Source organism: Streptomyces fradiae (assembly GCF_041270065.1).
Taxonomy (GTDB): Bacteria; Actinomycetota; Actinomycetes; order Streptomycetales; family Streptomycetaceae; genus Streptomyces.
Genome location: NZ_CP065958.1, coordinates 1,487,967 through 1,600,790, shown reverse-complemented (window position 1 = coordinate 1,600,790; position 112,824 = coordinate 1,487,967). Strand labels below are relative to the sequence as shown.

At 73.0% G+C, this 112,824-nt stretch carries 103 protein-coding genes, 1 tRNA gene and 1 pseudogene (2 of these 105 running past the window's edge); 56 read left to right on the top strand and 49 right to left on the bottom strand.

What is annotated here, in order from left to right; translation table 11 throughout:
• A protein-coding gene (locus JAO84_RS07135; protein ID WP_370411425.1) for a phosphatase PAP2 family protein crosses the window boundary here: on the bottom strand, positions 1 to 766 show its 5' portion. Its footprint begins 263 nt before the window's first position; the window shows 766 of its 1,029 coding nt (coding positions 1-766); its start codon is at positions 764 to 766; its stop codon lies off the left edge, out of view.
• 415 nt (positions 767 to 1,181) lie between these two features.
• Between JAO84_RS07135 and JAO84_RS07130 the strand changes: the two genes are divergently transcribed.
• On the top strand, positions 1,182 to 2,915 hold the full coding sequence (locus tag JAO84_RS07130; RefSeq protein WP_370411423.1) for an MFS transporter: 1,734 nt from the start codon (positions 1,182 to 1,184) through the stop codon (positions 2,913 to 2,915).
• Positions 2,916 to 2,955: 40 nt separating this feature from the next.
• Here the strand turns inward: JAO84_RS07130 and JAO84_RS07125 are convergent, their stop codons facing one another.
• The gene (locus JAO84_RS07125; protein ID WP_265865628.1) at positions 2,956 to 3,390 is read right to left on the bottom strand and encodes a cell division protein SepF; all 435 of its coding nucleotides are present in this window, start codon (positions 3,388 to 3,390) and stop codon (positions 2,956 to 2,958) included.
• Positions 3,391 to 3,710: 320 nt separating this feature from the next.
• On the opposite strand from JAO84_RS07125, the gene JAO84_RS07120 reads away from it, so the two are divergent.
• Positions 3,711 to 4,952: a DUF5685 family protein gene (locus JAO84_RS07120; protein WP_370411421.1), complete on the top strand. Its 1,242-nt coding sequence runs from the start codon at positions 3,711 to 3,713 to the stop codon at positions 4,950 to 4,952.
• 51 nt (positions 4,953 to 5,003) lie between these two features.
• Here the strand turns inward: JAO84_RS07120 and JAO84_RS07115 are convergent.
• A pseudogene (locus JAO84_RS07115) lies at positions 5,004 to 5,099 on the bottom strand (ABC transporter substrate-binding protein); the annotation flags it as partial.
• 58 nt (positions 5,100 to 5,157) lie between these two features.
• On the opposite strand from JAO84_RS07115, the gene JAO84_RS07110 reads away from it, so the two are divergent.
• From JAO84_RS07110 to JAO84_RS07100, 3 genes are all read left to right on the top strand, one after another.
• Positions 5,158 to 5,976, top strand: a complete 819-nt coding sequence (locus tag JAO84_RS07110) for a DUF1684 domain-containing protein (protein ID WP_370411419.1) — start codon at positions 5,158 to 5,160, stop codon at positions 5,974 to 5,976.
• Between the two features lie 254 nt (positions 5,977 to 6,230).
• Positions 6,231 to 7,085, top strand: coding sequence for a S1 family peptidase (locus JAO84_RS07105; protein ID WP_370411417.1), 855 nt, complete (start codon positions 6,231 to 6,233; stop codon positions 7,083 to 7,085).
• A 170-nt stretch (positions 7,086 to 7,255) separates the two neighbouring features.
• On the top strand, positions 7,256 to 8,155 hold the full coding sequence (locus JAO84_RS07100) for a S1 family peptidase (RefSeq protein WP_370411415.1): 900 nt from the start codon (positions 7,256 to 7,258) through the stop codon (positions 8,153 to 8,155).
• Between the two features lie 62 nt (positions 8,156 to 8,217).
• Here the strand turns inward: JAO84_RS07100 and JAO84_RS07095 are convergent, their stop codons facing one another.
• The gene (locus tag JAO84_RS07095; RefSeq protein WP_370411413.1) at positions 8,218 to 9,249 is read right to left on the bottom strand and encodes a DUF3533 domain-containing protein; all 1,032 of its coding nucleotides are present in this window, start codon (positions 9,247 to 9,249) and stop codon (positions 8,218 to 8,220) included.
• 178 nt (positions 9,250 to 9,427) lie between these two features.
• Here JAO84_RS07095 and JAO84_RS07090 point away from each other — a divergent pair, with 178 nt between their 5' ends.
• From JAO84_RS07090 to JAO84_RS07080, 3 genes are all read left to right on the top strand, one after another.
• Positions 9,428 to 13,015, top strand: coding sequence for a DNA polymerase III subunit alpha (locus JAO84_RS07090; protein WP_370411411.1), 3,588 nt, complete (start codon positions 9,428 to 9,430; stop codon positions 13,013 to 13,015).
• Positions 13,012 to 13,971 carry a hypothetical protein gene (locus JAO84_RS07085; protein ID WP_370416676.1) on the top strand — a complete coding sequence of 320 codons (960 nt, stop codon included), beginning with the start codon at positions 13,012 to 13,014 and terminating at the stop codon, positions 13,969 to 13,971. The genes JAO84_RS07090 and JAO84_RS07085 overlap by 4 nt, the downstream gene beginning before the upstream one ends.
• Before the next feature lie 200 nt (positions 13,972 to 14,171).
• A complete protein-coding gene (locus JAO84_RS07080; protein WP_370411409.1) occupies positions 14,172 to 15,044 on the top strand; it encodes an esterase/lipase family protein in 873 nt (290 codons plus the stop codon).
• A gap of 3 nt (positions 15,045 to 15,047) precedes the next feature.
• On the opposite strand, the gene JAO84_RS07075 is transcribed toward JAO84_RS07080, so the two are convergent.
• Entirely contained in the window at positions 15,048 to 15,989 is a 942-nt protein-coding gene (locus JAO84_RS07075; RefSeq protein ID WP_370411408.1) for a lytic polysaccharide monooxygenase, read from the bottom strand.
• Between the two features lie 173 nt (positions 15,990 to 16,162).
• A complete protein-coding gene (locus tag JAO84_RS07070; protein ID WP_370411406.1) occupies positions 16,163 to 16,837 on the bottom strand; it encodes a response regulator in 675 nt (224 codons plus the stop codon).
• Between the two features lie 179 nt (positions 16,838 to 17,016).
• Here JAO84_RS07070 and JAO84_RS07065 point away from each other — a divergent pair, with 179 nt between their 5' ends.
• From JAO84_RS07065 to JAO84_RS07050, 4 genes are all read left to right on the top strand, one after another.
• On the top strand, positions 17,017 to 18,000 hold the full coding sequence (locus JAO84_RS07065) for a Bug family tripartite tricarboxylate transporter substrate binding protein (RefSeq protein WP_370411404.1): 984 nt from the start codon (positions 17,017 to 17,019) through the stop codon (positions 17,998 to 18,000).
• A gap of 80 nt (positions 18,001 to 18,080) precedes the next feature.
• Entirely contained in the window at positions 18,081 to 18,563 is a 483-nt protein-coding gene (locus JAO84_RS07060) for a tripartite tricarboxylate transporter TctB family protein (protein WP_265865691.1), read from the top strand.
• Positions 18,564 to 18,566: 3 nt separating this feature from the next.
• A complete protein-coding gene (locus tag JAO84_RS07055) occupies positions 18,567 to 20,069 on the top strand; it encodes a tripartite tricarboxylate transporter permease (RefSeq protein ID WP_370411402.1) in 1,503 nt (500 codons plus the stop codon).
• A gap of 177 nt (positions 20,070 to 20,246) precedes the next feature.
• Entirely contained in the window at positions 20,247 to 20,663 is a 417-nt protein-coding gene (locus tag JAO84_RS07050) for a DUF6299 family protein (RefSeq protein ID WP_370411400.1), read from the top strand.
• Here JAO84_RS07050 and JAO84_RS07045 read toward each other — a convergent pair.
• Positions 20,650 to 21,147, bottom strand: coding sequence for a DUF402 domain-containing protein (locus tag JAO84_RS07045; RefSeq protein ID WP_370411398.1), 498 nt, complete (start codon positions 21,145 to 21,147; stop codon positions 20,650 to 20,652). The two genes, JAO84_RS07050 and JAO84_RS07045, sit on opposite strands and share 14 nt — an antisense overlap.
• Positions 21,128 to 22,057 carry an N-acetyltransferase family protein gene (locus tag JAO84_RS07040; protein WP_370411396.1) on the bottom strand — a complete coding sequence of 310 codons (930 nt, stop codon included), beginning with the start codon at positions 22,055 to 22,057 and terminating at the stop codon, positions 21,128 to 21,130. Before JAO84_RS07040 ends, JAO84_RS07045 begins: the two co-directional genes overlap by 20 nt.
• Before the next feature lie 74 nt (positions 22,058 to 22,131).
• Between JAO84_RS07040 and JAO84_RS07035 the strand changes: the two genes are divergently transcribed.
• Both JAO84_RS07035 and JAO84_RS07030 read left to right on the top strand, forming a co-directional pair.
• On the top strand, positions 22,132 to 22,506 hold the full coding sequence (locus tag JAO84_RS07035; RefSeq protein WP_370411394.1) for a GntR family transcriptional regulator: 375 nt from the start codon (positions 22,132 to 22,134) through the stop codon (positions 22,504 to 22,506).
• A gap of 234 nt (positions 22,507 to 22,740) precedes the next feature.
• Complete coding sequence (locus tag JAO84_RS07030) at positions 22,741 to 23,547, top strand: SGNH/GDSL hydrolase family protein (RefSeq protein WP_370411392.1); 807 nt, start codon at positions 22,741 to 22,743, stop codon at positions 23,545 to 23,547.
• Here the strand turns inward: JAO84_RS07030 and JAO84_RS07025 are convergent.
• Complete coding sequence (locus JAO84_RS07025) at positions 23,531 to 25,186, bottom strand: serine/threonine-protein kinase (protein WP_370411390.1); 1,656 nt, start codon at positions 25,184 to 25,186, stop codon at positions 23,531 to 23,533. The genes JAO84_RS07030 and JAO84_RS07025 overlap by 17 nt on opposite strands.
• A 275-nt stretch (positions 25,187 to 25,461) precedes the next feature.
• Here JAO84_RS07025 and JAO84_RS07020 point away from each other — a divergent pair, with 275 nt between their 5' ends.
• Positions 25,462 to 25,734 (top strand): hypothetical protein, encoded by a 273-nt coding sequence (locus JAO84_RS07020; protein WP_370411388.1) that lies wholly within the window; start codon positions 25,462 to 25,464, stop codon positions 25,732 to 25,734.
• Between the two features lie 185 nt (positions 25,735 to 25,919).
• Here JAO84_RS07020 and JAO84_RS07015 read toward each other — a convergent pair whose 3' ends face one another.
• The gene (locus JAO84_RS07015) at positions 25,920 to 26,708 is read right to left on the bottom strand and encodes an ABC transporter permease (RefSeq protein ID WP_370411386.1); all 789 of its coding nucleotides are present in this window, start codon (positions 26,706 to 26,708) and stop codon (positions 25,920 to 25,922) included.
• Positions 26,705 to 27,703: an ATP-binding cassette domain-containing protein gene (locus JAO84_RS07010; RefSeq protein WP_370411384.1), complete on the bottom strand. Its 999-nt coding sequence runs from the start codon at positions 27,701 to 27,703 to the stop codon at positions 26,705 to 26,707. The genes JAO84_RS07015 and JAO84_RS07010 overlap by 4 nt, the downstream gene beginning before the upstream one ends.
• A gap of 90 nt (positions 27,704 to 27,793) precedes the next feature.
• Between JAO84_RS07010 and JAO84_RS07005 the strand changes: the two genes are divergently transcribed.
• A complete protein-coding gene (locus tag JAO84_RS07005; protein WP_370411382.1) occupies positions 27,794 to 28,513 on the top strand; it encodes a TetR/AcrR family transcriptional regulator in 720 nt (239 codons plus the stop codon).
• Here the strand turns inward: JAO84_RS07005 and JAO84_RS07000 are convergent, their stop codons facing one another.
• The 4 genes from JAO84_RS07000 to hmgA all read right to left on the bottom strand — a co-directional run bounded on the left by JAO84_RS07000 (position 28,514) and on the right by hmgA (position 33,205).
• Positions 28,514 to 29,749, bottom strand: coding sequence for a type ISP restriction/modification enzyme (locus JAO84_RS07000; RefSeq protein ID WP_370411380.1), 1,236 nt, complete (start codon positions 29,747 to 29,749; stop codon positions 28,514 to 28,516).
• A 78-nt stretch (positions 29,750 to 29,827) separates the two neighbouring features.
• Positions 29,828 to 30,889: a hypothetical protein gene (locus tag JAO84_RS06995; protein ID WP_370411378.1), complete on the bottom strand. Its 1,062-nt coding sequence runs from the start codon at positions 30,887 to 30,889 to the stop codon at positions 29,828 to 29,830.
• 168 nt (positions 30,890 to 31,057) lie between these two features.
• Positions 31,058 to 31,807 (bottom strand): GntR family transcriptional regulator, encoded by a 750-nt coding sequence (locus tag JAO84_RS06990; RefSeq protein WP_370411376.1) that lies wholly within the window; start codon positions 31,805 to 31,807, stop codon positions 31,058 to 31,060.
• A 72-nt stretch (positions 31,808 to 31,879) separates the two neighbouring features.
• Positions 31,880 to 33,205, bottom strand: coding sequence for a homogentisate 1,2-dioxygenase (hmgA, locus tag JAO84_RS06985; RefSeq protein WP_370411374.1), 1,326 nt, complete (start codon positions 33,203 to 33,205; stop codon positions 31,880 to 31,882).
• Between the two features lie 220 nt (positions 33,206 to 33,425).
• On the opposite strand from hmgA, the gene JAO84_RS06980 reads away from it, so the two are divergent.
• The 10 genes from JAO84_RS06980 to JAO84_RS06935 all read left to right on the top strand — a co-directional run bounded on the left by JAO84_RS06980 (position 33,426) and on the right by JAO84_RS06935 (position 46,861).
• Entirely contained in the window at positions 33,426 to 35,516 is a 2,091-nt protein-coding gene (locus JAO84_RS06980) for a right-handed parallel beta-helix repeat-containing protein (RefSeq protein WP_370416675.1), read from the top strand.
• Entirely contained in the window at positions 35,513 to 36,316 is an 804-nt protein-coding gene (locus JAO84_RS06975; RefSeq protein WP_370411372.1) for a hypothetical protein, read from the top strand. Before JAO84_RS06980 ends, JAO84_RS06975 begins: the two co-directional genes overlap by 4 nt.
• The gene (locus JAO84_RS06970; RefSeq protein ID WP_370411370.1) at positions 36,313 to 37,608 is read left to right on the top strand and encodes a hypothetical protein; all 1,296 of its coding nucleotides are present in this window, start codon (positions 36,313 to 36,315) and stop codon (positions 37,606 to 37,608) included. Before JAO84_RS06975 ends, JAO84_RS06970 begins: the two co-directional genes overlap by 4 nt.
• Positions 37,609 to 37,732: 124 nt before the next feature.
• Positions 37,733 to 38,332 carry a TetR family transcriptional regulator gene (locus JAO84_RS06965; protein WP_370416674.1) on the top strand — a complete coding sequence of 200 codons (600 nt, stop codon included), beginning with the start codon at positions 37,733 to 37,735 and terminating at the stop codon, positions 38,330 to 38,332.
• Positions 38,333 to 38,490: 158 nt separating this feature from the next.
• Positions 38,491 to 40,692 (top strand): molybdopterin oxidoreductase family protein, encoded by a 2,202-nt coding sequence (locus JAO84_RS06960; protein ID WP_370411368.1) that lies wholly within the window; start codon positions 38,491 to 38,493, stop codon positions 40,690 to 40,692.
• A gap of 135 nt (positions 40,693 to 40,827) precedes the next feature.
• Complete coding sequence (locus JAO84_RS06955; protein WP_370411366.1) at positions 40,828 to 42,231, top strand: CitMHS family transporter; 1,404 nt, start codon at positions 40,828 to 40,830, stop codon at positions 42,229 to 42,231.
• Between the two features lie 161 nt (positions 42,232 to 42,392).
• Positions 42,393 to 43,037 carry a hypothetical protein gene (locus tag JAO84_RS06950; protein ID WP_370411364.1) on the top strand — a complete coding sequence of 215 codons (645 nt, stop codon included), beginning with the start codon at positions 42,393 to 42,395 and terminating at the stop codon, positions 43,035 to 43,037.
• A gap of 124 nt (positions 43,038 to 43,161) precedes the next feature.
• A complete protein-coding gene (locus JAO84_RS06945; protein WP_370411362.1) occupies positions 43,162 to 43,863 on the top strand; it encodes a class F sortase in 702 nt (233 codons plus the stop codon).
• 506 nt (positions 43,864 to 44,369) lie between these two features.
• Positions 44,370 to 45,761, top strand: a complete 1,392-nt coding sequence (locus tag JAO84_RS06940) for an aldehyde dehydrogenase family protein (RefSeq protein WP_370411360.1) — start codon at positions 44,370 to 44,372, stop codon at positions 45,759 to 45,761.
• Positions 45,762 to 45,781: 20 nt separating this feature from the next.
• The gene (locus JAO84_RS06935) at positions 45,782 to 46,861 is read left to right on the top strand and encodes a Zn-dependent alcohol dehydrogenase (RefSeq protein WP_370411358.1); all 1,080 of its coding nucleotides are present in this window, start codon (positions 45,782 to 45,784) and stop codon (positions 46,859 to 46,861) included.
• Between the two features lie 12 nt (positions 46,862 to 46,873).
• On the opposite strand, the gene JAO84_RS06930 is transcribed toward JAO84_RS06935, so the two are convergent.
• The 4 genes from JAO84_RS06930 to JAO84_RS06915 all read right to left on the bottom strand — a co-directional run bounded on the left by JAO84_RS06930 (position 46,874) and on the right by JAO84_RS06915 (position 50,615).
• The gene (locus JAO84_RS06930) at positions 46,874 to 47,845 is read right to left on the bottom strand and encodes a DMT family transporter (protein WP_370411356.1); all 972 of its coding nucleotides are present in this window, start codon (positions 47,843 to 47,845) and stop codon (positions 46,874 to 46,876) included.
• A 68-nt stretch (positions 47,846 to 47,913) separates the two neighbouring features.
• Entirely contained in the window at positions 47,914 to 48,612 is a 699-nt protein-coding gene (locus tag JAO84_RS06925) for an ArsR/SmtB family transcription factor (protein WP_370411354.1), read from the bottom strand.
• A gap of 18 nt (positions 48,613 to 48,630) precedes the next feature.
• The gene (locus JAO84_RS06920) at positions 48,631 to 49,962 is read right to left on the bottom strand and encodes a HEAT repeat domain-containing protein (protein ID WP_370411352.1); all 1,332 of its coding nucleotides are present in this window, start codon (positions 49,960 to 49,962) and stop codon (positions 48,631 to 48,633) included.
• Positions 49,929 to 50,615, bottom strand: coding sequence for a TetR/AcrR family transcriptional regulator (locus tag JAO84_RS06915; protein WP_370416673.1), 687 nt, complete (start codon positions 50,613 to 50,615; stop codon positions 49,929 to 49,931). Before JAO84_RS06915 ends, JAO84_RS06920 begins: the two co-directional genes overlap by 34 nt.
• Positions 50,616 to 50,724: 109 nt before the next feature.
• On the opposite strand from JAO84_RS06915, the gene JAO84_RS06910 reads away from it, so the two are divergent.
• The 3 genes from JAO84_RS06910 (at position 50,725) to JAO84_RS06900 (ending at position 52,973) form a co-directional block, all read left to right on the top strand.
• Positions 50,725 to 51,873 carry an acyl-CoA dehydrogenase family protein gene (locus JAO84_RS06910; protein ID WP_370411350.1) on the top strand — a complete coding sequence of 383 codons (1,149 nt, stop codon included), beginning with the start codon at positions 50,725 to 50,727 and terminating at the stop codon, positions 51,871 to 51,873.
• Positions 51,874 to 51,958: 85 nt separating this feature from the next.
• A complete protein-coding gene (locus JAO84_RS06905; RefSeq protein WP_265865582.1) occupies positions 51,959 to 52,246 on the top strand; it encodes a YiaA/YiaB family inner membrane protein in 288 nt (95 codons plus the stop codon).
• Positions 52,247 to 52,331: 85 nt separating this feature from the next.
• Positions 52,332 to 52,973 (top strand): TetR/AcrR family transcriptional regulator, encoded by a 642-nt coding sequence (locus tag JAO84_RS06900; protein WP_370411348.1) that lies wholly within the window; start codon positions 52,332 to 52,334, stop codon positions 52,971 to 52,973.
• Positions 52,974 to 53,020: 47 nt separating this feature from the next.
• Here the strand turns inward: JAO84_RS06900 and JAO84_RS06895 are convergent, their stop codons facing one another.
• Positions 53,021 to 53,482: a MaoC family dehydratase gene (locus JAO84_RS06895; protein WP_370411346.1), complete on the bottom strand. Its 462-nt coding sequence runs from the start codon at positions 53,480 to 53,482 to the stop codon at positions 53,021 to 53,023.
• Positions 53,483 to 53,585: 103 nt separating this feature from the next.
• Between JAO84_RS06895 and soxR the strand changes: the two genes are divergently transcribed.
• On the top strand, positions 53,586 to 54,050 hold the full coding sequence (gene soxR / locus JAO84_RS06890; RefSeq protein ID WP_370411344.1) for a redox-sensitive transcriptional activator SoxR: 465 nt from the start codon (positions 53,586 to 53,588) through the stop codon (positions 54,048 to 54,050).
• 89 nt (positions 54,051 to 54,139) lie between these two features.
• Here the strand turns inward: soxR and JAO84_RS06885 are convergent, their stop codons facing one another.
• The 6 genes from JAO84_RS06885 to JAO84_RS06860 all read right to left on the bottom strand — a co-directional run bounded on the left by JAO84_RS06885 (position 54,140) and on the right by JAO84_RS06860 (position 59,587).
• On the bottom strand, positions 54,140 to 55,213 hold the full coding sequence (locus JAO84_RS06885; protein WP_370411342.1) for an RNA ligase (ATP): 1,074 nt from the start codon (positions 55,211 to 55,213) through the stop codon (positions 54,140 to 54,142).
• 130 nt (positions 55,214 to 55,343) lie between these two features.
• A complete protein-coding gene (locus JAO84_RS06880) occupies positions 55,344 to 56,093 on the bottom strand; it encodes a 3-keto-5-aminohexanoate cleavage protein (protein WP_370416672.1) in 750 nt (249 codons plus the stop codon).
• The gene (locus JAO84_RS06875) at positions 56,093 to 56,704 is read right to left on the bottom strand and encodes a hypothetical protein (RefSeq protein ID WP_370411340.1); all 612 of its coding nucleotides are present in this window, start codon (positions 56,702 to 56,704) and stop codon (positions 56,093 to 56,095) included. The genes JAO84_RS06880 and JAO84_RS06875 overlap by 1 nt, the downstream gene beginning before the upstream one ends.
• Positions 56,705 to 56,873: 169 nt before the next feature.
• Positions 56,874 to 58,088, bottom strand: a complete 1,215-nt coding sequence (locus tag JAO84_RS06870) for a serine-threonine protein kinase (RefSeq protein ID WP_370411338.1) — start codon at positions 58,086 to 58,088, stop codon at positions 56,874 to 56,876.
• A gap of 71 nt (positions 58,089 to 58,159) precedes the next feature.
• A complete protein-coding gene (locus JAO84_RS06865) occupies positions 58,160 to 58,291 on the bottom strand; it encodes a hypothetical protein (RefSeq protein ID WP_370411336.1) in 132 nt (43 codons plus the stop codon).
• A gap of 24 nt (positions 58,292 to 58,315) precedes the next feature.
• The gene (locus JAO84_RS06860; protein ID WP_370411334.1) at positions 58,316 to 59,587 is read right to left on the bottom strand and encodes an exo-beta-N-acetylmuramidase NamZ domain-containing protein; all 1,272 of its coding nucleotides are present in this window, start codon (positions 59,585 to 59,587) and stop codon (positions 58,316 to 58,318) included.
• 150 nt (positions 59,588 to 59,737) lie between these two features.
• Here JAO84_RS06860 and JAO84_RS06855 point away from each other — a divergent pair, with 150 nt between their 5' ends.
• The 3 genes from JAO84_RS06855 to JAO84_RS06845 are packed head-to-tail and all read left to right on the top strand — an operon-like array spanning position 59,738 to position 62,820.
• Positions 59,738 to 60,502 (top strand): SDR family oxidoreductase, encoded by a 765-nt coding sequence (locus JAO84_RS06855; RefSeq protein WP_370411332.1) that lies wholly within the window; start codon positions 59,738 to 59,740, stop codon positions 60,500 to 60,502.
• Positions 60,499 to 62,181 (top strand): class I adenylate-forming enzyme family protein, encoded by a 1,683-nt coding sequence (locus tag JAO84_RS06850; RefSeq protein WP_370411330.1) that lies wholly within the window; start codon positions 60,499 to 60,501, stop codon positions 62,179 to 62,181. The genes JAO84_RS06855 and JAO84_RS06850 overlap by 4 nt, the downstream gene beginning before the upstream one ends.
• Before the next feature lie 45 nt (positions 62,182 to 62,226).
• Positions 62,227 to 62,820 carry a TetR/AcrR family transcriptional regulator gene (locus tag JAO84_RS06845; RefSeq protein ID WP_265865569.1) on the top strand — a complete coding sequence of 198 codons (594 nt, stop codon included), beginning with the start codon at positions 62,227 to 62,229 and terminating at the stop codon, positions 62,818 to 62,820.
• A gap of 26 nt (positions 62,821 to 62,846) precedes the next feature.
• Here the strand turns inward: JAO84_RS06845 and JAO84_RS06840 are convergent, their stop codons facing one another.
• Together JAO84_RS06840 and JAO84_RS06835 are read right to left on the bottom strand one after the other, a co-directional pair.
• Complete coding sequence (locus JAO84_RS06840; RefSeq protein WP_370411328.1) at positions 62,847 to 64,061, bottom strand: acyl-CoA dehydrogenase family protein; 1,215 nt, start codon at positions 64,059 to 64,061, stop codon at positions 62,847 to 62,849.
• Between the two features lie 6 nt (positions 64,062 to 64,067).
• Positions 64,068 to 65,117: a phosphotransferase family protein gene (locus JAO84_RS06835; RefSeq protein ID WP_370411326.1), complete on the bottom strand. Its 1,050-nt coding sequence runs from the start codon at positions 65,115 to 65,117 to the stop codon at positions 64,068 to 64,070.
• A gap of 174 nt (positions 65,118 to 65,291) precedes the next feature.
• Between JAO84_RS06835 and JAO84_RS06830 the strand changes: the two genes are divergently transcribed.
• Positions 65,292 to 66,590, top strand: a complete 1,299-nt coding sequence (locus JAO84_RS06830) for an enolase C-terminal domain-like protein (protein ID WP_370411324.1) — start codon at positions 65,292 to 65,294, stop codon at positions 66,588 to 66,590.
• A gap of 13 nt (positions 66,591 to 66,603) precedes the next feature.
• On the opposite strand, the gene JAO84_RS06825 is transcribed toward JAO84_RS06830, so the two are convergent.
• The 6 genes from JAO84_RS06825 to JAO84_RS06800 all read right to left on the bottom strand — a co-directional run bounded on the left by JAO84_RS06825 (position 66,604) and on the right by JAO84_RS06800 (position 70,400).
• The gene (locus JAO84_RS06825; RefSeq protein ID WP_265865565.1) at positions 66,604 to 67,521 is read right to left on the bottom strand and encodes an MBL fold metallo-hydrolase; all 918 of its coding nucleotides are present in this window, start codon (positions 67,519 to 67,521) and stop codon (positions 66,604 to 66,606) included.
• A gap of 104 nt (positions 67,522 to 67,625) precedes the next feature.
• Positions 67,626 to 67,958 (bottom strand): DUF202 domain-containing protein, encoded by a 333-nt coding sequence (locus JAO84_RS06820; protein ID WP_370411321.1) that lies wholly within the window; start codon positions 67,956 to 67,958, stop codon positions 67,626 to 67,628.
• On the bottom strand, positions 67,955 to 68,350 hold the full coding sequence (locus JAO84_RS06815; protein ID WP_265865563.1) for a DUF202 domain-containing protein: 396 nt from the start codon (positions 68,348 to 68,350) through the stop codon (positions 67,955 to 67,957). Before JAO84_RS06815 ends, JAO84_RS06820 begins: the two co-directional genes overlap by 4 nt.
• An 81-nt stretch (positions 68,351 to 68,431) precedes the next feature.
• A complete protein-coding gene (locus tag JAO84_RS06810) occupies positions 68,432 to 68,962 on the bottom strand; it encodes an NUDIX hydrolase (RefSeq protein ID WP_370411319.1) in 531 nt (176 codons plus the stop codon).
• A 21-nt stretch (positions 68,963 to 68,983) separates the two neighbouring features.
• Positions 68,984 to 69,748, bottom strand: coding sequence for a glucose 1-dehydrogenase (locus JAO84_RS06805; RefSeq protein WP_370411317.1), 765 nt, complete (start codon positions 69,746 to 69,748; stop codon positions 68,984 to 68,986).
• A gap of 22 nt (positions 69,749 to 69,770) precedes the next feature.
• Positions 69,771 to 70,400, bottom strand: coding sequence for a TetR family transcriptional regulator (locus JAO84_RS06800; protein WP_370411315.1), 630 nt, complete (start codon positions 70,398 to 70,400; stop codon positions 69,771 to 69,773).
• Positions 70,401 to 70,494: 94 nt separating this feature from the next.
• Here JAO84_RS06800 and JAO84_RS06795 point away from each other — a divergent pair, with 94 nt between their 5' ends.
• Positions 70,495 to 72,162 (top strand): FAD-binding dehydrogenase, encoded by a 1,668-nt coding sequence (locus tag JAO84_RS06795; protein ID WP_370411313.1) that lies wholly within the window; start codon positions 70,495 to 70,497, stop codon positions 72,160 to 72,162.
• Between the two features lie 78 nt (positions 72,163 to 72,240).
• Here JAO84_RS06795 and JAO84_RS06790 read toward each other — a convergent pair whose 3' ends face one another.
• The gene (locus JAO84_RS06790; protein ID WP_265865557.1) at positions 72,241 to 73,638 is read right to left on the bottom strand and encodes a gluconate:H+ symporter; all 1,398 of its coding nucleotides are present in this window, start codon (positions 73,636 to 73,638) and stop codon (positions 72,241 to 72,243) included.
• Between the two features lie 137 nt (positions 73,639 to 73,775).
• The gene (locus tag JAO84_RS06785; RefSeq protein WP_370411311.1) at positions 73,776 to 74,330 is read right to left on the bottom strand and encodes a gluconokinase; all 555 of its coding nucleotides are present in this window, start codon (positions 74,328 to 74,330) and stop codon (positions 73,776 to 73,778) included.
• A gap of 214 nt (positions 74,331 to 74,544) precedes the next feature.
• Here JAO84_RS06785 and JAO84_RS06780 point away from each other — a divergent pair, with 214 nt between their 5' ends.
• The 4 genes from JAO84_RS06780 to JAO84_RS06765 all read left to right on the top strand — a co-directional run bounded on the left by JAO84_RS06780 (position 74,545) and on the right by JAO84_RS06765 (position 78,775).
• A complete protein-coding gene (locus tag JAO84_RS06780) occupies positions 74,545 to 75,249 on the top strand; it encodes a FadR/GntR family transcriptional regulator (RefSeq protein WP_370411309.1) in 705 nt (234 codons plus the stop codon).
• Positions 75,250 to 75,441: 192 nt separating this feature from the next.
• Positions 75,442 to 76,911, top strand: a complete 1,470-nt coding sequence (locus JAO84_RS06775; protein WP_265865554.1) for an amino acid permease — start codon at positions 75,442 to 75,444, stop codon at positions 76,909 to 76,911.
• Between the two features lie 149 nt (positions 76,912 to 77,060).
• Positions 77,061 to 78,146 carry an S-(hydroxymethyl)mycothiol dehydrogenase gene (locus JAO84_RS06770; RefSeq protein WP_370411307.1) on the top strand — a complete coding sequence of 362 codons (1,086 nt, stop codon included), beginning with the start codon at positions 77,061 to 77,063 and terminating at the stop codon, positions 78,144 to 78,146.
• The gene (locus JAO84_RS06765; protein WP_370411305.1) at positions 78,146 to 78,775 is read left to right on the top strand and encodes an MBL fold metallo-hydrolase; all 630 of its coding nucleotides are present in this window, start codon (positions 78,146 to 78,148) and stop codon (positions 78,773 to 78,775) included. The genes JAO84_RS06770 and JAO84_RS06765 overlap by 1 nt, the downstream gene beginning before the upstream one ends.
• Here the strand turns inward: JAO84_RS06765 and JAO84_RS06760 are convergent.
• Both JAO84_RS06760 and JAO84_RS06755 read right to left on the bottom strand, forming a co-directional pair.
• The gene (locus JAO84_RS06760) at positions 78,759 to 79,706 is read right to left on the bottom strand and encodes a pseudouridine synthase (protein WP_370411303.1); all 948 of its coding nucleotides are present in this window, start codon (positions 79,704 to 79,706) and stop codon (positions 78,759 to 78,761) included. The two genes, JAO84_RS06765 and JAO84_RS06760, sit on opposite strands and share 17 nt — an antisense overlap.
• A gap of 85 nt (positions 79,707 to 79,791) precedes the next feature.
• Positions 79,792 to 79,879, bottom strand: a tRNA-Leu gene (locus JAO84_RS06755).
• Between the two features lie 183 nt (positions 79,880 to 80,062).
• On the opposite strand from JAO84_RS06755, the gene JAO84_RS06750 reads away from it, so the two are divergent.
• From JAO84_RS06750 to JAO84_RS06740, 3 genes are all read left to right on the top strand, one after another.
• Positions 80,063 to 81,388 carry a M20/M25/M40 family metallo-hydrolase gene (locus JAO84_RS06750; protein ID WP_370411301.1) on the top strand — a complete coding sequence of 442 codons (1,326 nt, stop codon included), beginning with the start codon at positions 80,063 to 80,065 and terminating at the stop codon, positions 81,386 to 81,388.
• Positions 81,389 to 81,523: 135 nt separating this feature from the next.
• Entirely contained in the window at positions 81,524 to 81,757 is a 234-nt protein-coding gene (gene chpH / locus JAO84_RS06745; protein WP_370411299.1) for a chaplin ChpH, read from the top strand.
• A gap of 112 nt (positions 81,758 to 81,869) precedes the next feature.
• A complete protein-coding gene (locus tag JAO84_RS06740; protein ID WP_370411297.1) occupies positions 81,870 to 82,646 on the top strand; it encodes a chaplin family protein in 777 nt (258 codons plus the stop codon).
• A 58-nt stretch (positions 82,647 to 82,704) separates the two neighbouring features.
• On the opposite strand, the gene JAO84_RS06735 is transcribed toward JAO84_RS06740, so the two are convergent.
• Positions 82,705 to 82,893 carry a DUF5703 family protein gene (locus JAO84_RS06735; protein WP_265865547.1) on the bottom strand — a complete coding sequence of 63 codons (189 nt, stop codon included), beginning with the start codon at positions 82,891 to 82,893 and terminating at the stop codon, positions 82,705 to 82,707.
• 47 nt (positions 82,894 to 82,940) lie between these two features.
• Here JAO84_RS06735 and JAO84_RS06730 point away from each other — a divergent pair, with 47 nt between their 5' ends.
• The gene (locus tag JAO84_RS06730; RefSeq protein WP_265865546.1) at positions 82,941 to 83,573 is read left to right on the top strand and encodes a hypothetical protein; all 633 of its coding nucleotides are present in this window, start codon (positions 82,941 to 82,943) and stop codon (positions 83,571 to 83,573) included.
• Positions 83,574 to 83,700: 127 nt separating this feature from the next.
• Here the strand turns inward: JAO84_RS06730 and JAO84_RS06725 are convergent, their stop codons facing one another.
• Positions 83,701 to 85,839: a helix-hairpin-helix domain-containing protein gene (locus JAO84_RS06725; protein ID WP_370411294.1), complete on the bottom strand. Its 2,139-nt coding sequence runs from the start codon at positions 85,837 to 85,839 to the stop codon at positions 83,701 to 83,703.
• A complete protein-coding gene (locus JAO84_RS06720; protein ID WP_370411292.1) occupies positions 85,836 to 86,822 on the bottom strand; it encodes an aldo/keto reductase in 987 nt (328 codons plus the stop codon). Before JAO84_RS06720 ends, JAO84_RS06725 begins: the two co-directional genes overlap by 4 nt.
• Positions 86,823 to 87,006: 184 nt before the next feature.
• Here JAO84_RS06720 and JAO84_RS06715 point away from each other — a divergent pair, with 184 nt between their 5' ends.
• Positions 87,007 to 88,059, top strand: a complete 1,053-nt coding sequence (locus JAO84_RS06715) for an LLM class F420-dependent oxidoreductase (protein WP_265865543.1) — start codon at positions 87,007 to 87,009, stop codon at positions 88,057 to 88,059.
• Between the two features lie 276 nt (positions 88,060 to 88,335).
• Positions 88,336 to 89,145 (top strand): ferritin-like domain-containing protein, encoded by an 810-nt coding sequence (locus tag JAO84_RS06710; RefSeq protein ID WP_370411290.1) that lies wholly within the window; start codon positions 88,336 to 88,338, stop codon positions 89,143 to 89,145.
• 74 nt (positions 89,146 to 89,219) lie between these two features.
• On the opposite strand, the gene JAO84_RS06705 is transcribed toward JAO84_RS06710, so the two are convergent.
• The gene (locus JAO84_RS06705) at positions 89,220 to 90,212 is read right to left on the bottom strand and encodes a magnesium and cobalt transport protein CorA (protein ID WP_370416671.1); all 993 of its coding nucleotides are present in this window, start codon (positions 90,210 to 90,212) and stop codon (positions 89,220 to 89,222) included.
• A 117-nt stretch (positions 90,213 to 90,329) separates the two neighbouring features.
• Between JAO84_RS06705 and JAO84_RS06700 the strand changes: the two genes are divergently transcribed.
• The 4 genes from JAO84_RS06700 (at position 90,330) to mshC (ending at position 93,955) form a co-directional block, all read left to right on the top strand.
• A complete protein-coding gene (locus JAO84_RS06700; protein WP_265865541.1) occupies positions 90,330 to 91,019 on the top strand; it encodes a histidine phosphatase family protein in 690 nt (229 codons plus the stop codon).
• A gap of 136 nt (positions 91,020 to 91,155) precedes the next feature.
• Entirely contained in the window at positions 91,156 to 91,746 is a 591-nt protein-coding gene (locus JAO84_RS06695) for a DUF3090 domain-containing protein (RefSeq protein ID WP_370411288.1), read from the top strand.
• On the top strand, positions 91,710 to 92,546 hold the full coding sequence (locus JAO84_RS06690; protein ID WP_370416670.1) for an SCO1664 family protein: 837 nt from the start codon (positions 91,710 to 91,712) through the stop codon (positions 92,544 to 92,546). Before JAO84_RS06695 ends, JAO84_RS06690 begins: the two co-directional genes overlap by 37 nt.
• A gap of 179 nt (positions 92,547 to 92,725) precedes the next feature.
• Complete coding sequence (gene mshC, locus JAO84_RS06685) at positions 92,726 to 93,955, top strand: cysteine--1-D-myo-inosityl 2-amino-2-deoxy-alpha-D-glucopyranoside ligase (protein ID WP_370411286.1); 1,230 nt, start codon at positions 92,726 to 92,728, stop codon at positions 93,953 to 93,955.
• 47 nt (positions 93,956 to 94,002) lie between these two features.
• Here the strand turns inward: mshC and JAO84_RS06680 are convergent, their stop codons facing one another.
• The 5 genes from JAO84_RS06680 to JAO84_RS06660 all read right to left on the bottom strand — a co-directional run bounded on the left by JAO84_RS06680 (position 94,003) and on the right by JAO84_RS06660 (position 100,237).
• Entirely contained in the window at positions 94,003 to 95,058 is a 1,056-nt protein-coding gene (locus JAO84_RS06680) for a PAC2 family protein (RefSeq protein WP_370411284.1), read from the bottom strand.
• Between the two features lie 174 nt (positions 95,059 to 95,232).
• A complete protein-coding gene (locus JAO84_RS06675) occupies positions 95,233 to 96,837 on the bottom strand; it encodes a glycerol-3-phosphate dehydrogenase/oxidase (RefSeq protein WP_265865536.1) in 1,605 nt (534 codons plus the stop codon).
• 16 nt (positions 96,838 to 96,853) lie between these two features.
• Positions 96,854 to 98,383: a glycerol kinase GlpK gene (glpK, locus tag JAO84_RS06670; protein WP_370411281.1), complete on the bottom strand. Its 1,530-nt coding sequence runs from the start codon at positions 98,381 to 98,383 to the stop codon at positions 96,854 to 96,856.
• Between the two features lie 35 nt (positions 98,384 to 98,418).
• Positions 98,419 to 99,207 carry an MIP/aquaporin family protein gene (locus tag JAO84_RS06665; RefSeq protein WP_370411280.1) on the bottom strand — a complete coding sequence of 263 codons (789 nt, stop codon included), beginning with the start codon at positions 99,205 to 99,207 and terminating at the stop codon, positions 98,419 to 98,421.
• Positions 99,208 to 99,472: 265 nt separating this feature from the next.
• Complete coding sequence (locus JAO84_RS06660) at positions 99,473 to 100,237, bottom strand: IclR family transcriptional regulator (RefSeq protein ID WP_370411278.1); 765 nt, start codon at positions 100,235 to 100,237, stop codon at positions 99,473 to 99,475.
• Between the two features lie 243 nt (positions 100,238 to 100,480).
• On the opposite strand from JAO84_RS06660, the gene metH reads away from it, so the two are divergent.
• The 4 genes from metH to JAO84_RS06640 all read left to right on the top strand — a co-directional run bounded on the left by metH (position 100,481) and on the right by JAO84_RS06640 (position 108,576).
• Entirely contained in the window at positions 100,481 to 103,999 is a 3,519-nt protein-coding gene (gene metH / locus JAO84_RS06655) for a methionine synthase (protein WP_265865532.1), read from the top strand.
• 130 nt (positions 104,000 to 104,129) lie between these two features.
• On the top strand, positions 104,130 to 104,867 hold the full coding sequence (locus tag JAO84_RS06650) for an HAD family hydrolase (RefSeq protein WP_370411275.1): 738 nt from the start codon (positions 104,130 to 104,132) through the stop codon (positions 104,865 to 104,867).
• Positions 104,868 to 105,340: 473 nt separating this feature from the next.
• Positions 105,341 to 106,930 (top strand): ABC transporter substrate-binding protein, encoded by a 1,590-nt coding sequence (locus JAO84_RS06645; RefSeq protein ID WP_265865530.1) that lies wholly within the window; start codon positions 105,341 to 105,343, stop codon positions 106,928 to 106,930.
• Between the two features lie 68 nt (positions 106,931 to 106,998).
• Positions 106,999 to 108,576, top strand: a complete 1,578-nt coding sequence (locus JAO84_RS06640; RefSeq protein WP_370411273.1) for an ABC transporter substrate-binding protein — start codon at positions 106,999 to 107,001, stop codon at positions 108,574 to 108,576.
• A gap of 124 nt (positions 108,577 to 108,700) precedes the next feature.
• On the opposite strand, the gene JAO84_RS06635 is transcribed toward JAO84_RS06640, so the two are convergent.
• Positions 108,701 to 109,372, bottom strand: a complete 672-nt coding sequence (locus JAO84_RS06635) for a response regulator transcription factor (protein ID WP_265865528.1) — start codon at positions 109,370 to 109,372, stop codon at positions 108,701 to 108,703.
• A 50-nt stretch (positions 109,373 to 109,422) separates the two neighbouring features.
• Positions 109,423 to 110,295 (bottom strand): PD-(D/E)XK nuclease family protein, encoded by an 873-nt coding sequence (locus JAO84_RS06630; RefSeq protein ID WP_265865527.1) that lies wholly within the window; start codon positions 110,293 to 110,295, stop codon positions 109,423 to 109,425.
• A gap of 206 nt (positions 110,296 to 110,501) precedes the next feature.
• On the opposite strand from JAO84_RS06630, the gene JAO84_RS06625 reads away from it, so the two are divergent.
• The 3 genes from JAO84_RS06625 to JAO84_RS06615 form a co-directional block, all read left to right on the top strand.
• On the top strand, positions 110,502 to 111,692 hold the full coding sequence (locus JAO84_RS06625) for a site-2 protease family protein (RefSeq protein WP_370411271.1): 1,191 nt from the start codon (positions 110,502 to 110,504) through the stop codon (positions 111,690 to 111,692).
• Positions 111,693 to 111,710: 18 nt separating this feature from the next.
• Positions 111,711 to 112,598, top strand: a complete 888-nt coding sequence (locus JAO84_RS06620) for a tRNA (adenine-N1)-methyltransferase (RefSeq protein ID WP_370411269.1) — start codon at positions 111,711 to 111,713, stop codon at positions 112,596 to 112,598.
• Positions 112,599 to 112,787: 189 nt separating this feature from the next.
• Positions 112,788 to 112,824 carry the beginning of a hypothetical protein gene (locus tag JAO84_RS06615; protein WP_370411267.1) on the top strand. It continues 527 nt past the right edge of the window, so the window shows 37 of its 564 coding nt (coding positions 1-37); it begins with the start codon at positions 112,788 to 112,790; its stop codon lies off the right edge, out of view.

Below are 112,824 nucleotides of genomic sequence, written 5' to 3'. Positions count from 1 at the left end.
CCGGCAGCGAGGGCACCAGGCGCCGGCGGGACCGCAGCTGCTCGCGCAGCCGGTCGCGCAGGGCCAGGATCCAGGCCTCCGCCACCGCCAGGACCGGCTCGCACCAGGGCAGCGCGAGCAGGATGAGCAGGCCGGCGGCCCAGCCGAGCAGCACATCGCTCAGCCAGTGCGTCCCCAGGTACACGGTGGTGAGGCCGACGCCGAGCGCGACCACCGCCGACAGCGCGGAGAGATAGCGGCGGGCCCTCGGCGTGGTCGCCAGATAGGCCAGGATGCCCCAGGTCACGACCGCGTTGGCGGTGTGCCCGGACGGGAATATGTCGCCGCCCGCGAAGAGCTCGGCGGAGCCGACCTGCGTCGCGTAGTGGGGGCCGAGCCGGCCGAGTCCGAGTTTGACCGCGCCGACGGTCACATTGAGGAGCAGCAGCGCGGCGCCGAGGCAGAGCAGCGGTCGCAGCGTGTGCTGACGCCAGGAGCGCCAGCCCAGCCACGCCGCCACCATGACGGCCGTGGGGCCGCGCTGGCCGAGGACGACGTAGTAGTCGAGGAAGGCGTGCAGCCCCTGCCACTGCTGGTAGGGGCGGAAGAGCATGATCTTCCAGTCGAGGGTGACCAGCCAGGTCGACAGCAGTACGGCGACGACGATGGCCAGATAGAACGCCAGCGTCCCGCCGAAGAGGGCGAGACGCGTGCGGGTCATCCGCGGGACCTCTATCTTCGGCGGTTCCGGCTCCCGGTCCAGCCGGGCAAAGATGTCGGTACGCACCCAATCGACGTTACAGGGAGTGAGTAGCGACCTTGGTCGTTCCGGTGCCTTCGTGATGACGATGTGATGTGGAGTTGCTCTCAGCCGGGCGTTTGTTCCCGTCACCCGTCGGAAAATCCGATGACCTCCGGCCCTATTGCCGGACCGTTTTTCCGGTAACCCTGTTTGAGGCCCCGAAAGAATTCCCCGAAGGGCCCGCCGGACGGAATTCCGCCCGGTCGGGGGCGGGCCGGCGGGCCGGCCGGAGTGGCGTACGCCACACCGCGCGGCCCGCCGGGGTGAGAGCTGCACCACGCGCTCGGGCCTTGAACTCGCGTACGCTGACAGCTCACTCGCCCGTCGATGCCGGGCCGTCCCGGGGCCGCTCCCCGGCCGGTGCCCGCCGAGCGCGAGGGCTTCACTGGGAGGTACGTACATGGCGCGGACGAACACGGCCGGAGCACGTCTCCGCACCGCCGGCGGCGGTGCCAACCGCTGGGTCGTCCTCGTCGTCCTCTGCGTCAGTCTGCTGCTTGTCGCGCTCGACTCGACCGTGCTGCACGTCGCCGTCCCCTCCCTCACCGAGGACCTGCACCCCAGCTCCACCGCGCTGCTGTGGATCGTCGACGCCTATCCGCTGATCTGCGCCTCGCTCCTCATCCTCTTCGGCACCCTGGGTGACCGGGTCGGCCGCAGACGGGTGCTGCTGCTCGGTTACGGGCTGTTCGGCCTCGCCTCCGCGATCGCCGCGCTCGCCACCGCGCCCGAGGTGCTGATCGGCGCCCGCGCCCTGCTCGGCGTCGGCGGCGCGATGATCATGCCCGCCACGCTCTCGATCCTCCGCGCCGTCTTCCCCGACCGGCGCGAGCGGGCCACCGCCATCGGCATCTGGACGGCCACCGCCGCCATCGGCGCCGCCACCGGGCCGGTGCTCGGCGGCTTCCTCGTCGAGCACTTCTGGTGGGGCTCGGTCTTCCTCGTGAACATTCCGCTGATGGCGCTGATGCTGCCGCTCGGCCGGCTGCTGCTGCCCGAGTCCCGCGGCGAGACCGACGGGCCCTGGGACGTGCTCGGCGCGCTGATGGCCGCCGCCGGTGTGCTCGGCGTGGTCCTCGGCGTGAAGCGGCTCGGCGCCGGCGACCCGCCGCTCGCCCTCGCCACCCTCGGCCCGCTGCTGCTCGGCGCCGCGCTGCTCGTCCTCTTCGTACGGCGCCAGCGGCGGCGCCCGTACCCGCTGATCGACATGAAGCTGTTCGCCCGACCGGCCTTCACCACCTCGGTGGGCTGCGTGGTGCTCGCCATGCTGGCCCTGGTCGGCCTCCAGCTGATCGCCGTCCAGTACCTCCAGCTGATCCTCGGCCTCAGCCCCGTCGAGACCGGCCTCCGGCTGCTCCCGCTGACCTTCGCCGCGATGGCGGCCGGCGCCACCGGCTCGTACACCCTGCGCCGGCTCGGCCCGCGCCGGATGGTCTGCTGGGGCTTCCTGCTCACCGCCGGCGCGGTGCTGCTGCTGGTCCTCATGGGCCAGCACGACCGGCCGCTGCTGCTCACCGTGGGCTTCATACTGCTCGGCTTCGGCCTGCAGACCACGCTCTTCTCGGCGTACGAGTCGATGCTCAGCGAGGCCCCGCCGGAGAGCGCGGGCGGGGCGGCGGCGATCGGCGAGACCTCGTACCAGCTCGGCGCCGGCATGGGCACCGCACTGCTCGGCAGCGTGATGAACGCGGCCTACGCGCCCGGTCTGAGCGGGGTGCCGGGCGTGCCGGACGGCGCGGCGAAGGCCGCCACCAACTCGCTCGGCGAGGCCTACCAGGTCGCCGCCCGGCTCGGCGGCGCGGCCGGCGACGCGCTGCACCACGCGGCCCGGCACGCCTTCGTGAACGGACTGCACGTGACGCTGTTCGTGAGCGCCGGGCTGCTCCTGACCGGCGCGCTGATGGCGGTGCGCCTGCCGCGGGTGATGGAGTGCCCGGCGGTCGACCCGCGCCTCGCGGACGCGGTGGACGCCGTGGACGTCAGGGCCGGCGTGGACGCCGGGGTGGTGCCGGCCCGGACGCTGCCGGGACCGGACGGTGAGCCGCGGACGGGGGGCGGGGCCGCGGATGCCGTACGGGTCCCCGCCACGCGGGGCCGGACCGAACCGGCCGGCTCGGCGACGCCGAGCCACTGACCGATCGAGCCACTGACCGACCGGAGAGTCGTGCGGCCGGTCAGGACTGGTTGAAGAAACCGCCCTGCGAACGGCCGCCGGACTCGCCGCTGACGATCTCCGTGTCGGCCGGGGTCAGCAGGAAGACCCGGGTCGCCACGCGCTCGATCGAGCCGCGCAGACCGAAGGCGAGACCGGCGGCGAAGTCGACCACGCGCTTGGCGTCGTTCGGCTCCATCGCGGTCAGGTTCACGATCACCGGGACGCCGTCCCGGAACAGCTCGCCGATGCCCCGGGCGTCCCGGAACCCGTCCGGGGAGACGGTCGCGATCCGACGGCCGTGGTCCTGCGCCGTGTCGCTCGCCACCCGCACCCGCGGGTCCGTCACCCAGGCGTCGTTGCTCTCGGCACCGTCGGCGTACTCGTCGTCGTAGTAACGCTCGTCGTTGTCCTCGACGAGTCCCAGCCAGGCACTGGCCTTGCGCACCGATCCCATGGACGCCTCCTTTCGCGCGGTCACTCGTGGTTCCGCAATCCCTATCGTCGTCCATGATGCGGATCGCGCGCCAAGTGGATAGTCGGCGCGCAGGGGATTCGTGACGGTACTGGTGCAGAACGTGAGGGTCGAAATCTGGCGATTCGTCAGGGATCTTGCGGTTTGCGGGGGCTGACGGAGGGTCGGATCGAGCCGTGCAACTAAAAATATGAACGTCGGGCCGGAAGGGTGACGACCGGGGCGTACGGGTGAACGGAACCGCTGGGTACGATGCCCGACGCAGTCGCGCGGAGCTCCGCGCCGGTCCACGGGGGAGTGTCTTGTTCGGAATCGTCAGGCCCTGCGCGCACCGTCTCACCGAGCATCTGAAGACCGAGTGGATGGCCCATCTCTGCGGCCTCTGTCTGGCACTTCGGGCCGACCACGGCCAGTTCGCCCGGGTGGTCACCAATTACGACGGCCTGATCGTCTCGGTGCTGACGGAGGCTCAGGCCGGGCGCACCGAGGCCGGCCGGCGCACCGCGGGCCCCTGCCCGCTGCGCGCCATGCGGACCGCGCCCGTCGCCCGCGGCGAGGGCGCCCGGCTCGCCGCCGCCGTCTCCCTGGTGCTCGCCTCCGCGAAGATCCGCGACCATGTCGCCGACCGGGACGGGCTGCTCGCCCGCCGCCCGGTCGCCGCCGCGGCCCGCCGGGTCGCCCGCTCCTGGGACCGGGCCGGCGCCCGCACCGGCCGCGAGCTCGGCTTCGACACCGCCGTCCTGGTCGACGCGGTCGACCGGCAGACCGGACTCGAGGCCCTCGCCGGGCCCGGCACCCCGCTGCTCACGGTCACCGAGCCGACCGAGACCGCGACCGCGGCCGCCTTCGCGCACACCGCGGTGCTCGCCGGGCGCCCCGGCAACGCCGAACCGCTCGCCGAGGCCGGCCGGCTCTTCGGGCGGCTCGCCCATCTCCTGGACGCCGTCGAGGACCAGACCGCCGATGACGCCGCCGGCGCCTGGAACCCGCTCACCGCGACCGGCACCTCCCGCGAGGAGGCCCGCCGGCTCGCCGACGACGCCCTGCACGGCATCCGGCTCGCCCTGAAGGACGCCGAGTTCGCCGACGGGCACCTCGCCCATGTGCTCCTCGCCCATGAACTGCGCGTCTCCGTCGACCGGGCCTTCGCCACGACGGGGGGCGCCTGTGCGACGCACGGCGCGCGGGGCGCGCACGGCACGCCCGGGCCCGGTCAGCCGCACGTGCCGGTGCCCGGCAATCCGTACGCCGACCCCGGCGCGGGCCCCTGGCACCCCGGCCCGGGCGGGCCCGGCGCCCCGCTGCCGCCGGAGCCGCCGAACCGCCGCGGCACGCTCGCCGGCTGCGCCGTCTGGCTCGGCCTGGCCTGCACCTGCCAGATGTGCTGCGGCAGCTACGAGGACCCGTGGAGCCGACAGCGCCGCGAGGGGCTGTGCAACGACCCCTGTGACTGCTGCGACTGCTGCAGCAACTGCTCGGACTGCGGCGACTGCTGCGGCGACGGCTGTTGCTGCGACGGGTGCGACTGCGGCTGCGACTGCTGACGCACGGTCGGGCCGATGGCCCCCGCCCGGTTCCGGCTATTCCTTCGGGGCCGGCTGCTGCGTCACCGCGTAGCGGATGCCGTTGATGGTGCTCATCACCACATCGCTGCGGTCCTGCTGGAGCGACATCCACACCGCGCCAGGGTCCTCCGACCGCCCGTCGTTCCCCCCGACCCCCGACCGCCCTGTGGAAGGCTGAACCACCATGAGCACGGATGACACCGCCCGGGGCGCGCTGGACGCCGACCCCCGGCAGGAGTGGCAGCACTGGCACGAGCAGCGGACGGCGGCGGTCGCCTCCTCGTACGGACCGCTCTCGCTGACCGGCACCTACTGGCTCTCGGACTTCCCGGAGGGGCGAATTCCGGCCGTTCCGGGGCTGTGGCGGGCGGACGGCGACGAGGTCGTCCTCACCGCGGGCGCCGAGGACGCGATCACGGTCGACGGCGCGCCGCTCATCGGCACGGTGCGGCTGGCCGCCGACCACGCCCCGATCCACGAGTCGCGGGCCGAGTCCGCCGGGCGGCGCCTGGTGGTGCTGCGCCGCGAGGGCGAGTGGGCGGTACGGGACTTCGACCCCGAGTCGGAGGCGCGGCGCGCCTTCCGGGGCATCGAGGCCACGCCGTACGACGAGAAGTGGGTGCGGCCGGGCGTGTTCCGTCCGTACGCCGAGTCGCGCAGCGTCCGGGTGGAGAACGCGGACGGCAAGGAGCGCGGCCTCGGGCTCGCCGGCGAGGTGGTCTTCGACCTGGACGGCACCGACCACAGCCTGCAGGTCGCGATCGAGGACGACGGCTCGCTGTGGGCGGTGTTCGCGGACACCAGCAGCGGCAAGGACAGCTACCGCTTCCGCTTCCTGCGGCCGGCCGCCCCGGCCGCGGACGGCTCGGTGACGGTGGACTTCAACCGGGCGCTGCTGCCGCCGTGCGCGTTCGCGGCGCACTTCATCTGCCCCTTCCCGCCGCCGGGGAACACCCTCGACGCGGAGATCGCGGCGGGGGAGCGGCGGGTCGCCGAGGCCTGATCGGGGCCTGATCGAGGCCTGATCGAGGCCTGATCGGGACGGTCGCGGACGGCGCGGACCCACGGGGGCCGCGCCGTCCGCTTTTCCGGTCCCGCCACTGCCCACGCGCGTAGACCGGACGTGCGGGCGGTCTTGTGCGTTCCTGTGCGACAGGCCAGTATCGCTCGCGGTGCATGTCAGGAACACGTCACCTGACAGTGCCTCATGGGCCCGCCACCCACGGGCCCCTCTCCGCCGTACCCCGAAGGAGAACAGTGAGGACCACGCGCATCCGCCTGCTCGCCGTCGCCGCCGCCGTCGCGGCCGCCACCGCCCTCGGACTCCCCGGAGCCCAGGCCGCACCAACCCCCGGACCCGCGAGCGCCCAGGCGCTCGCCCGCGCCGACGCCGCCGTCCTCGGAGCGGACGTCGGCGGCACCGCCTGGTACGTCGACAGAGCCGCCGGCCGGGTCGTCGTCACCGCCGACTCGACGGTCTCCGACGCCGGGATCGCCAAGATCCGCCGGGCCGCCGGGGCCGACGCCGCCGCGCTGCGCGTCGAGCGCGCCCCCGGCGTCTTCAAGCCGCTGCTCGCCGCCGGTGACGCCATCTACGGCAACGGCTACCGCTGTTCGCTCGGCTTCAACGTGCGCAGCGGCGGCACGTACTACTTCCTCACCGCCGGCCACTGCGGCAACGTCGTGAAGACCTGGTACGCCAACTCGGCCCAGTCCACCCTGATCGGACCCACCGTCGGCTCCAGCTTCCCGGGCAACGACTACGCCCTGGTCCGCTACGACAACGCCTCGCTCAGCCACACCGGCGGCTTCACCGCGGCCGACGCCTACGTGGGCGAGTCCGTCAAGCGCTCCGGCTCCACCACCGGCACCCGCAGCGGCACCGTCACGGGCCTCGACGCGACCGTGCACTACTCCGGCGGCGGCACCGTGCGCGGCATGATCCAGACCAACGTCTGCGCCGAGCCCGGCGACTCGGGCGGTGCCCTCTACGACGGCACCAAGGCGCTCGGCATCACCTCCGGCGGCAGCGGCAACTGCTCGACCGGCGGCACCACGTTCTACCAGCCGGTGCCCGAGGCGCTCGCCAAGTACAAGGTCAGCCTGTACTGAGCAACTCCCTTGCCCGGATGGTTGGTTGAAGGCTGCACGGCCGAAAGCCGCCCTTGCGGCCCGAAGCCGCGCAGCCCGAGACTCCCCCACAGCGCAGGCCCCCCAAGGCCGCGCCTCACGGGTCCGTCACCCCACGGCGGGCCCCCGATTCCCCTCTGGAGGAACGAGAAGTGAGGACCACGCGCACCACCCCCACGAGAACGATCCGGCTGCTCGCCGTCACGACCGGTCTGGTCGCCGCGGCGGCGATCGCCGTTCCCGCCGCCAGCGCCGACTCCGCCGCGTCGGCCGGCACCTTCAGCGCCTCCCAGCTCTCGGCCGCGGGCGACGCCGTGCTCGCCGCCGACGTGCCGGGCACCGCCTGGAACCTCGACCCGGCGACCAACAAGATGGTCGTCACCGTCGACTCCACCGTCTCCCAGGCGGAGATCGCCAAGATCAAGCGCCAGGCCGGCGCCAACGCCGGAGCCCTGCGCATCGAGCGCACCAACGGCACCTTCAGGAAGCTGATCTCCGGCGGCGACGCCATCTACGCGAGCAGCTGGCGCTGCTCGCTCGGCTTCAACGTCAAGGACAGCGCCGGCAACTACTACTTCCTGACCGCCGGTCACTGCACCGACGGCGCGGGCACCTGGTGGTCCAACTCCTCCCACAGCACCGTGCTCGGCAGCACGGCCGGGTCGAGCTTCCCGACCAACGACTACGGCATCGTGCGCTACACCAACAGCACGGTGAGCAAGTCCGGCACGGTCGGCAGCGTCGACATCACCAGCGCCGCCAACGCCACCGTCGGCATGTCCGTCACCCGCCGCGGCTCCACCACCGGCATCCACAGCGGCTCGGTCACCGGCCTCAACGCCACGGTGAACTACGGCGGCGGCGACATCGTCTACGGCATGATCCGCACCAACGTGTGCGCCGAGCCGGGCGACTCCGGCGGCCCGCTCTACTCCGGCAGCCGCGCCATCGGCCTCACCTCGGGCGGCAGCGGCAACTGCTCCTCGGGCGGCACCACCTTCTTCCAGCCCGTGACGGAGGCGCTGAGCGCGTACGGCGTGAACGTCTTCTGATCCCAGGCCTGTGTGTGAGTGCCCCCGGCGGACGCGCCGGGGGCACTCCCGTGCCCGGGGGCCTACGCGCCCGAGGGTGCTCCGGCGGTCGGCTCCGCCGCCGGCTGCCGCTTCAGCGCGGACATCGCCAGGGTGACGGCCGAGCCGACGACCGCCCAGGCGGAGAGCACCAGCATCGACGCGGTCATGTCGTTGCCCTTGAAGTACGCGATCGAGCGCGCCGCCCAGGTGCCCGCGCCCGGGGGCAGGGCCGGGCCGATCGCCTTCCAGAACGGCGGCAGCATCGGCAGCGGGAAGGCGCCGCCCGCGCTGGGGTTGCCCGCGACGACGATCAGCAGGATCGCCAGGCCGATGCCGACGATCCCGAAGACGGACTGGAGGGCGAGGGTCGCGGCGCCGACCGCGAAGACCACCAGGGCGCCCAGGCCCCACAGCGCGGCCACGCTGCCGGGGAGCGCGCCCAGGATCGGGCCGACGATGATCGCGCCGCCCAGGCCGCCGAGGATCGCGTAGAGCGCGAGCGCCCCGAGCCGGATGATCGCCCGGTGCGGGTTCGCGGGGCGGGAGCCGGCGCTGATCGCCAGGATCGCGGCGCAGATGTAGCCGCCGACGCACCAGCCGACCACCAGATAGAAGGCGGAGAGCCCGTCGAAGTCCTGCGGGGAGGCCGGGGCCACGTCGACGGTGCGGATCGTGCGCCGGTTGGCCGCCTCCACCTGGGTGAACGTCTTCTCCAGGGCGGCGGAGAGCACCGTGCCGCCGCCGGAGGCGACGAGCAGGGTGTCGGTGCGGCCCCGCGGGTCGACGATCAGGGCCCCGTCGATGTCCCGGTTGATGATCTGGTCCCGGGCCTCGGCCGCGTCGGTGACCGTCCGCGGGTCGAGCGGGTCGCCGGGCAGCTTCTCCAGACGCTCCATGAGGACGGTGGAGACCTGCTGGGGTGCGACCACGCCGAAGGGCACGTCCGTCGGCTTCGGGTGGTGCAGGGCCCCCACGTACGAGGCGATGAACAGCAGCTGGAGGGCGAAGACGCCGACGACCAGCAGGGCTGCTCGGGGAGTGACGGCGCTCTTCAGTTCGTCGACGAGACTCATGCCCCCACGCTCGGGTGGTGCCGGTGTTTCCGCAGGTGGGAGACGTCCGAACGGATGACGGGCGGAGCGGGCGGGGAGGCCCGCCCCGGTTATCGTACGCGCGTTCGAAAATGAGCTAGGGTGGGGATGAGGGGGTGGGAACGTACGTACGATTTTGCTGTGGGAGGTGGGACGGCGCATGCCGGGGTTCACACATCTGCACACCGCGTCGGGCTTCTCCCTGCGCTACGGCGCCTCCCACCCCGCCCGCCTCGCCGAGCGCGCCGCCGAGCGCGGCATGGACGCCCTCGCCCTGACCGACCGCGACACCGTCGCGGGCACGGTCCGCTTCGCCAAGGCCTGCGAGCAGGCCGGGATCCGCCCGCTCTTCGGCGTCGACCTCGGCTGCGAGCCCTTCCTCGCCCCGGTCCCGCACGACGCCCGGCCCGGGGACCGGGCGGCCGGCGGCGGGGCCGGCATCGGCGGGGTCAGCTCCGCCCGGCGGGTGCCCGTGCGCGGCGGCGCCTTCGTCGACGAGTCCGCGCCCCGCGCCGTCTTCCTCGCCCGGTCCCGTACGGGCTGGGCCGAGCTCTGCGCGCTGGTCAGCGCCGCCCACGCCCACGCGGGGGAGGGGCAGCCCCTGCTGCCCCGGTCCGCGAACCACGGGACGGGCGCCGGCGACGAGCTCTTCGTCCTGCTCGGCCCCGGCTCCGACGTCGGGCGCGCCCTCGCCGCCGGCCGGCCCGACCGGGCCGCGCGGCTCCTCGCCCCCTGGCGCGAGCGGTACGGCGACGCCCTGTGCCTGGAGGTCGTGCACCACGGGCGCACGGGCACCGGACCCGGCTCGCTGCGGCTCGCCGCCCGCACCCTCGGCTTCGCCGCCGAGCAGGGCGTGCGGCCGGTGCTCGGCAACGAGGTGCGGTACGCCGACCCCGGCCAGGGCCCGGTCGCCGACGTGCTCGACGCCGCCCGCCGCCTGGTGCCCGTCGACCCCCGGGCCGGGCTCGACAGCGGCGAGGCCTGGCTCAAGGACGCCGGCGCCATGCTGGGCGTCGCCGAGCGGGTGGTGGAGGCCGCCGGCTTCCGCCGGGACACCGCCCACCGGCTCCTGGAGCACACCGAGGGCGTCGCCGCGGCCTGCCTGGTCGACCCCGAGGACGACCTCGGCATGGGCTCGGCGCACTTCCCGGAGCCGTACCTGGTCGGCGCCGCGCACCGCACCGCCCAGCGGGTGCTCGCCTCCCGGGCCGCCGCCGGCATGGTCCGCAAGGGGTACGAGAAACGGCGTGACTACTGGGACCGGATGCACCGCGAGCTCGACGTCATCGCCCACCACGGCTTCGCCACCTACTTCCTGACGGTCGCCCAGGTCGTCGACGACGTGCGCGGCCTGGGCATCCGGGTGGCCGCCCGCGGCTCCGGCGCCGGCTCGCTTGTCAACCACCTCCTCGGCATCGCCCACGCCGACCCGGTCGAGCACGGCCTGCTGATGGAGCGCTTCCTGTCCAAGCGCCGCACCGCGCTGCCCGACATCGACATCGACGTGGAGTCCGCCCGCCGCCTCGAGGTCTACCGGACGATCCTCGACCGCTTCGGCGCCGAGCGGGTCGCCGCCGTCGCCATGCCCGAGACCTACCGGGTCCGCCACGCGGTACGGGACGTGGGCGCCGCCCTGTCCATGGACCCGGCCGAGATCGACCGGATCGCCAAGGCCTTCCCGCACATCCGCGCCAGGGACGCCCGCGCCGCCCTCGACGAGCTGCCCGAACTGCGCGACCTCAAAGGGGAGTTGGAGCGGACCGCGGGCCACGGGCGGTTCTGGGAACTGGTCGAGGCGCTCGACGCGCTGCCTCGCGGCATCGCCATGCACCCGTGCGGGGTGCTCCTCTCGGACGCCTCGCTGCTCGCCCGTACCCCCGTCGTCCCCACCGCCGGGGAGATCCCCGCGGGCCCCGGCGGCCCGGGGCCCTCCCCGATGCCCATGGCACAGTTCGACAAGGAGGACGTGGAGGACCTCGGACTGCTCAAGCTCGACGTCCTCGGCGTGCGGATGCAGTCCGCGATGGCGCACGCCGTCGCCGAGGTCGAGCGCGCCACCGGCACCCGGCCGGACGTCGACGCCATCCCGCCCGGCGACCCCGACACGTACCGGCTCATCCGCTCCACCGAGACCCTCGGCTGCTTCCAGATCGAGTCCCCGGGCCAGCGCGACCTGGTCGGCCGGCTCCAGCCCGAGAACTTCCACGACCTCGTCGTCGACATCTCGCTCTTCCGCCCAGGACCGGTCGCCGCCGACATGGTCCGCCCCTTCATCGAGGCCCGGCACGGCCGCGCCCCGGTCCGCTACCCGCACCCCGACCTGGCGGACGCGCTGCGGGAGACCTACGGCGTCGTCGTCTTCCACGAACAGATCATCAAGATCGTGAGCATCATGACCGGCTGCGGCCGCGACGAGGCCGACCAGGTGCGCCGCGGACTCTCCCACCCCGAGTCGCAGGGCCGGATCAGGACCTGGTTCGCCGAGCGGGCGCGGCGGCAGGGGTACGCGGACGAGGTCGTCGCCCGCACCTGGGAGATCGTCGAGGCCTTCGGCTCGTACGGCTTCTGCAAGGCGCACGCGGTGGCCTTCGCCGTGCCCACCTACCAGTCGGCCTGGCTCAAGGCGCACCACCCGGCCGCCTTCTACGCCGGGCTGCTCACCCACGACCCCGGCATGTACCCCAAGCGGCTGCTGCTCGCGGACGCCCGGCGGCGCGGGGTGCCGGTGCTGCCGCTCGACGTGAACCGGTCGGCGGCCGCCCACCGTATCGAACTGGTGTCCGGCGGCGGTGCCGGTGCCGGTGCGGAGCGCTGGGGCCTGCGGCTCGGGCTCGCCGACGTCCACGGCATCAGCGAGGCCGAGAGCGCCCGCATCGAGACCGGACAGCCCTACGCCTCCCTGCTCGACTTCTGGGAACGGGCCCGCCCCCGCAAACCCGTCGCCGAACGCCTCGCCCAGGTCGGCGCCCTCGACGCCTTCGGCGCCAACCGCCGCGACCTGCTGCTCCACCTCACCGAACTGCACCGGACCCAGCGCGGCGCCGCCTCCTACGGCGGACAACTCCCGCTCGCCCAGGGCCGGAAGACCGCCCCCGTCGGCCTGCCCGACCTCGACGAGACCGAACGGCTCAGCGCCGAACTCGGCATCCTCGGCATGGACGCCTCCCGCCACCTCATGGGCGACCACCAGGCCTTCCTGCGCGAACTCGGCGTGGTCTCCGCCGAACGGCTGCGCTCCGCCCGGCACGGCCAGACCGTCCTGGTCGCCGGCGCCAAGGCGGCCACCCAGACCCCGCCCATCCGCTCCGGCAAGCGGGTCATCTTCACCACCCTCGACGACGGCACCGGCCTGGTCGACCTCGCCTTCTTCGACGACTCCCACGAACGCTGCGCCCACACCGTCTTCCACTCCTGGCTGCTGCTCGTCCGGGGCGTGGTGCAGCGGCGCGGACCGCGCAGCCTCAGCGTGGTCGGCGCCGCCGCCTGGAACCTGGCCGAGCTGGCCGAACTGCGGGAGAGCGGCGGCCTGGCGGCGGTGGGGGAGCGGCTCTCGGAGGAGCCCGTTCCCGCGGAGAGCGACGCCGATGGCAGGGGCGATGGCGACGCCGACGGTGTCGGAGGCGGCCGCCGGATCACCCTGTCCACCGGCTACACGATGAACCCCTGGGCCGACCTCCAGCCGGCCGGGGAAGGCGCCGCGACACCGTCGCGGAAGCTGTGGCACAGCAGCCCCGGGAGCGCCGGATGATCCTCTGCGTACGGTTCCGCCTGGAGACGGCCGGGGAGGTGATGCTCCCCCGACTGCTCGACCTGCTCGGCGAGTTCACCCCGCTCGTCGAGGCGACCCCGCCCGACGGGGCGCTCGCCGACGTGCGAGGCGCACTGCGCTACTTCGGCTGGACCGCGGCCGAACTCGGCTCGGTGATCCGGGTCAGAGCACTCGCCCTGTACGGCGTCGACTGCGTCATCGGCGCGGGTCCCAACCCGATGCTGGCCCGGATGGCCGCCCGCGCGGCCCGGCCCGGCGCCACCCTGGTCGTCGAGGACCCGGCGGACTTCCTGCGCGACCGGCCGGTGGCCGCCCTCGACGGCGTCGGCCGCGCCACCGCCCGTACCCTCTGCGGCTACGGCCTGGACTCCGCCGGCCGGGTCGCCGACGCACCGCTCGCCGTGCTCCAGCGGCTCATCGGCGCCAAGGCCGGCCGCGAGCTGTGGGAACGGGCCCGCGGCATCGACCGCACCCCCGTCGTCCCCGGCGAGGTCTCCCGCTCGATGGCCGCCGAACGGACCTTCCCGTACGACGAGCTGGACCCCGTCGAGCAGCGCAGGGCGCTGCTCTCGCTCACCGAGGAACTGGGCGCCCGGATGCGCACCGAGCGCCAGGTGTGCCGCTCCCTGACGGTGACCGTCCGCTACGCCGACCGCACCACGACGACCCGCACCCGCGCCCTGCGCGAACCCACCGCCCACTCGACGGAGCTCAGCACGCTCGCGTACGCGATCCACGCCTCCTTCGGCCTCCAGCGCGCCCGGGTCCGGGGCATCGCCCTGCGCGCCGAGGGCCTGGCACCGGCCGAGTCCGCCGCCCATCAGCTCACCTTCGACCCGGCCGACGACAAGGCCCGTCGCATCGAGGCGGTGGCGGACCGGGCCCGCGCGAAGTACGGGCCGAGGGCGGTGCTGCCGGGCTCGCTGGCGGCGTGAGCCCGACCGCGTGAGCCGACCGCGTGAGCGTGGTGGCGCAAGCACGAGGGTGTAGGCGACACGGGACTTTTTACCGACGCGTAACTTCCCACCGGGGCTACCCATCCGTAACTTGGCGGAAAGCGCACATCCCCACTTGTGGTCCGGACCGCAGGGCGTAGCACTCCCTCATTCCCCTTGAGCCGCAAGGAGATCGCCCGATGCTGCCCTGGAAACCGCCCTGGAAGCACATCGCCCGAGCGCTGTCCGTCCTGCTCCTGACCGCCGCCGCCACCCTCGTCCCCGGCGCCGCCGCACAGGCCGACGACGCCCCCAGCCGCGGCTGGAACGACTACACCTGCAAGCCGTCCGCCGCCCACCCCCGGCCCGTCGTCCTGGTGCACGGCACCTTCGGCAACTCCGTCGACAACTGGCTGGGTCTCGCCCCCTATCTGGTCAACCGGGGCTACTGCGTCTTCTCGCTCGACTACGGGCAGCTGCCAGGAGTGCCGTTCTTCAACGGACTCGGCCCGATCGACGCCTCCGCCGCCCAGCTCGACGCGTACGTCGACAAGGTCCTCGCCGCCACCGGCGCCGCCGAGGCCGACCTCGTCGGGCACTCGCAGGGCGGCATGATGCCGCGCTACTACCTGAAGTTCCTCGGCGGCGCCGACAAGGTGAACGCCCTCGTCGGCATCGCCCCCGACAACCACGGCACCACGCTCAGCGGCCTCACCCAGCTGCTGCCGTACTTCCCCGGCGCCCAGGACCTGCTGACCAGCGCGACCCCGGGACTCGCCGACCAGATCGCCGGCTCCGCGTTCATGACCAAGCTCAACGCGGGCGGCGACACCGTGCCCGGCGTGCGGTACACGGTGATCGCCACCAAGTACGACGAGGTCGTCACCCCGTACCAGTCCGGCTGGCTGTCCGGACCGAACGTCAGCAACGTGCTGCTCCAGGACCGGTGCGCGCTCGACCTGTCCGAGCACGTGGCCATCGGCACGGTGGACCGGATCGTCTTCCACGAGGTGAACAACGCCCTCGACCCGGCCCACGCGACCCCGACGACCTGCGCCTCGGTCTTCAGCTGACCCCTATCCGTGCCGGCGGCGCGCCGTGACGAACAGCACGGCCGCGCCGACCGCCAGAACGGCGGCGCCGCCCATCGCCAGATACGGCGTGGCGGCGCCGCCCCCGGTCTCCGCCAGCTCCTCACCGGAACCCGAGCCGCCCTGGGGCGCGGGGGCGGGTGCGGCGGTCTGCGGAGCTTCGCTCGTCGGGGCGGCCGGGGCTTCGCTCGCCGGCGCGGTCGTCGGCGTGGCCGGGTGTCCGGCGTGCTGCCCGTGCCCGGTGGCGGGCGCCGCCGTGGGCGCGCTCGGCGCCGGAGCCCGGGTGGGGGCGCCGTCCTTCCCGAACACCACGTCCGAGCAGGCGTAGAAGGCCTCGGGGGAGTCGGAGCGCTGCCAGATCGAGTAGATCAGGTGCCGTCCGGACTTCTCCGGGATCGTGCCCGTGAACACGTAGTCGCCGTTCTGCATCCCCGGGTCGACGACCGTCGCGAACGGCTCCGCCTCCAGGTCCGACCACTTCAGCGGCTTCGACGGGTCGTACCCGTCCTTCGTCACGTACAGCTCGAACTTTCCGCGGTGGGGCGCGGTCCCCTTGTAACGGAAGGTGTGCGGCCCGGAGTTCAGCGAGGTCGCCGGCCAGTCCGCCCGCGCCAGGTCGAGCCCCTGGAACTTCTCGTTCCCGGCGCTGCACAGCTCGCCGTCCGGGATGATCTCGCGGTGCTTCCCGGCCGCGTTCGCGATGTTCACCCCGTTCCAGTCGTACAGCGCCTGCGTCCCGCCCGCGGCCACCGCCGCCTTGCACGCCGCCGACTTCGGGCTCTCCGGCCCCTCCGCGTGACACCCGGCGACCCGGCTCACCGGATCGGTCATCGACCCGTGCGCGAACGCGGGGGCGACGGCGAGCCCGGACAGGGCGAGCACGGCGGTGGAGACGACGGCCGCGGCGGCCGTACGGCGTGAGGTCATGGGGGGACAACTCCTTCACGAGGGTGGGGGTGTGGGGGGTTGCCAAGGAAACTAGCCCTCGAGAAGCGCGGATCCGGTCCCCGGAAGGCTCACCGGCCGATCCTTATGGTCGCGTTAAGGAGCGTCTAAGCGGGGGCACAGGCAACGCCCTCGCTCTCGCCCTCGCCTTCGCGTCAGCCCACCCGCCGGTAGCGCCGCTCGGGCCGGCCCGTACCGCCGTAACGCAGCGAGATCTCGGCGCGGCCGGTGGCGGCGAAGTACTCCAGATAGCGGCGGGCGCTCACCCGGGACAGCGAGCCGGCCTCCGCGCACTCGGTGGCCGACAGGCCCTCGGGGTGCGCGCGCAGAATGGTGTCGACGAGATCGGCGGTCGGGGCCGCGAGGCCCTTGGGCAGCTCGCGGGAGCCGCGCGGGCGGGCCCCGAAGATCCGGTCGACGTCCTCCTGCCGGGCCTCAGCCTCCGCCAGGTCGTCGAGCCGCCCGTGCAGGGCCGCCACGTGCCGCAGCTGCTCCTGCAGCGCCGCCTGGTTGAACGGCTTGATCAGATAGTGCAGGGCCCCGGCGCGCAGCGCCGAGCGGATCGTGTCCGCGTCCCGCGCCGCCGTGATGAACAGCGCGTCCGTCGCGAGCCCCGCCGCCCGCAGCTCGCGCAGCACCGCGATCCCGTCCATGTCCGGCAGGAAGATGTCGAGCAGCAGCAGATCCGGCCGCAGCGCGTGCGCCGCGCGCAGCGCCTCGGCGCCGGTGTGCGCGACCCCGGCGACGGAGAAGCCCGGCACCGCCGACACATAGCGGCAGTGCAGCTTGGCCACCATGAAGTCGTCGTCGACCACCAGCACCTTCGTCACGCCGACAAGGTAGGACGCGACCACAAGGACCACAACGTCCGTTGGTTGCGGAAGAGAGACAGCTTCCTCACGCGCAGGCAACATGTGGGCCACCTCACATCCCCGAGGCGTCCCTGAGACATCCCCCGATCTCCCCGTTCCCCCCCGTTCCCCCCGTTCCCCTTCGAGAGGCGGCACCCGTGCGCCTGCGCACTCCCCTCGCCCTGCTCGGGGCGGCGCTGCTCGTGCTCGTCGGACCGCCGCTGCTCACCTCCGGCAGCGGCGCCGGCACCGGCACACAGATACCCGGCCTGCGCTTCATGGTCCCCAACACCCCCGGCGGCGGCTACGACATCACCGCCCGCACCGCGGCGAAGAACGCCGAGGACGCCGGACTCACCTCCGACATCGAGGTCTTCAACCTGCCCGGCGCCGGCGGCACCGTCGGCCTCACCCGGCTCGTCGGCGAGCACGGCAACGGCCGGCTCGCCATGTCCATGGGCCTCGGCGTAGTCGGCGCCGTCCACACCAACAAGACGCCGAAGACCCTCGCCGACACCACCCCGATCGCCCGGCTCACCATGGAGCAGGACATCGTCGTGGTCGGCAAGGACTCCCCGTACAAGACCATCCAGGAGCTGCTCGCCGCCTGGCGGAAGGACCCCGGCAAACTGCCCGTCGGCGGCGGCTCCTCGCCCGGCGGACCCGACCACCTCGCGCCCATGCTGATGGCCCGCGCCGCCGGCATCGCCCCGAAGGACGTCAACTACGTCCCCTTCGACGGCGGCGGTGAACTCCTCGCCTCCATCCTCGGGAACAAGGTCGCCTTCGGCGTCTCCGGCGTCGGCGAGTACCTCGACCAGATCAAGGCCGGCGAACTGCGCCTGCTCGCCGTCACCGGCGCCGAACGCGTCCCCGGACTCGACGCGCCCACCCTGCGCGAGGCCGGCCTCGACACCGAGTTCATCAACTGGCGCGGGATCGTCGCCCCGCCCGGGCTGACCGACGCCGAACGCGACAAGCTCGTCGGCCTCGTCACCGAACTGCACGCCTCGAAGGAATGGCGGGAGTCCCTGAAGACCCACGGCTGGAACGACGCCTTCCTGCCCGGCGAGGAGTTCGGCACCTTCCTCACCGCCCAGGACAAGCAGGTCGGAACCGTCCTGAAGGAGCTCGGCCTGTGACCACGACCGGCGACACGACGCCAGAGACCACCAAGACCCCCGAAACCACCGAAGCCCCCACCGCCGCCCGCACGTCCTGGCTGCGCGAGCACTCCGAACTCGGCGTCAGCGCCCTGCTGTTCCTCCTCGGTGTCCTCGTCCTCACCGACGCGCTCACCATGACCGTGGACATCGGACAGCGCGGCCCCGTCGGCCCCCGCACCGTCCCCCTCGTCGTCGGCGCCGGCCTGCTCGTCGTCGCCGTCCTCCTCGCCGTCGACGTCCTGCGCGGCGGCCGCGGCGAGGCCGAGGGCGGCGAGGACATCGACCTGACCGAGCCGAGCGACTGGCGCACCGTCCTGCTCCTCGCCGGCGTCTTCCTCGGCTTCGCCGTGCTCATCGGCCCGCTCGGCTTCCCGGTCTCCGGCGCCCTGCTCTTCTGGGGCGCCGCCTACGCCCTCGGCAGCCGCCACCACCACCGCGACCCGCTGATCGCCGCCGCGCTCTCCCTCCTCACCTATGTCGTCTTCAACAACCTGCTCGGAGTCCCGCTGCCCGGCGGCCCGCTGATGGGAGTGCTCTGACCCATGGACTCGCTCACCTCCCTGCTCGACGGGTTCGGCACCGCGCTGACCCCGATGAACCTGCTGTGGGCCGCCGTCGGCGTCCTGCTCGGCACCGCCATCGGCGTGCTCCCCGGCATCGGCCCCGCCATGGCCGTCGCCCTGCTGCTCCCCGTCACCTACGGCCTGGAGCCGACCGGCGCCTTCATCATGTTCGCCGGCATCTACTACGGCGCCATGTTCGGCGGCTCCACCACCTCCATCCTGCTCAACACCCCCGGCGAGAGCGCGGCCGTGGTCGCCGCCATCGAAGGCAATCCGATGGCCAAGGCCGGGCGGGGCGCGCAGGCCCTCGCCGCCGCGGCCATCGGCCACTTCACCGGCGGCCTGGCCGGCACGATCCTGCTCGTCGCGCTCGCCCCGACGGTCGCCGCGCTCGCCGTCGACATCGGCGCCCCCGACTACTTCGCCATCATGGTCCTCGCCTTCATCGCGGTGACCTCCGTCCTCGGCTCCTCCCGGATCCGCGGCCTGGCCTCCCTCCTCATCGGCCTCACCATCGGCCTGATCGGCCTCGACCGGATGACCGGCCAGCAGCGCCTCACCTTCGGCTCCCTCCAGCTCGCCGACGGGGTCGACGTCGTCATCGTCGCCGTCGGACTCTTCGCCATCGGCGAGGCCCTGTGGGTCGCCGCCCATCTGCGCCGCACCACCGGCGAGGCCATCCCGGTGGGCCGCCCCTGGCTCGGCCGCTCCGACGTGAAGCGCACCTGGAAGGCCTGGCTGCGCGGACCGCTCATCGGCTTCCCGTTCGGCGCGATCCCGGCCGGCGGCGCGGAGATCCCCACCTTCCTGTCGTACGTGACGGAGAAGCGTCTCTCCCGGCACAAGGACGAGTTCGGCAAGGGCGCCATCGAGGGCGTCGCCGGCCCCGAGTCCGCCGCCTCCGCCTCCGCCGCCGGCACCCTGGTCTCCATGCTCACCCTCGGGCTTCCGACCACCGCCGTCGCCGCCGTGATGCTCGCCGCCTTCCAGCAGTACGGCATCCAGCCGGGCCCGCTCCTCTTCGAACGCGAACCCGACCTGGTCTGGGGCCTGATCGCCTCGCTGTTCGTCGGCATGGTGCTGCTGCTCGCGCTCAACCTGCCGCTCGCGCCGGTCTGGGCGAAACTGCTGCGCATCCCCCGCCCGTACCTCTACGCCGGCATCCTGTTCTTCGCCGCCGTCGGCGCGTACGCGGTCGGCGGCGCCGCCCTCGACCTGGTGATCCTGCTCGCCATCGGGCTCGTCGGCTTCGGCATGCGGCGCTACGGACTGCCCGTCCTGCCCGCCGTCATCGGCGTCATCCTCGGCCCGGCCGCCGAACAGCAGCTCCGCCGCGCCCTCCAGATCAGCGACGGCTCGCCGGCCGGACTCGTCGACACCCCGTTCTCGGTCACCGTGTACGCGGTCGTGCTGATCCTGCTGGCCTGGCCGCTGCTGCGGAAGCTGATCGGACGGCGCCGCGAGGCCACCGCCCGAGCGTGACCGGGGCGGGGCGGGGCGGGCGGTGCCGGGGGAGGGGGCGGGAGCGTCGTACGACCGTACGCACATCGGGAAATTCCTCAACGCGCCCCCGAAGGGGTGAGTTTCGGACAGTCGGCGGCCTGATCCGGTATCCCTGGCGGGCAGCGTCCCACCCCACCCCCGAAGGGATTCCCCACGATGCGTGCTCGCCTCGTCCTCGCCGGCGCCCTGCTCGCCTCCGCCGCGGCCACCGCCCCCACCGCCTACGCCGGCCCCGCCGACGGAGTCTCCGTCGACCCGCGGGGCACGGTCGCCGCGGACGGCACGGTCACCCTCTCCGGCACCTACCGCTGTGTCGACGACAGCGCGGGACCGGTCTTCGTCAGCTCCCGGCTGATCCAGGCGGACCGCTCCACCGGGATCGGCGGCACCCAGGCCGTCTGCGACGGCCTGGTGCACCCCTGGACCAACACCGCCGTCGTCAAGGAGCCCGCCTACCGCGCCGGTACGGCACAGGTGGAAGCCACCCTGATGCAGCTCACCGCCACCGGCCCGATGGGCCTGCCGATGCCCGGTTTCCTCGCCACCGAGGACGCGGACGTCACGCTCGGCTGAGCAGCCGGACCAGTCCGTCCCGGCCGAGCGCCGCCAGCTCGTCGAGGGCGCGTACGGCACGCTCGGCCGCCGCCGGGTCGGCGGCGGCGAGCCCGCTCGCCGCGAACTCGTCCTCGTCGAGCCGCAGCACCTCGCGCCCGTCGGCCGACACCCACAGGTCGAGGTCCAGGTCCTCGACCACCACCTCCGTGCCGTCCGCGGCCACCACGGCCGGCCGGGTCACATCGCAGTACCAGCCCTTGAGCGTGCCGTCGCCCGCCCGGACCTCCTTCACCGCGTACCACCGGTCCCGCCAGTAGTGCTCGGTGAAGACGTCACCCGGCTCGAAGCGCACGAAGCCGAAGTCCCGGACGCCCTCGGCGGCCCACGGCGCGCGTACGGTGAGGCGCGTCCCGTCGTCGGCGAGCAGCTCGGCCGGATAGCGGATCTTGGTCCGCCCGGCCTTCACCAGGGCGATCTCGACCTCAACCGAGGCGGCGGACATGACGGGTCTCCTTCGCGCGGATCTCGTAGCCGAACCATCGGTTGACGGCCAGCATGGGGGCGTTCTCGGCGTCGTTGCCGGTGAAGGCCTCCGTGCAGCCGGCCGCCCGGGCCAGATGCAGCGAGGCGTTCTTCACCAGCTTGGCCAGGCCCCGGCCCCGGTGGTCCGGGTGGGTACCGGTCATCCCCGAGCCGTAGCGCCCCTCTCCGTCGGTGCGGGCGGCGCTGAAGGCGACCGGCCGGCCGTCGACCACCGCGACCGTGGTCAGCTCCCGGTCGAGCAGCGGGTGCTCCCAGGTGGTGGCCAGCCAGTGCGCGTAGTCGTCGAGTTCGGCCGCCACGTCACCCGGCTCGTCGGCCGTGGTCAGCGCGTCAAGCTCGAACAGCGGGCGCGGGTCGGCGGCGAAGTCCGCCGCCGTGCGCAGCTCCACCCCGGCCGGCGCCTCCTGGAGCGGCGGCAGTGCGGCCGTCGTCAGGTCGAGGCGCAGGAAATAGGCCGAGCGGCTGCCGGCATAGCCGTGGCGCCCGGCGAAGGCGAGGTTCGCCGGCTCGTCGAGCACCCAGCTGTAGAGGGTGTCCGCCCCGGCACACGCCAGATGCTCCTCGGCGGCGCGCAGCAGCAGCGCCCCGGCACCCCGGCGGCGGTGCGCGGGGTCGACGTAGACATTGACGTCACCGATGCCCGGCTCGGGCGACTCGTGGGCCAACGACACCTCGGCGGTGCCGATCACCTGCCCGTCGGCCTCGGCGAGCAGCGGCCTGGCGTGGGCGTCGGGATGGGCATGCGCCCAGTCGTGGGCCACCTGCCGGCCGGTCGCGAGCATGCAGGGCAGCGCGGCGCGCCGCACCCGGGCGAAGGCCTCGGCGTCCTCGGGGGCCGAGGGCCGTACATCGCGGACGATCACAGTCATGTCACCGCACGGTATGCGCCGGGCCGCGCCGCCCGCCTCCCATTTTCCGGCGGGCCGGGTGCAGAATCAGGCGGGTGACGCTTCGAATCAGCGTGGATCCCCGTTCCACCACCGCTCCGTACGAACAACTGCGCGCCCATATCTCGGAGAGGGCCCGCTCGGGCGAGCTGCCCGTCGGCTACAAGCTCCCGACGGTGCGCGGTCTCGCGGAGGACCTGGGCCTGGCGGCGAACACCGTCGCCAAGGCGTACAAGGCCCTTGAGGCGGACGGTGTGATCGAGACCCGCGGCCGCAACGGCACCTTCATCGCCGCCGCCTCCGACGCGGCCTCCCGGCTCGCCGCCACGGCCGCCGCGGCCTATGCCACGGAGGCCCACCGCCTGGGCCTCAGCCACGACGCGGCGAGCGCCGCGGTGCGGGACGCGCTGCGGGCCGCGTACGAGGAGTAGGCCGGGCAGGGGGTACGAGCGGGAGGGGCGCGGAAGGTCCGCGCACCTCTCCTCGTACCCCTCCTCGTACCCTCCTCGCGGTACTTCGTGACGGTTCGTCGACTGGCTTGAATCCATTGGTTCCTGAAGAGGTTTCAACGCGCGTCCACCACGAGTTTTGACATGAACACTTCCGGTGGGCGGGATCCGCTGCTACTACCTGGTAACGCAGAGATCCTGCTACAGGGAGGTTCCATGAAACTGTCCCGTTTTACGGCCTTCTCGTCCTCGCTGCTCCTCGGCGCCGTCCTCGCCCTCACCGGGGCCGGGGTCGCACAGGCCGCCGAGACCGCCGCGGTGGACTACGTGGCCCTGGGCGACTCGTACTCCTCCGGTGTCGGAGCCGGGAGTTACGACAGCGCCAGCGGCGACTGCAAGCGCTCCACCAAGGCCTATCCGGTCCTCTGGAAGAACGCCCACGCGCCGTCCTCCTTCGCCTTCACCGCCTGCTCGGGCGCCCGAACGGGTGATGTCACGGCGAATCAGCTCGGACCCCTCAACACCGGCACCGACCTGGTCTCGATCACGATCGGCGGCAACGACGCCGGTTTCGCCGACGTCATGACGACCTGTGTCCTGCAGTCCGAGGCGACCTGTATCAACCGAGTGAATCAAGCCAAGAGCTATGTCGACACGACCCTGCCCGGCAAGCTCGACTCGGTCTACAACGCCATCCGCAACAAGGCCCCCAACGCCCGCGTGGTGGTGCTCGGTTACCCGCGCTTCTACCAGCTCAACGGCACCTGCGTGGCCGGCCTGAGCGAGAACGAGCGCCGCGCCATCAACGACGCCTCCGACTACCTCAACGCCGCCACCGCCAAGCGCGCCGCAAACCACGGCTTCCCCTTCGCCGGCGTCGTCCCGGCCTTCACCGGCCACGAGATCTGCTCCGGCTCGTCCTGGCTGCACAGCCTCAACTGGCTCAACATCGGCGAGTCGTACCACCCGACCGCCGCCGGACAGTCCGGCGGCTATCTGCCGACCTTCAGCGGCGTGGCATAGCCGCGGCCGTCCCCGCACCACCGCCCGGCGCACCGCCGGGAGCACCGCCCGGGGAGGCGGTCCCGCCCGAAGGAGTCGCCGTCGTCGCGGGCGGCGACGACGGCGGCGGGGCCGTCTCCTCGCACGTCACCGAGAAATCCACCCAGTTCGACTCGCGGGCCACCGGATCCCGCACCTCAAGGCGGATCCGGTCGCTCACCTGCGCCCCCGCCGGATAGTCCGCCTGAGTCCGGGTCAGCCGCTGCTCGGTCGGCCCGCCCTCGGGGAAGTCCAGGGTCCGCCAGGCCGCGTCCTGCTTCTCGCCGCTCTCCGTCGCCCAGCGGTACGACACGGTCGCCGGCGTCCGGTCCACCGTCACCGCCGCCGCGAATTGCGGCGCCGCGTCGAGCGGCGGCGGACACGCGCCCTCGTATGTGTCGCGCACCGCCCGCACGCTCACGATCACCGACACCGGGGGAGTGGTCGTCGCGCTCGGCGAGGTGGTGCCCGTCTCCGCCGACGTGGACGGCGAGGCGGTGCTCGGTGCCGTCGTCGGCGCGCTCGTCGTCACCGGCGGCACCGGCGAACCGCCGTCGTCCGCACCCGAGTCGCGCAGCGCCGCGTACGTCAGCCCGCCCGCCACCAGGAGCAGCGCGGCGATCCCGGCCACCAGACCCCACCGCCGGCGCGGACGGCCGGACTCCTCCGGGCCAGGGCCGGGCACCGGGGCAGGTACGGGCATCGGGGCGGTCGGCCCGGTGCCACCAGGCCCGCCGGTCCCGCCGGGCCCGCCCGGACCTCCCACCGGGAGCGGCGCGTACGCCCCCGCCGGCGGCGGCTCCGTGCGCGGCGCGCCGCCCGCGCCGACCAGGCGCAGCTGATCCTCCGCCACCCGCGCGGAGAGCCGCTGCTCCGGCTCCTTGCGCAGCAGCCCCTCGATCACCGGCGCCAGCGGCCCGGCGTGCGCGGGCGGCAGCGGCTCCTCGTCCACCACCGTGCGCAGGGTGTCCAGCGGCGTCTCCCGCCGGAACGGCGACACGCCTTCCACCGCCGCGTACAGCAGCACGCCGAGCGACCACAGGTCGGCCGCGGGCCCCGGCGTGTGCCCCAGGGCCCGCTCGGGCGCCAGGTATTCGGGCGAGCCGATCAGCTCGCCGGTCATGGTCAGCGGCGAGACGCCCTCCACGGCGGCGATCCCGAAGTCGGTGAGCACCACCCGCCCGTCGTTGGCGAGCAGCACGTTCGCCGGCTTCACGTCCCGGTGCAGCACCCCCGCCTCGTGCGCCGCGCGCAGCGCCGCGCACACCTCGGCGCCCACGTGCGCCGCCCGGCGCGGCGGCAGCGGCCCCTCGGCCTCCAGGGTCTCCGCCAGGGTGAGCCCGCGGACCAGCTCCATCACGATCCAGGGGCGGTCGTCGTCCAGGGCCACGTCGTAGACGGTGACGACATTGCGATGGGTGATCCGCGCGGCCGACCGGGCCTCCCGCTCCAGGCGGGCGAACAACCGCTCGCGGTCGGCGTCCGGCAGACCGGCCGGGGCGCGTACCTCCTTGACCGCCACCTCGCGCCCCAGGACCTCGTCCCGGGCGCGCCAGACGGTGCCCATCCCGCCCTCGCCGAGCACGTCGAGCAGCCGGTAACGCCCCGCGATGACCGTCATCTCTCCACGGTAGCGGAGGGTCGCCGCTTTTGGTGGCGGAGATCACACCCTGTTGCGGGGCCGCTGGTGGGGGCCGGGCGTGCAGGATGGTTCGTGACGGTTCGACAGGTGTTCGAGCGCTGTCCAACTCACCCTGGAACCAGACGGATTCGGACAGTGATCGTCAACCCCCGTACACAAGCGGTGAATCCTGCGGCCGGAATACACGGGTGTCGTAGCGGAGCGATAGGGTTAACCTGCCCGGGCCGGGTGCCCTCGTACGGGTGGGGAGTGACATGGAACAGATAGCAATGCGCAGCAGGCCGCGAGTGCCTGCCATCACCTGCGGGAGCAGCGCGACGAGTTCGCGACTCGACCGCCATCTCGCGGTGCTCGGCGGTCCCGCCATACCGCAGCGCGAGGCGGCCGAGGCGACCCTGCTCATGCGGGAACTGACGACGCGTACGCGTGAGGTGCCGGTGCAGGGCCACCGCAGCCGCAGCTCGCGGGTCTCGCTCTTCGCCCCGCTCCGCCGGCTCCGCCGCTCGCTCTTCGGCAGCCACCACTGACCCTCGACGCCCCGCGCTGACAGGCCGTCCGGGCCGGGCTCCCGCGTACCCCGACGCTTCGCTCCCGCCCGCCCCCGCTCGGCCCACGACCCGCTTCCGACCCGCCGCCGGACGTGTCCCCGCCCGTCCGGCGCCCTCTCCCCACCGGCCCCGCCCCGCCTCCCGGCACCGGTCGGCGTCCCGGCTCAGCCCCGTGCGCAGCGCCTGACCGCCGCCGGGACACACAGCGCGAGCAGCGCCAGCGACCAGAGCAGCGCCCCGGCCACCGGGTGCGTCACCGGCCAGGCCGCCTCGCCGGGCGCCGGCACCGGCGCGTTCCCGAACAGCCCCCGGACGGCCGTCGACACCGCCGAGATCGGATTCCACTCCGAAACCGTGCGCAGCCAGCCCGGCATGCCGTCGGTCGGCAGATACGCGTTCGACAGCAGCGGCAGCATGAAGGTGGCGCTGCCCAGCTGACCGGCCGCCTCCTCGCTCTTCGACGCCAGCCCGAGCAGGATGCCCACCCAGGTCGCCGCGAACCGGAAGAGCAGCAGCAGCCCCAGCGCGCCCGCCGCCTCGACGGCCGTGCCCTCGATCCGCCAGCCCATCGCGAGGCCGACGAGCAGCAGCGGAACCGTGCCCACCGCGGTGGTGACGAGATCGGCGAGCGCCTGCCCCAGCGGCACCGCCGCCCGGCTCACCGGCAGGGTCCGCAGCCGGTCCGTCACACCCCGGTGGGTGTCCTGGGCCGCCTGGAACATCCCGGTCATCACCCCGTTGGCGGCCGTCGCCACCAGCATGCCCGGCACCAGGAACGCCCGGTAGTCGGCGCCCGGCATGGCGAGCGCGCCGCCGAACACGTACCCGAAGAAGAGCAGGAAGACGATCGGCATCGTCTGCGTCATGACGGTGATCGCCGGGGCGTGCCGGACCCGCAGCAGATTCCGCCCGAGCATCGCGGTGCCGTCGTGGACGAGAGCGCTCGCGCTCATGCGGCGAACTCCTTGCGGTCGGTGCCGGTGTGGTGGGTGCCGGTGCGGTCGGTGGCGTCGGGGCCCGCGCCGCGCTCGGTGAGGCGCAGGAACACCTCGTCGAGGGTGGGCGGGCGCAGCGAGGCGTCGAGGACGGGGACGCCGGCCGCGTCGATCTCGCGGACGAGCCGGGGGAGGGTCAGGGAGGGGTCGGTGGTGACCGCGCCGACCGTGCGGCGCTCGGCGTCCAGGACCGGCAGCGACCCGGTGAGCCGGTCGAGCACGGCCGCGGCCGCTTCGAGGGCCGCCGGTTCGGCGACCACGACCTCGGCGTAACTGCCGATCAGCGCCTTGAGTTCGGTCGGGGTGCCGCGCTCGGCGGCCCGGCCCCCGTCGACCAGGACGACCTCGTCGGCGAGCCGGTCGGCCTCCTCCAGGTACTGGGTGGTGAGCAGCACGGTGGTGCCGCCGGCCGCCAACTCCCGTACGGCGTCCCAGATCCCGTTCCTGCTGTGCGGGTCGAGCCCGGTGGTCGGCTCGTCGAGGAAGAGCACCCGCGGCGGCACGATCAGGCTCGCCGCCAGGTCGAGCCGGCGCCGCATGCCGCCGGAGTAGGTGCGGGCCGGGCGGCCGGCGGCCTCGGCGAGGCCGAAGCGCTCCAGGAGTTCGTCGGCGCGCGAGCGCGGGGCGCGCAGGAGGCGGGCGAAGAGCCGCAGGTTCTCGGCGCCGGTGAGGTCGCCGTCGACCGAGGCGTACTGCCCGGTGACCGCGATCCGCCTGCGCACCCCGGCCGGGTCGCGGACCACGTCGCACCCGGCCACCCGGGCGCTGCCGCCGTCCGGCCGCACGAGCGTGGTCAGCACCCGGACGGCGGTGGTCTTCCCGGCGCCGTTGCGTCCGAGGATCCCGCAGACGGTGCCCTCGGGGACGGCGAGGTCGAGCCCGCGCAGCGCGTGCACGTCGCCGTAGCGCTTCTGCAGACCCTCACTAAGTACAGCGTACGTAGTTGTTGTCATGGGGTGACCCTAGCGCACTGCGTACGGTGTACGTAACTGCGCGGGCGAGGTCGGCGGCCTCGTTACGATGGGGCGACGAGGTGATGAGTGATGGCGGGCCGAGCGGCCGAACCCGAAGTGATCTGGGCGCGCCCCGAGCGCACCGGCCGCGGCCCCAAACCGGCCCACAGCCGGCGCGACGTCGTCGACGCCGCCGTCCGCATCGCCGACGCCGAGGGCATCGACGCCGTCTCCATGCGCCGCATCGCCGCCGAACTGGGCTGCGGCACCATGTCCCTGTACAACTACGTGCCGCGCAAGGAAGACCTCTACGAGCTGATGGTCGACGCGGCGAGCGAGGAGTACGAACTCCCCGCCGAGCCCAGCGGCGACTGGCGCGCCGACATGACCGGCATCGCCCGGCAGACCCGCGCCATCATGGAACGGCACCCCTGGCTGACCCGGATCATGACCACCGCCTACGGCTTCAGTCCCAACGCCCTGCGCTTCCTGGAGTGGTGCCTCGGCGCCCTGACCCCGCTCGACGCGGACCCCGGCCTGAAGATGCAGCTCATCGCCATGATCAACGGCACCGTCATGGCCACCGTGCGCAACGAGCAGGCCATCGCCGAACGCGCCCGCGGCCTGCCCTGGTCCGAGGCGGAGGAACAGCAGGTGCGCGGCGCCTACCTCGCCGGACAGCTCATGACCGGCGCCTACCCGCACCTCGCCGCACTGATCGCCGCGTCACCGGCACCCGTCGACACCGACGAGATCTTCGAACTCACCATCACCCGGCTGCTCGACTCGTTCACGCCCCGCGGAGCCTGACTACAGGAGCATGAACTGCCCCTCCGGACCCTCCTCCTGATGGTCCAGCACGGACGCGGGCCGGCGCGCCGACGCCGGTACGGGCAGCACCCCGGCCGCCCGCAGGGCGCCCGCCCCGAGACCGTCCGCCCCGGCGCGTGCGAGCAGCGCCGCACGCTCCTCCTCGCGCCCCGCGAGCAGCGCGAGGACCGTGATCAGCTCAAGCAGCTCCGAGGTCCACTCCTGCGGCCAGGCCGCCGGCCCGATCGCCTCGAGCGTCCCCGGCTCGGCGGCCGCAGTCCGGTGCGCGAACCACTGCTCCAGCATCCGCGCCCCGCCGACCTCGAACTCCCACGCCGCCGCCGGCACCGGCGAGATCCGCCCCTCGCCCACACTCAGCACCTCGCCCTCCGGGTCGTACGAGAGCGCCGTCGGCCGGGCCGGGACCGCCGCCCGTACGTACGGCCTGCGGCCCCCCGGCAGCCGCGGCCGGGCCCCGCCGCGCGCCCCGCGCAACTGCGTCTCCACCAACTCGCGCCCCAGCGCCACGCCCGCCGCCCACACCTCCGGATCCGCGGGCAACGGCACCCGGCACCCGCCGGCGGACGGCAGCGCCACTGCCGCCGCCCAGGCCACCAGATCGGCCGCGCCGACCCCGTACCCGTACCGCTCGCCGAGCAGCTCGACCAGCCCCGGGGCCAGATTGGGCTCCAGACCGCCGGGCCGCCGGAACAGCGGCCGGATCCGGCCCGGCCGGCCCGCGGGGGAGCGCCCGTCCGGCAGCACCGCCGTCACCAGGAGCGCGGGCCCGGCCGCGCCCGGCACGTACCCCTGCTCGACGACGAACAGCTGCCGCTCGTCCGTCACCCGCCACAACTCCGGCCGCGCGACGTCGATCAGCCGGTGGTCCGGCAGCAGCCACTGCTCGTCGAACGGCCCGTACGCCACCCGCACCGGCTCCGGACACGCCCCCGCCTCCCGCGCGAGCCGCCCCGTCCCGGTCCGCTGCCCCGGCAGCGCCGCCACCGAACTCCCCGTCGTCCGCGCCCGGCTGCCCCGGAACAACGCCTCCCGCTCGTCCCCCTCCGCCGCCACCAGCCGCGCCCACCGCTCGCGGAGCGTCCGGCGGTCCGGCGCCACGACCCACGGCCGGCCGAGCCGCAGCGGCGCCACGGACCAGGGCATGAGGTCGTCGAGCAGGGGCGCGTCCATCACGGCCCCGGGGCCAAGCGGCAGATCCTCCGTCACGCCCCGCATGCTAACGAGAGCGGGGAGCGCCCATCCAGGGCACGGGGCCACGGGGCACGGGGTACGGCCTGCGGGCCGCCGCCGAGCTCAGCGGATCCGGACCCGCACCCGCCGGCGCGGTGCGCCCGCCCCGGCCCCCGCCGTCAGGGCCGCGGGCGGCGCCGCGGCCGGCGCGCCCGACGCGGTCTCCTCCAGCACCCGCCGGTACGTCTCCGGGGCGGTGGTGAAGTCCGTCCAGGCGCCCAGGCCCGCCGGGTCCGTGTCCTGGCTGCGGAGCAGGTCGACCGAGGCCTGGGCGAAGCGGGCGGTGAGCCCCTCCCGTTCGGCCGCGGCGAGCAGGGGGCGCAGTTGGCCGATCGCGCGGGCGGCGCGCTGCCGGGACCGCGGACCGGCGCGCAGGATCGTGCGGTAGCGCGCGGCGGGGGCCGCGTCCTCGAGCAGCGGATCGAGCCGCTCGGAAAGCCACCGGCCCGTCCCGGCCGCCTCGCGCGCCCCCGGGCCGGCCTCCACCAGCACCCGCAGGGCCCGCAGCAGCTCCGCGTCCCGGGCCAGGTCCGGCGGGGCCTCCAGGAGGCCCTCCAGGGGCAGTGGGGCGTCGCCCCGGGCCGCGCGGACCGCCGCGACGGCGCGCTCGTGGTCCCGGGCCACCCAGTCCGCCGCCTCCCGCAGGTCCGCCGCGCGCCGCAGCAGCCGCGGCTCCGCCTCGACGAGCCGGGGCAGCGTGCGGAAGTTGCCGCCGACCAGGCCGACGAGGGTGAGCAGCAGCCCGAGCCCGGCGAGACCGTCGGCCAGGCCGACGTACCCTTCCCGCCCGGTCTCCTGGCCGAGCCGGAACAGCTCGCCCCGGTGCGGCTCCTCGGCCCGGACGAACCCGGTCTCCCAGCCGTAACCGGAACCGTCGTCGTAGTTCGGGGCCTTGAGCACCGCCGAACGCTTGGGATCGCAGTGGTACGTGCCGTCCCGGAAGCGGTGGTCCACCGGGTCCGACCAGCGCACCTCGCACGTGCCGTCGGGCTTCTCGTCGAGGACCGTCAGGTCGACCTGCTTCAGCTCCGGATAGTCCGGCGCCGCCTCGTACACCCCGAACGACCCCAGCAGCAGCGCCAGTCCCGCCACCACCACCCACCGGAAGACACCCACGTGCCGCATTCCGCCCCCCCCAGCTCGCCGACCCCCCTGCGCGGGCTCAGCGTGCGCCGCCGCCACGGCCGGCACAAGGGAGCCGTCACGGCAGTCCGGACGCCCCTCCGCTGCCCGGACCCGGCAAGGTCACGGTGCTATCGCGTCAACGGGTCACCGCGGCACCGCGTACCCGCGTCACTGCGCCTCGACCGTCACCGTGAACGAGAACCGGTCGCCCCGGTAGCGGATCCGGGCCACGTCCACGACCCGCCCGTCCTCGTCGTACGTCACACCCGTGTAGTGGAGGATCGGCGACAGCAGCGGGACCCGGAGCAGCTGGGCCGTCTCCGGGTCGGCGAGCCGCGCCTCGACGGTGTCGGTGATCCGGCTGATCCGGACCCCGACCACGTCCCGCAGCACCTTCGTCATCGGCCAGCGCTCCAGATCCGCCGGGTCGATGCCCGCCGCGAGCTCCGGCAGCACCGCGTTCTCCGCCCAGTTCGTCGGCTCGCCGCTCTCCCCGTCGGCCCGCAGCCGCCGGAAGACCGCCACCTCGGCGGCCTCCGGGAAGTACTCCGCGAGCTCGCCCGGCACCGGCTCGGTGCCATGGCCGAGCACCGTGGTCCGCTCGCCGGACTGCTGGGCCACGATCGCGTCGATCGAGCCGAGCAGCCGGCGCGGCGTGGAGCGCCGGGCGCCCGGCTCGATGAAGGTGCCGCGCCGCCGGTGCCTGCTGATCAGGCCCTCCTCCTCCAGCTCCTTGAGGGCCTGGCGCATGGTCAGCACACTCACCCCGTAATGCGCGGCGAGCTGCTCCTCCGTGGGCAGCCGCAGCGAGGCGTCGGGGGTGCGGCCCAGTATGGAGGCGCGCAACGACTGCGAGACCTGGTACCAGAGCGGCAGCTTCCGGTTCAGGACCAGCGAGTCGGGAGCGAAGGCGGTCACGGTCAACTCCGTATGACGACTACGGGACAACCGGTCGGACAGGACGCCGGACGGAACGCCCGGTCACGCCGGTCACGGCCGGAAGTGGCGCTCAAGACCCTGCCATACGTCGTCATAGGCGCGCTGCAGGTGGTCGGCACCGGCCGCCTGCGCGGTCGCCGTGACCGGCCAGCGGGTCTCGAACATGAAGGCCAGACCGTCGTCGATCTTCTGCGGCTTCAGCTCGGCGGCGCTCGCCTTGTCGAAGGTCTCCCGGTCGGGGCCGTGCGCGGACATCATGTTGTGCAGCGAGCCGCCGCCCGGCACGAAACCCTCCGCCTTCGCGTCGTACGCGCCCTCGATCAGACCCATGTACTCGCTCATCACATTGCGGTGGAAGTACGGCGGCCGGAACGTGTCCTCGCCCACCAGCCAGCGCGGCGCGAAGACGACGAAGTCGACGCCCGCGAGCCCGGGGGTGTCGGACGGCGAGGTCAGCACGGTGAAGATCGACGGGTCGGGGTGGTCGTACGAGATCGTCCCGATGACATTGAAACGGCGCAGGTCGTAGACGTACGGGGTGTGGTTGCCGTGCCAGGCGACCACATCGAGCGGGGAGTGGGTGTAGGTCGCCGACCAGAGGTTGCCGCAGTACTTGTTGACCACCTCCACCGGGCCCTCTACGTCCTCGTACGCGGCGACCGGTGCCCGGAAGTCACGCGCGTTGGCGAGACCGTTCGCACCGATCGGGCCGAGGTCGGGCAGCTGGAACGGGGCGCCGTAGTTCTCGCACACATAGCCGCGGGCCGTCTCCTCCAGGAGCTCCACCCGGAAGCGCACCCCGCGCGGGATCAGCGCGACCTCGCCGGGACCGGCCGCGAGATCGCCCAGCTCGGTGCGGAGCAGCAGCCCGCCGTGCTCGGGCACGATCAGCAGCTCGCCGTCGGCGTCGCTGAACACCCGCTCCATGGGCGCGTTCGCGTGGTAGAGGTGCACGGCCATGCCGGCGCGCTGCGTCGTGTCACCATTGCCGCCGAGGGTCCACAGACCGGCCAGCCAGTCGGTGCCGGCCGGCGGCTGCGGCAGCGGGTTCCAGCGCAGCCGGTTCGGGTCGGGCACGGTCTCGGTGAAGGGCGCGCTGCGCAGCGCGCCGTTGTCGATTCGCGCGAACGGCGGGTGCGCCGCCGAAGGGCGGATCCGGTACAGCCACGAGCGCCGGTTGTGCGCCCGGGGCTCGGTGAACGCGCTTCCGCTCAGCTGCTCCGCGTACAGGCCGAGCGGCGCCCGCTGCGGCGAGTTCCGCCCGTCCGGGAGGGCGCCGGGGACGGCCTCGGAGCTGTGCTCGTTGCCGAAGCCGGTGCTGTAGGTCAGCGCTTCGGCCGTCTTTCTCGCCCGTTCCGCGTGGGTCTCCGCGTTCATCGCGTGCTCCTGTCCAGACGCTCACAACAATCCTATGCATGACCGTAGGATTCCGCTCCCGCTCCCGTCAACGGGGCGCCCCGCCGGGGCTTCGCGCTCGGCCGTCGCGCCGGCCGCCCGGCCTTCCCCGGGTGCGCGCCCGGGCGACTTGGACGTGGTGCGTGCACGAGGGGTTCCAAAAGATGAACATTGCTCTACTCTCTCGGCCATGTCCCCGCGCATGTCATGGACCCGACGGTTCGCCCTCGCGCTCTCGGTCGTGCTCGCGGCACTCGCCGCCGCACTCCTCACCGCCCCCGCCGCCCAGGCCCACGAAGAGCGGCCCGTCACCCTCCCCGACGGCACCGGCAGTGTCCCCACGCTCCGCACCGGAGAACCCGACCTGCTCGTGTGCAAGAGCGACCGGGCCGACTTCGCACGGCGGACCGCCGGCTTCCCCGCCGACCTCAGGGCCCGCAACCTCGCCCTCTACGAACGCTGCCAACGGCAGGGCTACCGCCACCTCCAGCAGGCCGTCGACGCCGTCGACCGCCCCGGCATGACCATCGCGATCCTCCCCGGCCTGTACGAGGAAGAGCCCTCGCTCCCCGCACCCACCGGAGCCTGCGCCACCCTCAAGGCACCCCGATCAGCCCTCGGCTACCAGATCCTCAGCTACGCACAGCAGGCCCAGTGCCCGCACAACCAGAACCTGGTCGCCATCCTCGGCAAGAAGAACCTCCAGATCGAAGGCACCGGCGCCTCCCGCCTCGACGTCGTCATCGACGCCAAATACACCAAGCTCAACGCCATCCGCGCCGACAAGTCCGACGGCGTGTACTTCCGCAACTTCACCGCCCAGCGCACCACGTTCAACTCGCTGTACGTCCTCGCCGCCGACGGCTTCGTCATCGACGACGTCCTCACCCGCTGGAACGACGAATACGGCTTCCTCACCTTCGCCTCCGACCACGGCCTCTACAAGAACTGCGAGTCCTACGGCAACGGCGACTCCGGCATCTACCCCGGCTCGGCCTCCAACATCAACAACGGGCGCGGCTACGACGTCCCCCGCTACTCCATCGAGATCACCGGCTGCCGCAGCCACCACAACATGGTCGGCTACAGCGGCACCGCCGGAGACTCCGTCTACGTCCACGACAACGAGCTCGACCACAACATGGGCGGCGCCTCCATGGACTCCGCCTTCCCCGGCCACCCCGGACTCCCGCAGAACCACGCCCGCTTCGAGCGGAACCTGATCCACGACAACAACCAGAACTACTACCCGCACGTCGCCGACGGCACCTGCGCCAGACCCCCCGTCGAACGCGGCTACGAACAAGGCGTCGTCTGCCCCCAGATCTCCATGCCGCCCGGCACCGGCATCATCACCGCCGGCGGCAACTGGAACCTCTACGAGAACAACTGGATCTACGGCCACCAGCGCGCCGCCTTCTTCCTCAGCGCCGTCCCCGCCTTCATCCGCGGCGAATCCGCCTGGGGCAAACAGACCGACACCTCCCACCACAACCGCTACGCCGGCAACCACCTCGGCACCGACCGCGCCGGCCACCCCCGCCCCAACCGCACCGACGTGTGGTGGGACGGCCAGGGCGGCGGCAACTGCTGGCAGCCCGACACCGGCCCCAGCACCCCGCGCTCCCTGCCCGCCTGCGGCAGCCGCCGCGGCGACGTCACCGGCGCCACCGACCGCCTCGTCGGCGAACCCGTCAAACTCGCCCAACTCCTCGTCTGCGCCAACTACAACGTCCAGGCCCGCCGGCTCCCCGCCGGCTGCGACTGGTACGGCGCCCGCGGCATCCAACGCGTCGAGACCCAGCTCGCTCTCGGCACCGCCGCCGTCCTCGCCCTCGTCGGCACCACCCTCTGGTGGCGCCGCCTGCGCCACAGCCGCCTCGCCGGCGCCGCCACCCTCCTCGGCCTCGCCGGACTCGCCCTCGACGTCGCCGGCTCCACCCTCGCCCTCACCCCGACCGCCCTGCCCGCCCTCGCCCTCCTCCTCACCGGACTGTGGTGGACCACCCTCGGCCTGCTGCTCCGCCCGCACCGCCGGGCCTTCGCCTGGACCACCCTCGCCCTCGGCGCCCTCACCCTCCTCGACGCCTTCGACAAAGCCGTCCTGATGATCCCGTGGATCCCCATCAGCCCCGCCTGGGTGCGTGGACTGCTCGGGGTGGTGTGGGTGCTGTGGGCGGTGGTCGTCGCGGGCACCCGCCGCCCGGATCCTTCTGGGCCCCCCACCCCCACCCCCGCCCCCGCCCCTCCCGCTCCCGGCGCCCCCTCCGCGTCCGCCGGCGGTGCCGCGTGACCGGCCGCCGCCGGGCGGGCCGCGCCGTGCTCGCCCTGGCCGTGGGCGCGGCGCTGCTCGCCGGCTGCGGCGGGCGCCCGACCACCCACCACAAGCCCGGCACCAGCCACCAGGAGGCCACCGGCGCCAACGGCACCCTCCTCACCGCCCGGGACAGCACCGGCCACCGCCTCCGCGAGGTGCCCGCCGCCGGAGCGCCCGCCGTACGGATCGAGGCCCGGCCCGACAGCGAGGGCGGCTGGAACGTCCACCTCCTGGTGGAGAGGTTCCGGTTCACCCCTGAGAGCACCGGCGGCGCCGCCCTCCCCGGGCGCGGCCACGCCCGGCTCCTCGCCGACGGCCGCGAGACCACCCGCGCCTACGGCCCCTGGGCGCACGTCCCGGCCGGCGCCCGCACCCTCACCGCCCGGCTCTACGCCGACGACCACACCGCCTGGGCCGTCGCCGGCCGCCCCGTCGAGACCACCGTCCGCCTCGGCGCCTCCGCCGGCGCCTCCTCGGACCCCGCGAGCCCCACCCCGACCGCGACCGCCGCCCCCGGCCGTACCCTCGCCCTCACCATCAGCGGCGACTCCGTCCAACCACCCCCTTCCCGGGTCGAGGTGACGAAGGGCGAGCGCATCACCCTCCAGGTCACCGGCGACCGCGCCGACACCGTCCACGTCCACGGCTACGACCGTGAACTGCCCCTCACCGCCGGCCGCACCGCCACCCTCACCTTCACCGCCGACCGCACCGGCCTCTTCGAGGTGGAGACCCACGAGTCCGGACTCGTGCTGACCCAACTCGTCGTCCGATGACGGCACTCACCGCGCCCCCGCCGCTTCCGCTGCCCCTCGCCCACGGCGTGGGCGCCCAGCACGACCTCCCCCTCTCGCCCTTCTACGCCTACGCCGGTGCCTTCGCCGCGCTCTTCGTCTCCTTCCTCTCCCTCGGACTGCTCTGGTCCGCCTCCCGCTTCCGCGGCGACCTGGCCGGCCGCCCGCTGCCCGCCGCCGTCCAGCGCCTCGCCGACGCCCCCGCCACCCGCACCGCCCTGCGGCTCGCCGGCGCAGCCGCCGGACTCGCCCTCGTCCTCCATCTCCTCCTCGGCCCCGACGATCCGGACCGCAACCCCGCGCCCGGCGCGGTCTACGTCCTGCTCTGGGTCGGACTCGTCCCCGCCTCCCTCCTCCTCGGCCCCGTCTGGCGCCTCATCAACCCCCTGCGCACCCTCGCAGCCCTGCTCCCGGCGCACCGCCCACCCCGCCCCGTCCCCGCCCGTGTCGGCATCCGGCCGGCCGCCGCCGGACTCCTCCTCTTCACCTGGCTCGAACTCGTCGCCCCCGACAACACCGCCACCCCCGTCCTCCTGACGGCCCTCGCCGTCCACACTGCCGTGCAGCTGCTCGGCGCCGTCCGTCACGGCCCCGACTGGCTCGCCCACGCCGACCCCTTCGAGGTCTACTCCTCCCTCCTCGCCCGGCTCTCCCCGCTCGGCCGCCGGGCCGACGGCCGGCTCGTCCTGCGCTCCCCCTTCAACGGCCTGGACGCCACCCCGCCCGGCCCCGGCCTCGTCGCCACCGTCTGCGTCCTCCTCGGCTCCACCGCCTACGACGGCTTCTCCGACAACCCGCGCTGGCTCACCCTCCTCCAGACCTCACCCCTCGGCCGCACCCTCACCGCCACCCTCGGACTCCTCGGTGCCGTCGCCCTCGTCGCCGCCCTCTACGGGCTGTGCGCCGGCACCCTCCGGCTCGTCGACCGCGAACTCACCACCCCGCTCACCTCCTTCGCGCACTCGCTGCTGCCCATCGCCCTCGGCTACCTCGTGGCCCACTACTTCACACTCTTCGTCACCGAAGGACCACGCACAGTCATCATGGCAGGGGGTACTGACAACGCCCCCGCACCCGCCCCACCCCTGGGCCCCGCCGGCCTCGCGACCCTCCAGGTCGCCGCGATCGTCACCGGCCACGTCCTCGGCGTCGTCGCCGCGCACGACCGCTCGGTGCGCCTCTTCCCGGCCGCCCGCGCCGTGGCCGGTCAACTCCCGCTGTTCGTGCTGATGATCGCGTACACCCTCGGCGGGATCGGCCTCCTGATCGCCTGATCGCCCTCCATCGCCCCCGTCAGGGCGGGAACGGCATGATGTCCCCGTGCCCCAGCCCACCCCGCGGCCTTCCGCCCCGAAGCCCCCCACTCCCAAGGCCGCCCAGCCGGCCGCCGGCCCCGCCCTGCGCCGCGCGCCCGTCCAGCAGCGCAGCGCCGAGCGCCTCGCCCGGATCCTCGACGCCTGCGCCGAACTCCTCGACGAGACCGGCTACGAGCAGCTGAGCACCCGGGCCGTGGCCACCCGCGCCGGCGTCCCCATCGGCTCGGTCTACCGCTTCTTCGGCAACAAGCGGGCCATGGCCGCCGCCCTCGCCCACCGCAACCTCGACAGCTACGCCGCCCGCATCAGCGCCGGACTCGCCGGGCTCCCGGCCGTCGACGGGCGCGCCGTCATCGACACCGTCCTCGACGCGTACATCGCGATGAAGCGGACCGTCCCCGGCTTCGGCCTGGTCGACTTCGGGATCCCCGCCGCCGCGTCCGGCGAGCCCGGCACCGACGAGGACCCCAACCACCTCGTCGCCGACCGCATCTGCGGGCTGCTCGCCGCCCCGCTCGGCCGCCCCGCCGACGCGGACCTGCTGCGCAAGGTCCTGGTCGGCGTCGAGGCCACCGACGCGCTGCTCCGGCTCGCGTTCCGCACCGACCCGGCCGGCGACCCCGCGCTCATCGCCGAGACCCGCGCACTCCTGCACGCCTACCTCGCGCCCTCGCTGCGCTGACCGCGCCCGCCCCCGTCGTACCTCGCCTCCGTCGTACCTCGCCCCCTCGTACCCCGTCGCCGCCAGGGCCTGTCGGACCTCCCTACCGGTCGGTATGCTCGCGCTTGCCCGCGCGCCCGCCACCGCGCCCCCGCCGCTGCCGCCCCAGGGAGACCGCCATGTCCACCGCCCTGCGCATCTGCCCCCTCTGCGAAGCGACCTGCGGGCTGACCCTCACCCTCGACAACGGCCGGGTCACCGGCGCCCGCGGCGACCGCGACGACGTCTTCAGCGAGGGCTTCATCTGTCCGAAGGGCGCCGCGTTCCCCGAAGTCGACGCCGACCCCGACCGGCTCGTCCGCCCGCTGATCCGCGAGAACGGCGCCCTGCGCGAGGCGGACTGGGCCGAGGCCTTCGACCTGATCGCCGCCCGCCTCCGCCCACTGATCGAGGAACACGGACCGAACGCAGTCGCCCTCGTCCTCGGCAACCCCAACGTCCACACCGTCGCCGGCGCCCTCTACCCGCCGCTCCTCATCGGCGCCCTGGGCACCCGCAACCTCTACACCGCCTCCACCCTCGACCAGATGCCCAAGCACGTCTCCAGCGGACTGCTGTTCGGCGACGCCTTCGCCGTCCCCGTACCCGACCTGGACCGCACCGACCACCTCCTGATGCTCGGCGCCAACCCCCTGGACTCCAACGGCAGTCTGTGCACCGCCCCCGACTTCCCCGGCCGGCTGAAGGCCCTGCGCCGGCGCGGCGGCACCCTCACCGTCGTCGACCCCCGGCGCACCCGCACCGCCCGTCTCGCCGACCGGCACCTCGCCATCCGCCCCGGCGCCGACGCCCTCTTCCTCGCCGCCCTCGCCCACACCCTCTTCGCCGAGGACCTGGTCCGCCTCGGCCCGCTCGCCGAGTACGTGCAGGGGGTCGAGGAAGTACGGGACGCGGTACGGGACTTCAGCCCCGAGGCGGTCGCCGCCGCATGCGACCTGGACGCGGACACCATCCGTACCACCGCCCGCGAACTCGCCGCCGCCCCGACCGCCGCCGTCTACGGCCGGATGGGCTCCTCCACCGTCGCGTACGGAACTCTCGGCAACTGGCTCGTCGACGTCCTCAACGTCCTCACCGGCAACCTCGACCGCCCCGGCGGTGCCCTCTTCCCGCTCTCCGCGACCGCCCCCGCGCCCCGCCCCGCCGGTCCGGGGAAGGGCTTCGCCCTCGGCCGCTGGCGGAGCCGGGTCTCCGGCCACCCCGAGGCCAAGGGCGAACTCCCGCTCGCCGCCCTCGCCGAGGAGATCGACACACCGGGGGAGGGGCGGGTGCGGGCGGTCGTCACCATCGCCGGCAACCCCGTCCTGTCCGCCCCCGACGGCGACCGCCTCGACGCCGCCCTGGGCTCCCTCGACTTCATGGTGGCCGTCGACCCGTACCTCAACGAGACCACCCGGCACGCCGACGTCGTCCTGCCCCCGCCGCCGCCCTCGCGCAGCGCGCACTTCGACTTCGCCTTCAACGGCTTCGCCGTCCGCAACCAGGCGCGCTACTCGCGGCCCGTTCTCCCCCTGGAGGAGGGGCGGATGGACGAGTGCGAGATCCACGCCCGGCTGATCCTCGCCGTCTCCGGCCTGCACGGAGCCCCGCCGTCCGCCGTCGACGACCTCGCGATCGAACGCACCCTGGCCAAGGCCGTGACGCAGGAGCACTCGCCGCTGTACGGCGCCGACCCCAAGGAGCAGGCACGACTTCTCGCGGGCCGTACCGGCCCGGAACGGCGGCTCGACCTGATGCTCCGGCTCGGCCCGTACGACCTGGTCCTCGACGACCTGCTGCAGGCCCCGCACGGCATCGACCTCGGGCCGATGAAGCCCCGGCTGCCCGGACTGCTCAAGACCCGCAGCGGACGGATCGAGCTGCTGCCCGCGCCGATCGCCGCCGACCTGCCGAGGCTGCGCGCCGCGCTGGAGGCCGTACCGGAGCCGGACTCCGTCCGGCTCGTCGGACGGCGCCACCTGCGCTCCAACAACAGCTGGCTGCACAACATTCCGTCCCTCAACGGCGGTTCGAACCGCTGCACCCTCCAGGTGCACCCGGAGGACGCCGAACGGCTCGGCCTCACCGCCGGCGCCCCCGCCCGCGTCAAGGGGGAGGGGGGCGAGCTGACCGCCGAGGTGGAGATCACCGAGGCGGTCCGCCCCGGTGTCGTGAGCCTGCCGCACGGCTGGGGCCACGACCGTCCCGGCACCCGGCTCGGTGTGGCCGCCGCACGCCCCGGGGTCAACGTCAACCAGCTGCTCGACGGCTCCCTGCTCGACCCCCTCTCGGGCACCGCCGTCCTGAACGGCTTTCCCGTGCAGCTGTCGCCACTGTTGTGACCGGACGGCTGTGACCTGGGGTTTTGCTCGTATTGCTCACGCGTCAACGTCTTGTTAACGCGGGAAGGCCGCACCTACCGTCATCCGCACCGCCGCTCTGGCGGGAGTTCAAGGGTGAACGTGAGGTGTCCTCCCATGCTGACCGTCCTCGGCTTCGCCATGATCGCGACCTTCCTGGTCCTGATCATGCTGAAGAAGATGTCGCCGATCGCGGCGCTCGTGCTCATTCCCGCGTTGTTCTGCGTCGCCGTGGGCCAGGGCGCCCAGCTGGGCGACTACGTCATCGACGGCGTCGGCAAGCTGGCGCCCACGGCCGCGATGCTGATGTTCGCGATCGTCTACTTCGGCGTGATGATCGACGTCGGCCTCTTCGACCCGATCGTCCGCGGCATCCTGCGCTTCTGCAAGGCCGACCCCGTGCGCGTGGTCGTCGGTACGGCGGTGCTCGCCGCGATCGTCTCGCTGGACGGCGACGGCTCGACCACCTTCATGATCACGGTCTCGGCGATGTATCCGCTCTACAAGCGGCTCGGCATGAGCCTGGTCGTCATGACCGGAGTCGCCGCCACCGCCAACGGCGTCATGAACACCCTCCCCTGGGGCGGCCCCACGGCCCGCGCCGCCACCGCGCTCAAGCTGGACGCCGGTGACATCTTCGTCCCGATGATCCCCGCGCTCGGCGTCGGACTGCTCTTCGTCTTCGCCCTCGCGTACGTCCTCGGCCGCCGCGAGCGCAAGCGCATCGGCTACCTCAGCCTGGACGAGGTCCTGGTCCGCGACTCCGAGACGGTCCTGGTCACGGCGGGCGGCGGCACCGCGAAGTCGGGTACGGAGGCAGGTGCGAAGACGGGCTCCGGCGCGGGTACGGAGACGGGCTCCGGCACCGGCGGGGACGGCTTCCAGGGGCTCGACCCGCACCGCGCGACCCTGCGCCCCAGGCTGTACTGGTTCAACGCCGCGCTGACCGCCACCCTGCTGGTCGCGATGATCATGGAACTGCTGCCGATCCCGGTGCTCTTCCTGCTCGGCGCCGCGCTCGCGCTCACCGTCAACTACCCCGACATGGCCGAGCAGAAGGCCCGGATCGCCGCCCACGCCGACAACGTCCTCAATGTCGCCGGCATGGTCTTCGCCGCCGCCGTCTTCACCGGTGTGCTCACCGGCACCGGCATGGTCAAGCACATGGCGGACTGGCTCGTCGGCGCCATCCCCGAGGGTATGGGCCCGCACATGGCGCTGGTCACCGGCGTGCTGAGCATCCCGCTCACCTACTTCATGTCCAACGACGGTTTCTACTTCGGCGTGGTGCCGGTGCTCGCCGAGGCCGGCGCGGCGCACGGAGTGTCCCCGCTGGAGATCGCCCGCGCCTCCCTGGTCGGCCAGGCGCTGCACATGTCCAGCCCGCTGGTGCCCGCGGTCTACGTGCTCGTCGGCATGGCGAAGGTGGAGTTCGGCGACCACACCCGGTTCACCGTGAAGTGGGCCGCGCTGACCTCGCTGGTGGTGCTCGCGGCGGGCATCCTCTTCGGGATCATCTAGGGCGCGGGGCGCTCCCTCGGTCCCGGTGCGGTCTCCAGGGCCGGACGGGTGGAACTCGGAGGGTGGCACGGCACGGTGCCACCCTCCGTAGCCATGTTGTGACCAATAGTCAGATTATCGGCACACGAATTCCGAGATCTGTACGACTGGAGGAACCACGCATGACCGCTCCGGCGCTCCGTCCCCTGCTGTCCGCCGCCGTCGCCGCGCTCGCCCTCGGCTCGGCCTCCCTGGTTGCCGCGCCCGCCGCGTACGCCGTCCCCGGCGACAACGGCGACGTGAAGGTCCACGACTCGAACACCCCCGAGTTCGACCAGCGGGACAACCCCAAGGTCTGCAAGTTCTACCTCGACGCCTTCAACTTCGACAACGGCCAGCTGGTCTCCTGGACCATCGCCCCGCAGCCGCCCAAGGCCGACTCCCCGACCACGAACGGCTCGCTCACCATGGACGCCAACGGCCACGGGCGGACCCCGGACATGACGCTGCCCGAGGGGATGTACAAGCTCGACTGGACCTTCGCGGGCGAGCAGGGTTCGGGCAAGCACAAGGTCTTCAGGGTCGACTGCCCGGACAACGGCAACGGCGGCAACGGCAACGGGGGCAACGGGAACGGGGGCAACGGACACGGCCACAAGCCACCGCACGGGCCGGTCGGCGCGGGCGGCGGCGGTGCGGCCGACACGACCGCCCCCACCGACGACTCGGGCTTCGGCGTCGCGTCGGCCGTCGCCGCGGGACTCGCCGGCACCGCGGGCCTGATCCTCATCCGCCGTTCCCGCCGCCGCACCGATGGCGCCGCGTAGGTCCGTCCCCCCGCGTACAGCGGCCCCTGCCGGCCGGGCCCCGGCCCGTCCGCGCGGGGCCGCCCGGCGCGGGCGCACCACCCGCCGGCAGCGCCGGCTCCTCCGGCTCGCCCGCACCGTCGCCGTGACCCTCACCCTCGTCGTCGGTGCCGTCTGGTGGGCCGGCGACGGGGAACCCGCCGGCTCCGCCCTCGCCGCCGGACCCGCCGCCCACGGAGCCCCGGCCCCGGCGGCCAAGGCCGGCGCCGACGGGGCGAACGGCGCGAAGGGCGCCGGCGGAGCGTCCGGCGGGGCCGGTGGGTCCGGGCGCAAGGCCGCGGCCAAGGCCCCGGCGAAGCCCCAGCCGCCGCCCGCCCCCCTGGCCCGCTCCCGCCCCACCACCCTCGCCGTCCCCGCGATCACCATCGAGGCGCCCGTCGTCGGCCTCGGCCTGGAGCCCGGCGGGAGCCTCGCCACCCCGCCCGTCGACAACCCCCGGGTGGTCGGCTGGTACGCCAACGGCGTCACCCCCGGCGAGCGCGGCACCGCCGTCGTCGTCGGCCACCGCGACACCCGCACCGGCCCGGCGATCTTCCTCAACCTCGACTCGCTCGACCCCGGCAACACCGTCCGGGTCGCCCGCGCCGACGGCCGCGTCGCCGTCTTCACGGTCGACCGGGTCCGTACGTACGCCAAGTCGGCCTTCCCGGACGAGGAGGTGTACGGCGCCGCCAAGCGGCCCGAACTGCGCCTGATCACCTGCGGCGGAGCCTTCGACCGCAAGGAGGGCTACGCGTCCAACATCGTGGTCTTCGCCCATCTCACGGGCGTCGACCGGCAGATCTGACCACGCTCCGCACGCCCGCCGCTCCCGGTCCGCCGGAGGCGGCGGGCGTTGTGCGTGGCGAGAACTCGCCAGGGCCTTCCGTTCCCGCCCGCCAGGCGCGCACGATGGCTGAGGAGCAGGACACGACACGGCACGGCACGGCACGAAGCACGCATCCGTCGCGTGCGGACCGCCGATCGGCTGGTGCCCGATCGGCAGGTGACCGACCGCCGGAGTCCCGACCGACCGCACCCCCGTCGCTGCTCCCTCCCGCGCCGGGCGGCCCCGCCGCCCGGGAGGCCCGGTCCCGCCCCTCCTCCTCGGGACCGCGGCTCGCCCGCACGCCCCGCATGCCCTCCCATGCCCGGGCTGTCCGCGCCCGCCGTGGACAGGGCGGGCGGTCGAGGGCGACCATCGGTCCGTAGCGGCGAGAAGGGGCCTGGCGCCAGAAAACTAACGGCGCTAGTTTGGGGTCGCCCGTGCACCCGGCACCGTGCACCCGTGCCCCGGACGAGGAGAGACAGCGGATGAAGGCCCACGACGCGATGTACATCGGCGGGGAGTGGCGCCCCGCCGCCTCCACGGAGACCCTCCCCGTGACCGACCCGGCGACCGAGCAGGTCGTCGCCCACGTCCCGGCCGGCACCGCCGAGGACGTCGACGCCGCCGTGCGGGCCGCCCGGGCCGCCTTCCCCGGGTGGGCCGCCACCCCGCCCGCCGAGCGGGCCGCCCGCATCGCCGCGCTGCGCGACGCCCTCGCCGCCCGCGCCGAGGAGATCGCCGCCACCGTCACCACCGAGCTCGGTGCCCCGCCGCAGCTCGCCGCCGCCGTGCACACCGGGCTGCCGATCGCCGTCGCCGGCTCCTACGCCGAACTCGCCGCCACCCACCCCTTCGAGGAGAAGGTCGGCAACTCCACCGTCTACTCCGAGCCGGTCGGCGTGGTCGCCGCGATCACCCCCTGGAACTACCCGCTGCACCAGATCGTCGCCAAGGTCGCCCCCGCCCTCGCCGCCGGCTGCGCGATCGTCCTCAAGCCCGCCGAGGACACCCCGCTCACCGCCCAGCTGTTCGCCGAGGCCGTGCACGAGGCGGGGCTCCCGGCCGGGGTGTTCAACCTGGTCACCGGCCTCGGCCCGGTCGCCGGACAGGCCCTCGCCGAGCACCCCGGCGTGGACCTGGTCTCCTTCACCGGCTCCACCGCCGTCGGCCGGAGGATCGGCGCGCTCGCCGGCGGCGCCGTCAAGCGGGTCGCCCTCGAACTCGGCGGCAAGTCCGCCAATGTCATCTTGCCCAGCGCGGACCTCGGCAAGGCCGTCGCCGTCGGCGTCGCCAACGTCATGTCCAACTCCGGCCAGACCTGCAGCGCCTGGACCCGGATGCTCGTCCACACCGAGCAGTACGAGGAGGCCGTCGCCCTCGCCGCCGCGGCCGTCGCCAAGTACGTGCCCGGCGAGCGGGTCGGCCCCCTCGTCAACGCCAAGCAGCGCGACCGGGTCCGCGGCTACATCGAGCAGGGCATCGCCGAGGGTGCCCGGCTCGTCGCCGGCGGCCCCGAAGCCCCGCACGCGACCGGCTACTACGTCGCCCCGACCGTCTTCGCCGACGTCACCCCCGACATGACCATCGCCCAGGAGGAGATCTTCGGCCCGGTCGTCTCGATCATCCGCTACGAGGACGAGGCCGACGCCCTGGCCATCGCCAACGGCACCGTCTACGGGCTCGCCGGCGCCGTCTGGGGCGAGGAGGCCGAGGCCGTCGCCTTCGCCCGCCGCATGGAGACCGGCCAGGTCGACATCAATGGCGGCCGCTTCAACCCGCTGGCCCCGTTCGGCGGCTGGAAGCAGTCCGGCGTCGGCCGCGAGCTCGGCGCGCACGGCCTCGCCGAGTACCTCCAGACCAAGTCCCTGCAGTTCTAGGCCCCCGAGGAGACACCAGCGTGATCCGCGCCGCCGTCCTGCCCGCCGTCGGCTCCGCCCTGGAGATCACCGGCATCGTCCTGCCCGAGCCCGGCCCCGGCCAGGTCCGGGTCCGGCTCGCCGCCGCCGGAGTGTGCCACTCCGACCTGTCGCTGTCCAACGGCACCATGCGGGTCCCCGTGCCCGCCGTCCTCGGCCACGAGGGCGCCGGCACTGTGGTCTCCGTCGGCGAGGGCGTCACCCACGTCGCCCCCGGCGACGGCGTCGTCCTCAACTGGGCGCCGTCCTGCGGCAGCTGCCACCCCTGCACCCTCGGCGAGGTGTGGCTGTGCACCAACGCGCTGGCCGGCGCGGCGAACGTGTACGCCCGCACCGAGGACGGCACCGAGCTCCACCCCGGGCTCAACGTCGCCGCCTTCGCCGAGGAGACCGTCGTCGCGGCCAACTGCGTGCTGCCCGTGCCCGACGGCGTGCCGCTCACCGAGGCCGCGCTGCTCGGCTGCGCCGTCCTCACCGGCTGGGGCGCGATCCACCACTCCGCCCGGGTCCGGGCCGGCGAGACCGTCGTGGTCTTCGGCGTCGGCGGCGTCGGCCTCGCCACCCTCCAGGCCGCCCGGACAGCCGGGGCCGCCACCATCGTCGCCGTCGACGTCTCGCCCGAGAAGGAGGAGCTGGCCCGGGCCGCCGGCGCCACCGACTACGTCGTCGCCTCCGACACCACCGCCAAGGAGATCAGGGCGCTCACCGGCGGACACGGCGCCGACGTGGCCGTCGAGTGCGTCGGCCGCGCCGCCACCATCCGTACCGCCTGGGAGTCCACCCGGCGCGGCGGCCGCACCACGGTCGTCGGCATCGGCGGCAAGGACCAGCAGGTCACCTTCAACGCCCTGGAGATCTTCCACTGGGGCCGCACCCTCGCCGGCTGCGTCTACGGCAACTCGAACCCCGCCGAGGACCTGCCCGTGCTCGCCGAGCACATTCGGGCCGGCCGCCTCGACCTGAGCACCCTGGTCACCGAACGGATCACCCTGGAGGGCATTCCCGGCGCCTTCGACAACATGCTCGCGGGCAAGGGCGGCCGCGCCCTCGTCGTGTTCTAGTCCGGTACCCGACTAGTCCTGTACGGGTGCGGGCGCGGGCTGTTCGACCTCCCGCGACCGCACCCCCGCCCGTGTCCGCGGCCGGGACCGGGACACCGCCACGCCCGCCAGGCACAGCGCGCCGCCGCCGAGCGTGAGCAGCCCCGGCAGCTCGCCGAGGAACACCCAGGCGAGCAGCACCACCAGGGCCGGCACGGCGTAGGTCGTCGCGCCCATCCGGCCCGCCGTGGTGCGGGCCAGGGCATAGGCCCAGGTGGTGAAGGCGAGAGCGGTCGGGAACACCCCGAGATAGACCATGTTCAGGGTCGCCGACAGCGGGGCCCGGCCCGCCTCGGCGACCAGCTGCCCGGCGAACGGCAGACATCCCACCGTGCCGACCAGACACCCGAAGGTCGTCACCTGCAGCGCGCTGCCGTGCGCGAGCGCCGGCTTCTGCGCCACCACCCCGCCCGCGTACGCCACCGCCGCGAGCAGACACAGCAGCACCCCGAGCACCGAGGCGTGCCCCCCGCCCGAACCGGCGGACATCGAGAGCCCCACCGCGACCGCGCCCGCGAAGGACACCGCCATGCCCGCGAGCAGCCGCGGCGGCAGCGCCTCGCCGAGCACCTTCGCGCCGAGCAGCGCGATCAGGATCGGGCCGATGTTCACGACCATCGCCGCAGTGCCGGCGTCGACCTCCTGCTCGCCCCAGTTGAGCACCACCATGTACACGCCGAACCACAGCAGGCCCGACACCGCGATCCCGCGCCACGCGGCCCGGGGCGGCAGCCCCTCCCGCCGCACCAGGAGCACGGCACCCAGGACGAGCGAACCGGCGAGCAGCCGGCCGAGCGCGAGAGCGCCGGGGGAGTAGGCGGCCCCCGCGCTGCGGATGGACACGAAGGCGGAGGCCCACAGGACGACGGTGACGCCCGCGGCGGCGAGCGCGAGCCGCGCGGTGCGGGCGGGGGAGGGAGGGGACGCGGTTGACGAGTTCGGCATGGGAGGACCGTAGGACGCGGACCCTTCGGTGTTCACCGCAATATCGCGCGGCCCCGGCCGCTCGCGCCTCATCGCAGCTCCGCCGGCTCGATGCCGAGCGCCGCGTGCAGCGCCCGCTCTCCGGCCGCGGTCACCTTCACCGCCCGCTCGGACCCGATCCGTACGCACCAGCCCGCGTCCAGCGCGTGCCGGCACAGCGCCGCGCCCGCGAGCCCGGCCAGATGCGGCTTGCGCTCGGTCCAGTCGAGACAGCCGCGGGCCACCGGCCGCCGCCCCCGGCCCCGTACGAGAGGGAGGCCCAGGTCCGCGAACCAGGCGAGCCCGGCGTCGGTGAGCGCGAAGCCGGTGTCCTGGCGCAGCAGCCCGCGGGCCGTCATCGCCTCGGCGATCGCGATCCCGAGCCGCCCGGCCAGATGGTCGTAGCAGGTGCGCCCACGGGCCATCGCCTGCCCGGCGCTCACCGCCCGCAGCCCGCGCGGCGCGGCCGGCACGTCCGGTTCCGCACGCGCGGCCAGGTCCTCGACCAGGTGCGCGACCCCGGGATCGGCGAGCCGTACATACCGGTGCCGCCCCTGCCGCTCCTCGGCGAGCACCCCGCCCGCGACCAGCTTGCCCAGGTGCTCACTGGCCGTGGACGGCGCCACCTTCGCCTGCCGCGCCAGCTCCCCGGCGGTCCAGGCCCGCCCGTCCAGCAGGGCGAGCAGGAAGGCGGCGCGGGTCTCGTCGGCGAACAGGGCGGCCAGGGCGGCGAGGTCTTTGGGGGCCATGACCCCAGGATGCCGCGCTCACGATTCGGCGGCGGCCGAACCGTTGCGCCGCTTCCACTCCCAGTCCCTCACCCGGTGCCAGCGGTGGTCGATCTCGTACCCGGCCTCCAGCGGTCCGATGCGGGCGTAGGCGTCGGCGGTGCGCGGGTCGTCGTGCCGCATCAGACCGTACGCGGCGATGAGCCGCACCAGTTGGAACTCCTCGTCCAGCAGCCCGGCGAGCGCGTCGGCCACCTCCGGCGCGTGGTCGTCGCCCTCGGAGAGGCGCTCCGCGGCCATCCACCGCACCTCGGCCTCAGGGTCACGGGCCAGGCGGACCAGCGCCTGACGGACGTCCGGCGAGCCGTCGAGGTTCCTGCCGAGGACCGCGCCCGCGGCGCCGCGCACCCCGCCGTCCTGGTCCCGGACGAGCCCGAGGAGCGCCGCCCGCGCCCCCGGGTCGAGCGGCCTTCCGTCGACGCAGTCCGGCACCGCCGCGCGGACCCCCGCGTCCGGGTGGCCGGTGTACCGCAGCCCGGTCGCCACCATGTCCGGGTGGTCGTGCTCGGCCGACCAGGCGCGGAGCACCGCCGCCAGCACCCGCGCGTCCGTCTCCTCCGTCGCCCAGCGCGCCAGGAGGTCGCTCGTCTCGGCCTCGTACGACGGGACCTTGCCGTTCTCGAGGAGCGTCAGGGACCACAGGGCATGGGCGGCGAACCGCCGGTGGTCCGGGTCGGGATGCCGGCGCAGCGCCGCGACGGCCGACCAGGTCTCCCTGCTGCGCCGTCGGCCGAGCAGGCGCACAGCGGCCCACCAGTCCACGTGCTCCCAGTCCGGATACCTCACCGCCCGGTCCGCCAGCTCCTCGACGGGCGTGAGGATGCCCAGCCCCCACTCCAGCTCGGTGAGGATCGCGCCGTGCCCGGCCCGCACCGTGCGTCCGTCCAGGACGAGTTCGTCGACGTACGTGAACTCGTCGTCCGGCACCCGGGTCCGCTCGCCGGTCGCCGTCCCGCTCCGCTCGTACCAGCTGCGCGCGGCGGCCAGGGCCCGGTCCCCGGCGGGCCCGCGCAGCCGCGGGCCCGGGTCGTGGGCGAGCGTCGCCGAGACGACCGCGGCCGAGCCGCCCTCGATCGCCCGCAGCAGCGGGGTCGACCCGTCGGGGAGCAGGCGGTTCGGGTCGGCGCCGCCCATCGCGAGTTCCCCGGCCGCCTCCGCGTCGTACGCCGCGACCGCCACGCACAGCAGCGGCAGCCCGTCCTCGCCCGCCGTGTCCGGGTCGGCGCCCGCCTCCAGGAGCCGGCGGGCCTCCTCCGCGCCGCCCGCCCGTACCGCCGCTATGAGCCGTTCGCCGAGTCCTGCTTCGGCCATGTCCCCCGTACCCCCGCCTCGTACTGCATCGCCAGCCCGTCGAGGAGCGCCCGCAGGCCCGTCTCGAACGCCCCCTCGTCGACCTGTTCGCCGCGCTCCGCGAGCAGGTGGGCCTGTCCCAGGTGAGGGTAGTCGGCGGGGTCGTAGGCGTCCTCGTCGTTCACGAAGCCGCGGGCGAAGGAGCCGAGGGCGGAGCCGGTGATGAAGTAGCGCATGAGGGCGCCGATGCGGGTGGCCTGGGCGGGTGGCCAGCCGGCCCGGACCATCGCGCCGAAGACCGCGTCCGCGACCTTGAGGCCGGCCGGGCGGCGGCCGGGGCCCTGGGCGAGCAGGGGGACCAGGTTCGGGTGGTCGGTCAGGGCCGCGCGGTAGGAGACCGCCCAGTCGTGCAGCGCGGTGCGCCAGTCACGCGGGTCGCCCGGCGCGAACATCGACAGATCGACTTTCGCGCTGACCGTGTCCGCGACCGCGTCCAGGATCTCGTCCTTGGTGCGGAAGTGGTTGTAGAGGGAGGGGCCGCTGACGCCGAGTTCGGCCGCGAGCCGCCGGGTGGAGAGCGCGGCCAGGCCCTCGGCGTCCACGAGCGTGCCCGCCGTTGCGACGATGCGGTCTCGGCTGAGCAGGGGCTTGCGCGGTCGGGCCATGGCGCACATAGTAGGCGGGGCCAAGAAAACTAGCAGTGGTAATTAAACTCGGGCGACCGGCCGCGACCGGCCCCGGCCCAGCCCGGACCCGACCCGACCCGACCGATGGGGTGACGCCATGAATCTGGAGCTCAGCGAGGAGCAGGAGGCCGTACGCCGGCTCGCCGAGGACTTCGTCGCCCGCGAGGTCGCCCCGCACGCCGTCGCCTGGGACCGCGCCGAGGAGGTGGACCGGGGCATCGTGAAGAAGCTCGGCGCCGTCGGCTTCCTCGGCCTGACCATCCCCGAGGAGTACGGCGGCTCCGGCGGCGACCACCTCGCCTACTGCCTGGTCACCGAGGAGCTGGGCCGCGGCGACTCCTCGGTCCGCGGCATCGTCTCCGTCTCGCTCGGCCTGGTCGCCAAGACCGTCGCCGCCTGGGGCGACGAGGCGCAGAAGCGCGCCTGGCTGCCCCGGCTCGCCTCCGGCGAGGCCATCGGCTGCTTCGGCCTCACCGAGCCCGGCACCGGCTCCGACGCCGGCAACCTCGCCACCCGGGCGGTCCGCGACGGCGACACCTACGTCATCGACGGCACCAAGATGTTCATCACCAACGGCACCTGGGCCGACGTGGTGCTGCTCTTCGCCCGCACCGGCGGCCCCGGCCACCGCGGCGTCTCCGCCTTCCTCGTCCCCACCGACACCCCCGGCCTCACCCGCCGCCCCGTGCACGGCAAGCTCGGCCTGCGCGGCCAGGCCACCGCCGAACTCGTCCTGGAGGGCGTCCGCGTCCCGGCGAGCGCCATGCTGGGCCCCGAGGGCAAGGGCTTCTCCGTCGCCATGTCCGCCCTCGCCAAGGGCCGGATGTCGGTCGCCGCCGGCTGCGTCGGCATCGCGCAGGCCGCCCTCGACGCGGCCGTCCGCTACGCCGGGGAGCGCGAGCAGTTCGGCAAGCCCATCGCCTCGTACCAGCTCGTCCAGGAACTCATCAGCGACATCGCCGTGGACGTCGACGCCGCCCGGCTGCTGACCTGGCGGGTCGCCGACCTCGTCGACCGCGGCCAGGACTTCGCCACCGCCGCCTCCAAGGCCAAGCTGTACGCCTCCGAGGCCGCCGTCCGCTCGGCGAACAACGCCCTCCAGGTCTTCGGCGGCTACGGCTACATCGACGAGTACCCGGTCGGCAAGCTGCTCCGCGACGCCCGCGTGATGACCCTCTACGAGGGCACCAGCCAGATCCAGAAGCTCATCATCGGACGCGCGCTCACCGGAGTCTCCGCCTTCTGAGCCTGCCGAACCTGAGTACCCGGGCGGGGTGCGTGAGTATCCGGGCGGATGTGGCGCGGGCCACATCCGCCCGATCCTGTCCGGCATGAGCGACACACCGGTCAAGCAGCAGAACACCGCCGCCTACTACGCGCAGGCCGTCATCTCCTTCGGCCTCGCCCTGGCCGCCGTGGCCATCGGCGTCTACCAGCTCGACGCCAGCGCCTGGGTGCGGGCCTTCCTCGCCATCTCCGTCCTCTACCTCACCACCTCCGCCTTCACCCTCGCCAAGGTCGTCCGCGACCGGCAGGAGGCGGGTCAGATCGTCAGCCGGGTCGACCAGGCCCGCCTGGAGAAGCTGCTCGCCGAGCACGACCCCTTCCAGAAGCTCTGACCGGCGACGAATCGGCCAACCGCTAAGCGCTTGCTCAGCTTCGTTGTATGGTGTTCGTCCCTGACGGCCCGAGGAGGAGTGTGCGATGAGCGCGGCGGAGGAGACGCCCGGCGGCGAGGACATGCCGTGGGGCGAGGTCACGCCCGAGGCCGCCCGGCGCCTGCTGGTCGCGGCGGTCGAGGCGTTCGCCGAGCGCGGCTACCACGCCACCACGACCCGGGACATCGCGGGCCGGGCCGGCATGAGCCCGGCCGCGCTCTACATCCACTACAAGACCAAGGAAGAGCTGCTCCACCGGATCAGCCGGATCGGCCACGACAAGGCCCTGGAGATCCTGCGGGCGGCCGCCGACGGCCCCGGCACCGCCGCCGAGCGGCTCGCCGACGCCGTACGGTCCTTCGTCCGCTGGCACGCCGAGCGGCACACCACCGCCCGGGTCGTGCAGTACGAGCTCGACGCCCTCGGCCCCGAGCACCGCACCGAGATCGTGGCGCTGCGCCGCGAGTCGGACGCCACCGTGCGGCGGATCATCAACGAGGGCGTGGCCGCCGGGGAGTTCGACGTCCCCGACGTGGCCGGCACCGCGGTCGCGATCCTGTCGCTCTGCATCGACGTCTCGCGCTGGTTCAACACCCAGGGCCGGCACACGGCCGACGAGGTCGGCGCGCTCTACGCCGGCCTCGTGCTCAGGATGGTCGGCGCCCAGGCGCCGGCGCCGCAGGGTTAGTCCGCCGGTCCAGCAGTAGTCCGGCGGTCCGGCGGCGGTCCGGCGGTTCAGAAGTAGTAGCGCGAGACCGACTCCGCGACGCAGACCGGCTTGTCGCCGCCCTCGCGCTCCACGGTCACCGTCGCCGTCACCTGCACGCCGCCGCCGGCCTCCGTCACCTCGGTGAGCACGGCGGTGGCCCGCAGCCGCGAGCCGACCGGCACCGGGGCGGGGAACCGCACCTTGTTGGTGCCGTAGTTGAGGCCCATCTTCATGCCCTCGACCCGCATGATCTGCGGCACCAGGGTGGGCAGCAGCGACAGGGTCAGATAGCCGTGGGCGATGGTCTTCCCGAACGGGCCGCCGGCGGCGCGCTCCGGGTCGACATGGATCCACTGGTGGTCGCCGGTGGCGTCGGCGAACTGGTCGATCCGCTTCTGCTCGATCTCCAGCCAGTCGCTGTGTCCCAGCTGCTCGCCGACCCCGGCGCGCAGTTCCTCGGCGGAGGTGAAGATCCTCGGCTCGGCCATGTTCCGCTCCCTCTCTGATGCCATGCTCGCGCACGTCTCTAAGCGACTGCTTAGCATGTTGTGGGTCGGGGTGGGTCCGTGTCAACGGACTAGGCTCGGACGAGTGCCGCAGATTCCCGAGAAGATCCACGAACTCACCGTCGGCCAGCTGTCCGCGCGCAGCGGCGCGGCCGTCTCCGCCCTCCACTTCTACGAGGCGAAGGGCCTGATCAGCAGCCGCCGCACCAGCGGCAACCAGCGCCGCTACGGACGGGACATCCTGCGCCGGGTCGCCTTCATCCGGGCCGCGCAGCGGGTCGGCATCCCCCTCGCCACCGTCCGCGACGCGCTCGCCCGGCTGCCCGAGGAACGCACGCCGACCCGTGACGACTGGGCGCGGCTCTCGGCGGACTGGCGGGCCGAGCTCGACGAGCGGATCACACAGCTGGGCCGGCTCCGGGACCATCTCACCGACTGCATCGGCTGCGGCTGCCTGTCCCTGGAGAACTGCGTCCTGTCCAACCCCGACGACGTCTTCGGCGAGCGGCTCACCGGCTCCCGCCTGATGCCGGAGCGCCGGGACGGGTAGCCGCCGGGACGCGCGGGAGACATGAGAGAGCGGGGCCCACCACCCCCGTGGGCGGGCCCCGCTCGGTCTGTGCGGCCGGTCGGCCGGCGTCACTCGTACTCGGTGCCGCCCTTGCGGGTCAGATACGCCGGGCTGACCGCCTTCGCGATCGCGCGGCCGCCGACCACCGGGCTGTGCCGCTCGGTCACCGGGCGGATCACCACACCCTCGCGCAGATGCAGCTCGCGCCCGGAGACCGTCTCGCGGCCGCTCGCCAGCGCGAGGACGGTGTCCAGGTCGTACGGGCCGGTGTGCAGCCGCGGTACGAGGGGCAGCTCGCCCGGCTCCAGCACCTCGGCCGGGTCCAGCCAGCGCACCTGCCCGTCGACCTCGGCCGCGAGGTCGAACAGCGCGAAGCCGACACCGTCCTCGGCGCGGGCGTTCGCCCCGTACGCCAGGTCCTGCACCCCCGCCCCGTACACCTCGCCGAACAGGCCGACCCGGGAGGCCCCGAGGCGCGCCGCGAGCCGGGCCGCGACGGCGGACAGACCATGGCCGTGTATCGCGCGCCAGTACAGGTTGCGCGGGTCCTCCTTCAGTGCGAGGCCCTTCGCCCCGAAGCCCTTGGAGGAGACGAGCGTCCGGCCCTCCGCGGCGAGGTAGGTGACCAGGCAGGCCGTGCCGTGCAGCTTCTCGGTGAGGACCACCGGCTCGCCGGGCGTGAAGATGTCCGGAAAGCGGTGCAGGTTCTCGATGTCCACCCAGGGCAGCAGGTCCGGCGCCGCCTCCACCTCACCGCTCATCGTCGGCGGCACCGGCGGCGCCCACTTGACGATCCCGAGCAGCTCCGCGAAGTCCGTGCCGTCCTTCGCCGCCCGCTCCAGGTCCACCCCGTCGAGCGCCTTCGGCCGGCACACGATCCCCTGCGACAGCTCGCCGCGCAGCCGCACCGCCTTGACCCGGTCCGAGGCCTTCCCCGCGAGCCGTCCGGTCAGCCCCAGCTCGTCGACCAACGGCGCGGGCAGCACCGCCTGTTCGGGGATGTAGAGCGCCACGTCTCCGGTCCGGTAGCTGCCCTTGGCGACCACCGCGCGGTACAGACCGACCTGCGCGAGTTCGAGCGCGTCGGCGTTGGGGTGCTCGTGGACGGTCAGGGTCTCGGCGGTGACGCGCAGCGTCGACATGTCAGAACTCCGGTCGTTTCGGGTGATCGGGTGGCGTGGTCATCGCCGCACACTGTGCCGGGTCCGAATTCCCCTGGGCGAACGGATTGTTGCCTGGTAGCGTCCCCCTCTTCGCCCGGTGGGCGGCCTGCTACGCCGACACCGTCGCCGGGGCGGACGCGCCGGGCCTGCCGGGCTCGGCGAGCGCCGCCGACACCAGCTGGGCGTTGGTGGCGGCCGGGGTGCCGTCCGGGAGGAGCAGGGTGTCCTCCAGACCGATCCGGGTGTCCAGACCGAGCCGCCGGGCCAGTCGCAGGACCGGCCAGGCCGAGCCGCCCTCGCCGTGCAGCAGCACCGGCCGGGCGTGCGGTGAGCGGGCGAGCGTCGCGAGCAGGGCTCGCGCGGTGTCCTCGGCCCGGGCCGGCGAGGGGTCCGTCACCTCGGCGAGGACCCGCAGTACCCGGGGCGCGAGGGAGGAGCGCAGGAAACGGGCCGGTCCGTCGGTGCCCGACCACAGGCCCGCCTCCACGGCGACGCCCCGGTCGAGCAGGGCCGCGGCGAGGGCCTCGGCGCCCGGCTCGTGCCAGTTCACGGAGGCGTGGTCGGGCAGCACCGTCCAGGCCCGCACCCGGGCCAGCCGGCGTACCGGGTCGGGCTCCGCCCACGCCCCGGTCGTCACGCCCACCGGCACGTCCACCACCGCGCGGATCGCGTTCAGCGTCTCGGCGAGCACCCGCGGCGAGAGGGTGTCGTTCCCGCACGGCGTCCTCGGGTGCACATGCACGTCCTCGGCGCCCGCCGCGACGGCCGCGGCGGCGGACTCGGCCAGCGCCTCCGGGACCGCCGGAACGGCCGCCGGCTCCCCGGGCCCGCGGCTGCCGTTGAGGCACACCTGCAGCATCACGCCACCGACGCGAGCCGGGCCGGAACGACCCCCCGGGTCCGGGCGAGCGCCCGGGGCGTCAGCACCGCCCGCGGTATCAGCACCCCGCAGTCCCCGCAGGCCGGACCGAACCACGGCTCGTCCGCCGGCCCGCCGCGCCACTCGATGTGCGGGCCCGCGCACACCGGGCACAGCTCGCCCGGGCCCCGCCGCAGCGCCGCCACCAGGCGCCCCACCACCTCGGGCAGCGGCTCGGCGGGATGGTGGGCCGGGTCGTCGCAGCGGGCCACCCCGTTGCCGCCCCAGATCCTGCGGTGCCACTCGTCGAGCCCGCCCGGCCGGCGCAGTCCGCCGTGCTTCTCGCGGCGCCGCCGCTCGGCGAACTCCTCCTCGTACGCGAGCCAGACCGTCCGCGCCGCCTCCAGCTCGTCGAGCGCGGCCACCAGCCGGCTCGGATCGGCCTCCCGGTCCTCGGGACCGAAGCCGTGCCTGCGGCACAGATGGTCCCAGGTCGCCCGGTGACCGTAGGGCGCGAACCGCTCCAGGCACTTGCGCAGCGAATAGCGCCGCAGCGCCGTGTCGCACCCTGGGTCGCGCACCTGTCTCGCGAGACTCCGGAACCCGGCCATCGTCTGCCACCTCCGTCGCTAGCACTCCGGCGATATGAGAGGGACGAACGGGAGCCGCATCGTGTTCCATCGTCTTCCGCCGGACTTCGGCGCATCGGCCGAAAACCGGCCGGGGGAGACGGCCGTACGAGGCGGCCGTACGCGGTGCCCGTACGGGGCGGCGCGCGGCTCAGTCGAAGCGGCCCGCCCGGGCCACCACCCGGGCCAGCTCGGCATGGCAGATGTCGCTGTGCTCGGTCACCACCTGCGCCGCGTCCACGCTCACACAGCCCGTCCCGGGCAGCCCGTCGGCAAGCACGGCCCCGAGGCTGCGGGCCGCCGTGCCCGGGACGGCCTGCACGCCGTCGTAACCGATCGCCCACCAGCGCCGCTCGTCGCCGAACAGCGACTCGTCGTCCCGGGAGACCCGGGAGGCCAGCGGGTAGAAGATCCGCAGCGCGGAGTCACGGTGGGAGTGGCAGGCCACCAGCGGGCCGTCGATCCGGTCCTGCAGTCCGGCCAGCGAGCCGCCGTGGCCGCGGTCGTGCGGCAGCCGGGCCGCGAAGGCGTAGTGCGAGAAGGCGCCCTGGAGCACGGTCACCGACTTCACGTTCCGGGCCCCGGCGGGCAGCCCGCGCAGGGCGTACGCGACGAGCCGGCCGCCGAAACTGTGCCCGACCAGATGCACCCGCAGGCCCGGCGCCGCCCGGCCGAGCTCGCCGAGCAGCGGGCCCAGGCCCCGCTCGCCGACCACACCCGCCCGGCGCTTCATCGTGAAGTACGTGGCCTGCCGCAGCGCCTCCCTGGCGCCCTTCCACAGCCGCCCCGCCGGATTCCCGCCGAACAGCGCCTCGGCCCCGGCCTCGCCCTCGGCGCCCTCCAGGGCGTCGGCGAACATCCCGTACACCATCGCCGGATCGCCCACCAGGAACTGCGGCACCGGGGCGGCGTCCCCCACCGCAGCCCCGACCGCCTCCCGGCCCTCGGCCTCGGTCCCGGTGAGCTCCCGCAGCAGCCCGGCGAACTCCGCCAGGGCCGCCTCGTCCGCCGGCTCCGCGGCGAGCAGCTCCTCGATCCGGTCCACCGCCGCCGCCCGCTCCGGGAGGACCGCCCGGAGCGCCGGATAGTCCGGCACACGCTCGTCGGAGAACATGATCGACGGCCACACCAGGCCCGCGTAGCCGAGCCGCCGGCCGGGGCCGGACAGCGCCGGGAACGGCTCGAAGAAGCGGTCGAAGAGACCGGTCGCCACGGACGGCGAGTTGTTCCAGCCGTGCGTGAAGAGCACCAGGTCCGTGCAGCCCGCGCGGGCGAGCCCCGCGAGCGCCCCCGCCTGGCCGGCCGGCCCGTCGCCGTCCTTGTCGAGGACCACCTCGCGGTACGGATCGACACTCGTCACCGTCATGGGCCCGTCCCTCCGCGTCGAGGAGCGCCGTTGGCACCGGCATTCTTCCCGCGCGGAGGGGCGGCCAGTCGTCAGAAACGCAGCCGGGCGGCGGTGATGACCGGGAAGTGCACCAGGGCGTCGAACGAGGCGGCGAGCCGTATGTCGGCCAGGTCGCCCTCCCAGGGGTACGTGGTGCCTATCGCCAGGGTGGGCCGCGCCACGCCCAACCAGTCCCGCGCCGTCCCCTAGTGGTACATCAGGTACTCCTGCCGCATCGTCCGGAAGGCCGCCAGGTCCGCGTCCCAGGCGCCGACCACCTCGTCGGTGCCGGCTCCCGCGTCGATCAGCGTGCGCACCCGGGTCGAGCCGGTGAGCTTGTCGATCCAGTTGTCCGGGCGCCAGGCGAAGCCGCTCCAGACCCGCCGCGCCGTGACGAGCAGCGCGATGCCGGTGCGGACCGGGTCGAAGGCCTCGCGGTCGTGCACCATCAACTGCACCCCGCCGACCGTCTTCCCCTGGAACTTGGAGAAGGTGGGCGCGAAATAGGCCTCGCGGAAGCGCACGCCCGGCAGGCCGGCCGCGTTCGCCGCCTCCGCCCAGCGCCCGTCGATCCCCTCCGCGCCGAGCAGTTCGAAGGGCCGGGTGGTGCCGCGCCCCTCGGAGAGGTTGGTGCCCTCGAAAAGACAGGTGCCGGAGTAGACCAGCGCCGTGTCGGCGGTCGGCATGTTGGGGCTCGGCGGCACCCACGGCAGCCCGGTCGCGTCGAAGAAGTCGGCCCGCCGCCAGCCGCTCACCGCGACCGTCTCCAGCGGCACCGGCTTCGCCAGGAACTCCGCGTTGAACAGCCGGGCCAGCTCCGCCACCGTCATGCCGTGCGCCTGCGCGATCGGCTCGCGGCCCACGAAGGTGGCGAACGCCCGGTCCAGGACCGGGCCGAGCGCCCCCCGCCCGGTCACCGGGTTCGGCCGGTCCAGGACCACGAAGCGCTTCCCCGCGAGCGCGGCGGCGGCCATGCAGTCGTACAGCGTCCAGATGTACGTGTAGAAGCGGGCGCCGACGTCCTGGATGTCGAAGACGACGGTGTCCACACCGGAGGCGGTGAACACGTCCGCGAGCGGCTGACCGCTCTTCAGATACGTGTCGTAGACCGGCAGTCCGGTCGCCGGGTCGTCGTAGCGCCCCTCCGAGCCGCCCGCCTGGGCGGTGCCGCGGAAGCCGTGCTCCGGGCCGAAGACGGCGACCAGGTCGACGCGTTCGTCGGCGTGCATCACGTCCACGAGGTGCCGGGCGTCGGCGGTGATGCCGGTCGGGTTGGTGACCACGCCGACCCGTTGCCCGGCCAGCGGCGCGTAGCCGTCGGCGGCGAGCCGGTCGAAACCGGTGCGCACCCGGCGGCCCTTTCCGGGCGGCGCGTCGGCCGCCGCGGGAGCGGCCGTCACGGCCGCCGCCAGCGCACCGCCCGCGCCCGCCGCCAGCAGACCGCGTCTCGACATCCTGGACAGGTTCGTACGGCTCATGAGGAAACCTCCTTGATCGCCTTCCCTGACATGGCCCCGCACGCTAGCGCCCGACGGGCCCGCGCGGAACGAGGCGTGCCACGACCTCTTCCACGACGACATACCGACTGGTTAGTCTGCCCGCAGAACCGCAACGGAGAGGTGAGCCGGATGAGTACGGTGCAGGGCGCGGGAGTGGTCGTCACGGGCGCGGCGGGCGGTATCGGCGCGGCACTGGCCCGGCGGTTCGCCGCCGAGGGCGCGCGGGTCGTGGTCAACGACCTCGACCCGGACCGCACCAAGGCGGCGGCCGAGGAGATCGGCGCCCTCGCCGTGCCCGGTGACGCCTCCGCCGTCGTCGAGGAGGCCCGCGCCGCGCTCGGCGGCCGGATCGACGTCTGGTGCGCCAACGCCGGTCTCGCCTCGCCCGGCGACGCCTTCGCCGACGAGGCGGTCTGGGCCGCCGCCTGGGACGTCAACGTGATGGCCCATGTGCGCGCCGCCCGCGCCCTGCTGCCCGACTGGCTGGAGCGCGGCGAGGGACGCTTCGTGTCCACCGTCTCCGCCGCCGGACTGCTCACCATGGTCGGCGCCGCCCCGTACAGCGTCTCCAAGCACGGCGCGTACGCCTTCGCCGAATGGCTCTCGCTCACCTACCGCCACCGTGGCCTCAAGGTGCACGCGATCTGCCCGCAGGGCGTGCGTACGGACATGCTGACCGCCGCCGGCTCGGCCGGCGAACTCGTGCTCGCCCCCACCGCCATCGAGCCCGACGACGTCGCCGCCGCGCTCTTCGACGCCATGGCGGAGGACCGCTTCCTGGTCCTTCCGCACCCCGAGGTCGGCGCCTACTACCGGGCCCGGGCCGGCGACCCGGAGCGCTGGCTCGGCAACATGAACCACATCCAGCAGAAGTGGGAAGGAGCGGGCGCATGACCGCACACGGGGCCGCCCAGGGCGAGCACGCCGCGGAGTCCATCTACGCCGCCAGGCCCTGGCTCGGCCGGCTCAGCGAGGCCCAGCGGGCCCCGATCGACCCGCCGCCCACCCTGCTGCACGCCTTCCGGGCCGCCGCCGCCCGCACCCCCGACCACCCGGCGCTCGTCTACTTCGACGCGCGCCTCACGTACGCCGAGACCGACGCGCTCTCCGACTCCGTCGCCGGACACCTCGCCGCCCGCGGGGTCGGGCGCGGCGACCGGGTCGCGGTCATGCTGCAGAACAGCCCGCACTTCGTGCTCGCCCTGCTCGGCGCGTGGAAGGCCGGGGCCGCCGTCGTGCCGCTCAACCCCATGTACAAGGCGGCCGAGGTCGGCCACGCCCTGCGCGACTCGGGCGCCCGCGCCGTCATCTGCTCCGGCCGCGCGTGGGCGGACCACGTCCGCGACACCGCCGCCGCGGCCGGCGTGGGGATCGCCCTCACCGCCGACGAGCGCCAGCTGCAGACCCGGAACGACCCGCGCGTCCTCGGCTTCGAGGCCGTGCCCACCGAGGTCGACGACCTGCTCGCGGTCGCCCGCGCCGGACACCCGGCCCCCGAGGGGCGCGAGCTCACCACCGACGACATCGCCCTGATCAGCTACACCTCGGGCACCAGCGGCACCCCCAAGGGCGCCCTCAACCTGCACCGGGGCATCGTCCACAACGCCGAACGCCAGCGCACCGGCCACCCCGTCCCGCCCGGCGCCGGCTACTTCGTCCTCGCCCCGCTCTTCCACATCACCGGCCTGGTCTGCGAGCTCGGTGCCTGCCTCGCCAACGGCGGCACCCTCGTCCTCGCCTACCGCTTCGAGGCCGGCGTGGTCCTGGACGCCTTCCTGGAGCACCGCCCGGCCTACACCGTCGGCCCCTCCACCGCCTTCATGGCGCTCGGCGCCCACCCCGGCGCCACCCCCGACCACTTCTCGTCCTTCCTGGTGATCTCCTCCGGCGGTGCGCCCGTGCCGCCCGCCCTGGTCGAGAAGTTCCGGGCCGGCTTCGGCCCGTACATCCGCAACGGCTACGGCCTCACCGAGTGCACCGCGCCCTGCGCCTCCGTACCGCCGCAGCACGAGGCGCCCGTCGACCCCGTCTCCGGCACCCTCTCGGTCGGCGTGCCCGGACCCGACACCGTAGTCCGGATCGTCGACGAGACCGGCGCCGACGTGCCCTTCGGCGAGCAGGGCGAGATCGCCGTCCGCGGCCCCCAGGTCGTCCCCGGCTACTGGCGGCTGCCCGAGGCCACCGCCGCCGCGTTCCCCGGCGGGGAGCTGCGCACCGGCGACATCGGCTTCATGGACGCCGAGGGCTGGCTCTACGTTGTCGACCGCAAGAAGGACATGATCAACGCCTCCGGCTTCAAGGTGTGGCCGCGCGAGGTCGAGGACGTCCTCTACACCCACCCGGCGGTCCGCGAGGCGGCCGTCGTCGGTGTCCCCGACGCCTACCGCGGCGAGACCGTGAAGGCGTACGTGAGCCTGCGCCCCGGCGCCGCCGCGGACCCGGCCGAGCTGTCCGCGTACTGTGCCGGGCGGCTCGCCGCGTACAAATACCCGCGCGAGGTCGAGATCCTGCCGGAGCTGCCCAAGACGACTAGTGGGAAGATCCTCAGGCGGGACCTGCGGTCCCCGAAGTGAGCACGTGAGCACGTGAGCAGACGCACGGACGAAAGGCGGCGCAGCATGGCCAGGACGACGGAGGGGAACGGGGCGCCCGTTCCCCAGCGGCTCCTCGCCGCCGCCACCCGGCTTTTCGCCGAGCAGGGCTACGACCGGACCTCCGTCCAGGAGATCGTGGAGGCGGCGGGCGTCACCAAGGGCGCCCTCTACCACTACTTCGGCTCCAAGGAGGACCTGCTCCAGGAGGTCTACGCCCGGGTCCTGCGGCTCCAGCAGGAGCGGCTCGACGCCTTCGCGGAGGCGGACGCCCCGGTGGAGCAGCGGCTGCGGGACGCCGCCGCGGACGTCGTCGTCACCACCATCGACAACCTCGACGACGCCTCGATCTTCTTCCGCTCGATGCACCACCTGAGCCCGGAGAAGAACAAGCAGGTGCGCACCGAGCGGCGGCGCTACCACGAGCGCTTCCGGGCCCTGATCGAGGAGGGCCAGCGGGCCGGGGTGTTCTCCGACGCGACCCCCGCCGACCTGGTGGTGGACTACCACTTCGGTTCGGTCCACCACCTGTCGACCTGGTACCGCCCGGACGGGCCGCTGACCCCGCAGCAGGTCGCCGACCACCTGGCCGACCTCCTGCTGCGGGCCCTGCGCCCGTAGGGCCTACGGGCCTACGGGCCCACGTCCTACAGGTACTTCTTCAGCTCCCGGCGGGCCAGCGAGCGCTGGTGCACCTCGTCCGGGCCGTCGGCGAGCTTCAGGGTGCGGGCCGCGGCCCACAGCTCGGCCAGCGGGAAGTCCTGCGAGACGCCGCCGGCGCCGTGCAGCTGGACCGCCTTGTCGATGATGTCGACCACCGCCCGCGGGGTGGCGATCTTGATCGCCTGGATCTCGGTGTGCGCACCCCGGTTGCCGACGGTGTCCATCAGCCAGGCCGTCTTCAGGACCAGCAGCCGCAGCTGCTCGATGGTCACCCGGGCGTCCGCGATCCAGGTCTGTACGACGCCCTGCTGGGCGAGGGCCTTGCCGAAGGCGGTACGGGAGACGGCGCGCCGGCACATCAGCTCCACGGCCCGCTCGGCCATGCCGATCAGGCGCATGCAGTGGTGGATGCGGCCGGGGCCGAGCCGGGCCTGGGCGATGGCGAAGCCGCCGCCCTCCTCGCCGATCAGGTTCGCGGCCGGGACCCGCACCCCGTGGAAGAGCACCTCGGCGTGCCCGCCGTGCGAGTGGTCCTCGTAGCCGTACACCTGCATCGCGCGGCGCACCTCGACGCCGGGGGTGTCGCGGGGGACCAGGATCATCGACTGCTGGCGTCGGATGTCGGCCCCGTCGGGGTCGGTCTTGCCCATCACGATGAAGATCTTGCAGTCGGGGTTCATGGCCCCGGAGATGTACCACTTGCGCCCGTCGACGACGTACGAGTCGCCGTCCCGCCGGATCCGGGTCTCGATGTTGGTCGCGTCGGACGAGGCCACCTCCGGCTCCGTCATCGCGAAGGCCGAGCGGATCTCGCCGGCGAGCAGCGGCTCCAGCCACTGCTTCTTCTGCGCCTCGTCGCCGAACTGGGCGAGCACCTCCATGTTCCCGGTGTCGGGGGCCGCGCAGTTGAGGGCGGTGGGGGCGAGGTGGGGGCTGCGGCCGGTGATCTCGGCGAGCGGCGCGTACTGCAGGTTGGTGAGCCCGGCGCCGTACTCCTCGTCGGGGAGGAAGAGGTTCCACAGACCCTGGCGGCGCGCCTCGGCCTTCAGCTCCTCGACGATCGCGGGGGTGTCCCACGGGGAGGCGAGCGCGGCCCGCTGCTCCTCGGCGACGGCCTCGGCGGGATACACGTGCTCGTCCATGAAGGCGAGGAGTCTCGCCCGCAGCTCCTCGGTGCGGGCGTCGAACGCGAAGTCCATGGCGGATCAGCCTTCCTGAGGGTCCTGGAGTTCCTGGAGGTCCTGGAGCGTGGTGAGGCCGTGCTCGATGAAGACCGGGACGAGTTCGCCGATCCGGTCGAAGCCGGCGCCGACGGTCTGCCCGAGGGTGTAGCGGTAGTGGATGCCCTCCAGGATCACGGCGAGCTTGAACCAGGCGAAGGCCGTGTACCAGGAGAGGGCGGAGACGTCGCGGCCCGAGCGGGCGGCGTAGCGCTCGATCAGCTCGGCGGTGCTCGGGTGTCCGGCGGCCGTCGCGGTGGTGGACACCGGCGAGTCCGGGACGGCCAGCGGCGTGCTGTACATGACGAGCAGGCCGAGGTCGGTGAGCGGGTCGCCGAGGGTGGACATCTCCCAGTCCAGGACGGCCTTGATCCGGTCGTCGTCGCCGATGAGGACGTTGTCGAGCCGGTAGTCGCCGTGGATGACGGTCGGGGCGGGGGACTGCGGGAGGCGGCGGCCGAGAGCCGCGTGCAGCTCGCCGATGCCGGGCAGCTCGCGGCCCCGCGAGGCGTCCAGCTGCTTGCCCCAGCGGCGCAGCTGCCGGTCGAGGAAGCCCTCCGGGCGCCCGAAGTCGCCGAGTCCGACGGCGTCCGGGTCCACGGCGTGCAGGTCGACCAGGGTGTCGACGAGCCCGAGGACGGCGGCGCGGGTGCGCTCCGGGCCGAGCGGGGCGAGCTGGGCGGCCGAGCGGTACGGGGTGCCCGCCACGTACTCCATGACGTAGAATGGCGCGCCGAGCACCGTGTCGTCCTCGCACAGCAGCACCGCCTCCGGCACCGGTACGGCGGTGTCGTGCAGCGCGCTGATCACCCGGTGCTCGCGCTTCATGTCGTGCGCGGTGGCCAGGACGTGGCCGAGCGGCGGGCGGCGGACGACCCACTGGGCGGAGCCGTCGGTCACGAGGTACGTGAGGTTCGAGCGCCCGCCCTCGATCAGCCGGGCGGTCAGCGGGCCGGCGACCAGGCCGGGCCGCTCGCGGTCGAGCAGGCGGCGCAGCGCCTCGGGGTCGAGGCCGGGTGGGGGAGTCGGGGTCATGCGGGCGTACCTCCGGGTTCGGCGTCGGTTCATGATGACCGACCAGTCGGTATGTCGTCCAGAGTGATCCCCGTCAAGCCCCGCCCGAACCCTGCCCGGACGCTTCGGGAACCCGGCGGGAAAGAAGGCGCACGTCTCTGGCGTGCCGTCCGAAGGCGTGAATAGGGTTCACATATGAATCCGGCGCTGCGCATCGACCACGTCCGCCTGACCCCCGTCCTCGTCAAGGACCCGCCGCTGCTCAACACCCAGGGCGTCCACCAGCCCCTCACCCCACGCCTGGTGGTCGAAGTGGTCACGGCAGGCGGAGTCGTCGGGCTCGGCGAGACCTACGGCGACACGAAGTACCTCGACCTCGCACGTCCGCTCGCCGAGGCGCTGCCCGGCCGCTTGGTCACGGATGTGAACGGCCTGTTCGTGCTGGCCGCCGAGGTGTGCGGTACGGCGGCCGCGAAGGACGCGGACGGACGGGTCGACGCCGGTGGACTGCGCGGCGTCCAGACCGCCGACAAACTGCTGCTCTCCGTGGTCTCCGCCGTCGAGACCGCCTGCCTCGACGCCCTCGGCCGGAGCCTCGGACTGCCCGTGCACGCCCTGCTCGGCGGCCGGGTCCGCGACGAGGTCGAGTACAGCGCGTACCTCTTCTACAAGTGGGGTGCCCACCCGGGCGCCGCGCCCGAGGAGGCCGACCCTTGGGGCGAGGCCCTCGACCCGGCCGGCCTCGTCGAGCAGGCCCGGCGCTTCGCCCGCCTGCACGGCTTCGGCTCGTTCAAGCTCAAGGGCGGGGTCTTCGCGCCGGACCGCGAGATCGCCGCGATCCGCGCGCTCGCCGAGGCCTTCCCCGGCGCCCCGCTGCGCCTCGACCCCAACGGCGCCTGGTCCGTGGAGACCTCCCTCGCCGTGGCCCGCGAACTCGAGGGCCTCCCCGCCCTCGAATACCTGGAGGACCCGGCCACCGGCACCGCCGCCATGGCCGAGGTCGCCGCCGGCACCCACCTGCCGCTCGCCACCAACATGTGCGTGACCACCCTCGCCGAGGTCCCCGAGGCCTTCGCGCGCGGCGCCGTCAGCATCGTGCTCTGCGACCACCACTACTGGGGCGGCCTGCACCGCACCCGCGAACTCGCCGCGCTCTGCGGCACGTACGGCATCGGGCTCTCCATGCACTCCAACACCCACCTGGGCATCAGCCTGGCCGCGATGACCCAGGTCGCCGCGACCCTCCCGGCCCTCCACCACGCCTGCGACACCCACTACCCGTGGCTCACCGAGGACGTGATCACCACCGCCCCCGTCTTCCGGGCCGGCCGGCTCGCCGTGACCGACACACCGGGCCTCGGCGTGGAGCTCGACCGGGACCGGCTCGCCGACCTCCACCGCCGCTGGGCGGAGGACGACGGCCGGTACCGCGACCGCGACGACGCGGCCGCGATGCGCGCGGCGGACCCGGAGTGGCGGCCCACCCGCTGGTGACTCCGCGGGTGTACTACGCGTGACAGGCGACCGGCACCCCGCCGTTCATCGCCGCCATGTCGCCGAACACGGCCGCCGGGTCGAGCGGATGACCCTCCGGCAGCCCCTCCAGCTCCGCGTACGCGCGGTGCAGATTGGCGACGAGCCGCTCGCTCTCCTGCCAGGCCCCGAACTCGCCGAGCTCCGCCGCCCGCGCCGTCTCCAGCGGCGGGTCCCCCTTCGCGTACCCCTCGGCCGCCAGCTCCCGCACCCAGCGCAGATACCGCTCGGTCGCGTCGTACGCCGAGGGGTCGGTCACCCGTCCGTGCCCGGGCACGACCGTGGGCGCGTCCAGCGAGCGCAGCAGTTCGAGGGCGCGCAGCGACCCCGCGAGCGACCCCATCGGCAGGAACGGCGTGCCGCCGTGGAACACCAGGTCGCCGGTGAACACCACGCCCTGCGCCGGGAGATGGACGATCGAGTCGCCGGTGGTGTGCGCCGGACCCGGGTGCAGCACCCGGACCTCGGTCTCCCCGACGTACAGCGTCAGCGCGTCCGTGTACGTGAGGTCCGGCGGCAGGATCTCCACCGCGCCGAAGTCGGTCTGCGGCCACAGCAGATGCAGCTGCCGCCCGGCGGCCAGCTGCTCGGCCCGGCAGTTGGCGTGCCCGACGATCCGGGCCTCCGGCCGGAACACCCCGTTGCCGTAGGTGTGGTCGCCGTGGTGGTGGGTGGAGACGATGGTGCGCGGCAGCGCGAGTCCCGCGTCGAGGACGGCCGCGCGCAGCAGCCGGGCCCGGCGTTCGGTGGCGGCGGTGTCGACGAGCAGCGTCTCGCCGCCGCCGGGATCGCCGACGAAGCCGGCGTTGTTCAGGCACCAGCCCCCGTCGGGCTGGACGAAGGCGTGGACGTGCGGCGCGAGCGCGACCACGTACGGATCGGTGGCAGGCAAAGGGAATCCCCCGGATGAGAGCCCGAATCGGACAGGGGAAGAGTGCCAGCAGGCCCGGGCCCGGGGGAAGTTGGGGTGCACCGGGCAGCGGAGGCTGGGCTCCGTCAGAGCAGCACGCCGACCGCGAACCCCGCGAACGCCACCGTGCACGCCACCGCGAGCAGCGCGCCCCGGAGCGACATCACGCGCGGCCGGGCCGCCTCCAGGGACTGGATCCGGCGGTGCGCCACCGCGAGGAACCCGATCCACACCAGGGCCGACAGGCCCGCCGCGAGCAGACCGGTGGCCGTCACCTCGTCGTGGATCGCCTGCTTGCCGGCGAGGACGGCCACCACCGTGGCCGAGAGCGTGGTCCGCCGCCAGGCGAGCCGGGTCCGCTCCGGCTGCAGCCCGGGATCCCGGTCCGCGACCGCGGCTCCGGTCCCCGGCCCGCTCACCGTCCGGCCCAGCCGAAGACCACGACCACCACCATCGCGAGCGCGACCACCGCCACCGCGAGGCTGAGGACCGCCGGGAAACGGGAGACCGGCAGGTCCTCGCCCCGTCGCATCGCCCGCTCGCAGCGCACCCAGTGGTTCACCGCCCGCAGCGCGCACAGCACACCCGCGACGAGCAGCGCGACCGCGAGCCCGACCCGGACGCCCCAGCGCAGGTCCGGCAGGAACTGGTCCACGGCGAAACCGCCGCCGATGAGCGCCAGAGCGGTCCGGAGCCAGGCGAGGAAGGTCCGCTCGTTGGCCAGGGAGAAGCGGTAGTCGGGGGTCTCGCCCTCCTCCCGGAGGCGCCGCGGCGCGAACCACAGCCGCAGGCTCTGTACGAAGTCGCTCACGCCCGCACCCTACCTATCCGGACGATGATCTTCCCGTACGGCGGCTCCCCGCGGGCCCGGAAAGGTGCCGGCCCGGTGCCCTCAGGCCCCGTGCGCGAGCAGCCGCTCGTAGGCCCGGCGCCCGTCCGGCACCCACTCCCACTCGCCGAGCCGCGCGGTCAGCTCCTCGTCGGTGAGGAAGCCGTGCCAGGCCACCTCCTCGACCTGCGGGTTCACCGGCAGGTCGCAGCGCACCTCGTAGACCGCCGACCACCACTTCCCGGCCACGCCCTCGGAGTCGTACAGGAACTTCAGTACGGGCTCGGGCCGGGGCAGCCCGGACACGCCGAGCTCCTCCTCGGCCTCGCGCAGCGCGGCGTCGTCGTACGACTCGCCGGCGCCGACGACGCCGCCGACGAACATGTCGTACAGGGACGGGAAGACCAGCTTGGTCGGGGTCCTGCGGTGGACGAAGGTCCGGCCGAGGGAGTCCCGCACGCGGATGAAGACGCAGCGGTGGATCAGGCCCCGCGCGTACACCTCACCGCGCGGGGCCTGTCCGATCACCCGGTCCTGCTCGTCGACGACGTCGAGGATCTCGGCGGAGGGATCGAAGGCGGCGGAGGCGTGCATGCGCCCATGAAATCAGGTGCGTCACTGCCCCATGACGTACTTGACCGTCGGGCCGGTGGTCCAGCCGCCGTCCACGGCGAGCTCCGCGCCCGTCACGTACGAGGCGGCGTCCGAGAGCAGGAAGACGACCGCGCCCGCGATCTCGTCGGCCTCGCCGACCCGGCCCATCGGCGTGTTCGGGTACCGGCCCGCGCCGCGCTCGATGCCGACGGAGGCCGTCATCGGGGTGTAGGTCATGCCGGGGTGGACGGAGTTGACGCGGATCCCCGCCGTGCCGAGCTCCACCGCGCCGATCTTCGTCAGACCGCGCACGCCCCACTTGGACGCGCCGTACCCGGCGGTGAGCGCCAGGCCCATCAGGCCCGCGGCCGAGGAGATGTTGACGATCGAGCCGCCGCCGGCCTCCCGCATCGCCGGGATGGCGGCCTTCATGCCGATGAAGACGCCGGTCAGATTGATGTCGAGGACCTTGCGGAAGTGCTCCACCGACTCGGTCTCCAGGAACGCGCCGGTGGATATCCCCGCGTTGTTCACCAGGCCGTGCAGTCCGCCGAACTCGGCCACGGCGTGGGTGACGGCCGCCGCCCAGTCCGCCTCCGAGGTGACGTCGTGGTACAGGAAGCGGGCCCGCTCGCCGAGCGCCTCGGCGGTCGCCCTGCCCTCCTCGTCGAGGACGTCGGTGAGCACGACGTTCGCTCCGGCGGCCACCGCCTGCCGGGCCGCCTCGGCGCCCAGGCCGCGGGCACCGCCGGTGATGAGCACGGTCTTGCCGGTGAGGTCGTTCATGGGTGGCTCGTCCTTTCGGGCTTCAGAGACTCCGGGGCTGTGCCGCCCGGAGAAGTGCGGTGGTCGTCTCGACGAGATCGGCGAGGAAGACCGCCTCACCGGTGAGCGGCTCGGCGCCGTCGAGGTACTGCCGGGCCCGGTCCGCCATGGCCGCGCCCACCACGGTGAGCGCCAGGTCGAGCCGCTCCAGGCGCAGTGCCTCGGGCAGTCCGGCCGCCGCGAGACAGGCCTCGGTGCGCTCGATCAGGCGCCAGTAGCAGGTGCCGGCGAGCGTGGGGTGCGGGGTGCGGGTGCGGACCCCGCTCTCGTGGCTGAGCTGGGCGGAGATCCGCAGGCAGCGGCGGCCGCGGTCGGTGCCCAGCTCGCTCGCCTCGGCGGTGACGAGCGCCTCGACCAGGGCGTGGGTGTCGTCGGGCGCGGCGTCGAGGAGCGGGGCGAGTACCTGTTCCGTCCGGGCCTGGCGGCCGGCCATCACCGCGTCGAGGAGTCCGGCGCGGGAGCCGAAGTGGTACTGCACGGCCGAGGGGTTGCCCTGGCCGGCGAGGGCGACGATGTCGCGGAGCCGGCCGCCGTCGACGCCCTTCGTCGCGAAGACCACCTCGGCCGCGCGGATCAGTCTGTCCCGGGTCTCGGGCCCTGACGTCCTTGCCATGCCGACCATATTAATGCTCGGCATTAGAAAGCGGGAGGGGCGAGAGGGGCTCGAACCGTTGACTGGATACATTTGTGTATCCAAGATGCGGTCCATGCCCCATGAGCCGTACGACGCCGATGTGATCGTCATCGGGGCCGGCCTCGCCGGTCTCGCCGCCACCGCCGAACTGGTCGACGCCGGCCGCACGGTGCTGCTCCTCGACCAGGAACCCGAACAGTCCATCGGCGGCCAGGCCCACTGGTCCTTCGGCGGCCTCTTCCTCGTCGACTCGCCCGAGCAGCGCCGGATGCGGATCCGCGACAGCCACGCCCTGGCCCTCCAGGACTGGATGGGCACCGCGGGCTTCGACCGGCCCGAGGACGACGCCTGGGCGCGGCGCTGGGCCGAGGCGTACGTGGACTTCGCGTCCGGCGAGAAGCGCGCCTGGCTGCACGGGCTCGGGGTGCGCTTCTTTCCGGTGGTGGGCTGGGCCGAGCGCGGCGGCTACGACGCGAACGGCCACGGCAACTCCGTACCCCGCTTCCACATCACCTGGGGCACCGGCCCCGGCCTGGTCGCCCCCTTCGAGCGCCGGGTCCGCGAGGGCGTCGCCCGCGGCCTGGTCCGCTTCCGCTTCCGGCACCGGGTGACCGGCCTGGCCCGTACCGCCGGCGCCGTCGACACCGTGACCGGCGAGGTCCTGGCGCCCTCCGCGGTCCCGCGCGGCACCGCCAGCGACCGCGAGGTCACCGGCGAGTTCTCGTACCGCGCCCAGGCGGTGATCGTCACCACCGGCGGCATCGGCGGCAACCACGACCTGGTGCGCAAGCAGTGGCCCGAGCGGCTCGGCACCCCGCCCGCCCGCATGCTCTCCGGCGTGCCCGCGCACGTCGACGGCCTGATGCTGGGCATCGCCGAGGACGCCGGCGCCCACCACGTCAACCGCGACCGGATGTGGCACTACACCGAGGGCATCGAGAACTGGAACCCGATCTGGGCCAGGCACGGCATCCGGATCCTGCCCGGTCCGTCCTCGCTCTGGCTCGACGCGACCGGCAAGCGGCTGCCCGTGCCGCTCTTCCCCGGCTTCGACACCCTCGGCACGCTCGAACACATCATGCGCACCGGCCACGACCACACCTGGTTCGTGCTCGACCGGAAGATCATCGGCAAGGAGTTCGCCCTCTCCGGCTCCGAGCAGAACCCCGACCTCACCGGCAAGTCCGTCCGCGACGTCATCGGCCGCGCCCGCGCCGACGTCCCGGGACCCGTGCAGGCCTTCATGGACAAGGGCGCCGACTTCGTCGTCGAGCACGACCTCGCCGCCCTGGTCCGCGGCATGAACCGGATCACCGGCGAGGACCTGATCGACGAGACCGCGCTGCGCCACGAGATCACCGCCCGCGACCGCGAGATCGCCAACCCCTTCACCAAGGACCTCCAGGTCATGGCGATCCGCGGGGCCCGCCGCTATCTGGGCGACAAGCTGATCCGTACGGCGCCCCCGCACCGCATCCTCGACCCCAAGGCCGGCCCGCTCGTCGCCGTACGCCTCAACATCCTGACCCGCAAGTCCCTCGGCGGACTGCAGACCGACCTGTCCTCGCGGGTGCTCACGGCGGACGGCGAGCCGCTGCCCGGGGTGTACGCGGCGGGCGAGGCGGCCGGCTTCGGCGGCGGCGGCGTCCACGGCTACCGGTCCCTGGAGGGCACCTTCCTCGGCGGCTGCCTCTTCTCGGGGCGCGCGGCGGGGCGGGCCGCGGCGGCCGCGGTGGCCTGAGCCCCGTACGTACGACGGAGGCCCCGGGCGCGGTCGGACGAACCGCGCTCCGGGGCCTCCACCAGCCGGGTGAGAGGGCTAGATCACCAGCGACAGCAGCAGCACGAACCCGATGCCGACCACCGAGATGATCGTCTCCATCACCGACCAGGTCTTGATCGTCTGGCCGACGTTCATCCCGAAGTACTCCTTCACCAGCCAGAAACCGGCGTCGTTGACGTGGCTGAAGAAGAGCGAACCGGCACCGATCGCCAGCACGAGCAGGGACACCTCGCCGGTCGACATGCCCGCCGCGAGCGGGGCCACCAGGCCGGCCGCCGAGATCGTCGCCACCGTCGCCGAGCCGGTCGCGAGCCGGATCGCGACCGCGATCAGCCAGGCGAGCAGCAGGGCCGGGATCGACCAGCTCTTCGAGAAGTCGAGGATCATCTGGCCGACGCCGAGGTCGATCAGGGTCTGCTTGAAGCCGCCGCCCGCGCCGACGATCAGCAGGATGCCGGCGATCGGGGCGAGCGACTTGTCGACGGTGGAGGACAGCCGCTCCTTGGTGAAGCCGGCCGCGCGGCCCATCGTGAACATGGCGACTATGACCGCCGCGAGCAGGGCGATCAGCGGCGAGCCGATGACGTCGGTGACCTTCTGCACGCCGTTCTCGGGGTCGTCGACCACGATGTCCACGAGCGCCTTGACCAGCATCAGGACGACGGGCAGCAGGATGGTCGCGACGGTGATGCCGAAGCCCGGGCGCTTCTCCAGGTCCTCGGAGGGCCGGGTGGGGATCATCTTCTCCGGAGCCTGGATGTCCACCCAGCGGGCGGCGTACTTGGAGAAGACCGGACCGGCGATGATCACGGTCGGGACGGCGACGAGCAGGCCGAGGGCCAGGGTGATGCCCAGGTTGGCGCCGACCGCGTCGATCGCGACGAGCGGGCCGGGGTGCGGCGGGATCAGGCCGTGCATCACGGACAGACCGGCGAGGGCCGGGATGCCGATCCGCATCAGCGAGTAGTTGCCGCGCTTGGCGACCATCAGCACCACCGGGATCAGCAGCACGATGCCGACCTCGAAGAACAGCGGCAGGCCGATCACGGACGCGATCAGGACCATCGCCCACGGCATGGCCCGGCCGCTCGCCTTCGCGAGGATCGTGTCGACGATCTGGTCGGCGCCGCCAGAGTCGGCGAGCAGCTTTCCGAGGATCGCGCCGAGCGCGATGAGCACACCGACACCGGCGACGGTGGCGCCGAGTCCGGTGGTGAAGGACTTCATGGCGTCCGCGAGCGGGGCGCCGGCGAACGCGCCGAGCGCCAGCGACCCGATGGTCAGCGCGAGGAACGCGTGCAGCTTGAACTTGGTGATGAGCAGGACGATGACGGCGATGCCGGCGAGTACGGCGATACCGAGCTGGGCGTTGCCCGCCGAGGTGATCGGTTCGACGGCGTCCGCTGCCAGGGTCTCGACGCTGAGACTGGTCACGGGGGATCCCTTGGGGTCAGGGGGAAGGGGGACAGCGGCCCGGAGGCCCGGGGGAGGGCTTCGGGGCCGGAACGGCCGGTGGGGCCATGGGGGGTGGCCCGGGCCCGGTCGGGAAGGGGGTCCGACCGGGCGTCCGGTCAGGCGGGGGTGGTGCAGTCGGTGAGCCGCCGCAGTGCGGCGACGGCCCGGGCGGTGATCTCCTCGGGGGTGCCGGAGACGTCGACGGCGACGCCGGCCTCGTCCTCCCGCAGCGGCTGCAGGGTGGCGAACTGGGAGTCGAGGAGCGCGGTCGGCATGAAGTGCCCCTTGCGGGCCTTCATCCGCCGCTCGATCAGCTCCCGGTCCCCGGTCAGATGCAGGAAGACCACACCGGGGGCGGCCGCGCGCAGCCGGTCCCGGTAGACCCGCTTGAGCGCGGAGCTGCTCACCACACCGCCGAGCCCGGCCCGGTCGTGCGCCCATGCGCCGATCGCGTCGAGCCAGGGCTCGCGGTCACGGTCGTCGAGCGGAACGCCGGCCGACATCTTGGCCACGTTGGCCGCCGGGTGGAAGTCGTCGCCCTCCGCGTAGGGGAGGCCGAGCGCCTCGGCGACCAGCGGGCCGATCGTCGTCTTGCCGGTACCTGCGACGCCCATCACGACGACGACCGGGGGACGGCCGCTCGTCGCCGCGGCGTGAGGGGTGGTGCTCATGGGTGGTGCCTCGCTGTCTTCTTCGACATCGATCCGTCGCGCTCATGAAACCCATTGAGTACGACGTATTCAAGAGTCTGTGACATAAAAGTCGTACTTTTAATTCCCGCCGGGGCCGTGGCCGGGACGCGATCGGGGCGTGGCAGGGACGCGACCGAGGCTTCGGGCGCTCTCGGGTGTGATCATCAGGCCCGGCCCGCATAGGCTTGCGGCCATGACGACACCGGCCGCTCAGGGGCTCCATCCGCAGGTCCTGGCCACCCTGGGCCTGGCCATCACGGCCGGGGAGTACCCGCCCGGCACCGTGCTCCGCTCCGACGAGATCGCCGAGCGCTTCGACGTCTCCCGGACCGTGGTGCGCGAGGTGGTCCGCGTCCTCGAGTCCATGCACCTGGTCGAGTCCCGGCGCCGGGTCGGCGTGATCGTGCTGCCCACCGAGCGCTGGAACGTGTACGACCCCCAGGTCATCCGCTGGCGCCTGGCCGGCGCCGACCGCCCCCGCCAGCTGCGCTCGCTCACCGTGCTGCGCTCCGCGATCGAGCCGGTCGCCGCCGGACTCGCCGCCCTGCACGCCACCCCCGAGCAGTGCCGCGAGCTCACCGAGCAGGCCCTCGGCATGGTCGCCACCTCGCGCGGCCGGCAGCTGGAGGCGTATCTGGTGCACGACATCGCCTTCCACCGGGTCGTCCTCAACGCCTCCGGCAACGAGATGTTCGCCCGGCTCGGCGACGTCGTCGCCGAGGTGCTCACCGGCCGCACCCACCACCAGGTGATGTTCGAGGACCCGGACCCGGCCGCCGTCACCCTGCACGTCCAGGTCGCCGAGGCCGTACGGGAGAAGAACGCGGTGCGCGCCGAGGAGCTGACCCGGCAGATCGCGGTCGGCGCCCTGAAGGAGCTGGACGTCCTCGCGCCGTAACGCCCCGTCCACCCACCCGCTTGTTCACCCGTGCGTAACCTCTGAACTACCTCAAATCCGGCCCTTCAGTGATTTCGGCCACAGTCAGTTACCGGGTGTTGCCGTGAGGATGTGCGCTGGCCGTGCCGGAAAGCCCCACAAGGGCACGGCCGGGTACCGCACACCCTCCCCCTCACGAAGGCGAACAACTCCATGAGTGACCGCATCACTGCGGCCGACCCGCTGTCCGCCACCCCGGCGGCCTCAGGCACGGCGGCCTCCACCCATGTGGACGCCGGCGACGCCGGATACCGCAAGGACCTCAAGTCCCGGCACATCAACATGATCGCCATCGGCGGCGCGATCGGCACCGGCCTGTTCCTCGGCGCCGGCGGCCGCATGGCCAACGCCGGACCCTCCCTCTTCATCGCCTACGCGGTGTGCGGCGTCTTCGCCTTCTTCGTGGTCCGTGCCCTCGGCGAGCTGGTGCTCTACCGGCCCTCCTCCGGCGCCTTCGTCTCCTACGCCCGTGAGTTCATGGGCGAGAAGGGGGCCTACACGGCCGGCTGGCTGTACTTCCTCAACTGGTCGACCACCGCCGTCGCCGACATCACCGCCGCGGCGACCTACGCCCACTTCTGGTCGATGTTCAGCGACATCCCGCAGTGGGTGCTCGCCCTGATCGCCCTCGCGATCGTCCTCGCCGCCAACCTCATCTCGGTGAAGTACTTCGGCGAGATGGAGTTCTGGTTCGCGATCATCAAGGTCGGCGCCCTGGTCGCCTTCATGCTCGTCGGCATCTACCTCGTCGTCACCCAGCACGAGGTCGGCGGCCACACCCCGGGCCTCGCCAACATCACCGAGAACGGCGGCATCTTCCCCAACGGCGTCATGCCGATGCTGCTGCTCATCCAGGGCGTCGTCTTCGCCTACGCCTCCGTCGAGCTGTGCGGCGTCGCCGCCGGCGAGACCGAGAACCCCGAGAAGATCATGCCGAAGGCGATCAACTCGATCATGTGGCGCGTGGGCCTGTTCTACGTCGGCTCCGTCGTCCTGCTCGCGCTGATCCTCCCGTTCACCGCGTACACCGGCGACCAGAGCCCCTTCGTCACCGTCTTCGACAAGCTGGGCATCCCCGGCGCCGCCGGCGTGATGAACCTGGTCGTGCTCACCGCCGCCCTCTCCAGCCTCAACTCGGGCCTCTACTCCACCGGCCGCATCCTGCGCTCGATGTCCCTCGCCGGCTCCGCTCCCAAGTTCACCGGCGTGATGAACCGGGGCGGCGTCCCCTACGGCGGCATCCTGCTCACCGCCGGCTTCGGTGTCGTCGGCGTCTTCCTCAACTACCGGATGCCCGGCGAGGCCTTCGAGCTGGTGCTCAACTTCGCCTCCATCGGCATCATCGGCACCTGGGCCATGATCATGGTCTGCTCGCTGCTGTTCGTCCGCCGCGCCAAGGAGGGCAAGCTCGTCCGGCCCTCGTACCAGCTGCCCTGGGCCCCGTACACCCAGATCGTGACGCTGCTGTTCCTCGGCACCGTCCTGGTCCTCATGTGGATGGACGGCGGCGTCGGCCGCACCACCGTCGCCTGCCTGCCGCTCATCGCGGCCGCGCTGGTCGGCGGCTGGTTCCTGGTCCGCGGCCGGGTCCGCGCGACCCAGGGCGCCGGCGCCCGGGACTGATCCCCGCCCGGGACTGAGCCCCGCCCCACACCCCCCACGGGACAAGAGACCCCCGCAGGCACGAACTGCGGGGGTCTCGCGTTTTGTCAGGAGATAGTGGTACGCAAGATCCTTACAGCGCAGAGGCTGTCGGAGAAGGGAAGTTCACGATGCCGCAGCAGGTCCAGGGGGTCGTCGCCCCCGGCAAGAACGAGCCGGTCCGGGTCGAGACGATCGTGATCCCCGACCCCGGTCCCGGCGAGGCCGTGGTGAAGGTGCAGGCCTGCGGGGTCTGCCACACCGACCTCCACTACAAGCAGGGCGGGATCAACGACGAGTTCCCCTTCCTGCTCGGCCACGAGGCCGCCGGAATCGTCGAGTCCGTCGGCGCCGGCGTCACCGACGTCGCGCCCGGCGACTTCGTGATCCTCAACTGGCGCGCGGTGTGCGGCCAGTGCCGCGCCTGCCGGCGCGGCCGCCCCTGGTACTGCTTCAACACCCACAACGCCCAGCAGAAGATGACTTTGCTCGACGGCACGGAGCTCTCCCCGGCCCTCGGCATCGGCGCCTTCGCCGAGAAGACCCTCGTCCACGCCGGACAGTGCACCAAGGTCGACCCGTCCGTCGCCCCCGAGATCGCCGGCCTCCTCGGCTGCGGCGTCATGGCCGGCATCGGCGCCGCCATCAACACCGGCAACGTCGGCCGCGGCGACAGCGTCGCCGTCATCGGCTGCGGCGGCGTCGGCGACGCGGCCGTCGTCGGCTCCCGGCTCGCCGGAGCCGCCCGGATCATCGCCGTCGACATCGACGACCGCAAGCTCGCCAAGGCGAAGGAGATGGGCGCCACCCACACCGTCAACTCCCGCACCGCCGACCCCGTCGAGGCGATCCGCGAGCTCACCGGCGGCTTCGGCGCCGACGTCGTCATCGAGGCGGTCGGCCGCCCCGAGACGTACGAGCAAGCCTTTTACGCCCGCGACCTGGCCGGCACCGTCGTCCTGGTCGGCGTCCCCACCCCCGAGATGAAGCTCGAACTCCCGCTGCTCGACGTCTTCGGCCGCGGCGGCGCGCTCAAGTCCTCCTGGTACGGCGACTGTCTGCCGTCCCGCGACTTCCCGATGCTCATCGACCTGCACCAGCAGGGCCGCATCGACCTCGGCGCCTTCGTCACCGAGACCATCGGACTCGGCGACGTCGAGAAGGCCTTCGCCCGCATGCACGAGGGCGACGTGCTGCGCTCGGTGGTGGTCTTCTGATGGGCGCCCGCATCGACCGTCTGGTCACCTCCGGCACCTTCAGCCTCGACGGCGGCACCTGGGAGGTCGACAACAACGTCTGGATCGTCGGCGACGACACCGAGGCCCTCGTCATCGACGCCGCCCACGACGCCCAGGCCATCCTCGCCGCCCTCGAAGGACGCGCCCTGCGCGCCATCGTCTGCACCCACGCCCACGACGACCACATCGACGCGGCCCCCGCGCTTGCCGCCGCCACCGGCGCCCGGATCCTGCTGCACCCCGCCGACCAGCCGCTGTGGAAGCTGACCCACCCGGACCACAGCCCGGACGGCGACCTCGCCGACGGCCAGGTCCTGACCATCGCCGGGACGGACCTCACGGTCCTCCACACCCCGGGCCACGCCCCCGGAGCGGTCTGCCTGTACGCCCCCGACCTTGCCACGGTCTTCTCCGGCGACACCCTCTTCCAGGGCGGCCCGGGCGCGACCGGCCGGTCCTACTCGGACTTCCCGACCATCGTCGACTCCATCCGTACGAAGCTGCTCACGCTGCCGCCGGAGACGGTGGTCCGTACCGGCCACGGCGACTCCACCACGATCGGGGAGGAGGCCCCGCACCTGGAGGAGTGGCTCAAGCGAGGCCATTGAGGCCATCGAGGCCTTGGAGAGGCCGCGGGCTCAGGAACTTCCTGAGCTCACCCGTGACCGGGTCGGTGAACACCAGCGACCGCGCGAGCAGCTGCAGCGGCCGCCCGAAGTCCTCCGGCCCGTCCGCACGGACCACCGGATACAGGGGATCGTGGCGGATCGGCAGCCCGAGCGCGTTCATGTGCACCCGCAGCTGATGGGTCCGCCCGGTCACCGGCACCAGCCGGTACCGGGCAAGCCCGCCCCGGTGCGCGAGGAGCTCGATCCGGCTCTCGGCGTTCGGCTCGCCCGGCACCTCCCGGGCGGCCAGCACCCCGCGTTCCTTCTCGATCCGGCTCCGCACGGTCACCGGCAGCTCCACCGCCGGGTCGTACGGCGCCACCGCCTCGTACGACTTGCCCACGGCCCGGTCCCGGAACAGCGTCTGGTACGCCCCGCGGTCCTCCGGCCGTACGACACACAGCACCAGGCCCGCCGTCAGCCGGTCGAGCCGGTGCGCCGGCTGCAGCTCCGGCAGCCCGAGGTCCCGCCGCAGCCGCGCGAGGAGCGTCTCCTTCACATGGCCCCCGCGCGGCATCGTCGCCAGGAAGTGCGGCTTGTCCGCCACGACGATCCGCTCGTCCCGGTACACCACCCGCACCTCGCCCGGCACCCGCTCCTCGGCCGGGAACTCCCGGTGGAACCACAGATACCGCCCGGCCCCGTACGCCTCGCCCGCCGCGACGGCCCGCCCGTCGACCCCGACGAACCGACCCTCGCGCAGCATCCCCTCGACCCGCCCCACCCCGACGGCCGCCCCGTACCGACCGACCAGGAACGCGCCGACGGTCGCCCAGGCGCCGTCCGGATCCTCGGGCAGCCGGACCCGCACGGCATCGATCCCGTCGCGCTGCGGGAGGGGAGAGGAGGGGGCCTTGGCTCTGCGTCGCACGCCCCCACCGTAACGGGCGGCCGACAGGCGACCGGCGTGCGCCTGACATGCGAAAAGGCCCCACATCGCTGTGGGGCCTTTCGGCTGGTGTCCGAGGGGGGACTTGAACCCCCACGCCCGATAAAGGGCACTAGCACCTCAAGCTAGCGCGTCTGCCATTCCGCCACCCGGACGGGGTGTGTCCTCCGGGGCTCTCGGCCCCTTCCGACGAGGAAAACCATAGCAAACATCTGGGGCGGTCGATCACCACCCCGGGGCCGCCCCGGTGCCGCGGGGCGGGGGGCCTTGGGCCGGGACGGGGCGGCGGGCGAGGATAGGGGGACCACAGTCATGGGGCGCGCAGCGGGAGGAACAGCGTGAGCGAGTCGAACACCGGCCGGGGCCTGACGGGCGAGGACGAGGTCGTCGACCTGTGCCGGGACCTCATCCGTATCGACACCAGCAACTACGGCGACCACTCGGGGCCGGGCGAGCGGGCGGCGGCCGAGTACGTCGCCGAGAAGCTCGCCGAGGTCGGCCTGGAGCCGAAGATCATCGAGTCGCACAAGGGACGGGCCTCCACCGTGGCCCGGATCGAGGGCGAGGACCCCTCGCGGCCGGCCCTGCTCATCCACGGGCACACCGACGTGGTGCCGGCCAACGCGGAGGACTGGACCCACCACCCCTTCTCCGGCGAGGTCGCCGACGGGTGCGTGTGGGGCCGCGGCGCCGTCGACATGAAGGACATGGACGCGATGACCCTCGCGGTCGTTCGCGAGCGGATGCGCAGCGGCCGCAAGCCCCCGCGCGACGTCGTCCTCGCCTTCATGGCCGACGAGGAGGCCGGCGGCACCTACGGCGCCCGCCATCTGGTCGACCACCACCGCGATCTGTTCGAAGGTGTGACGGAGGCGATCGGCGAGGTCGGCGGCTTCTCCTTCACCGTCAACGAGAACCTGCGGCTCTACCTGGTCGAGACGGCCCAGAAGGGCATGCACTGGATGCGGCTGACCGTCGAGGGCACCGCCGGGCACGGCTCCATGACCAACAACGACAACGCGATCACCGAGCTGTGCGAGGCCGTCGGCCGGCTCGGCCGCCACCAGTGGCCGGTGCGGGTCACCAAGACCGTGCGGTCCTTCCTGGACGAGCTCTCGGACGCCCTCGGCACCCCGCTCGACCCCGAGGACATGGACGCCACCCTCGCCAAGCTGGGCGGCATCGCCAAGATGGTCGGCGCCACCCTGCGCAACTCCGCCGCCCCCACCATGCTCGGCGCCGGATACAAGGTGAACGTCATCCCCGGCCAGGCCACCGCGCACGTGGACGGCCGCTTCCTGCCCGGATACGAGGAGGAGTTCCTGGCCGACCTCGACCGCATCCTCGGCCCGCGCGTGAAGCGCGAGGACGTGCACGGCGACAAGGCCCTGGAGACCAGCTTCGACGGCGCCCTGGTCGACGCCATGCAGGTGGCGCTGCGGGCCGAGGACCCGATCGCCCGGGCCGTGCCGTACATGCTCTCCGGCGGCACCGACGCCAAGTCCTTCGACGACCTCGGCATCCGCTGCTTCGGCTTCGCGCCGCTCCAGCTGCCGCCGGAGCTGGACTTCGCCGGCATGTTCCACGGGGTGGACGAGCGGGTCCCGGTGGACGGGCTCAAGTTCGGCGTCCGCGTCCTGGACCGTTTCCTCGACGCGAGCTGAGCGCGGAATCGACCGCGCGTCCACGAGGCACCGGAAAGAGTGAATGCCCGAGGGGGCTCGTAGCCCCCAAGATTCCCCCTCGTTACAGGTGGTGCGGTCCGCGGCTGGGACCGCATTTGCCAACAAGGAGGAATAATGATCAAGAAGGTCGTCGCTGCTGCGGCTGCCACCGGCGGTCTCGTTCTCGCGGGTGCGGGCATGGCCGTCGCCGACGCGGGTGCCCAGGGTGCGGCCATCGGTTCCCCCGGTGTCCTCTCGGGCAACGTCGTCCAGGTGCCGGTTCACGTTCCCGTGAACGTGTGCGGCAACACGGTGTCCATCATCGGGCTGCTGAACCCGTCCTTCGGCAACACCTGCGTCAACGCCTGACGTTCTGTCTCGACCCCCTGAGGGTCTGAGCCCGGACCGGCCCCGGAGTGCGTGCCATGCACTCCGGGGCCGGTGGCCATTTCGTCACGAGCCGAGAAGCAGGTAACCCACAATGCGACAGGTCACACGCGTCATCACGCGCAAGAGCATCATCACGGTCGCCGCGGCCGGCGGCATGATCGCCCTCGGCGGGGGCTACGCCCACGCCTCGTCCGGCGCGAGCGGCGCCGCGGCCGACTCGCCGGGCGTCGCGTCCGGCAACACCGTGCAGGTCCCGGTCCACGCGCCGGTCAACGTCTGCGGCAACACCGTCTCCGTCATCGGACTGCTGAACCCGGTGTCCGGCAACTCCTGTGCCAACCAGGGCGGTTCCGGAGCGCCGGGCGGTCCCAGCAGCCCCGGCGGTCCCGGCAGCCCGGGGAGCCCCGGCGGTTACGGCGACGAGGGCGGCTCCCAGGCAGGCGGTCACGGCTCCGACTCCCCGGGCGTCGGCTCCGGCAACACCGTCGAGGTCCCGATCGACGCCCCCGTCAACGTCTGCGGGAACAGCGTCACGGGCGTCGGTGCCGGCAACGCGGCCTACGGCAACGACTGCGGCTACGGCGTCGAGCCGACCACCCCGGGACACCCCGGCACGCCCGAGACCCCGGGGACGCCGGAGACGCCCGGCACCCCGAGCACGCCCCCGCGCGGCGAGGGCGAGCACCCGGGCACTCCCGGCGCCTCGCACGGGCCGAACACGCCGAGTACGCGGTCCCTCACGCCGAACGGGCCCACCGAGGAGCTCGCGAGCACCGGTGCCGGTCCGCTCGGCCTGATCGTGCCCGCCGGCGCCGGCCTGCTGCTCGCCGGCTCGGTGATCTACCGCCGGGCCCGCAGCGCCGCCTAGTCCCGGCCGCAGCGCGAGAAAAGCAGGGGCCCCGCGGTCGCGGGGCCCCTTCCTCATGTCACCAGGTGGCGCGGATCTGACGGATGATGCGGCGCTTCAGCCGTACCCTGCGGCTGCCGTCCCGGCGCAGGCTCAGGCGGTCCAACTCCCAGTGTCCGTACTCGGCATGGTCGGTCAGGAGCCGCGTCGTCTCCTTGCGGGAGACGCCACGCGGCACGTACACGTCGACAAATTCGTATTCCGGCATCGCATCTATTGTGCGGCCAAGGGCCCGGTACGGATAGCGTCTGTCCTATGTCTGATGCTGCGCAGCCCACCGCTGCCGAGGTACGCGCCGCCGCCGAGGCGGTCAAAGCCGCACTGGACCGTCACCTCGCGGCGGTCGAACGCCGCACCGGGGACGACGACCCGGCCGTCTACGAGGCCTTCAACGCGCTCGCCGCGGCGGCGGAGGCGTACGACGAGGCCCTCTACGACCGGTACGACGAGGTCACGCCCTTCGAGATCCCGGGCGCCGACGACTCCCTGCCGCCCTACGCGGGCCCGGAGGAGCCGCATGCCCTCAGCGTGCTGATCCGCCGCGACTACGCCGTGGTCGAGCCGCAGCGCCTGATCGCCCAGGCCCGCCGGGTCACCGACCTGGACCGGGAGGAGGGCGCGGGGACCACGCACGCGGCGCTCGGGATCGTGTTCGGCGAGTACGAACCTGACGAAATCGCGTCCCGGCACAAGGAATTCGGCCTGGAGGAGGGCGACTCCACCCTCTGGGTCGAGGCCGCCGACGACCTGCCCGAACCGGGGGAGTGGCTGAACGCCCCCTTCGACCAGGCCGACCCCGAGCACCTCGTGTGCCGCTTCGACATCAGCGCCGTCTTCGACGACGAGACGGACGAGGAGGAACCGGCGGCCCGGGTCTCCCAGGCCTGAGCCCGGGCCCGCCGGGCCCGGCCCGTCACGCACAGGGCGCCCTCCCCGCGGCGAGCGGGGAGGGCGCCCTTGTCCATGCCCGGACGGCGAGATCTGGAAGACCCGGCCTACGTCGGGAAGACCCGGCCTACGCCCCGGCCTCGTCCTCCTCGTGCAGCAGCGCCTCCAGGAGGGGCCGCAGCCGAGTCGTGCGCTCCGGTTCGCGGCCCTCGGCCACCGCCCTCGGCAGCGCCTGCTCGACCCCGTGGACCACGGACAGATGGCGCTCCGCGCGGCCGAAGGCCGTGTAGACCCAGGAGCGGGTGAGGCCGCCGGCCGCGTCGCCGGGCAGCACCACGACCGCCGCGGGCCAGCGCGCCCCGGCGGCCTGGTGCGCGGTCAGCGCCCAGCCGTGCCGCAGCGCGGACTCGACCCGCTCCTTCGGTACGACGACCCGCTCGCCCGCGCAGTCCAGGTGCAGGCCCTCGGCGTCGGCCGAGACGACCGTGCCGGTCACCGTCCGGCCAGGGGCGGGGGAGTGGGCCACCCGGTCGCCCGGGTCGAAGCCGCCGAAGCGGCCCGGGCCGGGGTTGAGGCGCTCCTTGAGCGCCGCGTTCAGCGCGCGGGTGCCGGCCGAGCCGCCATGGCCCACGGTGATCACCTGGGTCTGCTCGGTGGGTACGCCGATGGCCCGCGGGATCGAGTCGGCGACCAGCTGCACCGTGCGGTGCACCGCCTCGCCGGCGTCCCGGACCGGGACGATCACGACCTCCTTGCCGGGAGCGGCCACCTGGTTCAGCTCGCCGGCGCCGATGCCCGAGACCAGCTCGCCGATCGGGCCCGGGTCGGGCACCCGGGAGGCGATCTGCGGGGTCACCTTCGCGGCGAGCAGATCGGCGAACACCCTGCCGGGGCCCGCCGCGCCCAGGACGTACGGATCGCCGCTGAGCACCAGGCGGCAGCCGTCCGGGAGCGCCTCGACCAGCGTGGCCGCCGTCTCCACGTCGAGCTGCGGCGCGTCCAGGACCACGAGCAGGTCCAGGGCGAGGGTGCCCTCGGCGTCCCGGCCCGGTCCGGCCGCGCCGGACAGCAGCGCGGCCACCGGCAGGGCGCCGTCCCGCGCGGTGTGCGCCGCGAGCGCGACCCGCAGGCCGCGCGCGCGGGCCGCCTCGGCCAGCGCGGCCGGTTCGGCGCGGGCGGCCTCGCCGCCGGTGTGCAGCACGAGCCCGTGCGCCCCGGCGGCCCGCGCCAGCTCGGGGCCGTCCCACTCGGCCGCCTCGGCCGTACGGATCAGCCGGGCGAGCCCGTCGGCCAGGCTCTCCTCCGCGAGCGCGTACCGCTCCAGGCCGAGCAGCACCGGCACCTCGGGGCCGGGGGCCGGCGCGGCGGCGGCCTCGCCCTCGGTCTCGGTCTCGTCCTCCGGCTCCTCCTGCTCCTCCTCCTGGAAGACGAGGATGGCGGCCTCGGACACCGCCAGGTCGACGGCCTTGTCCGGCTCGGGCACCGAGAGCCGGGCGAGGGCGTCGCGGACGGCGCCGATCTCCAGGGCGGTGTGCCCCTTGAGGACCGCCTGCTCCAGGAGCCAGGCGGTGAGGGCCACCGCGCGGCGCGGGTCGGCGGGGCCGCACTCCGCGCCGAGCAGCGCCCGGGCGAAGCCGTCGGCCTGCTCGGGGCGCACGCCCGGCACCGCGAGCAGCTGCCAGGGGTCGTCCGCGAGGGCCCGGGCGGCGCCCTCGCCGAGCACGGCGGCCACCGGGGCGGCCAGCGTCTCGGGGGCCCCGCCGCGCTGGAGGACCTGCCGGACGGCCTCCGTGGTCTCCTCGGTCGCCACCGGCGCCTCGGGGGCCGGCGGGCGCACGGTCGTCTCCGGCGGCGCCGCCGGGGCGGTCCGCTCCGGCGTGGGCGCGGGAATCGGCACCGCGGCGCGCGGGACCGAGACCGGCTTCTCGCCGCTCTCCACCGCCCGGACGGCGGCGAGCAGGTCGGCGGCCGTGCCCGTCAGCTTGCCGCCCGCCTCGACGGGCGCACCCCGCTCCGCCTTGCGCCGCTCGATCTTCTCCCGCAGCTCCCGCTGCGCGGCCAGCTCCGCCTGCGCCTCGGAAAGCCCGGGCTCGGCGCCCTCCGCTCCGGCCTCCGTGGCGCCGGCCTCGGCGGTCCCGGGCTCCTCGGTCCCGGGCTCCTCCGGACCCGGCTCCGGCTCCGTGCCGGGTGCGGCGGGCGCCTCCTGGGCGTCGGCGGTGGGCTCGTCGGCCTCGGGCGGCGCGGTGTCGCCGGAAGGCTCGGTCACAAGGTGCTCCAGTCGTGATCCGGATAGCGGTGCACGGGCGCCGACACGTCGTCGAGGGCCCGGCAGATCTCGTCAGGAAGACTAAGGCTCTCCACTGACAAAGCGGTCGCGAGCTGCTGCGCGTTGCGCGCGCCGACGACCGGGGCGGTGACCCCGGGGCGGTCGCGGACCCAGGCGAGGGCGACATGCAGCGGGGTGGTGGCGAGACCGTCCGCGGCCGTGCGCACCGCGTCCACGATCCGGCCCGCCGTGTCGTCGAGATAGGGCTCGACGAAGGGCGCCAGGGCCTCCGAGCCGCCGCGCGAGTCGGCCGGGGTGCCGTGCCGGTACTTCCCGGTGAGCACCCCGCGCCCGAGCGGCGAGGAGGGCAGCAGCCCGATGCCGAGGTCGAGCGCGGCGGGGAGCACCTCGCGCTCGACGCCCCGCTGCAGCAGCGAGTACTCCATCTGCGTCCCGGCCAGCCGCGTCCGGTCCCCGGCCAGTTGCCAGGTGCCGGCCCTGGCCAGCTGCCAGCCGCAGAAGCCGGCCACCCCCACATAGCGCGCGCGGCCGGTGCGCACCGCGATGTCGAGGGCCTGCAGGGACTCCTCCAGCGGGGTGTGGGGGTCCGGGGCGTGCAGCTGCCACAGGTCCACGTAGTCCGTGCCGAGCCTCGCGAGCGAGGCGTCGAGCGCGGCGAGCAGATGCCCGCGCGAGCCGTCCGTGCGCCGGTCCGGGTCGGGCACGCTGCCCGCCTTGGTGGAGATCACCAGGTCGCGGCGCGGCACCAGACCGGACCGCTCGTCGATCAGCCGCCCGAGCAGATACTCCGCCTCGCCGCCCCCGTACACGTCCGCGGTGTCCACGAGCGTGCCGCCCGCGTCCCAGAACGCCTTCAACTGCTCGGCCGCGTCGTGCTCGTCGGTGTCCCGGCCCCAGGTGAGGGTGCCGAGCCCGAGCCGGGACACGCGCAGGCCGGTACGTCCGAGATGCCTCTGCTCCATGGCCGCGAGATTACTGGCCACGGCACCACGCGGAGAGACCCTGTGGACAACCTGTCCACAGGCCACCCGTTCGAGGAGCCGGCGCCCCGCGCCGACCCGTGCCCGATCGGCTCCTGACGAATGCCGGGGCCGCGCGCTAGAGTCCCCGCACAGGGACGTTACCGATGGGTAAGGGGTACGTGGCATGCGGCTCGGCATCAACCTCGGCTACTGGGGCGCGGGCATGGACGGCGACAACCTGGCCGTGGCCCAGGAGGCGGACCGCCTCGGCTACGACGTGTGCTGGGCGGCGGAGGCGTACGGCTCCGACGCCCCCACCGTGCTCTCCTGGGTCGCCGCCAAGACCGAGCGGATCGACGTCGGTTCGGCGATCATGCAGATCCCGGCCCGGCAGCCCGCGATGACGGCGATGACCGCCGCCACCCTCGACTCGCTCTCCGGCGGCCGCTTCCGGCTCGGCCTCGGCGTCTCCGGCCCGCAGGTCTCCGAGGGCTGGTACGGCGTCAAGTTCGACAAGCCGCTCGCCCGCACCCGCGAGTACGTCGAGATCGTCCGCAAGGCGATGACCCGCGAGCGCCTCACCCACCAGGGCGAGCACTGGACGCTGCCGCTGCCGGACGGCCCGGGCAAGCCGATCAAGCTCACCGTCCACCCCACCCGCCCGCACATCCCGCTCTACATCGCGGCCATCGGCCCGAAGAACCTGGAGCAGACCGGCGAGATCGCCGACGGCGCGCTGCTCATCTTCCCGGCCGCCGAGCACCTGGAGGAGACCACCCTTCGCCACCTGCGCGCGGGCCGCGAGAAGGCCGGACTGACGATGGACGGCTTCGACGTCCACCCGACGCTGCCGATCGCGCTCGGCGACGACATCGACGCGCTCGCCGACATGTTCCGCCCCTACACCGCGCTGTACGTCGGCGGCATGGGCAGCCGCAAGCAGAACTTCTACAACCAGCTCGCCCAGCGGATGGGCTACGAGAAGGCCGCCGCCGAGATCCAGGAGAAGTACCTGTCCGGCGACAAGCAGGGCGCCGCGGCGGCCGTGCCGCGCCAGCTGATCGACCAGACCGCGCTGCTCGGCGGCGTCGACCGGATCGCCGACCGGATGAAGGCCTACGCCTCCGCCGGGGTCACCACCCTGACGCTCTCCCCGGCCGGCTTCACGCTCGACGAGCGGCTCGCGGCGCTGCGGGCGGGCGTGGAGGCGCTGGAGCGGGCCGGCCTCGCGTCGTAACGCGGCCTCGCGCACCGTACGGAGAACGACAACGAGAACTCCGCGGCCGTGGTGGGGGCTCGGGGGGTCTTCCCCGCCACGGCCGTCATGGAGCACAACGCGCGAGGGCGACCGGAGTTACGCGCCCCCGCGCCCCGTGCGCCCCGGCCGCTGTCCCGCGCGCTGCCTCGTTCGGCGCAGCGTCCGCCCTCCTCCTGTTGCCCGACCCGGCTCGGCGCACTTGACTCGTACTCCACGGGCGTGCGGAGTGCGGACGTCCGCATGGAGGTGGCAGGCATGCTCACGGCCAAAGGCCTGTTCCAGGAAATCATCGACAACGACGACTCGTTCCGGCTCTTCTGCTCCATCGCCGCCAGTGGCGAGGCCCAGGGCGGCTGGGAGAACGGCCGGATCGCGGCCCTCGTCGCCCCCGGCATGCGGGACATGGCTCCCAAGATCGTCCGGCACGGCGCCGACGAGGACAAGCACGGCCGGATCTTCAACGCCCTGCTGAAGAAGCGCGGCCTCGAACCGGTGCCCGTGCCGCCCGAGACCGACTACACGATGCTCCTGGAGCGGCGCGGGATCGGCCTGGCCCACGACAAGCTGCGCCGCGACGAGCCGCTGACCGAGGAGGACATCGTCGTCTACCTCGCGCACAGCCGGGTCACCGAGCAGCGCGCCGCGGACCAGATGATCATGCTGGTCAAGTACTTCGGGGACCACCCCGAGCTCGGCAAGGCCATCCGCATGATCGACAACGACGAGACCAACCACCTCTCGTACTGCCACGAGGAGCTGCTGCGCCTCAACTACGAGGGCCACGGGCGGCTCATCCAGCGCACCCTCCGGGAGTCCGCGCTCGTCGAGATCCAGGTCTACCGCGACGTCAGCCTCGCTGTGATGAGCCACATGGGCCGCATCCTGCGCTGGCCGAAGGCCAAGGCCACCGCCCTCGCCGCCGGCATCCACGGGATGTACGCGTGGGAGCGGGCGGCCGGCTGGCACAAGATGGTCGACCTGCGGATGCCCGAGCGCCGCGACGCCCTGGGGGTCCCCCCGCCGGAGGCAGGGGGAGGGCCAACCGCCCCGATCCCGGCCTTCTGAAGCGGCCCGGTCTTCTGAGCCGGACGGCCCGTAAACCTCTGTGAACCCTGTGATCCCCCGGGAAGCCGGGGGGCTCACATCCAGCCGCGCCGCTTGAACAGCCGGTACAGACCCGTCACGATCCCCGCCATCAGCAGGATCACCGCCGGGTACGACCACACCCAGCGCAGCTCCGGCATGTGGTCGAAGTTCATGCCGTAGATCCCCGCGACCATCGTCGGGACCGCGGCCATGGCGGCCCAGGCCGAGATCTTGCGCATGTCGTCGTTCTGCCGCACGCCCATCTGCGCCAGGTGCGCCGACAGCACGTCCGAGAGCAGCCGGTCCAGGCCCTCGACCTGCTCGTTGGCGCGCAGCAGATGGTCCTGGACGTCGCGGAAGAACGGCATCGCGTGCTCGTGCACGAAGGGCACCGAGCCGGTCGCGAGGCGCGCCATCGGACCGGCCAGCGGCCCGGTCGCCCGGCGGAACTCCAGGACCTGCCGCTTGGCGGTGTAGATCCGCTCCGCGGTCCGCGGCGGATTGCCGCCGGCCGGCGCGAACACGTCGGCCTCCAGCTCCTCCAGGTCGACCTGGAGCTCCCCGGCCACCTCGATGTAGTGGTCCACCACCGCGTCGCTGATCGCGTACAGCACCGAGGTCGGCCCGTGCCTGAGCACCTCGGGCTCCGCCTCCAGGCGCTTGCGGACGGCCGCAAGCGGCGAGCCCACGCCGTGCCGCACGGTCACCACGAACGAGTCGCCGATGAAGAGCATCAGCTCGCCGGACGAGACCCGGTCGCTCTCCGGCTCGTACACGACCGGCTTGAGCACCGCGAACAGCGAGTCGTCGTACACCTCCAGCTTGGGCCGCTGATGTGCCTTGAGGGCGTCCTCGACGGCCAGCGGGTGCAGCGCGAACTCCTCGGAGACATGGCTGAACTCGGCCTCCGTCGGCTCGTGGAGACCCACCCACAGGAAGGCGTCACCGGTCGCCCGCGCCTCCGCCAGCGCGTCGGAGAGGTCGGTGGGGCCCTTCGTCCTGCGCCCGGCACGGTAGATGGCAGAGTCCACGATCACGGGCCGTATTGTCCCCCGGTCGGCGCCCGGGCGCATCCGCCGGGGCCGGGAGCCGCGCCCCCGCCGTACCGGACCGCTCCCACCGCCCGTCCCCACGCGCGCGTGCGGACGCCTACGCTGGCCCCCATGGCCACCCTGATCCTCGTACGGCACGGACGCTCCACCGCCAACACCTCCGGAGTGCTCGCCGGGCGGACGCCCGGGATCGCACTCGACGAGCGGGGCGCCGCGCAGGCCGCCGCGCTGCCCGGGCGGCTCGCCGGAGTGCCGCTCGCCGCCGTCGTCTCCAGCCCGCTCCAGCGCTGCCGGGAGACCGTGCGCCCGCTGCTCGACGCCCGCCCCGGAGTGCCGCTGCACACCGAGGAGCGGATCAGCGAGTGCGACTACGGCGACTGGTCCGGCCGCAAGCTCGCCGAGCTGATGGACGAGCCGCTGATGCAGGTGGTCCAGGGGCACGCCTCGGCCGCCGCCTTCCCCGGCGGCGAGTCCCTGCGCGCCATGCAGGCCCGCGCCGTGGACGCGGTGCGCGACTGGAACGCCCGGATCGAGGAGGAGCACGGCGAGGACGCCGTCTTCGCGATGTGCTCCCACGGCGACATCATCAAGGCGATCGTCGCCGACGCCCTCGGCCTCCACCTCGACCTCTTCCAGCGCATCCAGGTGGACCCCTGCTCGGTCACCGCGATCCGCTACACCCGGCTGCGGCCCTTTCTGCTCCGCCTCGGCGACACCGGCGACCTGTCCGGCCTCGCCCCGCGCGAGACCCCGGCCGCCGAGGGGGCGGCGGAGGTCGGGGGCGGTGCGGGCGCACCGTGATCCATCCGCGCAGTAGGGTGGACGCGCCGCGGTAGCCCGCTGCTGCGCGACCGCCGACGGCAGCGGCACCGCCCACGGCCCGCGGCACCCACAGCCGAGACAGTCGAGACAGTCGAGACCCGAGGGAGTCAGGAACGTGTCCCGTCAGGTGTTCCTCTACGACCCGCCGGAGCGGTTCGTGGCCGGCACGGTCGGGCTGCCTGGCCGCCGTACGTTCTTCCTGCAGGCGTCCGCGGCCGGGCGCGTCACCAGCGTCGCCCTGGAGAAGTCACAGGTCGCGGCCCTCGCCGAGCGGATCGACGAACTGCTCGACGAGGTGGTGCGCCGCACCGGCGGCAACGCCCCGGTGCCGGCCGTCGCCCCCGCCGACAACGCGGACACCGCCCCGCTGGACACCCCCGTCGAGGAGGAGTTCCGGGTCGGCACCATGGCGCTCGCCTGGGACGGCGAGGAACAGCGCATGATCGTCGAGGCGCAGGCGCTCGTCGAGCTCGACGCGGACTCCGAGGAGGACCTCGCCGAGGCCGAGGAGCGGCTGCTCCAGGACGAGGAGAACGGCCCGCCGATGCTGCGGGTCCGGCTCACCGGCGCGCAGGCCCGGGCCTTCGCCAAGCGCGCCCTCGACGTGGTCAACGCCGGCCGGCCGCCGTGCCCGCTGTGCAGCCTCCCGCTCGACCCCGAGGGCCATGTCTGCCCCCGCCAGAACGGATACCGTCGCGGCGCATGAGCGGCCAGGGGACCTCGACCACCATCGAACTGCTCACCGCGGGGGAGCTGACCGTCGTCGGCCGGGTCCGCGAGGCGTCCAACGCGGTGCTGTTCTGCTCCGTCGTGTACGAGGGCGAGCGGGCCGACTGCGTCTACAAGCCGGTCGCGGGGGAGCGCCCGCTGTGGGACTTCCCGGACGGCACCCTCGCCCAGCGCGAGGTGGCCGCCTTCGAGCTGTCCGAGGCGACCGGCTGGGGCCTGGTCCCGCCGACCGTGCTCCGCGACGGGCCGTACGGCGAGGGCATGGTCCAGCTGTGGGTCGAGCCGGACCCGGCCGCGCAGCTGCTCGCCCTGGTCGAGGACGACGAGGCGGGCGAAGGGTGGAAGGCCGTGGGGCCCGCGCAGATCGCCGAGGACCGCACCGCGCTGCTCGTGCACGCCGACACCCCCGAGCTGCGCCGGCTCGCCGTCCTGGACGCGGTCATCAACAACGGCGACCGCAAGGGCGGGCATCTGCTGCCCGCGCCGGACGGGCGTCTGTACGGGATCGACCACGGCGTCTCGTTCCACGTCGAGGACAAGCTGCGCACCCTGCTGTGGGGCTGGGCGGGCGAGGACCTGACGGACGAGGCCGTGACGGTCCTCACCCGTCTGTACGCGCTCCTGGCGCCCGGCACTCCGCTGGCGGAACGGCTCGGCGCGCTCCTGACCGCGGCCGAGGTGGCCGCCCTGCGGGAGCGGGTGGCGGTGCTGCGCGGGACCGGGAGGCATCCCGAACCCTCGGGGCAGTGGCCGGCCATTCCCTGGCCCCCGGTGTAGCCGACCAGCTACTTCACCCTTTGGCCGATGCTTTTCGGCCAACCTTCCCAGAGCGTGGTACACCCCCCGGGGGTATGTCGCGCCATGCATGGAAGCCGGCCTGCGCGCAAGACCGCCTCCTCGGCCAAGATCCTGGATGCGGTTCGTATCCGGAACACCTGTCCGGTTACGCTCAGGACATGCATGCCTGGCCCGCTTCTGAGGTCCCCGCCCTGCCCGGCAAGGGCCGCGACCTCCGGATTCACGACACCGCGACCGGTGGACGAGTGACCCTCGCCCCCGGCCCCGTCGCCCGCATCTACGTCTGCGGCATCACGCCGTACGACGCGACCCACATGGGTCACGCGGCGACCTACAACGCGTTCGACCTCGTTCAGCGCGTGTGGCTCGACACCAAGCGGCAGGTCCACTACGTCCAGAACGTCACCGACGTGGACGATCCCCTCCTGGAGCGGGCGCTCCGCGACGGCATCGACTGGGTTGGCCTCGCCGAGCGCGAGACCGCCCTGTTCCGCGAGGACATGACCGCCCTGCGGATGCTGCCCCCGCAGCACTACATCGGCGCGGTCGAGGCGATACCCGGCATCGTCCCGCTGGTCGAGCGGCTGCGGGACTCCGGTGCCGCCTACGAGCTCGACGGCGACATCTACTTCTCCGTCGAGGCCGACCCGCACTTCGGCCAGGTGTCGAACTACGACACCGAGCTGATGCGCCACCTGTCCGCCGAGCGCGGCGGCGACCCGGACCGCCCGGGCAAGAAGAACCCGCTCGACCCGATGCTGTGGATGGCCGCCCGCGAGGGCGAGCCCAGCTGGGACGGCGGCAGCCTCGGCCCCGGCCGCCCCGGCTGGCACATCGAGTGCGTCGCCATCGCCCTCGACCACCTCGGCATGGGCTTCGACGTGCAGGGCGGCGGCTCCGACCTGATCTTCCCGCACCACGAGATGGGCGCCTCCCACGCCCAGACCCTCACCGGCGAGTTCCCCATGGCCAAGGCCTACGTGCACGCCGGCATGGTCGCCCTCGACGGCGAGAAGATGTCCAAGTCCAAGGGCAACCTGGTCTTCGTCTCCACCCTCCGCAAGGAGGGCGTCGACCCGGCCGCCATCCGGCTCGCCCTGCTCTCCCACCACTACCGGGCCGACTGGGAGTGGACCGACCAGGTCCTCCAGGACGCCGAGGCCCGCCTGGGCCGCTGGCGCGCCGCCGTCTCGCGCCCCGACGGCCCGTCCGCCGACGCGCTCGTCGAGGAGATCCGCGAGGCGCTCGCCGACGACCTGGACGCCCCGGCCGCGCTCGCCGCGGTCGACCGCTGGGCCGCCCGCCAGGAGGCCGACGGCGGCACCGAGGAGTCCGCCCCCGGTCTCGTCTCCCGCGCCGTCGACGCCCTTCTCGGCGTCGCGCTGTAGAAAGCGGTACGGGAGGGGCGGCCGCGCCACCCCTCCCGTACCCGAGATCACTCCTTCGAGTCCCCGGGGGACTCCTCCTCGCCGGCGGACTCCCCGCCGTTCTCGTCCTGCGGCGGCTCCGGGTCCGTTCCGGAGTCCGTGCCCGGGACCGCCTCCGGGCCCGGCTGCTGGGGCTTCGGCGGGCGGGTCCGGCCGCTCGGGGTGTCCCGGAGGTACGAGGTGTCGCCGCCCTCCGTCGCCACGCCCTGGCCCGGCCCCTGACCGGGCTCGCGGCGGCGCAGATAGCGCTCGAACTCGCGGGCGATGGCCTCGCCGGAGGCCTCCGGCAGCTCCGCCGTGTCCCGCGCCTCCTCCAGGGTCTGCACGTACTCGGCGACCTCGCTGTCCTCGGCGGCCAGCTGGTCCACGCCCACCTGCCAGGCCCGCGCGTCCTCGGGCAGCTCGCCCAGCGGGATGCGCAGACCGAGCAGGTCCTCAAGCCGGTTGAGCAGCGCGAGCGTCGCCTTCGGGTTCGGCGGCTGCGACACGTAGTGCGGCACCGCCGCCCACAGGCTCACCGCCGGCACCCCGGCGTGCGTGCAGGCCTCCTGGAGGATGCCGACGATGCCGGTCGGGCCCTCGTAGCGGGTCTCCTCCAGATCCATCGTGCGCGCCAGGTCCGGGTCGGACGTGACCCCGCTGACCGGCACCGGACGGGTGTGCGGGGTGTCGCCCAGCAGCGCGCCCAGGATCACCACCATCTCCACGCCCAGTTCGTGCGCGAAGCCGAGCAGTTCGTTGCAGAACGAACGCCAGCGCATCGACGGCTCGATGCCGCGCACCAGGACCAGGTCCCGGGGCTTCTCGCCGCCGATCCGGACCACGGAGAGCCGGGTCGTCGGCCAGGTGATCTTCCGGACGCCGCCGTCCAGCCACACCGTGGGACGGTTGACCTGGAAGTCGTAGTAGTCCTCGGCGTCGAGCGCCGCGAACACCTCGCCCTTCCACTCCCGGTCCAGATGCGCGACCGCGGCTGAGGCGGCGTCACCGGCGTCGTTCCACCCCTCGAACGCGGCCACCATGACCGGGTCGATCAGCTCGGGAACCCCCTCGAGCTCGATCACCCAGCGCCTCCTTCGTCGAAGTTCCTGTCGTACGGACCAACCCTATGCCTTCCGGACGTCTCGTCGGCCTTGATCGACTACCCAGGAACCGGTCTCCGCACACGGGGCACGCGCGTAAGGGGCGGCCTCCCAGGGAGACCGCCCCTTACACCGCCCCGGACGGGGTCCGGCGCCCTACTTGCGCAGCATGTCCTCGACCTTGCCGCGGATCTCGTCGTTCGCGAGGCCGCGGATGGTCAGGGTGGTACGGCGGCGCAGCACGTCGTCCGCGGTCTCCGCCCACTCGTGGTCGCGGGCGTAGGCGACCTGGGCCCAGATCTCCGGGGCGTCGGGGTGGACGCGCTCGGCGAGCTCCGGGTTCTCGTTCGCCATGCGGGCGATGTCGAAGGCCAGCGAGCCGTAGTGGGTGGCCAGGTGCTTGGCGGTGTCGGCGGACATCCGCGGGCCGGGCGCCGGGCCGTCCACGAGCAGCCGGTGGGCCACCGCGTTCGGGTTGGCTATGCCGGGCAGCGGCAGCCGCTTCGGCAGCGTGGAGACCGACTCGTAGTCCTCGCCGAGCGGGTGGCCCGGCAGCGCCTCCAGCTTCTTCATGATGGTGCGGCCGATGTGCCGGAAGGTGGTCCACTTGCCGCCGGCCACCGACAGCATGCCGCCGCGGCCCTCGGTGACCACCGTCTCGCGCTTGGCCTTCGAGGTGTCGCCGGGACCGCCCGGCAGCACCCGCAGACCCGCGAAGGCGTAGGTGATCAGGGAGCGGTCGAGCTGCTGGTCGCGGATCGAGAAGGCGGCCTCGTCCAGGATCTGGGCGATGTCCTTGTCGTTGACCGCGACCTCGCCCGGGTCGCCCTCGTACTCCTCGTCGGTGGTGCCGAGCAGGAGCATGTCCTCCCAGGGGAGGGCGAAGGTGATCCGGTACTTGTCGATCGGGGTGGCGAGCGCGGCCTTCCAGGGGGAGGTGCGCTTGAGCACCAGGTGCGCGCCCTTGGAGAGCCGGATGGAGGGCGCCGCGTTCGGGTCCTCCATCTTGCGCAGGTGGTCGACCCACGGGCCGGTGGCGTTGAGCACCAGGCGGGCGTCGACGCCGAACTCCTCGCCGGACATCCGGTCGCGGAGCTCGGCGCCGGTGACCCGGCCCCGGGTGAAGCGCAGACCGGTGACCTCGGCGTGGTTGAGGACCACCGCGCCGGCGTCGACGGCGGCGCGCACCGTCATCAGCGCCATGCGCGAGTCGTTCATCTGGTCGTCGCCGTAGACGGCGACCGCCTTGAGGTTGTCGGTGCGCAGCTCCGGCACGTCCTGGGCGGCCTTGGCGGGGCTGAGCAGGTGGCCGACGCCGTCGCCGAACGCGGACAGCGCGCTGTAGGCGAAGACACCGGCGCCGAGCTTGGCCGCGCCGTGCGGGCCGCCCTTGTAGACGGGCAGGTAGAAGGTGAGCGGGTTGGACAGGTGGGGGGCCACCTGCCGGGAGACCGCGCGCCGCTCGAAGTGGTTCTCCGCGACGAGCTTGACCGCGCCGGTCTGCAGGTAGCGCAGACCGCCGTGGAGGAGCTTGGAGGAGGCGGAGGAGGTGGCGCCGGCGAAGTCGCCGGCGTCCACCAGGGCCACCCGCAGCCCGGACTGCGCGGCGTGCCAGGCGGTGGAGATGCCCAGGATGCCGCCGCCGATCACCAGGAGGTCGTACGTCGCCTTGGACAGCTGCTCCCTGGTCTCGGCGCGGGTCGGAAGGGAACCGGCAGCCGGGTGCGACCCCAGGGAGGGGAGGCTCTGCAGGGTGGTCATCGCGAATTGCTCCTCGTCAGTTCTCTTCTGCTTCGATCCAGCCCATGGAGCGCTCTACGGCCTTGAGCCAGTTCTTGTACTCGCTGTCGCGCTTGTCGGCGTCCATGCGAGGGGTCCATTCGGCGGCCCGGCGCCAGTTGGCGCGCAGGGCGTCGGTGTCCGGCCAGAAGCCGACGGCCAGACCGGCGGCGTAGGCGGCGCCGAGGCAGGTGGTCTCGGCGACCATCGGGCGCACCACGGGGGCGTCCAGGAAGTCCGAGAGGGTCTGCATCAGCAGGTTGTTGGAGGTCATGCCGCCGTCGACCTTGAGGGCGGTCAGCTCGACGCCCGAGTCCTTGGTCATGGCGTCGGTGATCTCGCGGGTCTGCCAGGCGGTGGCCTCCAGGACGGCACGGGCGATGTGCGCCTTGGTGACGTAGCGGGTGAGGCCGGCGATCACACCGCGGGCGTCGGAGCGCCAGTACGGGGCGAAGAGGCCGGAGAAGGCCGGGACGAAGTAGGCACCGCCGTTGTCCTCGACGGAGGAGGCGAGGGTCTCGATCTCGGCCGCGGACTTGATCAGGCCCATCTGGTCGCGCATCCACTGGACGAGCGAGCCGGTGACGGCGATGGAGCCCTCCAGGGCGTAGACCGGCTTCTGGTCGCCGATCTGGTAGCCGACCGTGGTCAGCAGGCCGCTGTAGGAGTTGATGATCTTGTCGCCGGTGTTCATCAGCATGAACGTGCCGGTGCCGTACGTGGACTTGGCCTCGCCCTCGGCGAAACAGGTCTGGCCGAACAGGGCGGCCTGCTGGTCGCCCAGCGCGGAGGCGACCGGGACGCCGTCGAGGACGCCGCCCTTGACCGTGCCGTACACCTCGGCGGAGGAGCGGATCTCCGGCAGCACGGCGGCCGGGATCTCCACGGACTGCAGGATCTTGTCGTCCCAGGCCATGGTGTGCAGGTTCATCAGGAGGGTGCGCGAGGCGTTGGTGACGTCGGTGACGTGCACGCCGCCCTCGGTGCCGCCGGTCAGGTTCCAGATGACCCAGGAGTCCATGGTGCCGAAGAGGATGTCGCCGCGCTCGGCGCGCTCGCGCAGGCCCTCGACGTTGTCGAGCAGCCAGCGGACCTTGGGGCCGGAGAAGTACGAGGCGAGGGGCAGGCCGGTCTCGCGGCGGAAGCGGTCCTGGCCGACGTTGCGGCCGAGCTCCTTGCACAGGGCGTCGGTGCGGGTGTCCTGCCACACGAGCGCGTTGTGCACCGGCTCACCGGTGTTCTTGTCCCACATCAGGGTGGTCTCGCGCTGGTTGGTGATGCCGATCGCCTTGACGTCGGCGGCGGTGATCCCGGCCTTGGCGATGGCGCCGGCGACGACCTCCTGGACGTTGGTCCAGATCTCGGTGGCGTCGTGCTCGACCCAGCCCGGCTTCGGGAAGATCTGCTCGTGCTCCTTCTGGTCGACGGAGACGATGCGTCCGTCCTTGTCGAAGACGATGCAGCGCGACGAGGTGGTGCCCTGGTCGATGGCGGCGATGAACGGGCCGGCGGTGTGGGCGTCGGTCACGGTGTACTCCAAGGGAAGTCTGGAAGAAGGACGGCTCAGGCGAACGCGATGTTGTAGATACCCGCGGCGATGGCGCCACCGATCAGCGGACCGGCGACCGGGATCCAGGCGTAGCTCCAGTCGGAGCCGCCCTTGTTCGGCAGCGGGAGGAGGGCATGCACGATGCGGGGACCGAGGTCGCGGGCCGGGTTGATGGCGTAGCCGGTCGGGCCGCCGAGCGAGAGGCCGATGGACACCACGACGAAGGCGGTGATCAGGGCGCCGATGACGCCGAGGCCCTTGCCGCTGTCGTTGAGGCCCTGGGTGAGCACGGCGAGCACGAGCACCACGGTGCCGATGATCTCGGTGGCCAGGTTCTGCCAGATGTTGCGGATCTCCGGACCGGTGGAGAAGACACCGAGCACCGGGCCGGCCTTCGGGGCGGCGTCCTCGGTGACCAGTCCCTCCTCGTGCGGGGGCGTGGCGAGGATCTCCGGGTCCGTGAGGTGGGCCCGGAACTGTCCGTAGTACGCGATCCAGACCAGGAAGGCGCCGAGCATGGCGCCGAGCAGCTGACCGGCGAAGTAGACCGGGGTGTTGCTCCAGTCGCCGTCCTTGATCGCGATGCCGACGGTGACCGCAGGGTTGAGGTGGGCGCCGGAGAGGGTACCCGTCATGTAGACGGCGGTCATGACCGCGAAGCCCCACCCGAAGGTGATCGCGAGCCAGCCGGCGTTCTGCGCCTTCGAGCGCTTGAGCACGACGGCGGCGACGACGCCACCACCGAGCAGGATGAGCACGGCGGTACCAATGATCTCGCCGATGAAGATGTCGGAGCTGGACACCCGCGACTCCTTTGTCCTTCGTCCAGGGGAAGGCGAACCACGGGTGACTCCGGTGGTTCGCGCCCTCAGGTGAGGGCGTTGCCGGCCCTTGGCACTGTCACACCTTAGCGCGTATTGCCGGTAGCTGTTCGACAATGCCGACCGATGAACGGAAGTTTTGCGCCACGGTTAACAGCGCGTCAAGGGTCGCGGGAACGAAAAACCCGCCGATAACGCGATCGTTACCGACGGGTTGAGGTGTGTTCGGACGCGGTCGCCCGGACGGTCAGAAGCGGCCCGCCCCCAGGTCACGGGAGACCGCACGGGCGCAGTCCCGCACCGCGGCCACCAGCTCCGAGCGGAGCTCCCCGTCCGCGCAGACCCGCTCCACGGCGCCGGTGATGGCCACCGCGCCCACCGGCATCCGGCGCCGGTCGTGGATCGGCGCCGCCACCGAGGCCACGCCCTCCCAGGTCTCCTCCACGTCCGCCGCCCAGCCGCGCGCCCGGGTCATGTCGAGCAGCGACTCGAAGTCCGTCAGCTCCGTGACCGTACGGGGCGTGAACGGCTCCCGCTCGACCTCCACGGCCTCGGTGTGCGCCACCGGGTCGTAGGCCGACAGCACCTTGCCCAGGGCCGTGGAGTGCAGCGGCTGCATCGCCCCCACCTCCAGGACCTGCCGGCTGTCGTCCGGCCGGAAGACATGGTGGACGATCAGCACGCCGCTCTGGTGGAGCACGCCCAGATGGACGCTCTCGCCGCTGGACCGGGCCAGGTCGTCCGTCCACACCAGCGCCCGCGCGCGCAGCTCGTGCACGTCCAGATAGCTGTTGCCCAGGCGCAGCAGCTCCGCGCCCAGCTGGTAGCGCCCCGAGGCCGGGTCCTGCTCCACGAAGCCCTCGGCCTGGAGGGTGCGCAGGATGCCGTGCGCCGTTCCCTTGGCGAGTCCGAGGGAGGAGGCGATGTCGGACAGGCCGAGCCGGCGCTCGCCGCCCGCGAGCAGTCGCAGCATCGCCGCCGCCCGTTCAAGCGACTGGATGTTCTTCGCCATCGCCCGGCCTTTCTCCTCACATGCTGTTCGACAATGCTGAACACTATCGGTCGATGCCGACCTTGTGTCACACCAGACAGTGTCGGACAAGAACGGGCCGGACCGGGAGTCCCCGGACACAGGATGCCGTCCACCTGCCGGAACCCCATGTCCACCCCGGCCCCCGCATGGTTACTCTGGGCCCGTGCACCCTCTGCCGAGGGCGCAAAGCCGACAGCCGTCGCATCCCAGGGAGCCCCATCCATGGCCTCGTCGCCGACCCCTTCCACCGCATCCGCGACCGCCGCCCAGCGGGCCGACGCCCTCCGCGAGGCACTCGCCTCCCGGGTCGTCGTCTCCGACGGCGCGATGGGCACCATGCTCCAGGCCCAGGACCCCTCCTTGGAGGACTTCCAGAACCTGGAGGGCTGCAACGAGATCCTGAACGTCTCCCGCCCGGACATCGTCCGCTCGGTCCACGACGCCTATCTCGCGGTCGGCACCGACTGCGTCGGCACCAACACCTTCAACTGCAACTTCTCCGCGCTCGGCGAGTACGACATCGCCCACCGCATCCAGGAGCTCTCCGAGGCCGGTGCCCGGATCGCCCGCGAGGTCGCCGACGACTACACCGAGCGCACCGGACAGCAGCGCTGGGTGCTCGGCTCCATGGGCCCCGGCACCAAGCTGCCGACCCTCGGCCACGTCGAGTACGCGACCATCCGCGACGCCTACCAGCAGAACGCCGAGGGCCTTCTCGCCGGCGGCGCCGACGCCCTGATCGTCGAGACCACCCAGGACCTGCTGCAGACCAAGGCCGCGATCATCGCGGCCCACCGCGCCATGGAGATCGCCGGCTACACCGTCCCGCTCATCACCTCGGTGACGGTCGAGACGACGGGCACGATGCTGCTCGGGTCGGAGATCGGTGCGGCGCTGACGGCGCTTGAGCCGCTGGGCATCGACATGATCGGCATGAACTGCGCCACCGGCCCGGCGGAGATGAGCGAGCACCTTCGCTACCTCGCCCGGCACGCCGGCATCGCGCTGTCCTGCATGCCGAACGCGGGTCTGCCGGTGCTGACGAAGGACGGTGCGCACTATCCGCTGTCTCCGGCGGAGCTGGCCGACGCCCATGAGACCTTCGTGGCCGAGTACGGGCTGTCGCTGGTCGGCGGCTGCTGCGGTACGACTCCGGAGCACCTGCGGCAGGTCGTGGAGCGGGTGCGTGGGGTCGTTCCGCCGGCGCGGGTGGCGCACCCGGAGCCGGGCGCCGCGTCGCTGTACCAGACGGTGCCGTTCCGCCAGGACACCTCGTACCTCGCGATCGGTGAGCGGACGAACGCCAACGGCTCGAAGAAGTTCCGCGAGGCCATGCTGGAGGGCCGCTGGGACGACTGCGTGGAGATGGCGCGCGACCAGATCCGCGAGGGCGCGCACATGCTCGACCTGTGCGTGGACTACGTGGGCCGTGACGGTGTCGCGGACATGAAGGAGCTCGCCGGACGCTTCGCCACCGCCTCCACCCTGCCGATCGTGTTGGACTCCACCGAGGTGGATGTCATCGAGGCGGGTCTGGAGAAGCTGGGTGGCCGTGCGGTCATCAACTCGGTCAACTACGAGGACGGCGACGGCCCGGAGTCCCGGTTCGTCAAGGTCACCCGCCTTGCGAAGCAGCACGGTGCGGCGCTGATCGCGCTGACGATCGACGAGAAGGGCCAGGCCCGGACGGTCGAGGACAAGGTCGCGATCGCCGAGCGGATCATCGACGACCTGACCGGGAACTGGGGCATCCTCGAGTCGGACATCCTGATCGACACCCTCACCTTCACGATCTGCACGGGTCAGGAGGAGTCCCGCAAGGACGGTGTGGCGACGATCGAGGCGATCCGTGAGCTGAAGCGCCGCCACCCCGACGTCCAGACCACCCTCGGCCTGTCGAACATCTCCTTCGGCCTCAACCCGGCCGCCCGGATCCTGCTGAACTCCGTCTTCCTGGACGAGTGTGTGAAGGCGGGTCTGGACTCGGCGATCGTGCACGCGTCGAAGATCCTGCCGATCGCCCGTTTCGACGACGAGCAGGTCACCACCGCCCTCGACCTGATCTACGACCGGCGCAGCGAGGGCTATGACCCGCTGCAGAAGCTGATGGCCCTGTTCGAGGGCGCCACCGCGAAGTCCCTGAAGGCCGGCAAGGCGGAGGAGCTGGCCGCGCTGCCGCTGGAGGAGCGGCTCAAGCGGCGGATCATCGACGGTGAGAAGAACGGCCTGGAGGCCGACCTCGATGAGGCCCTGACCACCACCCCGGCCCTGGACATCGTCAACAACACGCTCCTGGACGGCATGAAGGTCGTCGGTGAGCTGTTCGGCTCGGGTCAGATGCAGCTGCCGTTCGTGCTGCAGTCGGCTGAGGTCATGAAGACCGCGGTGGCGCATCTGGAGCCGCACATGGAGAAGTCCGACGCCGAGGGCAAGGGCACCATCGTCCTCGCCACCGTCCGCGGCGACGTCCACGACATCGGCAAGAACCTGGTCGACATCATCCTGTCGAACAACGGCTACAACGTGGTGAACCTGGGCATCAAGCAGCCCGTCTCCGCGATCCTGGAAGCAGCCGAGGAGCACTCCGCCGACGTCATCGGCATGTCCGGTCTCCTGGTCAAGTCGACCGTGATCATGAAGGAGAACCTGGAGGAGCTCAACCAGCGCGAGCTGGCGGCCAAGTACCCGGTGATCCTCGGCGGCGCCGCCCTCACCCGCGCCTACGTCGAGCAGGACCTCCACGAGATCTACCAGGGCGAGGTCCGCTACGCCCGCGACGCCTTCGAGGGCCTGCGCCTCATGGACGCGCTCGTCGCCGTGAAGCGCGGCGTGCCCGGAGCCGTACTGCCGGAGCTGAAGCAGCGGCGGGTCGCCACGAGCTCCGCGACCCTCCAGGTCGACGAGCCGGAGCCGGGCGGCCGTTCCGACGTCGCCACCGACAACCCCGTACCCACCCCGCCGTTCTGGGGCACCCGCGTCGTCAAGGGCATCCCGCTGAAGGACTACGCCTCCTGGCTCGACGAGGGCGCGCTCTTCAAGGGCCAGTGGGGCCTGAAGCAGAACCGGGCCGGCGACGGGCCGTCGTACGAGGAGCTGGTGGAGACCGACGGCCGGCCGCGGCTGCGCGGCTGGCTGGAGCGGCTCCACACGGAGAACCTGCTCGAAGCGGCCGTCGTCCACGGCTACTTCCCCTGTGTCTCCAAGGGCGACGACCTGATCATCCTCGACGAGGCCGGGAACGAGCGGACCCGCTTCACCTTCCCGCGTCAGCGGCGCGGCCGCCGGCTGTGCCTGGCGGACTTCTTCCGCCCGGAGGAGTCCGGCGAGACCGATGTCGTCGGCCTCCAGGTCGTCACCGTCGGCTCGAAGATCGGCGAGGCCACGGCCAAGCTCTTCGCCTCCGACTCCTACCGCGACTACCTCGAACTGCACGGCCTGTCCGTGCAGCTGGCGGAGGCCCTCGCCGAGTACTGGCACGCGCGCGTGCGCGCCGAGCTCGGCTTCGGCGGCGAGGACCCGGCCGACGTGAAGGACATGTTCGACCTCAAGTACCGCGGCGCGCGCTTCTCGCTCGGCTACGGCGCCTGCCCCGACCTGGAGGACCGGGCGAAGATCGCCGAGCTCCTGGAGCCGGAGCGGATCGGCGTCCACCTCTCCGAGGAGTTCCAGCTGCACCCCGAACAGTCCACCGACGCCATCGTCATCCATCACCCGGAGGCGAAGTACTTCAACGCTCGGTAATCGGGGCAGGAGTAAATACCTGCGTTCGATGTGAACCGGACGTACACTGGTCGGTCCAGTGCAGGCCGGTCGCCACCCCCGTACCGGGGAGGGTGACCGGCCTCTTCGTCCCTCCGTGGAGGTGTGCCGGATGACCAGTACGGTCCCCGCGTCCTTGTCCCGTGCCAACGGCAGCTCCGCGCTGCAGGCGGTCTTCCTCGACATGGACGGCACCCTCGTCGACACCGAGGGCTTCTGGTGGGACGCGGAGGTGGAGGTCTTCGCGGACCTCGGGCACCGGCTCGACGAGTCCTGGCGGGACATCGTGGTCGGCGGCCCCATGACCCGCAGCGCCGGCTATCTGATCGAGGCCACCGGGGCCGACATCACCCTGGCCGAGCTCACCGTGCTGCTCAACGAGAAGTTCGAGCAGCGCATCGACCGGGGTGTCCCGCTGATGCCCGGCGCCGACCGGCTGCTCACCGAGCTGGCCCGGCACAACATCCCCACCGCCCTGGTCTCCGCCTCGCACCGGCGGATCATCGACCGGGTGCTCGGCTCGCTCGGCCGCGACCGCTTCGCGCTGACCGTCGCGGGCGACGAGGTGGCCCGTACCAAGCCGCACCCGGAGCCGTATCTGACCGCCGCCCGCGGGGTGGGCGCCGACCCCCTGCTGTGCGCCGTTGTCGAGGACACCGCGACCGGAGTCGCGGCCGCCGAGGCGGCCGGCTGCCGGGTCGTCGCCGTGCCCTCCGTCGCCCCCATCGCGCCCTCCGCGGGCCGGGTCGTGGTGCGCTCCCTGGAAGAGGTCGACGTGCCTTTCCTGCGCACCCTGATCACCTCCCGGAGCGCCGCGCCGCACGGAATCCGAGCAGGATCCGGGCAGTAACCGGGCAGGATCTGAGCCACCCCGCTTCGCGTCCGGAAACGAACAGGCCATCCGCCGGAAAGAACCCTGCGTGAGCTTCGTCACGCAGAGTGCCGACCGGCGGGTGGCCTGTCTGCGTGCGGTGTCCGGAAACCGGCGGTTACACCCCGCTCTTGTGTCCCGATTCGCCCAGCCGCGTACGAATCATTCCCCTGCATGACTATCGAACGCACCGTATTCATGATCGCCCCCGGGTGACGGCCGCGATTGCTTCCGTCCAGTAACCCCGGCGCCGCCCACTACGCTTTCGCGAGTACTCCGCCGCACCCCACCGCGTGCCCCGGCGCCCACCCAAGTCGCCGCGTCCACAGGCCCGATCGCACCCCCATCCCGGCCCGATCGCCACCGCCCCGACCGGGCGGCCGACGGAGTGCCCGAAAGCCGCTGTACCACTGCCGGCCGACACCCCGTGCCGGATGAGGAGAACGTCCCAGATGAACCGCAAGACCCTGGTGCTGCCCGCCGTGGCCGCCCTGCTCACCCCCCTGCTCGCCGGCTGCGGCGGAGGGGACGACAGCAGAGCCATCGTCGTCGGCACCACGGACCGGTTCGAAGCCACCGAGGACGCCCCCGCCCCGCTCGACCCGGCCTTCGCCTACGACACCGGCGCCTGGAACATCCTGCGGCAGACCCTTCAGACCCTGATGCACGTCCCGCGCGGCGGCGGTGCGCCGGTCCCCGAGGCCGCCCAGAGCTGCGGCTTCTCCGACAAGGAGAGCGAGAGCTACCGCTGCAAGCTGCGCGAGGGCCTCACCTTCGCCGACGGCACCCCGGTCACCGCCGCGGACGTCAAGTTCTCCGTCGAGCGCGTGCTCGCCATCAAGTCCGACAACGGCACGGCCGCCCTGCTCTCCAACATCGACACCGTGGAGACCCGGGGCGAGCTCGAGGTGATCTTCCACCTCAAGACGCCCGACGCCACCTTCCCGTACAAGCTCTCCACCCCCGTCGCCGGCATCCTCAGCAAGGCCAAGTACGACGGCAAGGCGCTGCGCGCCGGCTTCGACGTGGACGGCTCCGGCCCGTACACCCTGAAGACCGAGGTCTCCGGCGACGCGGTGACCAAATTCGTCTTCACCAAGAACCCGAAGTACCAGGGCGACATCACCCTGCGCAACGACAAGGTCGAACTGCGCTCCTTCGCCGACGCCGCCGCCATGGACAAGGCGCTGCGCGCCGACGACATCGACATGGCCGCCCGCGCCATGTCGCAGCCCCAGATCAAGGACCTCACCGAGAAGCCCCAGGAGGGCATCAACCTCACCGAGGTCCCCGGCCTGGAGATCCGCTACCTCGGCTTCAACACCAAGGCCCCGGCCGTCAAGGAGAAGGCCGTCCGGCAGGCCATGGCCTCCGTCGTCGACCGCGGCAAGCTGATCGAGCAGGTCTACGGCCCCACCGCCCAGCCGCTGTACTCGCTGATCCCCTCCAGCGTCACCGGCCACGCCACCTCGTTCATCGACACCTACGGCGAGCCCGACGCGGCCAAGGCGGCCAAGCTGCTGCGCGACGCCGGCGTGAAGACGCCCGTCCCGGTCACCCTCAACTACACCACCGACCACTACGGCAGCGAGACGGCCGAGGAGTTCGAGGCGCTCGGCGCCCAGCTCAACGCCTCCAAGCTGTTCGACGCCAAGATCAAGGGCACCGAGTGGTCCAAGTTCCGCCCGGCGCAGAAGCGCGGCGACTACGCCGTCTACGGCCTCGGCTGGTTCCCCGACTACCCGGACCCGGACAATTACATCGCGCCGTTCCTGGACAGCGACAACTTCCTCAACACCCCCTACGTCAACCAGTCCGTCCGTGACCGGCTGATCCCGCAGTCGCGCCGCCAGGCCGACCGCACCGCCGCGACCCCGGTCTTCGAGCAGATCCAGAAGATCGTCGCCAAGGACGTCCCGGTGCTGCCGCTGTGGCAGGGCAAGCAGTACGTCGCCGCCCGCGACGACGTCACCGGCGTCGAATGGGCGCTGAACACCTCCTCCGACCTGCTCCTGTGGGAGCTCGGCCGCGGCACCGCCTGACCCCTTCGTTGTACCGGCCGCGCACTGCCCGCGCGGCCGGCCTGGCAAGAGATCAAGAGGCAAGTTCTGTGAAGGCACACAACAAGTGGCTGACCGCCCCGCTCGCCGCGGGCCTGGCCGCGACCCTGCTCAGCGGCTGCGGCACCGAACAGGGCGAAGGCTCCGGTAACGCCGGACCGACCGTCCGGGTCGGCATGTCCGACGAGATTGTCGCGACCGACCCGGCCGGCGGCTACGACCCCGGTTCCTGGCTGCTGTTCAACAACGTCTTCCAGTCCCTGCTCGCCTTCCCCAAGGGCGGCTCCGAGCCCGAGCCCGACGCCGCCGACAAGTGCGCCTTCTCCGGCGGCAGCAAGGTCTACACCTGCACCCTCCGCGAGGGCCTGAAGTTCTCCAACGGCAACCCGCTCACGTCGGAGGACGTCAAGTTCTCCTTCGAGCGCGCCCTGAAGATCGCCGACCCCAACGGCCCGGCCCCGCTGCTCTCCTCGATCGACTCCATCGAGGCCCCCGACGCGAAGACCGTCGTCTTCCGCCTGAAGGTCGCCGACGCCACCTTCCCCAGCAAGATCGCCTCGGGCGCCGGCTCCATCGTCGACCACCGCGAGTACGCCGCCGACGCCCTGCGCACCGACGGCAAGGCGGCCGGCTCCGGCCCGTACAAGCTCGACTCCTTCAGCGACACCGAGGCCGTCTTCACCGCCAACAACAGCTACCAGGGCAACGCCAAGCGCAAGAACGGCGGCGTCACCCTGAAGCTCTACCGCGGCGACCGCGAGGCCCTCGGCAAGGCCCTCTCCGCCGGCGACATCGACGTCGCCTACCGAGGCCTCGCCGCCGACGACATCGCCGCCCTGGAGAACCGGACCGACGCCAAGGGCATCCAGGTCGTCCAGGGCTCCAGCGCCGAGGTCCAGCACCTGGTCTTCAACGTCAAGGACCCGGTCGCCGGCAAGCTCGGCGTCCGCAAGGCCATCGCCCACCTCGTCGACCGCGAGGCGCTCGTCGAGAACGTCTACAAGTCGACCGCGACGCCGCTGTACTCCATCGTCCCGGCCGGCATCGCCGGCCACGCCACCTCGTTCTTCGACACCTACGGCGACCCCGACACCGCCAAGGCGAAGGAGGCGCTGCGCAAGGACGGCGTCAGCGGCAAGGTCAAGCTCACCCTCTGGTCCACCCCGAACCGCTTCGGGCCCTCCACCGACCAGATGATGGAGGCCATAGCCGGCCAGCTCAACGCCAGCGGCCTGTTCGAGGCCAAGGTCCAGTCGGTGCCCTACGAGCAGTACGAGAAGGACATCGACGCCGGCAAGTACGGCGTGTACGTCCGCGGCTGGGTCCCCGACTACCCGGACGCCGACAACTTCACCTCGCCGTTCTTCGGCGACGACAACGTCCTCGGCAACCGCTACAAGAACGCCCTGATCACCGGCGAGCTGCTGCCGGCCGTCGCCGCCTCGCCCGACCGGTCCCAGACCGGCTCCACCTACAACAAGGTCCAGGACCTCGTCGCCGAGGAGCTCCCGCTCCTTCCGCTGTGGCAGGGCAAGCAGTACGCCGTCGCCCGCGAGGGCGTCACCGGCCTCGAATGGACCCTGGACGCCTCCACCGTCTTCCGCTTCTGGGAGATCAAGAAGGGCTGACCAGGCCTCCGGTACGGATCAGGTCTCCGGTACGGATCAGGCCTCCGGTACGGCGAAGGGCCCGGCGTGCGACGCGCGCGCCGGGCCCTTCCGCGTACCGCCTCGGGGGAGGCGGACTGCGCGGTCACTGCGCGCCGGGACGCACCAGACCGCTCTCGTACGCGTACACCGCGGCCTGCACCCGGTCGCGCAGGCCCAGCTTGGTCAGCACATGCCCGACATGGGTCTTCACCGTCGTCTCGCTGACGAACAGATCCGCCGCGATCTCCGCGTTCGACAGCCCGCGCGCCACCAGCTTCAGCACCTCGACCTCGCGGTCGGTCAGCGTGTTCAGCGTGTCCGGCACCTGCTCCTCGCCCGAGGGCAGATGCGCCGAGTACTTGTCGAGCAGCCGCCGGGTGATCGACGGCGCCAGCATCGCCTCGCCCGCCGCCACCACCCGGATCGCCTGCACCAGCTCGGTCGCCGGCGCGTCCTTCAGGAGGAAGCCGCTCGCCCCCGCCTTCAGCGCCTCCACCACGTACTCGTCGAGGTCGAAGGTGGTCAGCACAAGGACCTTCGCCGGGCCGTCCCGGCCCGGGCCGGTGATCTGCCGGGTCGCCTCCACCCCGTCCATCCGCGGCATCCGGATGTCCATCAGCACCACATCGGGCTGCAACGCCCGCACCTGGTCGAGAGCCTGGAGACCGTCCCCGGCCTCACCCACCACCGCGATGTCCTGCTCGGCCTCCAGGATCATCCGGAAACCGGTGCGCAGCAGCGGCTGGTCGTCGACCAGTAGGACGCGGATAGCCACGGACAACTCCTTCACGGGGTGGGCTGGACCTGATCCATTCTGCCCTGGGTCTACGCGCCGGACTCCGGCGGGCGCGCGGGCACCAGCGGCAGCGGATACACCGGGGGAGTGCCGCCGAACTCCGGGCACACCGCCTGGTGATCGCACCAGCCGCACAGCTTCGTCGGCCGGGGCCGCCAGTCGCCCGACTCCGTCGCCAGCCGGATCGCCTCCCACAGCGCGTGCAGCTTGCGCTCCACCCGTAGCAGATCGGCCTCCACCGGGTCGTACGTCAGCACGTCACCGCTGCCCAGATACACCAGCTGCAGCCGGCGCGGCACCACGTTCTTCAGCCGCCAGACCACCAGCGCGTAGAACTTCATCTGGAACAGCGCGCCCTCGCTGTACTCGGGGCGGGGCGCCTTGCCCGTCTTGTAGTCGACGATCCGCACCTCGCCCGTCGGCGCCACGTCCACCCGGTCGATCACCCCGCGCAGCCGCAGCCCCGAGGCCAGCTCCGTCTCCACGAACAGCTCGCGCTCGGCCGGCTCCAGACGCGTCGGATCCTCAAGCGTGAACCACCGCTCGACCAGCGACTCCGCCTCCGTCAGCCACTGCGCGAGCCGCTCGCCCTCGGCGTCCCCCTCGAACAGCTCGCCCAACTCAGGGCGCGAGGCCAGCAGCCGGTCCCACTGCCCCGGCACCAGCGCCTTCGCACGCGGCGCCGTCCGCTCCACCGCCGGCGCGTCGAACAGCCGCTCAAGCACCGCGTGCACCAGCGTCCCCCGGGTCGCCGCCGCACTCGGCTTCTCCGGCAGCCGGTCGATCACCCGGAACCGGTAGAGCAGGGGGCACTGCATGAAGTCGCTCGCCCGCGACGGCGACAACGACATGGGGGCCCGGGCCTCCACCGCCGCCACGGGCGGCTGCTCGCTCGTACTCATGACACAGACCCTACGGCCCGCCACTGACAGCGAGCGCCGCCCCGACCGCTCCCGCTCCGGGCCCCGATCACGTCGCCCCCGATCACCTCGCCCCTGATCCCGTCCACAGGCGCGCGCGGAATACCATCGACGCAGGCCCCGTCGCACTGCATGATCGAACCGTGACCGAGTGCGCGGGCCCGAAGGCCCGGCGACGAAAGGAACCCGTGAACCAGGACGAGTCCAAGCCGCAGCGGACCGAGGAGCCGGGCGGCGGCATCCTGATGGGCCGCCCCTTCGGCGTGCCCGTCTACGTCGCACCCAGCTGGTTCCTGGTCGCCGCCCTCATCACCTGGGTCTTCGGCGACCAGATCGAACGCGTCCTGCCCGAACTCGGCGCCGCCCGCTATCTGGTCTCCCTGTTCTTCGCCATCGCCTTCTACGCCTCCGTGCTCGTCCACGAACTGGCGCACACCCTCGCCGCGCTCCGCTTCAAGCTCCCCGTGCGCCGCATCCAGCTCCAGTTCTTCGGCGGCGTCTCCGAGATCGACAAGGAGACCGAGACCCCCGGCCGCGAATTCGTCCTCGCCTTCGTCGGCCCGCTGCTCTCCCTCGTCCTCGCCGGCGTCTTCTACGCCAGCCTGTACGCCGTCGAGCCCGGCACCGTCCCCGCCGTCCTGCTCGGCGGCCTGATGATCTCCAACCTGATCGTCGCGATCTTCAACCTGCTGCCCGGCCTGCCCCTCGACGGCGGCCGGATGTTCCGCGCCGTCATCTGGAAGCTCACCGGCAACCCCATGACCGGCACCGTCGCCGCCGCCTGGGTCGGCCGCGCGCTCGCCGTCACCGTCCTCATCGGACTGCCCCTGCTCACCCGCACCGGCCTCCTCGGCAACTCCACCGACGACATCAGCGGCTTCACCACCGTCACCGACGCCCTGCTCGCCGCGATCCTCGCCGCCATCATCTGGACCGGCGCCGGCAACAGCCTGCGCATGGCCCGGCTCCGCGAACACCTCCCCGAGCTGCGCGCCCGCACCCTCACCCGCCGCGCCATCCCCGTCGAGACCGCCACCCCGCTCTCCGAGGCCCTGCGCCGCGCCAACGAGGCCGGCGCCCGCGCCCTCGTCGTCGTCGACGGCCAGGGCGCCCCCACCGGCATCGTCCGCGAGACCGCCATCGCCTCCGTCCCCCAGCACCGCCGCCCCTGGGTCGCCGTCAGCGCCCTCGCCCAGGACCTCGCCGACGGCATGCGGGTCCCCGCCGACCTCGCCGGCCAGCCCCTCCTCGACCACCTCCGCGCCAGCCCCGCCACCGAGTACCTGGTCGTCGAGGAAGGCGGCGAGATCTACGGCGTACTGTCCACCGCCGACGTGGAGCGGGCCTTCGTCAAGGCCATGGCACGACCCTCCTCGTAACACCGGTACCCTGTTCACATGTCCGAACCGACCGGTGCCGCCCGCCGTCGCGGGCCCTTCAAGGTCGGGGACCAGGTCCAGCTCACCGACCCCAAGGGACGCCACTACACGTTCACGCTCGAGGCCGGGAAGAACTTCCACACCCACAAGGGGTCCTTCCCGCACGACGAGCTGATCGGTGCTCCCGAGGGCAGTGTTGTCCGTACCACGGGAAACGTCGCCTACCTGGCGCTGCGCCCCCTGCTCCCCGACTACGTCCTGTCCATGCCCCGCGGCGCCGCCGTGGTCTACCCCAAGGACGCGGGGCAGATCCTGGCCTTCGCCGACATCTTCCCCGGCGCCCGCGTCGTCGAGGCGGGTGTGGGCTCCGGCTCGCTCAGCGCCTTCCTGCTGCGCGCCATCGGGGACAGCGGCATGCTGCACTCCTACGAGCGCCGCGAGGACTTCGCCGAGATCGCCAAGGGCAACGTCGAGCGCTACTTCGGCGGCCCGCACCCCGCGTGGCAGCTGACCGTCGGCGACCTCCAGGACAACCTGTCCGACACCGAGGTCGACCGCGTCATCCTCGACATGCTCGCCCCCTGGGAATGCCTGGAAGCCGTCTCCAAGGCCCTCGTCCCCGGCGGCATCCTGTGCTGCTACGTGGCCACCACCACACAGCTCGCCCGCACCGTGGAGTCCATCCGCGAGTTCGGCTGCTACGCCGAGCCGCAGCCCTGGGAGTCCATGATCCGCAACTGGCACGTCGAGGGTCTGGCCGTGCGCCCCGACCACCGCATGATCGGCCACACCGGATTCCTGGTCACCGCCCGCAGGCTCGCCGACGGCGTGGAGCCCCCGATGCGCCGCCGCCGCCCCGCCAAGGGCGCCTACGGCGAGGACTACGAGGGCCCCAACAAGGGCTGACGCCCCCACAACGCGCGCGTGCCGCCGTCGAGTTCCCGCCCCCGGGCGCCGGAAACCGACGGCGGCACCTTCATGAGCGCCGCACGACCGGAGGGCCGCACCCCGCCTGTTCCACCGCACTGTGACGTGTGGCACGATGCCGGTCACCGTACGAACTCCTTCCGCACCACCTCACAGGAGACGCCCCGCGTGCAGACCTCCGCCGTCCCGGACCTCGCGCACACCC

Excerpts from the sequence above, each read along its gene's own strand:
- JAO84_RS06840 (WP_370411328.1), bottom strand. The coding sequence starts at position 64,061 with ATGGACTTCGCGTTCGACGCCCGCACCGAGGAGCTGCGGGCGAGACTC.
- JAO84_RS07085 (WP_370416676.1), top strand. The coding sequence starts at position 13,012 with ATGATCCTCTGCGTACGGTTCCGCCTGGAGACGGCCGGGGAGGTGATG.
- JAO84_RS06765 (WP_370411305.1), top strand. The coding sequence starts at position 78,146 with ATGGGCGCCCGCATCGACCGTCTGGTCACCTCCGGCACCTTCAGCCTC.
- JAO84_RS07040 (WP_370411396.1), bottom strand. The coding sequence starts at position 22,057 with ATGACTGTGATCGTCCGCGATGTACGGCCCTCGGCCCCCGAGGACGCC.
- JAO84_RS07005 (WP_370411382.1), top strand. The coding sequence starts at position 27,794 with ATGGCGGGCCGAGCGGCCGAACCCGAAGTGATCTGGGCGCGCCCCGAG.
- metH (WP_265865532.1), top strand. The coding sequence starts at position 100,481 with ATGGCCTCGTCGCCGACCCCTTCCACCGCATCCGCGACCGCCGCCCAG.
- JAO84_RS06720 (WP_370411292.1), bottom strand. The coding sequence starts at position 86,822 with ATGGAGCAGAGGCATCTCGGACGTACCGGCCTGCGCGTGTCCCGGCTC.
- JAO84_RS07015 (WP_370411386.1), bottom strand. The coding sequence starts at position 26,708 with ATGAGCGCGAGCGCTCTCGTCCACGACGGCACCGCGATGCTCGGGCGG.
- JAO84_RS06855 (WP_370411332.1), top strand. The coding sequence starts at position 59,738 with ATGAGTACGGTGCAGGGCGCGGGAGTGGTCGTCACGGGCGCGGCGGGC.
- JAO84_RS06795 (WP_370411313.1), top strand. The coding sequence starts at position 70,495 with ATGCCCCATGAGCCGTACGACGCCGATGTGATCGTCATCGGGGCCGGC.
- JAO84_RS06845 (WP_265865569.1), top strand. The coding sequence starts at position 62,227 with ATGGCCAGGACGACGGAGGGGAACGGGGCGCCCGTTCCCCAGCGGCTC.
- JAO84_RS06905 (WP_265865582.1), top strand. The coding sequence starts at position 51,959 with ATGAGCGACACACCGGTCAAGCAGCAGAACACCGCCGCCTACTACGCG.
- JAO84_RS06710 (WP_370411290.1), top strand. The coding sequence starts at position 88,336 with ATGCTCACGGCCAAAGGCCTGTTCCAGGAAATCATCGACAACGACGAC.
- JAO84_RS07055 (WP_370411402.1), top strand. The coding sequence starts at position 18,567 with ATGGACTCGCTCACCTCCCTGCTCGACGGGTTCGGCACCGCGCTGACC.
- JAO84_RS07050 (WP_370411400.1), top strand. The coding sequence starts at position 20,247 with ATGCGTGCTCGCCTCGTCCTCGCCGGCGCCCTGCTCGCCTCCGCCGCG.
- JAO84_RS07030 (WP_370411392.1), top strand. The coding sequence starts at position 22,741 with ATGAAACTGTCCCGTTTTACGGCCTTCTCGTCCTCGCTGCTCCTCGGC.
- JAO84_RS06800 (WP_370411315.1), bottom strand. The coding sequence starts at position 70,400 with ATGGCAAGGACGTCAGGGCCCGAGACCCGGGACAGACTGATCCGCGCG.
- hmgA (WP_370411374.1), bottom strand. The coding sequence starts at position 33,205 with ATGAACGCGGAGACCCACGCGGAACGGGCGAGAAAGACGGCCGAAGCG.
- JAO84_RS07020 (WP_370411388.1), top strand. The coding sequence starts at position 25,462 with ATGGAACAGATAGCAATGCGCAGCAGGCCGCGAGTGCCTGCCATCACC.
- JAO84_RS06735 (WP_265865547.1), bottom strand. The coding sequence starts at position 82,893 with ATGCCGGAATACGAATTTGTCGACGTGTACGTGCCGCGTGGCGTCTCC.
- JAO84_RS06660 (WP_370411278.1), bottom strand. The coding sequence starts at position 100,237 with ATGGCGAAGAACATCCAGTCGCTTGAACGGGCGGCGGCGATGCTGCGA.
- JAO84_RS06970 (WP_370411370.1), top strand. The coding sequence starts at position 36,313 with ATGACGGCACTCACCGCGCCCCCGCCGCTTCCGCTGCCCCTCGCCCAC.
- JAO84_RS06835 (WP_370411326.1), bottom strand. The coding sequence starts at position 65,117 with ATGACCCCGACTCCCCCACCCGGCCTCGACCCCGAGGCGCTGCGCCGC.
- JAO84_RS07095 (WP_370411413.1), bottom strand. The coding sequence starts at position 9,249 with ATGAGTCTCGTCGACGAACTGAAGAGCGCCGTCACTCCCCGAGCAGCC.
- JAO84_RS06675 (WP_265865536.1), bottom strand. The coding sequence starts at position 96,837 with ATGACCACCCTGCAGAGCCTCCCCTCCCTGGGGTCGCACCCGGCTGCC.
- JAO84_RS06810 (WP_370411319.1), bottom strand. The coding sequence starts at position 68,962 with ATGCACGCCTCCGCCGCCTTCGATCCCTCCGCCGAGATCCTCGACGTC.
- JAO84_RS06885 (WP_370411342.1), bottom strand. The coding sequence starts at position 55,213 with ATGTCGACGCTGCGCGTCACCGCCGAGACCCTGACCGTCCACGAGCAC.
- JAO84_RS06650 (WP_370411275.1), top strand. The coding sequence starts at position 104,130 with ATGACCAGTACGGTCCCCGCGTCCTTGTCCCGTGCCAACGGCAGCTCC.
- JAO84_RS07045 (WP_370411398.1), bottom strand. The coding sequence starts at position 21,147 with ATGTCCGCCGCCTCGGTTGAGGTCGAGATCGCCCTGGTGAAGGCCGGG.
- JAO84_RS06830 (WP_370411324.1), top strand. The coding sequence starts at position 65,292 with ATGAATCCGGCGCTGCGCATCGACCACGTCCGCCTGACCCCCGTCCTC.
- JAO84_RS06925 (WP_370411354.1), bottom strand. The coding sequence starts at position 48,612 with ATGGCCCCCAAAGACCTCGCCGCCCTGGCCGCCCTGTTCGCCGACGAG.
- JAO84_RS06785 (WP_370411311.1), bottom strand. The coding sequence starts at position 74,330 with ATGAGCACCACCCCTCACGCCGCGGCGACGAGCGGCCGTCCCCCGGTC.
- JAO84_RS06880 (WP_370416672.1), bottom strand. The coding sequence starts at position 56,093 with ATGCTGCAGGTGTGCCTCAACGGCAGCCGCGGGCCCGGGGAGCCGGCG.
- JAO84_RS07130 (WP_370411423.1), top strand. The coding sequence starts at position 1,182 with ATGGCGCGGACGAACACGGCCGGAGCACGTCTCCGCACCGCCGGCGGC.
- JAO84_RS06870 (WP_370411338.1), bottom strand. The coding sequence starts at position 58,088 with ATGACGGTGACGAGTGTCGATCCGTACCGCGAGGTGGTCCTCGACAAG.
- JAO84_RS07000 (WP_370411380.1), bottom strand. The coding sequence starts at position 29,749 with ATGCGGGGCGTGACGGAGGATCTGCCGCTTGGCCCCGGGGCCGTGATG.
- JAO84_RS06805 (WP_370411317.1), bottom strand. The coding sequence starts at position 69,748 with ATGAACGACCTCACCGGCAAGACCGTGCTCATCACCGGCGGTGCCCGC.
- JAO84_RS06960 (WP_370411368.1), top strand. The coding sequence starts at position 38,491 with ATGTCCACCGCCCTGCGCATCTGCCCCCTCTGCGAAGCGACCTGCGGG.
- JAO84_RS06955 (WP_370411366.1), top strand. The coding sequence starts at position 40,828 with ATGCTGACCGTCCTCGGCTTCGCCATGATCGCGACCTTCCTGGTCCTG.
- JAO84_RS06645 (WP_265865530.1), top strand. The coding sequence starts at position 105,341 with ATGAACCGCAAGACCCTGGTGCTGCCCGCCGTGGCCGCCCTGCTCACC.
- JAO84_RS06740 (WP_370411297.1), top strand. The coding sequence starts at position 81,870 with ATGCGACAGGTCACACGCGTCATCACGCGCAAGAGCATCATCACGGTC.
- JAO84_RS07080 (WP_370411409.1), top strand. The coding sequence starts at position 14,172 with ATGCTGCCCTGGAAACCGCCCTGGAAGCACATCGCCCGAGCGCTGTCC.
- JAO84_RS06630 (WP_265865527.1), bottom strand. The coding sequence starts at position 110,295 with ATGAGTACGAGCGAGCAGCCGCCCGTGGCGGCGGTGGAGGCCCGGGCC.
- JAO84_RS06980 (WP_370416675.1), top strand. The coding sequence starts at position 33,426 with ATGTCATGGACCCGACGGTTCGCCCTCGCGCTCTCGGTCGTGCTCGCG.
- JAO84_RS06875 (WP_370411340.1), bottom strand. The coding sequence starts at position 56,704 with ATGGCCGGGTTCCGGAGTCTCGCGAGACAGGTGCGCGACCCAGGGTGC.
- JAO84_RS06730 (WP_265865546.1), top strand. The coding sequence starts at position 82,941 with ATGTCTGATGCTGCGCAGCCCACCGCTGCCGAGGTACGCGCCGCCGCC.
- JAO84_RS07090 (WP_370411411.1), top strand. The coding sequence starts at position 9,428 with ATGCCGGGGTTCACACATCTGCACACCGCGTCGGGCTTCTCCCTGCGC.
- JAO84_RS06780 (WP_370411309.1), top strand. The coding sequence starts at position 74,545 with ATGACGACACCGGCCGCTCAGGGGCTCCATCCGCAGGTCCTGGCCACC.
- JAO84_RS06850 (WP_370411330.1), top strand. The coding sequence starts at position 60,499 with ATGACCGCACACGGGGCCGCCCAGGGCGAGCACGCCGCGGAGTCCATC.
- JAO84_RS06895 (WP_370411346.1), bottom strand. The coding sequence starts at position 53,482 with ATGGCCGAGCCGAGGATCTTCACCTCCGCCGAGGAACTGCGCGCCGGG.
- JAO84_RS06770 (WP_370411307.1), top strand. The coding sequence starts at position 77,061 with ATGCCGCAGCAGGTCCAGGGGGTCGTCGCCCCCGGCAAGAACGAGCCG.
- JAO84_RS06915 (WP_370416673.1), bottom strand. The coding sequence starts at position 50,615 with ATGTGCGCCATGGCCCGACCGCGCAAGCCCCTGCTCAGCCGAGACCGC.
- JAO84_RS07075 (WP_370411408.1), bottom strand. The coding sequence starts at position 15,989 with ATGACCTCACGCCGTACGGCCGCCGCGGCCGTCGTCTCCACCGCCGTG.
- JAO84_RS06950 (WP_370411364.1), top strand. The coding sequence starts at position 42,393 with ATGACCGCTCCGGCGCTCCGTCCCCTGCTGTCCGCCGCCGTCGCCGCG.
- JAO84_RS06860 (WP_370411334.1), bottom strand. The coding sequence starts at position 59,587 with ATGAGCCGTACGAACCTGTCCAGGATGTCGAGACGCGGTCTGCTGGCG.
- JAO84_RS06940 (WP_370411360.1), top strand. The coding sequence starts at position 44,370 with ATGAAGGCCCACGACGCGATGTACATCGGCGGGGAGTGGCGCCCCGCC.
- JAO84_RS07125 (WP_265865628.1), bottom strand. The coding sequence starts at position 3,390 with ATGGGATCGGTGCGCAAGGCCAGTGCCTGGCTGGGACTCGTCGAGGAC.
- JAO84_RS06775 (WP_265865554.1), top strand. The coding sequence starts at position 75,442 with ATGAGTGACCGCATCACTGCGGCCGACCCGCTGTCCGCCACCCCGGCG.
- JAO84_RS06920 (WP_370411352.1), bottom strand. The coding sequence starts at position 49,962 with ATGGCCGAAGCAGGACTCGGCGAACGGCTCATAGCGGCGGTACGGGCG.
- JAO84_RS06700 (WP_265865541.1), top strand. The coding sequence starts at position 90,330 with ATGGCCACCCTGATCCTCGTACGGCACGGACGCTCCACCGCCAACACC.
- JAO84_RS06900 (WP_370411348.1), top strand. The coding sequence starts at position 52,332 with ATGAGCGCGGCGGAGGAGACGCCCGGCGGCGAGGACATGCCGTGGGGC.
- JAO84_RS07110 (WP_370411419.1), top strand. The coding sequence starts at position 5,158 with ATGAGCACGGATGACACCGCCCGGGGCGCGCTGGACGCCGACCCCCGG.
- JAO84_RS06715 (WP_265865543.1), top strand. The coding sequence starts at position 87,007 with ATGCGGCTCGGCATCAACCTCGGCTACTGGGGCGCGGGCATGGACGGC.
- JAO84_RS06910 (WP_370411350.1), top strand. The coding sequence starts at position 50,725 with ATGAATCTGGAGCTCAGCGAGGAGCAGGAGGCCGTACGCCGGCTCGCC.
- JAO84_RS07010 (WP_370411384.1), bottom strand. The coding sequence starts at position 27,703 with ATGACAACAACTACGTACGCTGTACTTAGTGAGGGTCTGCAGAAGCGC.
- chpH (WP_370411299.1), top strand. The coding sequence starts at position 81,524 with ATGATCAAGAAGGTCGTCGCTGCTGCGGCTGCCACCGGCGGTCTCGTT.
- JAO84_RS06930 (WP_370411356.1), bottom strand. The coding sequence starts at position 47,845 with ATGCCGAACTCGTCAACCGCGTCCCCTCCCTCCCCCGCCCGCACCGCG.
- JAO84_RS06995 (WP_370411378.1), bottom strand. The coding sequence starts at position 30,889 with ATGCGGCACGTGGGTGTCTTCCGGTGGGTGGTGGTGGCGGGACTGGCG.
- JAO84_RS07025 (WP_370411390.1), bottom strand. The coding sequence starts at position 25,186 with ATGACGGTCATCGCGGGGCGTTACCGGCTGCTCGACGTGCTCGGCGAG.
- JAO84_RS06620 (WP_370411269.1), top strand. The coding sequence starts at position 111,711 with ATGTCCGAACCGACCGGTGCCGCCCGCCGTCGCGGGCCCTTCAAGGTC.
- mshC (WP_370411286.1), top strand. The coding sequence starts at position 92,726 with ATGCATGCCTGGCCCGCTTCTGAGGTCCCCGCCCTGCCCGGCAAGGGC.